The organism is Methylobacterium sp. NPDC097929 (assembly GCF_049543375.1).
GTDB lineage: Bacteria > Pseudomonadota > Alphaproteobacteria > Rhizobiales > Beijerinckiaceae > Methylobacterium.
Map to the genome: position 1 here is coordinate 115,343 of NZ_JBMVEP010000008.1, position 112,728 is coordinate 228,070.

Below are 112,728 nucleotides of genomic sequence, written 5' to 3' on the forward strand. Positions count from 1 at the left end.
CGGGTTCTCGGGCATCACCATCACCGAGGATTGCGAGACCGCCTTCGAGCTGCATTCCCGCGGCTGGACCAGTCTCTACGTCGACAAGCCCCTGATCGCCGGCCTGCAGCCGGAAACCCTGTCCGACTTCATCGGCCAGCGCTCGCGCTGGTGCCAGGGCATGCTGCAGATCATGCTTCTGAAGAACCCCGTCCTCAAGAGCGGCCTGAAGCCGATTCAGCGGCTCTGCTACCTGTCGAGCATGACGTTCTGGTTCTTTCCGCTGCCGCGGCTGATCTTCATGGCAGCCCCAATGCTGTACATCTTCTTCAACATGAAGATCGTCGTCGCCAACGTCGACGAGGCGATCGCGTATACGGCGACCTACATCATCGTGAACCTGATGATGCAGAACTACCTCTACGGTCGGGTGCGCTGGCCCTTCGTCTCGGAGCTGTACGAGTACGTCCAGGGCCTGTTCCTGATCAAGGCGACGGCCTCCGTCATCGTGTCGCCGCGCAAGCCGACCTTCAAGGTGACGGCCAAGAACGTCAGCCTCGATCACGATCAGCTCTCGCCGCTGGCGCTGCCCTACTTCCTCGTCTTCGCGCTGCTCTCCTGCGGGGCCGTGGTCTCGGCCTATCGCTACGCCTTCGAGCCCGGCGTCACCAACCTGATGCTGGTGGTCGGCCTGTGGAACCTGTTCAACCTCATCACCGCGGGCGCCGCCCTGGGCGTGGCCGCCGAGCGGCGCCAGACCGAGAAGGCGCCCTCCCTGGTCGTCGATCGGCCGGCGGTGCTGAACCTCAACGGCATGGCCCTCGACGTCACCGTCGAGCGCATCTCCAGCGCGCAGTGCCGGATCCGCCTGGACGCCGTTCTCCCGATGCGCCGGGCCGGGGACGGCTCCGTCGGAACGCTCTCGGCCCTCCCGCAGGCCAACCTGCCGCTCCTCAGCCACGCCCGGACGATCCCAGTGCGGCTGGCCGGCGTCACCGCGGCCGGCGAGGAGTCGGTCTGCGATCTCGTCTTCGAGACGATGACGCCCGGCAGCTACTTCGCGCTCGCCGATCTGATGTACGGCGACGCGGACGCGATGGTCCGCTTCCAGCAGCGCCGCCGTGCCCACAAGGACATCGTGTCCGGGACGCTGCAATTCATCCGCTGGGGCATCACCGGCCCGGTTCGGGCCTTCGCCTGCCTGATGACGCCCACGGCCCGTCCCGAGGTCGAGGAGCCCGCCGCCCGTCCCCGCGCCGCCGGGCGCCAGCGCGCCGCCGATCAGGCCCGGCCGGCCGATGCGCCGTCGGCACGAGCGACGGAGGGCCGCGCCGCCCCGCCGTCGGAGGCCTCCCCGAGCTGGCTCCAGCTCATGGTCGAGCCCGAGAGCGCGGCGGGCGAATCGGATCGCGGCCGCCGGGCTGCGGACCTGACCGACACCGCCCTCATGCCGACCCGCGCCGGCTGAGCCACCCCGCATGCGAGCCCAGTCCTCGAAGTCGAGATCGAGCCCGACGATGCCCGTCACACCCCGGCGCTGCCCTGCACCGCACCACCTCTCCCGGCTGACGCTCGCCGCGATGCTCGTCGCGGCCGCCCAGCCGGCATCGGCACAGAGCTTCCTCGGCCGCGGCGCGCCCCAGGTACTCAGCCTTCCTGAGGCCCAACCGGTCGTGCGTCGCCCGGGTCCGGCGGCGGCGGAGACGGGTCCCGTTGCACCGCCCCCGGCGGCGGCATTGCCGCAACGCCCGTTCCCGGCCCTCTCGACGGGGCTGCGGCTCGCGGGCGAGGAGAGCAGCCTGCAATGGCCCGTCTACCTCACGGAGACCCAGGCCCGCGAGCGCCTGCGCCTGCGCATCGGCTATCTCGCCGCGATCTCGGTGGTGCCCGATGCCTCCTTCCTCACCGCGACGGTCAACGGGGTCGCCATCGGCCGGAGCGAGATCAAGGCGCCGGGCGCGATCCGGATCATCGAGTTCGACATTCCCGCCGACCTGCTGAAGCCGGGCTACAACGCCGTGGCGGTCGCGGGCACCCAGAGGCACCGGGTCGATTGCTCCCTCGACGCCACCTACGAACTCTGGACGCAGATCGATCCGGCCTGGACCGGTCTCGTCGCGCCGTCCGGTGCCGCGGGTGCGGCCTCCCTGCGCGACCTGGCCGCCATCGCCCCCGACGGACGGGGCGTGGTCCCGATCCGCATCGTTCTGCGCACCCGGCCGGGCTTCGCCACCTTCGAGCGCCTGATCGGGCTCGCCCAGCGGGTCGCGCTCGCGGGTGGGTTCTCGCAGGCGGCAGTGGAGTTCGCCGCCGAGCCGGGAGGGCCGGCGGGCCTCGACATCATCGTCGGCGGGTCCGACGGCGAGAGCACCGGGCTGACCCGCCAGCCGCTCGCCTTCGAGCCCGCCCAGGGCGAGCGGGCCGCCCGGATCACCCTGTCCGGCGATACGCCCGCGGAGATCGAGGCGGCGCAGCGGATCGTGAGCGTGGCAACGACGCGCGATCCGCTCGGCAGCCCCCAGGGCCTGAGCGCGCTCGCCCAGGCGCGCGGCGTGCCGGCCCGCAGCGGCGAGACGCTCGGGCTGGCCGCCGTCGGGCTGCAGAGCCGGGAGTTTTCCGGCCGCCTGTTCCGTACCGGCTTCGACGTGACGCTGCCAACGGACTTCGTGCCCGCGGACTACGACAAGATCACCCTCGATCTCGCGGGCGGATACGCCGCCGGCCTGGAGGTCGGCGCGCAGATCATCGTCGACTTGAACGGCCGCAACGTCGCGAGCGTGCCGCTCGCCCGCGCCGACGGCGACGTCTTCCGGGACGAGGCGATCGCCCTGCCGCTGAGCCGCTGGCGGCCCGGACGCAACCGGGTCGAGATCAGGGCCCTGCTCCCGACCGCTTCGGACCGTGTCTGCGAGGAGGGAGCGGCGCGTCGGCGCTTCATGCTGCTCGACCGCTCGCACATGACGGTGCCGCGCCTTGCCCAGGCGCTTCGCCTGCCGGATCTGGCCGCGACGCTGGGCGGAGGCCTGACGAAGGCAGCCGCCGACCGCCGCCCGCGCCTCGTCGTTCCGACGCCGGACCGCGAGACGATGTCGGCCGCCGCCACGCTCGCCGTGCAGATGGCCCTCTCCGCCGAGAAGCCGATCGACTTTGAGCTCACCAACGACCGCGCCCTCGAAGGGCGGACCCCGACCGTCGTCGTGGCGCCCGCCCGCGCGCTCGAACCCGATGTCCTGCGGACCGTGGGGCTGAACCCGGACCGCATCCGCCAGATCTGGGAGGGGCGGGCGGCCACGGCACCGCTCGGCGAGCCGACCCGCCGCGTGCCGGTCATGGACGGCGCAAGTCTCGACCGGCTGCGCAACGATCGGCCGCCGGCCTGCGCTCTCCCCGCAGCGGCTCCCCGCTCCGCCAATCCCGTTCCGTCGCGTCCGCGGCTCGACATCGCCGGAGCGGAGGAGCGCGATCTCGTTGCGGATTGGAGCGGCACGCTGTCGACGCAGCCGCGCCTCGCCGACCGGGCGACAGCCTTCACGGCCCGGCTCACCGCCGCGGCGCGGGAGAGCTGGACCGCGACCGCCAACTGGGCTCAGGATCAGGTGCGCGAGCCGGAGATCGAGGTCGGTCCGCAGGCCTCCCTCATCGTCGGCCAGGGCTTGCCCGGCCGCGATCCGAACGGCCTCCTGACCGTCTTCACGGCGCCGAACGCGGCCAGCCTTCAGGCCTCGGCCCTCTGTCTGACGACGCCGTCGATCTGGAGCCGGATCGAGGGGCGCGTCGCCACGCTCGATGGCGAGGAGGGCACGCTCGCCGTCTACGAGGCGAAGCAGGTCCGCCTCCTCGAGAGCGGTCCGGCCTCGATCGGAAACCTTCGGCTCGTCGTCGCCGGCTGGTTCTCGACCAATCCGAGCCTCTTCGTGCTGATCCTGTTCGCCGCCGCCGTCAGCCTCGGCCTCAGCACCTCGGCGATGCTGCGCGACGTGGGCCGCGCCAACGGAAAGGCCGGTGGCGCCCCGCGTGGCGACGAGCGGCGGAAGGACCGGTGATGATGTTCCGACGCACCCGTACCCTGGCAGCCTCGCTGCTCCTGGGCCTGATGCTCGCCCCTGCGCAGGCGCAGGCACCGGCCGAGCCGGCCGCCGCCGAGGGCAAGCCGGCCGCCGGGGCTGCCGCCGAGGCGCTCCCCATGCTGAACAGCCTCGGGCATCCGGGGGCATGGCGCAGCTACAAGGCGCGCTTCGTCACCGATCAGGGCCGCGTGGTCGATACGGCCAACGGCCGGATCAGTCACAGCGAGAGCCAGGGCTACGGCATGCTGCTCGCCGTGGCAGCCGGCGACCGCGATGCCTTCCAGCGGATCTGGAACTGGACGCGGGCCAACCTGATGGTGCGCGACGACGCGCTGCTGGCCTGGCGCTGGGAGCCGGACAAGCGGCCCGCCGTCGCCGACATGAACGACGCCACGGACGGCGACATTCTCGTGGCCTGGGCGCTGGTCGAGGCGGGCGAAGGCTGGGCGGACGAGGGCTACCGCCTGGCGGCCCGCCGCATCGCCGTCGACATCGCCCGCCGGACGATCCTGTTCCGCACCGAGGGCCCGCCGCTCCTCCTGCCGGCGATGAGCGGCTTCTCCGCCGAGGATCGGCCGGACGGGCCGGTCGTCAATCTCTCCTACTGGATTTTCCCGGCCTTCCCCCGGCTCGCCGCGGTCGCGCCGGAATTCGACTGGGACCGGCTCGCCACCGCCGGCCGGGACCTCGTCCTGCGGGCGCGTTTCGGCGAGGCGAAACTCCCCACCGAGTGGATCTCGATGCGGGATGGCCAGCCCCAGCCCGCCGCCGGCTTCCCCCCGCACTTCTCCTACAACGCCGTGCGGCTGCCGCTCTACCTCGCCATGGCGGGCATCGGGGAGCGTCGCTACTACGAGCCGCTGCTGGCCCTCTGGAGCGAGCCGGACCCGGCCGGTCTCCCGATCATCGACACGGCGAGCGGTTCCGTTGCGGGACGCATGGCCGAGCCCGGCTACGCGATCATCCCCGCCCTGGCCGCCTGCGCCGTCGCCGGTGCGCCGCTGCCGGCCGGCCTGCAGGACCCGGCCGCGGGCGAGAACTACTATCCCGCCACCCTCCACCTCCTGGCCTTGACGGCCGCCAACATGAGGTATCGGCCATGCCTCGGCCGCTGAACCCGCTGCGCGTCGCCGGGCCGGTCCTGCTCGCCGTCGTCGGAAGCCTCGGCTGGTCCGTGACCGCGGCGGCGCAGCCCGCACCCGTCCGCACCGGCGTGCTCCAGCTCGACGAGCGCCGGGGCGCCGTGATCCTCGACACGCCCCAGCTGTCCGGGGGCGGCGAGATCATCGACGAGAGCGCGCTGCGCTTCTACGCGGCCCAGCGCCAGGGCGAGCGCGTCCAGGCGGAGATCGCGCGCCTGCGCCGCCGCCACCCGAACTGGACCGTCCCGGCCGACCTCGACACGTTGAAGCCGAGCCCGCCCGAGGAGGCCCCGATGTGGGACCTCTTCACGGCGGGCCGCTTCGAGGAGCTGCGCACCGCCATCAGCGTGCGCCAGTCGGCGGATCCCGGCTGGCAGCCCTCGGAGGATCTCGCGCGCAAACTGAACCGGGGGACCCTGCGCAGCGCCGCCCGCGCGGCCGTCCGGGACGGGGCCTGGGGCGACATCATCGCCCGGGTGAAGGCCTCGCAGGAGCCCGTGCAGAACCTCGACATCGACATCGCCTGGACGCTGGCGGAAGCCTACGCCCGAACGGGCGACCTCGCCCAGGCCACCGCGGTCTACCGCTCGCTGCTGACGGAGCAGACCGATTCGGCCTTGCGTCTCGCGACGGTGCAGAAGGCCATGGCCGCGATGCCGATCGCGTCCGTCGAACCCCTCCTGGCCATCGCCAGCCGGGGCGCGGACGGCGCCGACGAGTTCCGGGCGATCCGGCTCGACGTGACGCGAGCCCGCATGGTGGCGGTCCTCCATGGGGAGCAGGCCGGAAAGATCGAGCCGGCCGACCTCGCCGCGCTCGGGGAGCAGGCCCGCCGGCTCGGGAACCCGTCCCAGATCGCCCTGCTCGGCTGGTACGCCTATCACCGCCGCCAGTTCCGCGAGGGGCTGGAGTGGTTCAAGCTGGCCCAGAGCCGTGGCGGCGACGCGGCCGTGGCGACGGGTCTGGCCCTGTCCCTGCGCGAGATGGGTCAGACCCGGGAAGCGGAGGATGTCGTCTTCGCCTGGCGCGCCGCCTCCGTGACGAATCTCGCCCTCTACGTCGACATCATGGAGCGCACCCTGGGCGAGAGTTCGGGCGCGGTCGTGGAGCCCGAGCGGCTCGACCGATTCGCCAAGGTCGTCCTCGCGACCGGTTCGGCGGAGGGCGCGCAGGCGCTGGGCTGGTACGCCTACAACGCCTGCCAGTTCGATGCCGCCGCCGACTGGTTCCAGCGGGCCGTGGGCTTGAAGCCGCGGGAATCCGCCGTCCTCGGCTACGCCCTCAGTCTCTCCCGCCTGAAGCGGACCCGCGACTACCTGGAGGTCGTCAACCGCTACGACGGCCTGTTCCCGAAGGTGGTGGGTCTCGTCTTCGCCGAGCCCGACCCGCAATCGCGCGACACCGGACCCTGCGGACCGGCCCCGGCGGCGGCGCAGCCGGTGGCGGCCGCGCCCGCCCGGGTGAAGGTCCCCAAGCCGACCGTCGCCGCTGCGGCCGCTTCGATCCGGCCGCTTCCCGTCCTGCGCGGCGAGTTCCCCATCGCCGTCGCTGCCGAGAACCCGCTGCGTCTCGGCGAGGGCGGCGCCGGACCGGGTCGGGCCCGCGAAGGGGAGTATCTCCGGGAGGTGCGCGGCGCCCCACCGCTGATCGCCCGGCGCGTCGTCGGCGTCGGGCCCATGCCCTACGAGCGCTACGGCTTCACGCTGCTGCCGGGCTGGAACGGCACGGACCGGGCCAGCCTCCAGGCCGGCGCACCGACCCCGCCGGTGGGCACCCTCGCGCAAGCCGAGGCCGGCACACTGGCCCAAGCCGGTGCGCCGCGGCCCGCCTCATTCCGGGACGGGGAGCGGTTCGGCCCCTTCGATACGGCCGGCGCGGGCCGCGGCGCACCGCGCATTGCAGGACAGGATCGATGATCGGACCGATGCTCTCCCTCGAACGGCCCAACCGCTCCGCCGGACGCGTGCTGTTCCGGCTCGGCGGCGTCCTGCTCGGCCTCACCCTGCTCGGTGCCTGCCAGACCTCGACCGCGCGCCGGACGACGCCGCGCTTCGAGACGGCCTTCAGCGCCCTGAGTTCGACCGGCAACCGGCCCCTCGTCTCGCTGCCCAACAGCGGCCCCGTCGCCTCCGTGACGGAGACGCAGTCGAGCGCCGGCCTCCGGCAGCGCATCCTCTTCGGCGCATCCGGCGGCCGGATCGATCTGACGATGGCGTCGGGCCGCGTCTGGGACGATCCGGCCATGGCCAAGCCGAGCCGGACCGGGATCACCGCCGAGCTCGCGAGCCTCGAGGGCGGCGGCTCCTACCGCATCGTGCGCCGACCCGTGCACAACGCCTACGGTCCCTTGGGCGTCGCTGTGAGCGAGCGCTGCGCCTACGCTTGGCAGTGGATCGACAGTCTCGAGCGCGTCGAGCTGGGCCGCGGCGCGCTGCGCGGGCCGGTCTCGGTCTCGCTCCGGGTGCAGCATTGCCGTCGCCAGCCGACGGGAGCGGAAGCGCTCCTGGCCGACCTCGTGCGGATGCGGCTCGGACCGGTGTCCGATCCGGGCGCGGGCGTCCAGCGCCGCCGCATCGCGAGCCCGAAGCCGAAGCAGGCCGAGCCGGTCGAGATGGCCGCGCCCGCGGTTCCGGCGAGCTCCCAGCCGACCGCTCCCTCGGTTGCGGTGAACGGCAGCCGCACCCTCGTGATGCTTCCGCAGGGCCCGGCCGCGCCGCAATACCTGGCGCAGCCCGCTCCCGCCGCGGCGGCAGCGCCCCTCCCGGCCGTTCCCCGACCGACCAGTACGGCCGCCTCGACGGATCGCCCGCGCTTCCTCACCGATGCCGCGCCCCCCTCCGGCCCCACGTCCGGACCGCCCGCCCGCGCTCAGCAACCCAATCCAGCCGATCCCTCGGCGCGCTTCCTCACCGGATCCAGGCCGCCCCAGGGCTGGTGACGCGGGCCGCACTCACGTGTGCGATGCCCAAGGACGGTCGAGAGAGGTCGAGACCACGATTGTCTCGGCCTATGTTCACGACGTCATCCCGTTCCGGGGGAAGGCTGACGCGTGAAAGCCGGGCAAGTCTTGGTCCGATAAGGGTGCTGCGCGAGTTTCAGCTACGATGGCCGTGTGAGGCGCCTCACGATGTCAGGCTCGTTGGAGGATCGAAAGGAGACGAGCCGAACTCTGTCGCACCACATCCTGCCGAGTGCGGCGACGATGGTCGGCATTTGCCCGACCCTCATCGGCTTGGTGAAGCTGACCGAGGCCAACGGTATCGTCAGACAGGCCGACGAATGCCTCGGTCTGATCACCGTTCTGTTCGTCGCGAGTGCGTTGGCGTCCTACTTCTCCATCCGTGATCGTCTTGGACGCGATCACAGCCAATGGCTGGAGACAACGGCCGACTTGCTCTTCATTGTCGGTCTCGTTGCCTTGGGGTGCGTCGCGATCCTGTTCGCTTTTGAATGGATTTGACGTCTCGAACCGCCTCGGCCTTCGCCCCTCTCCGTCATCGCGAGGCGGAGCCGAAGCGACCCAGAGCGCGACGTGTCCGAAAGGTACGGAGCCCTGGATTGCTTTCGCTGAGCCTCGCAAGGACGCGGGAAGAGACCGAAGCGATCAACCGGAAATCGTATCACATGTGCATGCGCTTGGCCGACAAGTGGACTCAAGGCGCTTGGCACGTCAGAGGCGGCATGCTCCCAACCGTCCACGTCACGTCGCGTCCTCTCCCGCGCAATTCGTGGCTGGCATCGGCGTAGCGAAAGCCGTCCCCGCTCGGCTTGGCGGGCAGCGCGATCGCTGGGCCGTTCGGCGGATGAACGATGGCCGGCGCTTGCGGGTCCATCGTCGCAAACTCGACCGCCAAGGTCAGGCCCCCGGGGCAGGCGAACGCCACGCGCTGGCTGCCCGTCGGGGCGGCCTGAACCCGAGATACGCGAAGCCACGCCGAGCCGAGGGAGACGAACGCCACGACGGCGCCGAGACCGAGAAGGGTCGCGTCAAATCTGGATCGGCAGCCGATCATGATGCCTCCTTGCCGCCTTGCTGCGAGGGTTCGGCAGGCTTCTCGAAGGGTCCGATGGGCCACATACGGTGCCTCAGAACCGCTGCTCCAGGCGGCCGGGATTGGGCCCGCTCCCGTGATAGGCCGCCATGCAGGTGTGCCAGATCTGCGAGCCAAGATCCCAGAGACTCAAGCGGTTCGGATTCGGTGCCGTGAAGACCTGTGCCCGGGCCTGTTCACGACAGGTGGCATCGGCCGGCCCCTGAATGGGCGGCTCGTTCGCCAGAGCCTGGCCGGTCGAGACGGCGAGAACGAGTGCGAGCAGACAGGTGCGCATGGTGACGGCCTTTCCGATGAGTTTCAGCGACGGGTGCACGCATCCGACACCCTACTCCTGACGCCTCGGTGCGGCAGTCCCTATCCGTCGGTATCCCTGTCCGCATCCGCCGGGCTGATGTCTGCGGTCGTGGGGATCATGGCCGTCGAACCGGGATCGATTGGGCTCTTTCCCTTGAGAGCTGATTGGCTCGACCAGGTTTCCCACCCGCGCATCGTCGAGGCATCGATGCTTCGGCCATCGAAGAACGTGACAGCAGCGAATCGCTCGCTCAATCCTGTGTATTGTCGGTCGAGGCGCCGAGGCAAGGGCGCAGGTGGAATTCCTTTTCAGTCCCTGGAGCGTGCCGCATCGGAGCTATCCTTTGATGTGCCGAATCCGTTCAAGAGACGGATGCTCCCGATTTCCCTGTATCGATGTTAACCCAAGGTTGATGCATGGGAGTTGCCAGACTGCACGGTTCTCTGCTTCATGGTCGGCGCACCGGGAGGTCGAACACCATGCGCCGCGCCGTTGTTCTCTTCGCTGCATCCTTCGCTCTCCTGGCGCCGGTGCCGAACCCGGCACAGGCCCTGCCGGTGATGGCCGATCCGGGTGCCGCGGCTCCGATCGAGCTTGCGGCCGGCGGGTGCGGGCCCGGCCGTTGGCGCGGTCCCTGGGGCCATTGCCGCAGCACACCCTATGTCGGGCCGCTCCCGGGAGGCTGGTACCAGGCGCGGGGCGGCAACGGCTGCCCGCCGGGCTACTGGCGCGGCCCCTGGGGCCATTGCCGCAACACGCCCTATCACGGGCGTTTGCCGGGGGGCGGCTGGAAGCCGTAGCGCGCTCCTCGTCCGATCGAACGGAGCGGTGCGGTCATGGCTCCGCCGAAGCCTGGGCCAGCGGAGGATGCGCTCCCGGGGCGGAGCTTCGCGAAGACGCTCAAGGGACGTTCGCCGAGGCACAGGGCGGTCGGGCGATGAGCGACCTTGTCCGACCCGACGGCCATCTCGGCTGGCGAGGCCGCTCGTGGCGGGAGGAGTCACCATGACGGACGGTCTCATCGTCGGTGCCGGGCCCGTGGGCCTGACCATGGCCGCCGAACTCGCCCGCTACGGCGTCGGCGTGCGCCTCATCGACCGTGCTCCGCACGCCACCGAGACCTCGAAGGCCCTCGTCGTCTGGTCGCGTACGCTCGAACTCATGGACCGCATGGGTTGCAGCCAAGCCTTCCTGGAGGCGGGGCTGCGGGCTCCCGGCGCCTCGATCCGCAGCGGCGGTCGCATTCTCGGCAATCCTCGCTTCGACGCGATCGCGAGCGTCTACAACTTCGCCCTGATGATCCCGCAGCGGGACACCGAGCGCCTCCTCGCCGCCCAGGCGCGCGCCTTCGGCGTCGAGGTCGAGCGGCAGGTGGAGCTGACCGGCTTCACCGAGACTGCGGACGGCGTCGAGGCGCGCCTTAGGCACGCCGACGGGCGCGAGGAGACGGTGCGGACGCCGTGGCTGATCGGCTGCGACGGGGCACACAGCACGGTGCGGCACGGGCTCGGCCTCGCCTTCGAGGGGTCGGCCCAGGGCGACGACTGGCTGCTCGCCGACGTGCGCCTCGACGGTCCGGGCGCGCCGCCGCCCGACGAGATCGCGACCTACCTGCATCGCGACGGCCCCTTCGTGGTCTTCCCGATCCCGAACGGGCGGGCGCGCGTCGTCGCCACCGTGGGCAGGACGGAGGCGGGACGCCCGCGCCCCGATCCCCGCCTCGACGATGTGCAAGCTCTCGTCGACCGCCGTGCCGGCGGAGGCTTCCGCGTGTCCGATCCGGTCTGGCTGACGAACTTCCGCATCAACGAGCGCAAGGTGGCCGAGTACCGGCACGGGCGCGTCTTCCTCGCCGGCGACGCGGCGCACATCCACAGCCCCGCGGGCGGCCAGGGCATGAACACCGGCATGCAGGACGCGGTGAACCTTGCCTGGAAGCTGGCGCTGGTCGTCCGGGCTGAGGCCGACACGTCCCTGCTCGACAGCTACAGCCCCGAGCGGAGCGCCGTGGGCGATCTGGTGCTGCGCAACGCCGGCCGGCTCACCGACATGGCGACGCTGTCGAACCCGGCGGCCCAGGCGGCGCGCAACCTCGCGCTGCGCTTTCTGCTCGGTCTGCACACCGTCCGCGACCGGATGGCCGCGACGATGAGCGAGATCGAGATCGCCTACGGCGCCTCTCCTCTCTCGGCCGGACCGGGGTCCGGCGCGCGCTGGCCGCCGGAGGCCTATGGGGGAGCGCCGCCGGGCGTAGGCCGCGCACCGCGCTTCGTCCTCTACGCCGCCGATGCGGCGCGTGGGGCGGACTTGGCGGGGCGTTTCCCCGGCCTCCTGGAACCGGCACCGCGATCCCCGCCGGACGCCTCCCGCCTCACCATCGTCCGGCCGGACGGCTATGTCGGCCTGTCGGCGGACGAGGACGCCTGGGACGACGCGGAGCGCTACCTTTCGACATTCGCGCGATCCGACGAACACCTGGGAGGACCTGCATCGTGAAGACATCGAAGCGCATTCCCGCCAGCCTTGCGCTGCTCGGCGCGGTCCTCGCCGTGCCGGGCGCGGCCTGGGCACAGGCCTCGCGCGAGGTTCCGATCAGCCGTGACCTCGATGTCGAGCGCAGGCTCGACCGGAACGCGCAGCCCGTACTCGATCCGAACGTGACGCCCGACAACCCGGATGGCGTCGTCGGCTTCGACGGTCCGCCGGGCATCCCGGAGGACACCATCGACGCCGGGCCGCTTCCGCCCGGCTCCCCGGCCGATGCGGACCTCAAGTGACGGCCGGCATCCTTCGGCTCTTCGCGAGGTCGGAGCCGGTTCCGCCCGCGACCGGGGCGCTTGGCCCGACACTTCCATCGTCACAAAGCGGAGAAGCTGGACGATGAGCCGCCGCAAGTCGATTGCCGTCGCGACGATGGCATCGACGAGCGCGCAAGCCTACCAAGGCAGAAAAGGGAGCGCGCCCTGTCGCCCCTGTTCGATGCCCTTGCCTCACGTCGTGAGGGCTCCTCGAACAAGGGCGGGCACCGGGTGAAGGCGATGGTGCAGCCGGCCATCGAGCGGATGCAGGCCGGCATCGACTTTGCCGACGATCAGGGTGGTGGTGCACGGTCGCACCGAGGCGCGTCGAAGGGAGACGGGGCGGCAATGGAATTCGATCCGACCTTCGTGACCAAGGTCTTCGCCGCCCTCTTCGCGATCATGAATCCGATCGCCAACGTGCCGGTCTTCCTTTCCCTGACCCAGGGCGCGTCCGATCAGGTTCAGAGGAAGGTGGCCCTCACGGCCACGCTCGGCACGATCATCGGCTGTGTCGTCAGCGTTGTCGCCGGCAAGCTGATCCTCAGCCTCTTCGGCATCAGCGTGAACGACTTCCGCTTGGCCGGCGGCCTGCTCATCCTCCTCATCGCCGTGACGATGCTGCAAGGCTCGGACAGTCACGTTCACGCCGCGACCTCGAAGGAGAAGACCGAGGATCTCGACCCCGAGGGCGTCGCGATCTATCCGCTCACCGTTCCGCTCCTCGTCGGCCCGGGAACGATCGCCACGCTCATCGTCTTCGGCGAGACGGCCCGGACACAGGGCAAGCTGGTGGAATTGGCGGTCGGACTGAGCGCGTTCCTGGCGCTGCTCGCCGTCACGCTCTTCTCGGCCCCCTTCCTGGGGCGGCATCTTCCGCCGCAAGCGACGGCGATCACGCGCCGGCTCATGGGCATGATCCTCGCCGCCCTCGCCGTCGAGATGATCGTCACGAGCCTCCGAACGGCGTTTCCCGGGCTTTCGAGGTGAGAAGACAGGCGCTCCTGCTGTGTTGGCGCCGGTTGGTCCGTCACATGCGGTGCGGCTCGCGGCGGCACGCTCCCGCGCGGAGATGAGCGTCACGGCCGGGCAGACCGCCGCCCGATCCACGACCATGCGGCGGCCGCCGATCAAGCTGCACCCACCCGAGAGGTTCTGCGCGACGTGAGCCAAGCCTACGCCGGCACGGGTGCGGCGGCCGGGAACAATCGCAGGCGCGGAGCGCTGCCGAAAGCGGGTGTGGCAGCCTCGCAGGTGGCCGCCCTCCGCCGCCGAGCTGTCGCGCCGATCCGAGCATCCCAACGCCGAGGTCGGGCGCTTCCGCGCCACCACGCGCGCCGCCCGACTTGTCGAGCCGTGCCCTATCCCCGCTCGCCGAGGGAGACGGAGCGCGGCCCCAGTCTGACGACGAGAGCATCGTCCCGAAAGGGGGCCGCCGGCTTTCGGAAAACGACGATGTTCTAGCTCACGAACTCGGTCTTCAGCGCGGCGCTCGTCACCGCCACGCGGTCCCGGCCGCCTTCCTTGGCCGCGTACAGCGCCACGTCCGCCCGCTTGAGCAGCGAGCCGACGCTGTCGCCCTCCGACCATTCGCTCAGCCCGATGCTGACGGTGAAGCGCAGCGGGTTGCTCCGCTCCAGAACCGCCGTTCCGGCGCACTGGCTGCGGATGCGGTGCGCCACCACCGCCGCGCCGGCCAGGCCGTGGCCCGGCATCAGCAGCGCGAACTCCTCCCCACCCAGCCGGCCGGCGATCGTCCCGGTCTCCCGCAGGATCTGGGCGACGTGCCGGATCACCAGATCCCCCACGTCATGGCCATGCCGGTCGTTGATCCTCTTGAAATGGTCGATGTCGATCTGCATCACCGTCAGGAGCCGGCTCGCCGCCGCGTTCTCAACCGCCGCCCGAGCCTGACGCATCAGCGCTCCGCGGTTGAGGAGTTGCGTCAGGTGGTCGGTGTCCGCCTGCCGGATCAGCGCCTGCTGCAGCTTCAGCACCCGCTCGGCCGAGCGCAGGCGCCCCCGCAGTTCCTGCGCTTCCGGCGGCTTCATCAGGAAATCGTCCGCGCCGGCATCGAGCACCTCGTCCAGCGGGCGATTCTCCCGCGCGGAGGACATCACCAGGATGGTGAGCGGACGCCGGTCGTCGGCCAGCGCCCGCAGCGACCAGCACAGCTCCAGCCCGTCGAGCGGCTGCACCTCGAGGCTGGTGAGCACGCAGGTGACGGAAGGGTCGGCACCGACATGCGCCAGCGCCGCGGCCGAGTCCGAGAACGCCACCACGGTGTGCCCGGCCGAGACGAGCATTCCCGAGATCGTCTTGCGGATCACGCCACTGGGATCGACGAGGACGATGTGCATGGCGAGCCCGTCAAAACGAAGTCATATGCCGTGGGGGGAAGCTTAGCGTGAAAGCCGTTGCGATCGGGTGAAAGGCCTTCACCAGTACAGGCTCGAGGCCCCATCATTCCCTGAGGGATCGCATCGGCCGCGTCAGCCCGCCGATCGTGGATCCGATACGCCAAGCCGAGATCGAGGCCGCCCGCAGGATCCGCGCTCCGGTCCGGACCGTCCGTGATCAGGAGGATCTGCCGCATCGTGGGATCTCGCCGCCGGACGGACTACGGGAACATCGCGTCGATGGCGTCCTGGGACACGCACGCTGCACCGGGGAGCGCCGGACCGTTCAGGAGCGCGGCCTCGCCGCGACGCTCGCGACGCGCCGGTTTCGGCGCAGCCGGCGCTGCGTCCGGGCCGGACCAGAGGCGCATCATCTCGGCGATCCGCTCCTCGACGAACTCGATCGTCTTCACCACTTTCGAGATGCGCTGGCCGGTGAGGTCTTGGAAGTTGCAGGCCTCGAAGATCGTCTGCATCTGATCCTGGATGGCCTTCGCGTCCGCCCGGGTGGCGTCGTCCCGAGCCCGCCTCGCGATGCCGCGGGCCAGGGCGTCGACGGCCTCCGAGGTCGAGAGGATCGTGTCGGTGGCCTGCTCGGTCCCCTGAACCACAGCGTTCAACTCGTCGCAGGTGCGGCCGGCCTCTTGTTCATGCCGCAGGTCGGCGATCTCCCGCCGCGTCCGCTCGATTGCCGTCGAGATCGCGGCCAGATGACTTTGCAAGAGGGCGGGCAAGAGGGCGGAGCTCTCTTCGAGCCCAGGGGCATTTAGTCTACCATGAGTCATGTCGTCCGACTGCATTATCATTCCGACAGACTGGACTTAGCTGCATAACATTAATCAATTCCGAGTGTCGTTACAGCTCTCTCCCATTGTATGGTTCTCTTGACTGGCCCGGCATCGCGTCAGTCGGGTCACGCCGGAAAAGCTCACCACGCCAAGGAGGATGGTGGCTGTCCAAATCCTCCGGTCATGCATCGGTAAAATAACGTATCTGTGTAAGTTGAGATCGGCGTGAATGGCAGTTGCTCCGATCGTCATCCGCCCGTTCCTCTTGCCGGCCTCGGTTCGCCACCTCGCGTCCGAGAGTTACGCCGGGCTCCTGCGCGGCGCCCTGGCCGAGGGGAACAGCGTGACCTTCGAGGCCGAGCAGGATGATGGCGTCCCGCCGAGCCTCGACGCCTTCGCCTGCGGCCGGGTGCTCACCCCTCGGAACAGGGTGTGCCGTGCAACCAGACATCAAGGTTTCCGGATGGCCACGAAATCAGTTGCTCGCGACGTCGGAGGCGTCGTCCGAGCCGCCGACCTTCATGTCGCTGCCCAGAGAGTAGATCTCGTAGGGTTTGCCTTTCGAGCCGGGGGAACGGTAGAGATAGGGCTGGTTCCACGGATCCATCAGGCCTCGAGTGTCCCGGATATACGGGCCGCGCCAGGTCGCGCCCGTGGATTGGACGAGGGCCTGAAGGCCCTGCTGGCCCGTCGGGTAGGTCCCTTGATCAAGATAGTATAGCTCGACCGCCTGAGCGATATTCTTGACCTGAATGCGTGCCGTCTCGCTCTTGGCGCGGCCGAGATAGCCGATCACCTGCGGCGTCACCATCGTGGCGATCATGCCGATGATCGCGAGGACGACGAGGAGTTCGACCAGGGAGAACCCGGCTTCGGCCGACCGGGCGCAGGCGTCGTCCCGCTCTGAACCCCGCTCTGGGTGAGACATCGTCGCCGCCGTCCAAATCGCGAGTGGATGGGCCGACGATGGGGTGCGAAGCCTAAGAATCCCCTGCCTTGCCTCGGCTTCGGGGGCGATCCGGACCGAGATACACCGGAATTTTTTGATCTTTGTTATGTCTTCCGTGGGATCGTCCTGGGGGAGAACCGCCGGGATTCGACCCGATTGCGGCTCCGGGGGCGTTCATGCGGCGGCCTGGTATCATCTCGAAGCTCCGGCGCCCGGTGCCGGTTCTGCTCATCGTGCTCGCGGTGAACCTGTTCGCGTTTCAGGGGCCGGCGGCGTTCGCGGCCGCGCCCGAGACGCTCCTGAGCCTGCCGCTGCCGGCGCCGCTGCCGCCCGTCCGGCTGCTCACGATCCTGGTCGGTCTTCACCTGCTCGGCCTGTGCTTCGGCCTCGGCGGGGCGACGATGCTCGATTTCTGGATCTTGCGCTGGATGCGCTGGGGCGGCTTGCCGAACGAGATCGCGCGCACCTTCCTGTTCGTCAGCAAGGTGGTGACGGTCGGGCTCGTCCTCCTCTGGGTCTCGGGCCTCGGCTTCCTGGCCGTCTATGCAGTCGAGGCACCCGAGAAGCTCTCGAACCCGAAGCTGGTCGCCAAGATCACGGTGGTCGCGGTGCTGACGGTGAACGGATGGCTGATCCATGCCCTCGTCCTGCCGGGCGTGCTGCGCGACGTGAGCCGGCCGATGTTCGACGGCGTTTCGCGCCTGCGCACCGGGGTCTTCCTGATCTCCGGGGCGGTCTCGGGTGTCTCGTGGTACACGGCCTTCGCGCTGGGCCTCATGCGCGAGCTGAACGGGCGCGTCACGGCGGGCCTCCTGCTGGCGCTCTGGTCTGCCGCCCTGGTCGCCGCCGGCCTCGCGGCCTACGCCTTCTGGCAGTTTCTGCGTCGGCGCAGCCTCGGCGCGCGGCCCGACGGCGGCGAACCGGATCCGGTTCCCGACCTCCCGTCCTGGGAAGCGCTCCGGCGCCGGATCGGCGCCCGTCTTCGCCGCTCGGGTTCGGCTGCCGCGCCGATGTCGCCCGCTCCGGTCGCGGATCTGCGCGCGCGCGACCGCGACGGCACGGAAACCGTGGCACCGCATCCGATGCGGGCGGTGCCGCTGGGCATCACCTGCGCGCAGGAGAGCCGGATCGCCGCCCTCATGGCGCGGTTGGTCTCGGCCTGAAGCGCTGTGGATCTCGGCGACCCGGCCCTCGCGGCGCTGCTGCCGCTGCCGCTCACCCTCGCGGTGAGCCTGATCGACCTGCGCCGCCGCATCATTCCCGATGGGCTGAACCTCGCCCTGCTCGTTCTCGGGGTCGGCTGTGCCGCTCTTCACGGTCCCGCCTTCGCGGCGGCCGGGGCGAGCCTGGCCCAGGCGGCCTGCGCGTTCCTGCTGCTCTGGACCTTGCGCGCCGCCTATGCGCGCCTGCGCGGGCGGACGGGGCTCGGTCTGGGCGACGTGAAATTCATCGCCGCCGCCACCGCCTGGACCGGCTTGGCCGGCCTGCCGTTGCTGCTGCTCGTGGCCAGCACCAGCGCGCTGGCGGCGCTCGCACTGGCCGCCCTCGCGGGGCGGCGGGTGGATCGGGCGTTCCGGCTGCCCTTCGGTCCGTTCCTGGCCCTCGGGCTGCACGTGGCGCTGTGGGTCGGAGCCCTCGGTTGAGGGCGTTCGGCGGGTCGGGCGCGCGGCGGCGGCCCGGCCTTCCGGATCACTGCACGAGTTGACCGACGCTCATGATCGCGCCCATGACCGAGATGATCAGGCCGCCGATCAGGCCGCCGATGGTCACGGTCACCAGGGGGGTGAGGAGCGCGAGCAGGCGGTCGATGCGCTGGCGCGTCTGGGTCTCGTGCATCTCGGCGGCGTGGAGGAGGACGGGGCCGAGGCGGTTCACCTGCTCGCCGCTTGCGATGAGGTTGAGGGTCGAGGGCGCGTGCGGCTTCAGGCTGGCGAGGCCCGAGGCGAGGCTCCCGCCCTCGGTGAGCCGGCGGCCCGCCTCGTCGAGGGCGGCGCGGAACACCCGGTTGCCCGCGAGCGGGCGCGTGGCGGCCACCGCGTCCGGGATCGGCACCTCGGCGCAGAGCAGCGTGCCGAGCACCCGGCAGATGCGCCCGAGCTCGATCCCCGTCACGATCTCGCGCACCAGCGGCAGGCGCAAAGCCAGCCGTCCGCGGGCGGCGGCGAAGCCGGGCTCGCGCCAGATCCGGGCGAGCACGAGGCCGACGAGGGCGGCCCCGCCGAGCATCACCGGCCAGCCCGTGCTGATCGCGTCGCCCAAAGCCGCGGCGGCGCGCATGGCGAAGGGCGGCGGGCGGCCGCTGCCCTCGAACAGCGGCGTGAGCGCGGGCACCAGCACCACGACGATCATCACCAGCGTCCCGATCGCCATCAGCACCAGCAGGGCCGGGTAGATCATCGCCGAGGTGAGGTGGCGGCGCACGGCGTCGCGGCGCTCGATCGCGCTCGTCAGCGAGCCGATCACCGCCTCGAGCGTGCCGGTCGCCTCGCCGGCCCGCACGATGTCGACCATGTCGCGGGAGAACGCCTGCGGATGGGCCGCCATCGCCCGCGACAGCGAGGCGCCGGCGACCACCCGCTCGAGAATGTCGGCCAGCACGGGCTTGAGCGCGGCCGACGCCTGCCGCTCGACGAGGCGCAGCGCCCGGTCGACGGTGAGCCCGGCCCCGATGAGCGTTCCGAATTCCCGCAGGAAGGCGAGCCGCGCGGCGTCGTCGACCCGGTCGCGGCCGAACAGGTCGCGGGTCCAGATCGAGGCCGAGGCGGCGGCGGGCTCGATGGCGAAGACCTGGAGCCCGTCGGCCCGCAGCTGCGCCACCGCGCGCTGGCGGTTGTCGGCCTCGATCCGGCCGGCGCGGGCGCTGCCGTCGGCGGCGTAGGCCTGGTAGGCGAAGCGCGGCATCAGATCTGACCCTCCAGCACGCGGGCGATCTCGTCGAGGGTGGTGTCGCCGGCGATCACCCGGGCCCGGCCGCTCTCGACGAGGCTCGCCATGCCGGCGGCGCGCGCCCGGGCGGCGATGGGCCCCTCGCCGGCCCCCGAGGCGATCAGCCCGCGCAAGTCCCCGTCGAGCGGCATGATCTCGGACACGACCATCCGCCCGCGATAGCCGCTGCCGTTGCAGGCCGCGCAGCCGCAGGCGCGCTTGAGGCTCAAGGGGGAGCCCGGCTCGACCCCGAGGCGCAGGCGCTCCTGATCGGTGGCGGGGGCGGGCGTCGCGCAGGCGGCGCAGAGCCGGCGCACGAGGCGCTGGGCGACGACGCCGTTGAGCGTCGCGGCGATGAGGTAGGGCTCGACGCCCATGTCCATCAGCCGGGTAATGGTGGCGGGGGCGGAGTTGGTGTGCAGCGTCGAGACCACGAGATGGCCGGTGAGCGAGGCCTGCACAGCGATGCGGGCGGTCTCGCCGTCGCGGATCTCGCCGACCATCACCACGTCCGGATCCTGGCGCAGGATCGAGCGGAGGGCTGCGGCGAAGTCGAGGCCGATGCCGGGATGGGCCTGCACCTGATTGACGCCGGCCATCCGGTACTCGACCGGATCCTCCACCGTCACGACCTTGAGATGCGGCCCGTTGATGCGCCGCAGGGCCGCGTAGAGCGTCGTGGTCTTGCCCGAGCCGGTCGGGCCGGTGACGAGGACGAGGCCGTTGGGGCGGCTCGTCATCGCCTCGATCCGACGGATCGCCGGCGCATCGAAACCGAGGGAGGCGAAATCCTCGACCCGGCGCGACCCGTCGAGGATGCGCAGCACCACGCTCTCGCCGTGGGCGGTGGGCAGGGTCGAGACGCGGATGTCGACGTCCTGGCCGCGGTCGGGCGCCTTCATGCGCCCGTCCTGCGGCAGGCGCCGCTCGGCGATGTTGAGCCCGGCCTGGATCTTGATGCGGGTGGTCAGCGCGAGCTGCATCGATTTGGCCAGCCGCTCGGCCTCGACCAGCACGCCGTCGACGCGGTAGCGCACCCGCATGTCGGCCTCCTCCGCTTCCAAGTGAATGTCGGAGGCCGACAGCTCGAAGGCTTTCCGCACGAGGCGGGCGGAGAGGCGCACGATCGGCGCCTGGCTCGCCACGTCGGCGAGCCGGGCGAGGTCGTCGTCGAGGGCGCCGCCCTCGTCGTCGGAGGCGGCGTCGCCGTAGAGGGCGCGGTGGGCCCGCTCGAAGCTGCCGGGGCCGACGAGGCGGCACGCGATCGACCGATCGGTCAAATGCGCCAGGGCGGCCGGAATGTCAGGGTCGAATGGATCGACCAGGGCGACGACGAGGCGGCCGGGCGCCTCGGCCAGCGGGAGCACCCGGGCGCGGGCGCAGTAATCGGCGCCGATCAGTTCGGGCAGGACCGGCGCGGGGGGCAGATCGGACTCCTGCAGCACGTCGAGCCCGGTCGCCTCCGACAGGGCGGCGACGAGGGCCGCCTCGTAAACGAGGCCGAGTTCGGCGAGCAGGACCGGCAGCGGCCGCTTGCCCGGCAGGTCGAGGGCGGCGAGCGCACGCTCGTGCCCGGCCGCGTCGAGGAGGCCCTTGGCGGCGAGGGCTTCAACGAAGGCGCGGGCGGTGTCCCGGCGGTCCCGGCTCTGGCCGCGCTGGTCCGGTCGGATCCGCCGCGGACGGCTCTTCGAACCCCAGACGCTCAGCATGGTGCGGCCCTCGGGACCGCGCCGAACGCGCCCGGGTGCCCGCCGTCCCGGGCCCCGCGCCGGAGACGGGTCCTTTAAGCCGACGTAAACACCGCCAGCCTTAACAAGTCCTCTCGCGGCCCGCCCTTCGCGGCCCGCCTTCCGGGACCGTCCGATCCGTGCCTGCCATCGAAGCCCCCGCGCCGGGACGCGTGCTCCCCCCGCTCGGCGCGACCGGGCGCACGGCCCTGCGCGAAGGCCTCGACACCACGGCGCATTGGCTCGGTCTCGGCGAGGTCCGAACCGACCGCGAGGCCGCGCCCCTCCTGATCCGGCTCGGCGCCCCCGGCGCGACGGACGTCACGGTGATCGACCGGCGCGAGGCGGAGCCCCGCACGCATCGGCTCGATCCGGGCGCCGACGATGTCGTCGCGCGCCTGGACGCGATCCGCGGCGCTCAGGCCGGGGTGAGCGCCAAGATCCTGCTCGATCCAGCTCTCTGCTTCATCCGCTCGCTCAGCCTGCCGAGCGCCGCCCTGCCGCGGATGCGCGCGGTGCTGGGGCAGGAGCTCGAGGCGACCACGCCTTTCAAGCCCGAGAGCGTGCACAGCGATTGGTACGTCGAGAGCGAGGACGTGCCGGCGCGGATGCTTCGTGTCCGGCACGTCGTGGTCAAGCGGGGACGGCTCGATCCGCTCCTCGCCGCCCTCGCGGAGGCCGGCATCGCGGCGGGCCCGGTCACGGTCGGGACCGACGAGACGCGGACCATGCCGGTCGATCTCCTGACGGGGGGGCACCGCACCTTCCAGGGCCTCGTCGGGCCGAGCCGGGGCAACCTCGCGCTTCTGACGGGAGCGGCTCTGCTCCTCCTGACCGCCTTCTGGGGCTTTCGCGCTCATCAGGATGCGACCCTCTCCGCTCTCGACACGGCCTTCGCCGACGCGCGCCGGGTTGCCGGGCCGGCGGTGCCGCAGCCGATCCTGGCCGGCACCGCCGCGATCCTGGCCCGCCGCGCCCCGCCGCTCGCCCGGACCTGGGACGCGCTGGCCGCGGCACTGCCGGATTCCGCCTCGGCCACGGAGCTGCACGTCGACGCCGACGGCGCGCAGCTGACCCTCTCGGTCGCGGACGAGGCCGCGGCGCTCGCCGCGCTGGCCCGCGTGCCGGGGTTCGGCGCACCGTTCCTTCAGGAATCCTCCTCCGGTGCCGAGGGGAGGCGCCGTCTCGTCGTCCTCCTGCCACGCACCGATCGCGGGGCGCAGCCGTGAGGATGCCGCCGCTCCCGCCCGCCCTGCGGGCACCGCTCCTCGGGATCGTGGCGCTCGCCCTGATCGTCGCCCTGGCCGTGGGCCCCGTTTCGGGGGCGATCGAGGCGCAGGAGCAGATCGCCGCGGCCCGCGAGCGGCTCACGCGGGCGCAGGCGGCGGCCCTCCGACCTCCGCAGCGGGCGCCCCTCGTCGCGGCGGATGCGGAGGCTCTGCTCGCCGCCTTCCGCACCCGTCTCGACGCGCTCGCCGCGGAGCGCGCCGCGGTGATCGACACGGCCACGGTCGAGCCGGACCCGGCCGAGCCGACCTTGCCGCGCCTGCGCGCCGACCTGCGCGGCACCGCCGAGGGGCTGTACGGCCTCCTGCACGTCCTCGAAAGCGAGGCGCCGCTGATCGCCGTCGAGGAGGCGGATCTCAGCCTTCAGCGGCCCGCCGACGCCGAGACCGGCCGGCCGACGGTGATGCGCGCGCGCCTGACCGTGCGCGGGCTCGTGCCGCTCCCGAAGCCGGAAGCGGGAGGGCGGGGACCATGAGGTCGGTCACGAGGCGCGCGACGAGACCCTCGCTCGATGCCGGGCTGCGTACCCTCGCCGCCAGCGGCGCCGGGCCGCGCGCCCTGTTCGCCGCGGCGGCGGCCTTGGCGGCGGCGGCTTTCGCCTGGCCCGTCCATGTCGATCCGGCGCCGCCGCCAGCCGCGGCCGTCGCGTCGCCCCGTCCCGGCGAGACCGCGTTGCTCCGGCCCCTGTTCGATCCCAGCCGGCGCGACTGGACCGCGCGCGGCAGCCGCGACGCGGTTCTGGAGGGCGAGCCGCACCGCCCCGTCCTGATCGTGCGGGGCATCCTGCTCGATGGGGCGGCGGCGCGCGCGCTGATCGACGACGGGACGCCGGATCGGGTTTGGCTCGGTCCCGGCGAGGGGCGCGGGGACTGGCGCATCACGGCGATCACGGCGGACAGCGTGAGCGTGGATCAGGGCGGGCGGCCCTTCACGGCGGCGTTCATGGGCCCTCCGGCGACGCTGCGCCCGCTGCCGCTCGCCCCGGCCCTGAGGCGCTGACGCGGGCGCCGCCGGATCCCGGCGACGGAGCGCTCAGTCGATCATCCGTCTGAGGATGCCTTCGATGCCCGGGAGCTGGGCCGCCATCGGCGGCGGGGCCGGCACGGGCCGGATCGGCATCATCGCCTTGAGCTGCTGGCGGAAATCCTCGGCGATGCGGTCGGCCTCCGCCGTCCCGCGGATCACTTTGGGCCGGATGAACACGATCAATTCCGTGCGCACGCGCTCGTCGACCCGGTTGCGGAAGGCGGGTCCGACGACGGGCAGGTCGCCCAGGACCGGGACGACCTCGTTGACGATCTGCGCCTTCTCCTGGACGAGGCCGCCGATGGCGAGGCTGTGACCGTCGCTCACCGCGACGCTCGTGGCCACCCGCCGCTGGCGGATGGTCGGCGAGTTGATGGCCGATGTCGTCGTCTTCACGACGTCGCTGACTTCCTGATTGATATCGAGAACCACAAGGCCGTTCTTGTTGACCCGCGGCGTCACCGAGAGGATGACGCCGGTGTCCTTCATCTCGATCTGGTTGAGGATCGGCGCGTTCGCGGACAGGGCGCTCTGGCCGGTCTGCTGCACGATCGGCACCTGATCGCCGACCTGCAGCTTGGCGGTGCGGTTGTCGAGCACCGTGATGTTGGGCGAGGAGATGACGTTGACCCGCGTCACGCCCTGCAGCGCGTTGAGCACGACGTTGAAGTCGGCGGCGTTCAGCAGGTAGTTGAAGCCCGGCACGCCCCCCGCCGCAGCCTTGATGAGCGCCTGGGTGCCGGAAACGGACCCGTTGCCGAAGGTGTCCTTCTGGACGTTGTTGAACTGCGACCGGCCGTTGTTCAGGAACCACTGCACCCCGAAGCGCAGGTCGTTGTTGAGGGTCACCTCGGCGATCACGGTCTCCAGCAACACCTGGGTCGGCATCGCATCGAGGCGGCCGAGGATGCGCAGGATCTTGTCGTACTGGTCGCGCGTGGCCGAGATGACGAGGCTGTTGTTGGCCTCGTCCGCGACGATGCCGATGGCATCGCGCCGCCCGTAGCCCCCGGCATAGCCCCCCATCGCGCCCGGATCCGCACCGTAGCCCCCTCCGAACGGCTGCACCCCGCCGTAGGGGCCGCCGCCCACGACGCTCGGCGCGGGACCGGCCTGCCCGAAGCCGAGCCCCGTCGAGGCCGGGCTCGTCACGGCCGATGCGCCCGCTCCGAAGCCCGAGCCTCCGAAGGCCTGGGACGAGGATTGACCCGGGGCTTGGCTCCCCATGGCCGCCGACCCCGCACCGAAGGTCGCGGGGTTGCTGCCGTATCCGGCCGGCCCGACGCCGGCTCCGGACATGTCCGAGCCGATGCCGCCGTAGGCCGCGCCGCCGGTCGCGAAGCCGGCCGCCGCGGCGCCGGATCCGACCGGCATGCCGGTCTCGGCCGCGACGACCCCCTGGAGTACCTGGGCGAGTTCCTTCGCCGAGCGGTTCTGGATGCGGTAGACGAAGAGCTGGCGCTCCCGCTCGGCGGCGAGCGATTCCAGCTGCTCGAGCCACGCGCGGGCGCGATCGAGATAGACCGCGCGGGAGGTGACCACGAGGATCGCGCTGAGCGCCTCGTTGGGCACGAAACGGATCATGTCGCCTGTTCCGGCGACCTCGCCGTTGAAGATCTGCGAGAGATCGCGGGCGATGGTGCGGGGATTGACGCTGCGCACCGGCAGCATCGCCGTCGACATGCCGCGCATCCAATCGACGTCGAACACCTCGATGGTCTGGCGTAACGCCCGGATCTGCCCGGCATCCCCCGACAGGATCAGCAAATTTCGCGTGCGGTCGGCCCGAAGCACGACCTCGCGCGGGGCGGCCGAGGCGAGGATGGCCTGCATCTCGGCGGCGGCGATCCAGCGCAGCGGGACGACGACGGCCCCGGCCTCCGCGCTCGGCCCCTGCACCGGCTGCACGCCCGCGCCGTCGAACGGCACGATCAGGGCGGTGCGTCCCCGGCGGCGCAGGAGGAGGCCGCGGCTTCCCAGCGCGGTCTCGAACATCGCCAGCAGCCCGTCGCGCGTGATCGGACCGCCCGTCTGCAGGGTGATCGTGCCCGAGGCGCGCTCGTCGAGGGTGTAGCCCCAGCCGAGGGTGTCGGCCAGGACCGCCTTCGCCGCCACCGGCAGGGGCGCCTCGATGAGATTGAGCGTGACCATCCCGCCCGGCAGCGGCGCCCGGGCCGGGGCCTCGCCGCCCACCAGTCGGTCCGTCCCGCGCAGGACGATGCCGGCGGACCCGCGCCGCGCGGTGACGGATGCCCCGGCCGCCGGGCCGAGGCCCTCCGCCGGCTCGGCGGCGAGCGCCGCGCCGGAGGCGGCGAAGACGAGCCCCGCTCCGACGACATATGCCCCCCACCTCATGTCGTCGCCGACCTTTCACGCCCCGATCCGTTCGCAGCGGGACGCTAGGGATTTATGGTTAATGAGGAGTTGAAATGCGTCGCGCGATTCGTGAAAGACTGCATCGGACTTGCGGAGAGGAAAAACTTTAACAGTATATATCTCGATATATAACCTAAGTTATAAAATAATCATCCGATTTCCTCCGTATTGATGCCGAAATGATTTTCGCGGTGCAAGACGTGTGGATCGAGCGCGAATTTTATCATTTGACGCAAGGCGAATGTGTTGCCAGTCCATTCTGGATTTGGAGCGGGTCGATCCGTACGAATGGGTCGATGTTGGCCCAATCACTCCGATTTCATCAGCATATGCCGTGATGGGCCATTTTATTACGGGTTCAAAGAAAGTCGAAACCGATCGTCATGTTGCGATGTCGATTTGAGACATGATCGATTTCAGATCGAGATGTAGGGTTCTGGAATGCTACATTAATATATTGAATCGACCCACCTTGATCAGGCCTCGATCTTGCAGATGGGTCGTCAGGATTTATTGAGGATACTGGAAGAGGCGAACACCTTGCCCGGCAAGCGTCACCCCCTGTCAATCTTTCGCGACCAACATTTGCAACGTTCGGCGCCCGTTCCGGTCGCTCCTCCCGCAGTGTTGTCGATGTCGAAGAAGATCGCGGCGGCGTGTCTGACTCTTGTCCTGGCCGCCATCCTCCCATCCGGCAAAGCCGGGGCCGATCGCGACCCGCGGCAGAGCGGGCGTAGCGAACTCGACGCGTTCCTGTGGCCGGGCGCCGCGCCGCCACGCCGGCTGGACCAGCACGGCGACCGTCTCCGGCCCGACGCCCTGCGCGACCGGCTCGTCGTCGTGTCCTTCGTCCACGCCGAATGCACGATCACCTGCGCCGTGCGTACGCTCGACCTCGACAAGCTGGCGCATGCGTTGCCCGCTCCCTTGCGCGATCGGGTGGCCTTCCTGGCCATCGACACGGACCCGGCCCGCGGCGGCCCGGCGCGCCTGCGCGCCTTTGCCGAAGGCCTGCTCGGCCGGGCCACCCGGCTGCGCTTCCTCGACAGCGACGAGGCTTCGACCGCGGCGCTCGCCGCGGCGCTCCGCTATCCGCCCGGGGCCCTTCCCGAACCGCCGCCGACCATCCTCGTCTTCGATCGGACCGGCCGGATGGCGATGACCTACGGCAGCGACCCGGTCGACGGGGCGCGCCTGCTGCAGGACCTCACTCTTCTCGAGACCTTCGAGGACGGGGTCGGCCGCCCGCCACGCGGTGCGGCCCGGGATCCTGCCTGATCTTCCAACAAAAAAGGGGGAGTACATCATGACACGGTTGAAGCCGGCCGAGGGCCGGAGGTGGGCGCGTGCCCGCCAAGTGGCCTTGCTCTCGGCCACGATGCTGGCGACGGGTTTTCATTCCGCCGAGGCCGCCCGTTTCGGCATCGTCGTCAATCCGGCGCAGGACCCGCTCTTTGCCGGGCTCCAGATCCCCGACAGCGCGCCGACCCTCGGCATGTGGTCGGGCGTGCGCCCCTGGCCGATGAACGCGATGCACATGGGCCTGCTGCCCAGCGGCAAGGTCGTGTCCTTCGGCACCGCCAGCGGCCGGCCCGACGTTCAGGACGGACGCACCTTCGCGATCTGGGATCCCTATAGCGGCCTCGACCGCAACAGCCACGTGATCCTGCCGGGACCGCGGCGGGTCAACAGCTTCTGCGCCGCGCAGGCCTTCCAGGCGGACGGCTCGCTCCTGATCCCGGGCGGCATCTTCGAGGACGGCAACGACAAGGGCAGCGCGGTCCTCAACGCGGCGGCCAACGGCGTGACCGCCACGGCGGCGCAACTCGCCCACGACCGCTACTATTCCACCATGCTCACCCTGCCCAACGGGCAGCAGGTCATCGTGGGCGGCTCCTATCCCTATCTCGGCGGATGGGCCGATCCCGACGGCGATATCGGCCGCGGCTGGATGACCGGAATGACCCCCGAGGTCTATGACGGAAACACTTGGCGCAGCCTGTTCGGCGCCAACAGCCGGGAGGCCTTCGGCCCGGATTTCAACCGGTTCTGGTATCCGCGCGCCTGGATCGCGCCGAACGGACAGGTCTTCGGCATCTCCTCCGAGCGGATGTGGTACCTCGACGCGGCCGGGAACGGATCGGTCCGCACCCTGCCGTTCCGGGAGGCGCAGCGCGAGGCCCGCACGGCGGCCGACGCGCCGAATGTCGGGCCCAACTCGACCGCCGCGATGTACGAGCCTGGCAAAATCATCCAGGTCGGCGGCAACGCCTATTCCAACGGCGAGGGCTTCCTGTCGAGCAGCCGCGCCACGCTGATCGACATCAACGGGGCCGCGCCGGTCCTGACCGAGACCGCCCCAATGTCCACGGGACGGAGCTGGGCCAACGCGACCGTGCTGCCCACCGGTCAGGTGCTCGTGACCGGCGGCAGCCGCTACAACGACCGCGGCGGCGGCGACGTGGTGCTGTCCAGCGAGAACTGGGACCCGAGGACCGGCCGCTGGTCGGTCGGCGCTTCGGGCGCGATCTACCGCGGCTATCACTCCTCGGCCATGCTGCTGCAGAACGGGGCGCTGGTCGTCGCCGGCGGCGGCGCCCCCGGTCCCGTCCTCAACGAGAACGCCGAGTTCTACTATCCGCCCTACCTGTTCACGACCGTGAACGGCCGGGCTGCCCTCGCGCCGCGTCCGCAGATCCTCAGCCTGACGACGAACCGGCTGCAATACGGCCAGACGATGCAGTTCGAGTTCGGATCGCCGAACGGAATCGCGCAGGTGGTGCTGATCGGGCTGAGCCAGGTCACCCACAGCTTCAACTTCACGCAGCGCCGCTACCCGGTCGCCTTCACCCAGACGGATCAGGCCGTCTCGTTCCAGGGACCGCCCTCCGGCAACGTGGTGCCGCCCGGCTACTACCAGCTGATCGCGATCGACCGTAACGGCGTTCCATCTCCCGGTGTGATCATCGGGGTCGGCCCGGTCGCCGCGCCGACGCAATCGATGACGCCGATCTTCGGCACGCCGGCGACGCCGGGCAATGGCGGGGGCGGCGGGAATGGCGACACCGCAGGCGGCGGCTCCGGAACCGGCGGCGGCACGGGCGGCGGCACCAATCCGGGGACGGATCCCGGCGGTACGGGAGGGGCCGAGGGCACGACGCTCAAGGCCGCGCATTCCGGGCTGTGTCTCTCGGTGCCCGCCGGTAACGGCAATGACGGCGCGGCCGTGACCCAGCAGGCCTGTACCGGTTCCGCCGAGCAGCTCTGGCGGGTGCGGGCGGTCGCGGGCGGCTCCGCCCTCGTCAACGCCGCCAGCGGCAAGTGTCTCGATATCAGCCTCGCACGCCAGCCGCTCGCCAACGGCGCCCAGGTCTACCAGTGGGGCTGCCACGGCGGCGCCAACCAAGCCTGGACGACGCGGGCGCAGGGCGGCGGCAACGCCTACGTCTCGGCTGCGGCCAACCTCTGCCTCGACGTCCTCGGGGTCTCGCCCCAGGCCGGGGCCGCGACGGTGGCGTGGGCCTGTACCGGCGGCGCCAACCAGACCTTCTTGGGCAGCGGCACCGCGACCGGGGGGGGAACCGGCAATACGGCCGGCAATCCCCTCAAGGCCGCGCATTCCGGGCTGTGCCTCTCGGTGCCCGCCGGCAACGGCAACGACGGCGCGGCCGTGACCCAGCAGGTCTGTACCGGTTCCGCCGAGCAGCTCTGGCGGGTCCGGGCGGTCGCGGGCGGCTCCGCCCTCGTCAACGCCGCCAGCGGCAAGTGCCTCGATATCAGCCTCGCACGCCAGCCGCTCGCCAACGGCACCCAGGTCTACCAGTGGGGCTGTCACGGCGGCGCCAACCAGGCCTGGACGACGCGGGCGCAGGGCGGCGGCAACGCCTACGTCTCGGCTGCGGCCAACCTCTGCCTCGACGTCCTCGGGGGCTCGCCCCAGGCTGGGGCCGCGACGGTGGCGTGGGCCTGCACCGGCGGCGCCAACCAGACCTTCTCGGGCAGCGGCACCGCGACCGGGGGTGGGACTGGCGGCGGAACCGGCAATACGGCCGGCATGCCGCTCAGGGCCGGGCATTCCGGGCTGTGCCTCTCGGTGCCCGCCGGCAACGGCAACGATGGGGCGGCCGTGACCCAGCAGGTCTGCACCGGTTCCGCCGAACAGCTCTGGCGGGTGCGGGCGGTCGCGGGCGGCTCGGCCCTCGTCAACGCCGCCAGCGGCAAGTGCCTCGACGCCAGCCTGGAACGCCCGCCGCTCGCCAACGGCACGCAGGTCTACCAGTGGGGCTGCCACGGTGGCGCCAACCAGGCCTGGACGACGCGGGCGCAGGGCGGCGGCAACGCGCTCCTCACGGCGGCGGCGCCCAATCTTTGTGTCGATGTCCTCGGGATTTCGCCCCAGGCCGGCGCCGCGACCGTGGTCTGGGCCTGCACCGGCGGCGCCAACCAGACCTTCTCGAGCGCCGTCCTGACCCAGTGAGGTCCGTGCGCCCCGCCTAAGCCGACCTCGGCCCGGCGGGGCGCTCTCTGATCCAGCAACCGCGGCCGTGCCCGATCCGCCGTGACCGGGCACGGCCGCGATGCATCTGGCCTCGGGGCGGCGGACGGCATCGATCCGAAAGGAATACGCCGTAGCGTCGACCCGGGCAGGGTCAGGTGGCTGCACGGCCGGCAGACCGGGAGAACAGGAGCCAGCCATGAGCGGCGGAGCGTGCCTCGAGCGGCCGGCGGCGACGGCCTGCGACGGCTTCACGCTGATCGAGATGCTGGTGACGCTGGCGATCCTCGCCCTCGCCGCCACCCTCGGCTCGCGCTCCATCGTCCTGGCCGAGGGCACGCGGCAGCCGGGCCGGATTGCCGGCAGCATCGCGGCCGAGATCGACCGGTTGCGGGCCGAGGCGATCCGCACGGGCCAGACCGTGCGTCTCGTCTACGACCCGGAGGCAGGCCGCTTCCTCAGCTCCCGTCCGGGCGCAGCGCCGATCCCGGCCGAAGCCCTTCAGGTCAGCGTGACCGTTCCGGCTTCGGGCCGCGGCGCACCGGGCGAAATCCGGCTCCTGCCCGACGGCAGCGCCTCGGGCGGGCGCATCGCGCTTCTCGGACGGAGGGCCGGGGCGGTCGTGACGGTCGCGCCCCTGACCGGCCGTGTGCGCTGGGAGCCGCAGCCTTGAGCCGCCTTCAGCGATTGCGGCGACGTTTCCGCCGACTGACCCGCGGGGGCGCCGGGCGGCCGCCGCCTCCGGGCGAGGCGGGCTTCACCATCGCCGAGGTGCTCGTGGCCTTCGCGGTGGCGAGCCTCGGCACGATCGTCGCCCTGGAGATCGCCGGCTCGACCGCCACCGGCATCCGTCGCCTCGACAGCGCGCGGGTCAGCCTGGACGAGGCCGAGGGCATCGCGCTGCGCCACGTCGCGGCAGGCCCGCTCCGGCCGGGACTGGTCCAGGGCACCTTCTCGGACGGCCGCGTCTGGACGCTTCGTGTCACCGATACCCGACCGGCCTTCGGCCGGATGCACGTCCCCCCCTTCTTTCTGATTCAGGTGTTCCGCGGCGAAGCGGGGAGCGAGGCGGTCTACACGACGCTGACCTCGGGAGACGCTGATGGCCGAAGCTGAGTCGGAGGCCGGCTTCACCCTGATCGAGATGGTCGTCTGCCTCGCGCTGGCGGCGCTGCTCGGCGTGTTGATGGTCAGTGCGATCCGCGTGGCGGGCACGGCCTCGGCTGCGGCTGGCTTCGCCGCAACCGTGGAAGAGGTGCAATCCGTCCGGGAACACCTGCGCCGGACGCTCGGCAGTCTCACGCCGCGTCGGATCGACGGGGCAGGTCCGGCCCTGCAGGGCGGACCGAACGGCCTGCGGGCCGCGATCGGCGCCGATCAGACCCTGGAACGGCCCGTTGATCTCACCGTCGCCCTGAACGGCCTTCCACGGGACGACGGTCGCTTCGACCTCGTCGAGAGCCGCGCGCCGCTCGAAAGCCTGCCGGGCTTGACGCGCGCGGGCGGGGTCTCGGAACCGTCGGAAGTTCTGCTGCAAGGCATCGCCGGTTTTTCAATCCGCTATTTCGGGGCGCTCAAGGATGGCACCCGGCCGACTTGGTACCCGGCTTGGCCACCGGCTGGCGACGAGGCTGGCCGCCTGCCCGGCCTCGTCGAGATCCAGATCGTCTTCGCGCCCGGTGACCCACGGCGTTGGACCCCGCTCGTCATCGCTCTCGGCAACCGGCGATGAACCCGCGGAGCCCGTCCGCGGGCGTGCGCCGCACGCAGCCCGGCTCGGAGCAGGAGGCCGGTTTCGTCCTCCTGTCGGTGCTCGGCATCCTCACCGTGGTGAGCGCGATCCTGGCCGGCGCGCTGCTGCAGGTCCGCTCCAGCACGGCTTTGACGCAGGCGCGCGGACAGATCGTGCAGCTCCAGGGGATCGCCGACGGGATCACCCGTCTGATCGCCTACGATCTCGGCGTGCGGCGAACCTACCGCCTCGCCGGCCTCGACCTCCCGGAAGACGGCACCGTCGTCGCCTGTCCCCTCGACCATGGCCGGACCGCCTTCGTGTCGTTGCAGGACCAGGGGCGCCTCATCGACCTGAACAAGACCCCGCGGCCGGCGATGGAAGAGGCGTTCCGCCTGCTCGGCGTGCCGGACCGAACGGTCCTCGCCGTCGCCGCCGAAATCATCGACTACCGCGACGCCGACGATGAGCCCGAACCCCATGGCGGCGCCGAACTGCCGCAATACCGCGCTCGCGGTCTCATATGGGGGCCGCGCAATGCACCGTTCGCCAGCGTGGACGAGATCGAGCGACTGCCTTCGATGACGCCGGATGTCGCCGCGATCCTGCGACCGGTGCTGACCGTCTACAACGAGGGCGGTCGCTTCGACCTCGCTGCCCTGATCGCCCGGGTTCGGCCCTCCGCCGGTCGCTCGCTGCCGGGCGGGGCAGCTCCCGTCCCTTCCCCACGCCAGAATTTCCGAATGTCGATTGCGGTCGAGGGGAAGGGCGCCCGCGCCGGCCGCACGGCCGTCTACGCGCTCGGCGGCACGCGCACGGGCACCGATTTCCTCGTCTGGCAGCCCACCGTCCCAACGCCGGCTCCGGCTGCCGCGCACCCCGCTTGCGTGAAGATCGCGGCGGTCCTTCTGGCTGGCTCAAGCGCGCCCTGAGGCGCAGGGTGCTGTGCGGTTCTTCCGGGCGACGCCGATGATGATACGGACGGCGACGGCCGACAGCCGCATCGCCCGCACCATCCGCGGGAAGCCCATCACCGTGCAGGCGAGCGCCGCGCCGGTCCAGCGGAACGAGAACAGAATGCCGATCGCCGCGAACCCCGCGCCCAAACCCGGGAGCAACAGGTCGCCGATCACATGGGGCACAGCGGCCGGTGCACGCCCGTGTCGGGCACGGCCTTCACGTGTCGGGCGTGAGCCGGTCCATCACGGCGCGGCAGTGGCCGAATGGTTCAGCACGGTGAAACCCTGCTTCTCGAAAGCCGCCTTGGCGGCCGGTCCGCGCAGATAGCTCAGCAGGGCCGGCGCGTCCGGATTGCGCGAATCCCTGGTGATCGCGACCGGGTAGACGATCGCCGGGTGGCTGTCGGCGGGGAAGGTGGCGACGATCTTCACGTTCGCGTCCGCCGCCGCGTCGGTGGCGTAGACGATGCCGAGCGGCGCCTCGCCGCGCGAGACGAGAAGCAGGGCCGCCCGCACGCTCTCGGCCTGCGCGATCCTGTCCTTCACCCCCGCCCAGCCGCCGAGCTTCTCCAGCGCCGCCTTGCCGTACTTGCCGGCCGGCACCGCATCGACATTGCCCATGGCGAGCTTGCCGGAACCGAGCGCCGGCGTGAGATCGAGGCCGGGGGCCATCTTCACCTCGACGGTCGCGTCCTTCGGAGCAATCAGCACGATGCTGTTGGCCAGAAGGCTCACCCGCGTGTCGGGCCGGATGAGATCCTTCTTGGCGAGATAGTCCATCCAGTCGAGGTCGGCCGAGAAGAACAGGTCGGCAGGCGCGCCCTGCTCGATCTGCTTGGCCAGCGCGTTCGAGGCCGCGTACGAGACCTTGGGGGCCGGCTTGTCCTCCTTGGCGTAGCGTCCGGCGATGTCGTCGAGGGCGTTCTTCAGGCTCGCGGCGGCGAACACGGTCGGCGCTTCCGCCGCCGATGCGGGAAGTGTCCCCGCCAGAGTGATGGCGAGGAGACCGGCCAGAAAACGGGTGCGGGAGAGCATGGCCATACGGGAACGATCCTGTGTCGAACGAGGGGAGGGGGTTCCGGCGGCCTTGGGCAGGCTCGCCATGTCGATGACGAAGCAGTGCTTCACGTCGCTCTTCAGCAGGCGACCGTAAGCGCTCTCGATCCGATCGATCGGGATCATCTCGATCGCGACGTCGTTCGCGCCCGGATCACGGCGCTCGAAGGAGAAGAGTGCCAGCTTTGTCCCGGCGCCGGTCGCCGCATCGCCCGTGCAGGTGAACATGCGCGTGTCTCCGCGATGATGGCGCCCGAATCAGCCGGGCCGGCGTGCAGCCCCGCTCACGCTATATACGGTGAAGCATAGCCTCGACCAGGGCCGATCGGCTCTTCCCGAGGGACGGGATGCGCTGAGGACGGAGCCGTCGCCCGAGTGTTCCGTCCTGGCGGCTCAGGACAACGCCACGCTGACGGGGCTGGCGCTTGCCGACGCCCCTGCCGACGCCCTCGTCATCCGCCCGGCCGATGCGCCTCCGGCCGCGCCGGGCGATCCGGTCACGGTCATCCGCTTCGATCTCATTCCTGGCTTTTGAAGGGGAGAGCGCATCGGCCCGCGTCGGCAGCGATGACGCCGACCTCGTCTTCGTCCCTTCGGGCGCTTAGAACCCATCGAACTGCGCGAGGAGACCGATGGCCCGCTTGAGCATCCGCATCGATCTCGGGCCGGATCGGCGGATCGGGCCGGGCAAGGTCCAACTTCTCGAGGCGATCGCCGAGCACGGCTCGATCTCCGCCGCGGGGCGGGCGCTGGGCATGTCCTACCGCCGGGCCTGGCTCCTCGTCGAGGACATGAACAAGAGCTTCGGGCGCCCGGTGATCGAGGCGCAGATCGGGGGCAAGGCGGGCGGCGGGGCCCGGCTCTCGGCTTTCGGCACCGACGTCGTCGCGCATTACCGGGCGATCGAGCGCGCCGCCGAGAAGGCGGCCGCTCCGTTCCTGGCCCGCCTGACGCAACCGGTCGATCCGGCCGCATAAGGTCTCCGGCTCGGAATGGCTCCGGCCAAGGCGCCCGTTCTGCGTCACGCTCGTTATATCTGTTTCAATATAGCACTTCCATGGAGTCGCTTGTGACGCACGGCTCTTGTCAAGACGCCCCCGTCCTGCTCGCCCTGAAATCGGGCGCCGGACGCCCCGCTCCCCTGTCGCCCGAGGCTGTCGCGGCGGCGGAGCGTCTGCGGGACCGGCTTTGCGGATCTGGATGAGGAAGCGATCGAAGCGTGGCAGTCGATGCACGCGGCCGAGAATTGGCATCGGGCGGGCGAAGAGCAAGGTCATTTTGTCCATCCTCGAAGCCGCCAAGAGCGGGTGAAGTCGACAATTTGTCCAGACGATCTCCGGTGCCGGATTTAATCAAATCATTGCGTCGCATCGATAAAATCAATTTCTGCGCAGATGGCTCGGACATTGCTGTCGAGATCTCCGAAGGGCGGCGAAGACCGCACCTCGAGGAATCGCGCCAGGAGGATTCATGTCCGTCAGCATTGCCGTCGAACCCGGCTTTTTCAGTCGTGAGCGCACCGTCGCCGCACCCAGCTTCAACCGCTGGCTCGTGCCGCCGGCCGCACTCGCGATCCATCTCTGCATCGGCATGGCCTACGGCTTCAGCGTGTTCTGGCTGCCGCTCTCGCGCGCCGTCGGCATCACGCAGCCGGTCGCCTGCCCGGCCGAGATGGGCTTCCTCGGTTCCCTGGTTGCGACGGGCTGCGACTGGAAGATCAGCCAGCTCGGCTGGATGTACACGCTGTTCTTCGTGCTGCTCGGCTGCTCCGCGGCGATCTGGGGCGGCTGGCTGGAGCGCGCCGGGCCGCGCAAGGCCGGCCTCGTCTCGGCCCTGTGCTGGTGCGGCGGCCTGCTGATCTCCGCGCTTGGCGTCTACCTGCACCAGCTCTGGATGCTCTGGCTCGGCTCCGGCGTCATCGGCGGCATCGGTCTCGGTCTCGGCTACATCTCGCCCGTCTCGACGCTGATCAAGTGGTTTCCCGACCGGCGCGGCATGGCCACCGGCATGGCGATCATGGGCTTCGGCGGCGGCGCGATGATCGGCGCACCTTTGGCCGACTGGCTGATGCGCCAGTTCGCGACCCCGACCTCCGTCGGCGTCTGGCAGACCTTCGCGGCGATGGCCGTCATCTACGCCGTGTTCATGACAGCGGGTGCCCTCGGCTACCGCGTGCCGCGCGAGGACTGGAAGCCGGCCGGCTGGACGCCGCCCGCCACGAGCAAGAGCGCAATGGTCTCGTCGCGCAACGTCGATCTCGGCGTCGCGACCCGCACGCCGCAATTCTGGCTGATCTGGGCCGCGCTCTGCCTCAACGTGTCGGCCGGCATCGGCGTGATCGGCATGGCCTCGCCGATGCTGCAGGAGATGTTCGGCGGCCGCCTGATCGGGCTCGACGTTCCTTTCGGTCAACTCGACGCCGCGCAGAAGGCGCAGATCGCGGCCATCGCCGCGGGTTTCACCGGGCTGCTGAGCCTGTGCAACATCGGCGGACGCTTCCTGTGGGCGACCTCGTCGGACAGGCTCGGGCGCAAGCTCACCTTCGCGATCTTCTTCCTGCTCGGCATCGTGCTCTACGCCGCGGTGCCGACGCTGGCGGGCCTCGGCACGACGCTGTTCTTCGTGCTCGCGGTCGGCATCATCATCTCGATGTATGGCGGCGGCTTTGCCACGGTGCCGGCCTATCTCGCCGACATGTTCGGGACCAAGATGGTCGGCGCGATCCACGGCCGTCTGCTGACGGCCTGGGCGACGGCAGGCATCCTCGGCCCGGTGCTCGTCAACTACCTGCGCGAGTACCAGATCGCCGCGGGCCTGCCCAACGCGCAGGCCTATAACCAGACCATGTACATCCTGGCCGGGCTCCTCGTCCTCGGCCTGATCTGCAACCTCCTGGTCCGGCCGGTCGCGGCGCGTCACTACATGGCCGAGGAGAAGGCAACGCCCGCCGCTCTCCGCCCGGCGACCCAGTCCTCGCTCGGCGCAACGCCGACAGCCGAGCGCACGGCCTCGCCCGTGCTCGTGGTGCTGGCCTGGGCGGCGGTCGGCGTGCCGCTCGCAATCGGCGTGCTGATCACGCTCCAGAAGACGGCGATCCTGTTGCATTGACGCGCCCCTGCCACCCGCCGGCTCTCCGCCGGCGGGTCGGCGCATCGCCACCGAGAGGAAATTCCCCTAAGCAGGCATCGCTCCGGGCCTGCTTGCGGCAGCCCCTCCCGCTGGCCCGATCGCGGTTCCATGACAGACGGCCCAGGCGCGACAGACGCTTCCGCTGCGACCAGCGACCCCTGGCTCGCCAAGGCGCAGATCCTCGTCGTCGACGACGAGCCCGGCATGCGCAACTTTCTGGTCCGGACGCTGGCGCCGCGCTGCGCCCGGGTCGAGGCGGTCGGCGATACCGTCGCCGCGGGCCGGCTGATCGAGGCGAGCAGCTTCGACCTCATCATCCTCGACAACATCCTGGGTGGACGCACGGGACTGTCCTGGCTCGCGGATCTGCGGCGCGACGGCCTGTTCACGGAAGTGATCCTGATCACCGCCTTCGCCGATCTCGAGACGGCGATCGAGGCCGTGCGGGCGGGCGCGGCCGACTTCGTGCTCAAGCCGTTTCGCACCAAGCAGATCCTCAACGCCGTCGTGCGCTGCCTCGACCGCTCGGCCCTGCGGCGGGAGAACTTCGTCCTGCGCCGCCAGTTGAGCCCGCCGACCCGGTCGCAGGCCGCCGGGCGCATCGTCGGGGTGTCGGCGCAGATGGTGCGCACCCGCGATCTCGTCGCCCGCGCCGCGGCGACCCGCAGCACCGTGCTCGTCACCGGCGAGTCGGGAACGGCCAAGGAGGTCACGGCGCGCGCGTTGCACGAGCAGTCCGCCTTCGCCGACCGGCCGTTCGTACCGGTGAATTGCGGAGCGATCGCCGCCGACATCATCGAGAGCGAGCTGTTCGGCCACGTGAAGGGCGCCTTCACCAGCGCCGCCTCCTCGCGGGAGGGGCTGTTCTTCTACGCCCAGGGCGGCACGCTTTTCCTCGACGAGATCGCCGAACTGCCGCTCGCGTTGCAGGCGAAGCTCCTGCGGGTGATCGAGGACCGCAAGGTCCGCCCCGTCGGCTCGGACCGCGAGATCCCGATCGACGTCCGCCTGATCGCCGCGACCAATGCCGACCTCGCCGAGCGGGTCGCGGCCGGACAGTTCCGCGCCGACCTCTATTACCGGCTCGACGTCATCCGCATCCATCTGCCGCCGCTGCGCGAGCGCGTCGAGGACATCGAGCCGCTCGCGCGGATGTTCATGGACCAGCTCTCCGCTCAGCTCGGCCTCGCGCCGCTTCCCATTCCGCCGAGCGCGCTGCAGCGCTTCGAATCCTACGCGTGGCCGGGCAACGCCCGCGAGCTTCGCAACCGGATCGAGCGCGCCCTGATCCTCGGGACCTTCGGCGAGCCGGAGGCTGGAATGCCCGCTGAACCCCGGACCGACGACCTCGCCGAGGTCGAGAAGCGCCATATTCTGCGGGTGCTCGCCGCCGCCGACGGCAATCGGGCCGAAGCGGCGCGCCGGCTCGGCGTCTCGCGCAAAACCCTCGACCGCAAATGCGCGGAATGGAATGCGTGAGCGATCCGGGAACGCCTGACCCATCCGCGAGCGGCTGGCATCCGCGTTCGGTTCGCACACGGCTGCTCACCCTCGCACTGCTCCCGATGGGGGCCGTGCTGCCCGTCGTCCTCGGCTTCGCCCTGTTCTGGTGGCTCGGGCAATTCGATGCGCTCCTCGTCTCCAAGGCGCACGACGACCTGATCATCGCGCGCCAGTATCTGCGCCGGATCATGGAGCGCGGCGACGAGCAGATCGCGGCGCTCGGACAGTCGACGGCCTTCGCGGAGGCGGCTCGCGCAGGCCGGCTCGACACCCTTCTGGAGGAGAGGCGGACGGCGCTCGGCCTCGACTTCCTCTACGTGACCGCTGCCGACGGTGCGATCCTGGCCGCCTCGCCGGCCGGAGCGAGACCTTCGGGCAACGCGCGGTGGCGGGTCGTCGGCGCCGCGCTCGGCGGCAAGCCGGAGACCGCGATCGACCTGTTCGACGCCGAGGCGATGGACGCGGTCTCTCCCGGTCTGGCGGCACGCGCCCGCCTCGATCTGGTGCCGACGACGGCCGCCGCCGAGACCGATCGCACGGTCGAGACCCGAGGCCTCGTCATCCACTCCGCCAGCCCCGCGCCGCTGCCCGACAGAAGGGCAGGCGCGCTCGTCGGCGGCTCGCTGCTGAACGGCAATCTCGGCTTCGTCGACACTCTCAACGACCTGATCTACGCCCATGCCGACCTGCCCGGCGGCAGCCAGGGCACGGCGACGCTTTTCCTCGACGACGTGCGCGTCGCGACCAACGTGCGCCTGTTCGGCAACCGCCGCGCGCTCGGCACCCGCGTCTCGAAGGAGGTGCGCGACGCCGTGCTCGGCCAGGGCCGCCTGTGGCTCGACAGCGCCTTCGTGGTCAACGACCGCTACATCTCGGCCTACGAGCCGGTTGCCGACAGCACCGGCCAGCGCGTCGGCATGCTCTATGTCGGCTTCCTCGAACGCCCGTTCCGTCTGGCGCGCTGGGCGATGGTGGCGGCGGTGGTGGCCGCCTTCGCGCTTGCCGCCCTCGTGACGGTTCCGTTCCTCCTCCGCCTCGCCCGGGCGATCTTCAAGCCGTTGGAGCGGATGAACCGTACGATCGCGGCCGTCGATGCCGGCGATCTCGGCGCACGGACCGGCACCGTGTCCAGTCAGGACGAGATCGGGCTCGTGGCGCGCCGCTTCGACGAACTGCTCGACCGTCTCCAGGCGCGCGACGCGGAATTGCGGGCCTTCGCGCGCGAACTCGATGCCCGCGTCGAGGAGCGCACGCGCCAGCTCGAGGAGACCCGCCGGCAACTCGTCATGTCCGAGAAGCTGGCCTCGATCGGTGAGATCACGGCCGGCGTGGCGCATGAGATCAACAATCCGATCGCCGTGATCCAGGGCAACCTCGAAGTCGCACGCGAGGCGCTTGGCCCCGCCGCCGAGGAGGTCCGCACCGAGTTCGATCTGATCGACCAGCAGGTCCACCGGGTGAACATGATCGTCACCCGTCTGCTGCAATTCGCCCGGCCGGACGAGTATGCCGGCTATGTCGAGACGGTCATGCCGGCCGATGTCGTCACCGATTGCCTCGTGCTCGTTCGCCACCTCCTCGAACGTGCCGCCATTCTGATCGAGAGGGAGGACATCGCCACCCGCACGGTCGAAGTCAGTCGGACCGAGCTGCAGCAGGTCGCGATCAACCTCATGGTCAACGCCATCCACGCCATGCCGGAGGGCGGGCGGCTCCGCCTGAGGACGCGGGACGAGGACCGCTCCGGCATCGAAGGGGTCGCGATCGAGGTGGCGGATACCGGTGTCGGCATCCCCGCCGACCGGCTGCGCAAGATCTTCGACCCGTTCTTCACCACCCGCACGCATGGCGGCACGGGACTAGGCCTCTCGATCAGCTACACGCTGATTGCCCGCTACGGCGGCTCCATCACGGTCGATAGTGCGTTGGAGCGCGGCTCGACCTTCGTGATCTGGCTTCCGGCCGTTCGTCGTCCGAACTGATGGGATGCATTTGTCCCGGTACGACTTGGGCACTTTGCGGTCGGATGGCAGCCGGAAGCGGCATCGACAATGCGGGCATTGTACGAGCGGGACGAGCGCCACGAACAACCGGCCGATGATGGCCTGCCGCACGGCGGGCAGGCTTGGAGACGACGGCGGTCCCGGTAGGCGGTCGACCTTTTCTCCCCGACCCGTTCGTTCGGGCTGGGCGAGGCGCAGGTGCTGCAGGGAGGCGGGCCGCCATCAACAGGCGGCCCGATGCTTCTATGGCTTCAAGTCAGGGCTGGGCGACGGGACGGGAGTTATCCTTGTCCCATTCGCCCAGCGGGCCGACTGTGGCTCACTCTACGAGCGGGCACTCTTTGCATGCGGACCAACAAAGGTGCTCGCCACAACAGCCGGCGGGGATAACTAGCTACATCCCGTCGTGCCACCGCAGGTGTCGCACTTCAGGCAGGTCCCGTTGCGGACCAGCGTGAAGTTCGCGCATTCCGGGCAGGCCTCGCCTGTATAGCGTGCAGCGTTAGTGCGACGCTTGCTATCTAGGACGAAATCTAGGCGGCGAGAGGCGCAATCTGCTGGAACATCAAAGTAGTATTCAATATCCTCGGAGTTTGTAAAGCCTTCTAAGAGGTGGGTTGGGGCCAGAAATAAGTCTGCGAACAGATTTGCTTGTGGTTCTGTGCGATCTTCAGGAGGTAGATCGGAGATGACGCATTTAGTGTTCGCCGTAAAGGCCAATTCATCGTGCGTATGCATAAGAATATGGCCAATTTCATGTGCGATAATGTACTTTGCTTCAGGGAATCCGGCGCCCGCATTTAGCCAAATATTTCGTTCAACATAGAGTATAATTTTGTTGTATTTGCAGTATTTTACGAATGCGGGTGCTGGATAGTCATTCTTTTGGAATAACTCAAATTCTAGATGGCAGTTTATACTATATCGCAGGGTTCCTTCTATATATTCGATGATATTAACCGGCTGTGTCCGCTAATCCTGCCCAGCGATCTAGCTCTTTCGGCAACACGCTCGATCTCGCTATATCCTCTAGTCTTGGCAAGTCTATCGGAAAACACAGCCGGAATCCTACGTCATGAACATCCGGTTGTACTGCCGCACGTATCGCATTTTAGACACGTTCCATTTCTAACAAGTGTAAAGTTTGCGCATTCTGGACAAGACTCACCCACATAACCTTTCAGCTTTGCTTCTGCGCGTCGTGAAGCAATCGAATTTGATGGGGCTGAGGTTGGCTTGGAAAAACCGAGTGTGACTTCTCCGGACGCCTCAGAATTGGGTTCTGACTTCAGCGCCGTTGCGCCCCGCACGGCGTGGACCGTACCGCCGGCCGGGGCGGTTTGGCCCGTGGAGGCCGCGGCCACGCCCGTCGTGGCGCCCGCCGGACCGCCCTGGATCAGGGTGAGGCGATCGGCCGAGCCGCGCAGCAGGCCGCGGGAGACGACGGCCGAGGCGGCCGGCGCCGGCTTGCCCGCCTCGCGGGTGGTGTCGCCCTCGCCGCCGCCGAGCACCGTGCCGCCGATCTCGGACGGGTTGACGTGGGCGAGATCCATCCGGCCGAGATAGGACACGGCCAGTTCGCGGAAGACGTAGTCGAGCAGCGAGGTCGCGTTCTTGATCGCGTCGTTGCCCTGCACGAAGCCCGCCGGCTCGAAGCGGGTGAAGGTGAAGGCCTCGACGTATTCCTCCAGCGGCACGCCGTATTGCAGGCCCAGCGAGATCGCGATGGCGAAGTTGTTCATCAACGAGCGGAAGGTCGCGCCTTCCTTGTGCATGTCGATGAAGATCTCGCCCAGCCGACCGTCGTCGTACTCGCCGGTGCGCAGGTAGACTTTGTGCCCGCCCACGACCGCCTTCTGGGTGTAGCCCTTGCGGCGGTCGGGCATCTTCTCGCGCGAGCGGATACGCTCGATGCGCTCGATCACCCGCTCGACGATCTTCTCGGCCGCCACCGTCGCCTTGGCCGCGGCGGGAGCCTGGATGATCGCCTCCATCGCCTCGTCGGCCTCCTCCTCGTCGTCGGCGATCAGCGCCGAGTTGAGGGGCTGAGAGAGCTTGGAGCCGTCGCGGTAGAGGGCATTGGCCTTCAGCGCGAGGCGCCAGGACAGCAGGTAGGCCGCCTTGCAATCCTCGACCGTGGCGTCGTTGGGCATGTTGATGGTCTTGGAGATCGCCCCCGAGATGAAGGGCTGCGCCGCGGCCATCATGCGGATGTGGCTCTCGACCGAGAGGTAGCGCTTGCCCGTGCGCCCGCAGGGGTTGGCGCAGTCGAACACCGCGTAGTGCTCGCGCTTCAGGAAGGGCGCGCCCTCCAGCGTCATCGCCCCGCAGACATGGGTGTTGGCGGCCTCGATGTCCCGCTTCGAGAAGCCGAGGAAGGGCAGGAGTTCGAAGGTCGGGTCAGCGAGCTTCTCCGCGGGCACCTTGAGGGTGTCCTTGAGGAAGTCGTCGCCGAGGTTCCAGCGGTTGAACACGAACTTGATGTCGAAGGCCGACTTCAGCCCGGCTTCCACCGCCGCGATCTTGTCGTCCGAGAAGCCCTTCGAGCGCAGCGAACCGGGATTGATCGCGGGCGCCTGGCCCATCGAGCCGTGGCCGACGGCGTAGGCCTCGATCTCGGCGATCTCGGATTCGCGGTAGCCGAGCGCCCGCAGCGCGTCCGGCACGGCGCGGTTGATGATCTTGAAGTAACCGCCGCCGGCGAGCTTCTTGAACTTCACGAGTGCGAAGTCGGGCTCGATGCCGGTGGTGTCGCAATCCATCACGAGGCCGATCGTGCCCGTGGGCGCGATCACGGTGGCCTGCGCGTTGCGGTAGCCGTGCTGCTCGCCGAGGCTCAGCGCCCGGTCCCAGGCGGCCCGGGCACGGGCGCCGAGATCGTCCTGCGGGATGTTGGCGTGGTCGAGCGGCACGGGAGCGACGTTCAGGCCCTCGTAGCCGGCGGCCTCGCCGTGGGCGGCGCGGCGGTGATTACGGACCACCCGCAGCATGTGGTCGGCGTTGTCGGGGTAGGCCTCGAAGGTTCCGAGTTCGGCCGCCATCTCGGCGGAGGTGGCGTAGGCCACGCCCGTCATGATCGCGGTAAGGGCGCCGGCGAGCGCCCGGCCCTCGTCCGAGTCGTAGGGCAGGCCCATGGTCATCAGCAGGCCGCCGATATTGGCGTAGCCGAGGCCGAGCGTGCGGTACTTGTAGGAAAGCTCGGCGATCTCCTTCGACGGGAACTGCGCCATCATGACGGAGATCTCGAGCACCACCGTCCAGAGGCGGTTGAGGTGTTCGAAGGCCTCGACGTCGAAATGCTTGGCCTGACGGTCGTACATCGTCAGCAGGTTGGCGCTGGCGAGATTGCAGGCCGTGTCGTCGAGGAACATGTACTCGGAGCACGGGTTCGAGGCCCGGATCCGCCCGCCGGTCGGGCAGGTGTGCCAGTCGTTCATCGTCGTGTTGAAGTGCAGGCCCGGATCGGCCGAGGCCCAGGCCGCCTCGCCGATCTTCTCCCAGAGATCGCGGGCCTTGAGCGTCTTGGAAACCTTGCCCGTGGTGCGGGCCGTCAGGCTCCAATCCCCGTCCGCTTCCACCGCGCGCAGGAACTCGTCGGTCAGCGAGACCGAGTTGTTGGAGTTCTGGCCGGCGACCGTGAGGTAGGCCTCCGAGTCCCAGTCGGTGTCGTAGACGGGGAATTCGATCTTGGTGAAGCCCTGGCGCGCGAACTGCACGACGCGCTTGGTGTAGGCGTCGGGCACCATCGCCTTACGGGCGGCCTTGATCTCGCGCTTGAGCGCCGGGTTGCGCTCAGGGTCGAAGCAGGCGTCGCCTTCCGCCTCGCACTGGGTGCAGGCCTTCATCACCGCGGAGAGGTGCTTGGAGACGACCTTGGAGCCGGTCACCAGGGCGGCGACCTTCTGCTCCTCCTTCACCTTCCAGTCGATGAACGCCTCGATATCGGGATGGTCGATGTCGACGATGACCATTTTGGCCGCGCGGCGCGTCGTGCCGCCGGACTTGATGGCGCCCGCGGCCCGGTCGCCGATCTTGAGGAACGACATCAGGCCGGACGACTTGCCGCCGCCGCCCAGCCGCTCGTTCTCCGCGCGCAGCATCGAGAAGTTCGAGCCGGTGCCCGAGCCGTACTTGAACAGGCGCGCTTCCCGCACCCACAGGTCCATGATGCCGCCCTCGTTCACGAGGTCGTCCTGAACGCCCTGGATGAAGCAGGCATGCGGCTGCGGGTGCTCGTAGCTCGAGCCCGACTTGGTGAGTTCGCCGGTGCGGTAGTCGCAGTAATAGTGGCCCTGGCTCGGGCCATCGATCCCGTAGGCCCAGTGCAGGCCGGTGTTGAACCATTGCGGCGAATTCGGCGCCACCATCTGGCGGGCGAGCATGAAGCGCAGCTCGTCCATGAAGGCCGAGGCGTCCTCTTCGGACGAGAAGTAGCCGCCCTTCCAGCCCCAGTAGGTCCAGCAGCCGGCCAGCCGGTCGAAGACCTGCGTGGACGAAATCTCGGAGACGAAGCGCTCCTCCTCGGGCAACGCGCTGAGCGCGGCCTCGTCCGGCACGGCGCGCCAGAGGAAGGAGGGAACGCTGTTCTCCTCCACTTTTTTCAGGCGGGCCGGGACGCCGGCCTTGCGGAAATACTTTTGCGCCAGAACGTCGGCGGCGACCTGACTCCAGCTCTCGGGCACGGAGATGCCCTCGAGTCGGAAGACGATCGAGCCGTCCGGGTTACGGATCTCGCTCACCGCCTTGCGGAAGGCGATGGCAGCGTAGGGCGACTGGCCGGCCGTGGTGTAGCGCCGCTCGAACCGCATGAATCCCTCTCCCTCGGAGCCAAGCGGCCCCGTGCCGCGGCGGGGCCGCGGTGCGTGGATGAAAAGCCGGAACGTGCCTCGGCCGGTCCGTGCCCCTCGAGTGGGGGCCGTCCGTCATGCGGAAGCGAAGGTCTTTCCAGACCCCGCCGAGCCGTCCGAAGCGTTGCCCGAACCTTACGTCCGGGTCGCCCTCTGCGTCAATAACTAGTGCCGGCTACCCGTGTTCCGCGCTAGATGTTGTGTTCTGGACGATAATCCTGTGGATATTCGCGGCGTTCCGCTAAGTGGCCTTTCGGTCGAGTTGAATCACGCGGGATTTTTTTTCGGTCCACAGGATGAAGCGGCGGACGGGCCGTCCCCGGGCCGATCCGACAGGGTTAACGGCACCACGAGACGGGCGGAGCGTGCCGAAAATGCGACAGCGGCCCGGTCGCGCTGGACTCGCGCGCGGGGAGTGACCATAACCGCCCGGCGACGGCGCCCGCGGACCCGTCGCCCGCCGGAGGAACCATGGCCCTCAAGGACACGCTGCTGCGCATCTTCACGTGGTGGAACGGGCAGACGATGTCGCTCGCGCTCTACACCGCGCGCAGCGGCCAGTTCGTCGGATCGGACGAGCTCGGCAACAAGTACTACAAGGCGCAAGGCCCCCTGATCGACCGCTCGGTCGGATCGGAGCGGCGCTGGGTCGTCTATAACGGCTACGCCGACGCCTCCCGCGTGCCGCCGGGCTGGCGGGCGTGGCTGTGCCACAACGGCGACGTCGCCCCGAGCGAGGAGGACTACAAGCCTCGCGAGTGGCAGAAGGCCCACGAGGAGAACCTCACCGGCACGGCGGCCGCCTATCGGCCCAAGGGCTCGCAGCTCTCCTGGGGCGCACGCCCCGCCGCCACCGGCGATTACGTGCCGTGGACGCCGGGCGAGTAGACGGTTTCGTGATCGCTGCGCCGGCTTCGCTCTGAACGGATCGGCGCCTCGGGCCTTGTCCCTCCATCGAAGGATGGAACGGATCGACCCATGCGAGCGACGATGTTGGCGCTGCTGCTGTGCCTCGGTGCGGCGGCGGCTCAGGCCCAGGAAGCGGATGCCCAGGCGCCGTCCGAGCTGACGCCGGTCCTGAAATCCGAAAGCCTCGTCTTCAACGGCATCACCCGCACCCGGGACGGGCGGCTGTTCTCGCCGTTCCAGCGCCAGCAGAAGGACAAGGGCCTTCAGCTTGGCGAGTGGATCGACGGCAAGCCCGTGCCCTACCCGGATGCCGCCTGGAACGGCTGGAAGACGGGCGACGACGCCTCCAATGCCTTCGTCGGCGCCAACGCGATCCGCATCGGCCCGGACGGCGATCTCTGGGTGGTCGACAAGGGCGCGGCCGAACTCGGCGGGGCGCCCTTGCCCGGCGGGCCGAAGCTCGTGCAGATCGACCTCTCGGCCAACACGGTCCGCAAGGTCTTCCCTCTGCAGAAGGGGACCACGGACAAGAGCTTCATCGACGATTTCCGTTTCAACGGCCGCAAGGTCTACCTGACCGATGCCGGCCAGCCCGGGATCATCGTGCTCGACCTCGACGACGGTTCGCTGCGGCGGGTGCTCGACGGGCACCCCTCCACGGTGGCGCAGCGCCCGCTCACCGGCGAGAACAAGGTCCTGCTCGATGCCAAGGACCGGCCGATCGCGATCCACGCCGATCAGCTCGAAGTCTCGCCGGACGGGAAGTGGTTCATCTACCAGGCCTGTACCGGCCCGCTCTACCGCATCGAGACGAAGTGGCTCGACGACGCGGGCGCGAGCGAGGCCGAGCGGGCCAAGCACGTGACGCTGTTCGCCGCCACCGTCTCGACCGGCGGCACCGCGATCGACGCGGACGGCAACATCTACGCCTCCGACACCGACAACCTCCGCATCCTGAAATTCGCGCCCGACGGCACTCAGAGCACGCTGGTTCAGGACCCGCGGCTCGTCTGGGGCGACGCGATGTGGATCGACGAGGAGGGCGGGCTGTGGATTCCCGCCGCGCAGATGAACCGCAGCAAGGCGATGAACGGCGGCACGTCGAAGATCGTCTTCCCGACCACGATCTTCCGCATGTCGATCGGCGCCAAGCCGGTGCGGAACTAAGGGCGATCGGTCCGGGCGCCGTTTTTCCCGCCACCCGCCCTTTTTCGACCACCCTTGGGGTGTTGGAACGGCCGGATCGTTTGCCGGCCGTGGCGGCCGGAGTCAGACTCAAGAGGGCGCCTTGAGCCGCATCCCCGCACCCGTTCTGCGCCGGACCGCGCTCGGCACGCTGGCGCTGATCCTGTCCGCGCTGCCGGCCTCCGCCGACAAGATCAAGAACCCGACCGCGGTGTTCTCCGGCCTCGACAAGATCACCGGCCGGATCGTGACCTTCGAGGTCGCCATCGACGAGACGGTGCAGTTCGGCGCGCTGCAGATGACGCCGCGGGTGTGCTACTCGCGTCCGCCCACCGAGACACCGAAGACGACGGCGTTTCTCGAGGTCGACGAGGTGACGCTGGACAGCAAGTACCGGCGCATCTTCACCGGCTGGATGTTCGCGGCGAGCCCCGGCCTGCACGCCATCGAGCACCCGATCTACGACGTGTGGCTGACCGATTGTAAGGGCGGCACCGACGTGATCGCCGAGGCGAAGGAGCAGGAGGACGTGCCCGCGCTCGCCTCCCGTCAGGAGAAGCCGAAGAAGAAGGGTGGGGACCCGACCAAGACCGCCCAGCAGGTCAACCAGAACGGTCAGGTCGACGTCGAGGGGCCGCGCGGCGTGCCGGTGCAGCCCAAGCAGAAGCCTTCGCGAAAATTCTTCCCGAACAACGAGGGTCCGGCCGCGGCCCCGCCGCCCCCGCGCGAGCCGCAATCGATCTTCGACGCGATCTTCCGGTAGCGCGGGTTCGCGATGGTGGCGGGGACGATGCGTCTCACGCCGCCAGACGCTGGCGCGAGGTCATGAACGGCCCGTCCGGCTGCCGAGCCGCGGCGAAGGTGCCGAGCCCGACCGGGCGCGGCATGCCGACATAGATCGCCTCCATGCCGCCGGAGAGACGGTAGGCCTCGTGCCAGAAGCCGTTCCCGGCCGGATCGCGGCCGAAATCCCGCCACCACGTCTTGTGCGGCTCGGAGCGGGTGAAGGCCTCCAGACTCTCCAGATCCCGCCAGTACTGCCGCATGCCGATATGGTTGAGGCCGTAGACGAGGTTCTCGTGCGCGAGGAGCCCGTCGGGCATTGTCCGCTGCACCCGGGCGAGCCCGCGCCCGATGCCGAGCAGCGCCTTCAGGCCTCTGAGCCGTCCGACCCGGAAGCCAAGATAGACCACGACGAGGCCGGGATGATCCGAGAGATCGACCGAGACCCTGGAGGGGCGGGCCGAAGCGGCCGCTTGCTTGTCCGTCGCCCGCATGGCACTCACCCCATGTTTACGGTGTAATCATAGGCTGTTCGCTTACAGTGTCAACATCGAGGACCGAAGCAAAGCAGGGTCGGGGCGGCTATCATCACGGCGAGCTGCGCGAAGCCCTCGTGACGGCGGGATTGGCGATCCTTGAGGAGGGGGGCGACCCGTCCGCGCTCGGGTTGCGCGAGGCGGCGCGGCGGGCCGGGGTCTCGGCCATGGCGCCCTACCGGCATTTTCCGGACAAGGATGCCCTGCTCGCCGCCGTCGCGACCGTCGGGTTCGAGCGGCTGCGCGCGGCGCTGGAGGCGGCGGACGGGGGAGGGGAGGGACGCGAGGCCCTGTACGCGCAGGGCGCCGCCTACGTCGCCTTCGCCTGCGCCCAGCCCGGTCTGTTTCGCCTGATGTTCGGCGCACGAGCCGGCGGCGTGCGGCCCAAGGCCCTGTGCCTTGCCTCGGCCGCGGCCTACGCGGTTCTGTCCGAACGCGTCGCCGCGCTGGTGCCCGCCGAATCGGCCGCGGAGGGAGCCTTGCGCTCCTGGGCGTTGGTCCACGGCATCGCGTCGCTCGCCATCGACGGGATGATCGGGGAGGCCGTGCGCACCGACCCGCAGGCCGCGGCAGCCCTGGCCGGGCGGTTGCTGCGGCTCGAAGCCATTCCCGCCTAGAGCATCGTCCCGAAAAGGTGGCCGCCGGCTTTCGGAAAAAGACGATGCGAAACAAGAGGCTCGAACATCGTGCCGGATACGATATCCGGCACGATGATCTAGACCCGTGTTCCACCAGGGCTCTGCCCTGGACCCGCGAAAGGACTCGTCCTTTCGAAACCTCGACTATCCGCCCGCGCCGATCCCGAGGGCGGCGAGCGCTTCGGCGCCGCTGACGGCTTGGTTCCGGGGACCCCACTGGGCGCGCTCGACGATCGCGGCGGAGAGCTGGCGCTTGTAGATGTGGCGCGGCACTTCCTCGACGCCGAACTGGCTCAGATGCTCGGTGAGGAACTGCGTGTCGGCGAGGCGATAGCCGCCCCGGCGCAGGCGGGCGACGAGGTGGACCAGGGCCACTTTCGAGGCATCGCGCACCTCGTGGAACATGCTCTCCCCGAAGAAGGCGGCTCCCAGCGACACCCCGTAGAGCCCGCCCGCCAGCCGCCCCTCATGGTAGACTTCGATCGTGTGGCAATGGCCGAGATCGAACAGCGCGCCGTAGAGGTCGCGGATGCGGGCATTGATCCAGGTTCGGGCCGTGTCCCGTCGCGGGGCGGCGCAGCCGTCGATCACCGCATCGAAATCCCGGTCGCTGACGACCTCGAACAGGTCGGAGCGCACGGTGCGGGCCAGTCGCCGCGGCACGTGGAACCGATCGAGGGGCAGCACGCCGCGGGCTCTCGGCTCGACCCAGTAGATCGTGGGATCGTCCGCATCCTCGGCCATCGGGAAGATCCCGGCAGCGTAGGCCTTGAGCAGGATGTCGGGCGTGATGTCCACGGGATGCCTGTCGTGCATCGCAGCGTTGTCGCGCGCCCCGTGCCCGAACGCCAGCCGTCAGGAGGAAGCAGGCGCGGGCGTTTACACCTGGGATGGAGCCGCAAAGCGGGGGGCGGCCGAGCCGCCCCGCGCCGTCAGCGCCGCGGCTCGACCCCGGTCAGCTCCTCGCGGGCGAGGAAGCTCTCGAGCCAGTGGATGTCGTACTGGCCGTTCTGCACGTCGGCGTTGCGCACAAGCGTGCGGAACAGCGGCAGCGTGGTGTCGATGCCGTCGACGACGAACTCGTCCAGCGCCCGGCGCAGGCGCATCAGGCACTCGTTGCGGGTGCGCCCGTGCACGATCAGCTTGCCGATCAGCGAATCGTAGTGCGGCGGGATGCGGTAGCCCTGGAAGGCCGCCGAATCGACCCGCACGCCGAGGCCGCCCGGCGGGTGGAAGTAGGTGATCAGCCCCGGCGAGGGCCGGAAGGTCGAAGGGTGCTCGGCGTTGATCCGGCACTCGATGGCGTGACCCTCGACCTTGATGTCACCTTGCGCGACCGACAGCCCGCCGCCGGCGGCGACCCGGATCTGCTCGTTCACGAGGTCGATCCCGGTGATCATCTCGGTGACGGGATGCTCCACCTGGATGCGCGTGTTCATCTCGATGAAGTAGAAACGGCCGTCCTCGTAGAGGAACTCGATCGTGCCGGCGCCGAGATAGCTGAGCTGGCGCATGGCGTTGGCGCAGATGCCGCCGATCTCGGCGCGCATCGCCTCGTCGAGGGCGGGCGAGCCGCCTTCCTCCCAGACCTTCTGGTGTCGGCGCTGGAGCGAGCAGTCGCGCTCGGCCAGATGCACGGCATCCCCGCGCCCGTCGCCGAGGATCTGCACCTCGATGTGGCGAGGCTTGGTGAGATACTTTTCGAGGTAGACCGCGTCGTCGCCGAAGGCGGCCTTGGCCTCGGTGCGGGCCATGTCGAGCGCCTGCTCCAGCTCGCCTTCCGAGCGGGCGACCTTCATGCCGCGCCCGCCGCCGCCGGAAGCCGCCTTGACCAGCACGGGATAGCCGATTTCGGCGGCCACGCGTTTGGCCTCGTCCGGGTCGGTGACGCCGCCCTCGGAGCCCGGCACGCAGGGGATGCCGAGCGCCTTGGCCGTGCGCTTGGCCTCGATCTTGTCGCCCATGATGCGGATATGCTCGGCCTTGGGGCCGATGAAGCCGATGTTGTGGTGGGCCAGCACCTCGGCGAAGCGGGCGTTCTCCGACAGGAAGCCGTAGCCCGGATGCACGGCGTCCGCCCCGGTGATCTCGCAGGCCGCGATGATCTGGGGGATGTTGAGGTAGCTGTCGCGAGCGGCCGGCGGGCCGATGCAGACGCTCTCATCGGCGAGTCGCACGTGCATCGCGTCGGCATCGGCCGTGGAATGGACCGCGACGGTAGCGATACCGAGCTCCTTGGCAGCCCGCAGAATGCGCAGGGCGATCTCGCCGCGGTTGGCGATCAGGATCTTGTCGAACATCGCGGGACGGCTACTCGATGACGAGGAGGGCTTCGCCGTACTCGACCGGCATCCCGTCCTCGACGAAGATCGCGGTCACGGTACCGGCGCGGGGCGCGACGATCTCGTTGAAGGTCTTCATCGCCTCGACGAGCAGAACCTTGTCGCCGGCCTGGACCTTCGTGCCGATCTCGATGAAGGGCTTGGCCTCGGGCGAGGGGCGCAGATAGGCGGTGCCGACCATGGGGGAGGGCACGGCGCCGGGATGGCCCGCGCCGGACTTGGCGGGCGCGGGCGCCAGCGCCGCCGGGGGCGCGATGGCGGGAGCCGCCGCGAGCGGGGCCGGGGCGGCGGGCGCGACCTGAACCGCGACCGGCTCGATCTTGCGGGCGACACGGATGCGCAGGTCGCCCTTCTCGACCTCGATCTCGCTCAGGTCGGTCTCGGCGACCATCCGGGCGAGTTCGCGCACCAGCTCGGGATCGAAGGGTTCGTTCTTGGCCATCGGCTCTTGGTTCTGACGTCAGGAGGCGGACGGGAGCCGTCCGCGCAGGAGATGGGCGAGGGCATCGAGCCCGACAACGTAACTGTGGGCACCGAAGCCCGAAATCACACCGGCGCAGACCGGGGCGATCCGCGACACGTGCCGGAATTCCTCGCGGGCATGGACGTTCGAGAGGTGGATCTCCACCGCCGTCACCCCCGCGCCCTTGATCGCGTCGCGCAGCGCGATCGAGCTGTGCGTGTAGGCGGCGGCGTTGATGAGCACCCCGGCCCCGGCCGCGCCCGCCTCCTGCACGAACGTCACGAGTTCGCCCTCGTGATTCGTCTGACGGAAGGTCAGGGCGATATCGAGGCGGGCCGCCTGCTCCCGGAGCATCCGCTCGATGTCGGCGAGCGTGGCGGCGCCGTAGATGCCCGGCTCGCGCTGGCCCAGGAGGTTGAGGTTCGGCCCGTTGAGGCAGTGGATCGCGATCATGCCGTCCGGATTCGTCGGCCGGAGGCTTCGCGAACCGCCCGGCAGGAGGGCCGGTCTTAGACGAGTGCGTTGGGCCGCGACAAGAGTGCGCGGGGATGATTGGGTTGCCCTTTCCTTAAGGCTCCCGGGGCTCCGCGCGGGCGGACGAGGGCATGGCAGGAGCGCCGCGGACGAGACGGCGGACAGGCGGCTTCGTCCATGCGTTGAGCGGAACCTGAGACCGTTTCCCGTCAACCGCGTCGGATCTTGCCGTTCTCCGTCATCGCGAGGCGAAGCCGAAGCGATCCAAGGCGCGACCTTTCCGGAAAGTGCGGAACCCTGGATTGCCACGGCTCCGCCGCGCAAGGACGCAAAGAAGACACCGAGGCCATCAGGCGGAGGCCGTATGACATCGCTCCCGGTCGCGGTCAGTAGGTCCAGCGCTGCGCCTTGTTGACGAGGAAGTCGCGGAACGCCTGCACGCGGGCGACCGAGCGCATCTCCTCGGCGTAGACGAGGTAGCTCTCCATGGTCGGCATCTCGCTCTCGCGCAGGACCTGGACGAGGCTCTCGTTCCCGTCGACGGCGTAGTCCGGCAGGATGCCGACGCCGATGCCCGCTTCCATCGCCTTGTGGAGCGCGGTGATGTTGTTGACCGTGAAGTGGACCGGTCGGCGGTCGTCGGCCTGGCGGCCGATGCTGGCGAGGTAGTGCGTGGCCAGCAGGTAGGACGGTTCGTTGCCGCCGAAGGAGACGAGCCGGTGCTCGTCGAGGTCGGCAATGGTCTTGGGCTCGCCGAAGCGCTTCACGTAATCCGGGCTGGCGAAGGCGTGGTAATGTACCGTGAACAGGCGCCGCTGGATCAGGTCGGGCTGGGCCGGGCGGCGCATGCGGATCGCGATGTCGGCCTCGCGCATGGCGAGGTCCAGCTCTTCGTTGGTGAGCACCAGCTCGATCCGCACGTCCGGGTAGAGATCGAGGAACTCGGAGATGCGCTGCGAGAGCCAGGAGGTGCCCAGGCCCACCGTGGTCGTCACCCGCAGGTCGCCGGAGGGGCGCTCGCTCGTCTCCACGAGGCGGGCGCGGGTGTTCTCCAGCCTTAGCTTCATGTCGCGGGCGGCGCGGAACAGCAGGTCGCCCTGCTCGGTCAGGATGAGGCCGCGGGCGTGACGGTGGAACAGCGGTGCCTTCAGCTCCCGCTCCAGCGCGCTGATCTGCCGGCTCACCGCCGACTGGCTGAGGCCGATATCGTCACCCGCCCGCGTGAAGCTGCCGGCTTCCGCGACGTTGAGGAAAATCCGGATCTTGTCCCAATCCAAGGCCGTCACTCCCGCCCGTCGAGGCCGGCCCGTCACGGGAGACCGCGACCTTCGGGCGTCGCACGACGCAAGTCTGTCCGCCCCCACCATGCCCGGCGAGGGGCTCCTCGCGAAACCTGCCGGCTCCGGCACCGCTCAGGCTAGGACAACAAGCTTGCGATTTGGTTGCGTCGTCGCCGTCGTCAACAGGGAAGTTGGGGCCTGACAACGTTTTGTACTGCTTCAAAAACGCCCGGTCCGCCTCGCTTCGCCGGCCGACATGGCGGCGAAGCGAGGGTTCTTCTGAAAACTACTTCGGGTTTTTCTCGATGGCGCCGTACCCGCCGGGACGAACCGGCAGGGCCACGAACGCGGTTGCTATTCTGCCGCGGCCTGGGCCGGGCTCTCGCCGACATCGAGGGCGGCGAGGTACTTCTCCGCCTCCAGCGCCGCCATGCAGCCCATGCCCGCCGCGGTGATCGCCTGACGGTAGACATCGTCCGTGACGTCGCCCGCGGCGAAGACGCCGGGGATGCTGGTCTCGGTGGTGCCCGGCCTCACGCTGATGTAGCCGCCCTGGCGCATGGGCAGCTGGCCCTCGAATATCCCCGTGGCGGGCTGGTGCCCGATCGCCACGAACAGGCCGTCGGTCGGCTGCTCGACGATTTCGCCCGTGCGCAGATCCTTGAGGCGCAGATGCGTGACGGAGGGCGGCGTGTCGGAGCCGCAGATCTCCTCCACCGCGTGGTGCCACTTCACGGTGACGTTGGGATGCTTGAACAGGCGCTCCTGCAGGATCCGCTCGGCCCGGAACTCGCCCCGGCGATGGATCACGGTGACGGATTTGGCGAGGTTGGCCAGATACAGGGCCTCCTCGACCGCGGTGTTGCCGCCGCCCACCACCGTCACGTCCTTGCCGCGGAAGAAGAAGCCGTCGCAGGTGGCGCAGGCCGAGACGCCGAAGCCCTGGAATTTCGCCTCCGACGGCAGGCCGAGCCACTTGGCCTGCGCGCCGGTGGCGATGATGAGCGCGTCACAGCTGTAGGTCTCGCCGGAATCCGCCTCGAGCCGGAAGGGGCGGACGTTCAGATCGACGCTCGTGATGTATTCGGAGAGGATCTTCGTACCCACGTGCTCGGCCTGGAGGCGCATCTGCTCCATGAGCCACGGCCCCTGGATCGCCTCGGCGAAGCCCGGGTAATTCTCCACGTCGGTGGTGATCATGAGCTGGCCGCCGGGCTGGAAGCCCGAGATCAGCAGGGGCTCGACCATGGCGCGGGCGGCGTAGATCGCGGCGGTGTAGCCCGCCGGCCCCGAGCCGATGATCACGAGCCTCGCATGGGTGTGCGCCATTCTGTGCCCTCTCCTGTCGGCGGCCGGCTCCGCTGTTGCCGGTGCGGGCCGCTCTCTCGTCCTGTGAATCGTCGCGCCCAGTCTGACACCGCGCGATCAAAAATTTCTTCTCAACCTGTCGCCGGAGACCGGGAAACGTCCCGTTCCGCCGGTTCCGCTCAGAAGGGCGGACGCGCCGGGGATGGTGCCGGAGTGGGCGGAGCGGTCGTCCGCTCGCCCGTCATCCCTTGCCGCCGGTGGCGCTCGTAGGCCTCGGCCAGGGCCGCGGCGATGGTCGGCGTGGCGTCGATGGGTGCGTAGCGCAGAGCCTCCAGCCGGCCGATGAACGGCTTCAGTGCCCCGGCCATGGCGAGGCCCGCGAACATCCGCCTGTGCCGGATATAGGTGCGCGGCAGGTCGAACAGCAGGAGGGGCACACCGGTGCTGGCCGCCTCGCCCACCATGTTGGCCGAGTCCGAGGTGACGACGATGTGGTCGGCGATGGCCAGCATGCCGACGTAAGGATTCTCGCCGCTGCCGTCCCAGAAGAAGCCGCCCTTGTCCCGGACGAGGTTCTCCAGCGCCGTGCGCAGATCCGGAGGGGTGCGCCGGGAGACCGTCAGCATCAGCGAGCAGCCGCCCTCGGCGAGCTTGGTCAGGTCGCGCACCAGCCGGCGCATGTCCGTCTTGCGGTAGCGCAGATGACGGCTATCGCCGCCGATCAGGACGGCGATGCGCGGCCAGGGCAGGCCGGCAAGCCGCGGATCGGGGGTCAGGCGGGCCGCGTCGAGGCGGGTGCGGGAGACCGGGTGCGGAGCGGTCAGGGTGGTGAAGACGTTGGGGCCGCGCAGGTCGTCGTAATCCGGCACCCAGATGAAGTCGGCGGTGTCGTGGCCGGTGCGCGGGTCCTTGAGGAAGGCGGTGAAGGTCCGCTCGCCCGAGGCGCGGCGCACGGCGCGCAGATAGGGCACGGCGCGGCGCCCCGAGGCGATCAGGAGATCGGGCAGCGGGCCTTCCAGCATGCCGCCGGCCCGGCCCGGCGCGTCGCGGGGGTCGATCGGCCCCCAGGGCGCCATCCAGGTCAGCGGGCGCCCCTTGGGAATGCGTCGCCTCTCGTAGGAGATGCCCAGAGCCTCGGCGATGCCGATGCACTGGTTCTCGTCGCCCGCCTTGCCGTCGGTGACGATCCAGGCACGGGCATGCGCGAGGTCCGGCGGCACGCTGCCGTCCGCCGTCACCGGCCCTGTCTCGTTCACGCGACGCAAACCTCCGACTTTCGTTCTGATGCGCTCTTCGACGCCGAACCGGTGCCCACTTCGGCGAAAAGCGCTTCGGAACCGGCCCTACTGGGCCGGGAGCATCCGCCGCAGCCACTGGGCGTAGTGCTCGGCGAGCGCCGCGAGCCGGCGCCGCTCGGAGGCCGGATCGTACCACGCGCCGCCCGAACTCGCGGGCAGGGCCGAGAGCTGGGGATGGCGCGCGAGGATCTCGCCCCCGCGGCCCACCAGCAGAGCTTCGCCGTCGAGGTAATCGGTCGAGCCGCCGCCCCCGAAGCTGCCGCCGCGGCCGACGCCCTCGCCGCCCGCATAGGGGTTGAGGGTGAGGCCGCTCACCCGCACCACCAGCGTCGGGGCTCCGCGCACGATGCGGTCACCGAAGCTGCGTCGCAGGGCCTCGGTCAGGTCCGCGCGCAGGGCTTCCGCCTGCGGGCCGCGGGCATAGGCCTGAAGCGGGCGCATGTCGACGGCGACGCCGCCGATCCGGTCGAACCCCTGCGCCAGGGCGGGAGCCGCCCCGGCGAGGAGGCCGATCAGGGCCGCGAGGCCGAGGACGCGCAAGGGGTTCAGGCTCCCCACTCGACGGCGACGACCTCGTAGGACTTGCCGCCGCCGGGCGTGGTGACCTCCACCGTATCGCCGACGGCCTTGCCGATCAGGGCGCGGGCGATCGGCGAGGAGATCGAGACCCGGCCCTCGCGCACGTCCGCCTCCGGCTCGCCGACGAGCTGGTAGGTCTTCTCCTCCTCGGTGTCCTCGTCCACGAGCTTCACGCGGGCGCCGAACTTGATCTTGGCGCCGGACAGCTTCGAGGTGTCGATGATCTCGGCGCGCGCGATCATGCTCTCCAGTTCGAGCACCCGGCCCTCGTTGTGGGACTGGGCCTCCTTGGCGGCGTGATACTCGGCATTCTCGGAGAGGTCGCCGAGCGCGCGGGCCTCGGAAATCGCCTGGATGATCCGGGGACGTTCCACCTGCTGGCGACGCTTCAGCTCCTCCTCGAGGGCTGCGTAGCCGCGTGCCGTGATGGGAAGCTTGTCGATGCTCATGGTCTCGCGCCACAATGAAGAGGCCCGGCCGGAGCGGGGTGCTCCTTCCGGGCCGGGAAACGGCTCTTGAACGCGTGGCTCGAAGCCGCCCGCCTTGTGAGGGGCGGAGGGCTTGCCACGCGGAGTCTATTTAGGCCGCGAAGTATTCCTGCAAGGCGCGCACCTGAAGATCGCCTTCGAGATAGGCTTTGATCCCCTCGGCCGCCGCCATCGCGCCGGCCAGAGTGGTGTAGTACGGCACTTTATGCAAGAGGGCCGCCCGCCTGAGCGAGCGGGAGTCCGAGAGCGCACCGGCGCCCTCGGTGGTGTTGATGACGAGCGCGATCTCGCCGTTCTTGATGGCATCCACGATGTGGGGACGGCCCTCCAGAACCTTGTTGATGCGGTTCGTCGGGATGCCCTCCTCGGCGAGGTAGCGCTGCGTGCCGCTGGTCGCGAGGATGGTGAAGCCGAGCGCGTGCAGCAGCCGGATCGCCGGCAGCACGCGGGGCTTGTCGTCGTCGCGCACGGAGACGAACACCGTGCCCGTGCGCGGCACCGCCGTGCCGGAGCCGAGCTGGCTCTTGGCGAAGGCCACGCCGAAGCCGGCATCCAACCCGATCACCTCGCCCGTCGAGCGCATCTCGGGCCCGAGCAGCACGTCGACGCCGGGGAACCGGGCGAAGGGGAACACCGCTTCCTTCACCGCGATGTGGTCGAGCCGCTTCGGCTTGAGGCCGAAGGTGTCGAGGCGCTCGCCGGCCATGATCCTTGCGGCGATCTTGGCGATCGGCTCGCCGATGACCTTTGCGACGAAGGGCACCGTGCGCGAGGCGCGCGGGTTCACCTCCAGCACGTAGATCGCGCCGTCCTTGATGGCGTACTGCACGTTCATCAGGCCGCCGACCTTGAGCGCGAGCGCCATCGCCCTGGTCTGGCGCTCCAACTCCGCCAGGATCTCGGGCGCGAGCGTGCGCGGGGGCAGCGAGCAGGCGGAATCGCCCGAGTGGATGCCCGCCTCCTCGATATGCTCCATGATGCCGGCGATGAACACGCTCTCGCCGTCGCAGACCGCGTCCACGTCGACCTCGGTCGCATCCGACAGGTAGCGGTCGAACAGGAGCGGGTTCTTGCCCAGCACCGTGTTGATCTGCCCCGTCTTGTCGTTGGGGTAGCGCGCCTTGATGTCGGACGGGATCAGGCTCGGCAGCGTCCCGAGCAGGTACTCGGCGAACTGCGCTTCGTCGCGGATGATCGCCATGGCGCGCCCGCCGAGCACGTAGCTGGGGCGCACCACGAAGGGCAGGCCGAGTTCGGCCGCCACCAGCCGGCTCTGCTCCACCGAGTAGGCGATGCCGTTTTTGGGCTGCTTGAGGCCGAGCTTGTCGAGCAGCCGCTTGAACTGGTCGCGGTCCTCGGCGAGGTCGATCGCGTCGGGCGAGGTGCCGAGGATCGGCACGCCGGCGCCCTCGAGCGCGCGGGCGAGCTTGAGCGGTGTCTGTCCGCCGAACTGCACGATCACGCCGTGAAGCTGGCCCGCCTGCCGCTCGGTCTCGATGATCTCCAGCACGTCCTCCGCCGTCAGCGGCTCGAAGTAGAGCCGGTCGGAGGTGTCGTAGTCGGTCGAGACCGTCTCCGGGTTGCAGTTGACCATGATGGTCTCGTAGCCGGCCTCGGTGAGTGCGAAGCAGGCGTGGCAGCAGCAATAGTCGAACTCGATGCCCTGGCCGATCCGGTTCGGGCCGCCGCCGAGGATGATGACCTTCTTCTTGTCCGACGGGTACGCTTCGTCGGCCACCGTGCCGGCGAACGGCGCGACGTAGGACGAGTACATGTAGGCGGTCGGCGCCTTGAACTCAGCGGCGCAGGTGTCGATCCGCTTGAAGACGGGGCGCACGTTCAGCGCCCGGCGTGCGGCGCGCACGGCCTCCTCGTCGGTATCCGTGAGGACGGCGAGCCGCGCATCGGAGAAGCCGGCCGCCTTGAGCTGGCGGAAGGCGCCCGGCGTTTGGGGCAGGCCGTGCGCCTTCACTCGGTTCTCCAGATCGACGATGGCCTGAAGCTGCTCCAGGAACCACGGGTCGATCCGGCAGGAGGCGTGAATCTCCTCGTGGCTGATCCCGAGGCGCATCGCCTGGGCGACCTTGAGCAGGCGGTCCGGCGTCGGCGTGCCCAGCGCCGCCTTGATGGCGTTGTGGTCGTCGCCCTTGCCCAAGCCCTCGATCTCGATCTCGTCGAGGCCGGTGAGGCCCGTCTCCAGGGAGCGCAGGGCCTTCTGCAGCGATTCCGCGAAGCAGCGGCCGATCGCCATGGCCTCGCCCACCGACTTCATCGCGGTGGTCAGCGTCGGCTCCGCGCCGGGGAACTTCTCGAAGGCGAAGCGCGGGATCTTGGTGACGACGTAGTCGATCGTCGGCTCGAACGAGGCCGGGGTCGCGCCGCCGGTGATGTCGTTGGCGATCTCGTCGAGCGTGTAGCCGACGGCGAGCTTGGCCGCGACCTTGGCGATCGGGAAGCCGGTGGCCTTCGAGGCGAGCGCCGAGGAGCGCGAGACCCGCGGGTTCATCTCGATCACGATCATCCGACCGTTCTCGGGGTTGATCGCGAACTGCACGTTGGAGCCGCCGGTCTCGACCCCGATCTCGCGCAGCACGGCGAGCGAGGCGTCGCGCATCACCTGATACTCTTTGTCGGTGAGGGTCAGCGCGGGGGCGACGGTGATGGAATCGCCGGTATGCACGCCCATCGGATCGACGTTCTCGATGGAGCAGACGATGATGCAGTTGTCCGCCCGATCGCGGACGACCTCCATCTCGTACTCCTTCCAGCCGAGCACGCTCTCCTCGATCAGCACCTCGTTGGTCGGCGAGGCGTCGATGCCGCGCTCGACGATCTCGAGGAATTCCTCCCGATTGTAGGCGATGCCGCCGCCGGTGCCGCCCATGGTGAAGGAGGGGCGGATGATCGCCGGCAGGCCGACTTCGGCGAGCGCGATCAGGGCCTGGCCGAGCGCGTGCTCGATGTAGCGCCGGCGCCGGTCGCCCTCGGCTCCGCTCCACTGGCGCTCGAACTCGGCGAGCGCCGCCTCGCGGGCGGCCGAATCGGAATTCGCGCCCTCGATCCGGGCCTTCTCGGCGAGATAGCGGTCGCGATCGACCTTCTTGGCGGCCGAGGCGTTGGCCAGCGCCGATTTCGGCGTCTCCAGACCGATCTTGGTCATCGCGTCGCGGAAGAGGTTGCGGTCCTCCGCCTTGTCGATGGCCTCGGCGGTCGCGCCGATCATCTGCACGCCGAACTTTTCCAGCACGCCCATGCGCTTCAAGGAGAGCGCGCAGTTCAGCGCCGTCTGTCCGCCCATGGTGGGGAGCAGCGCGTCGGGCCGCTCCTTCTCGATGATCTTGGCCACGATCTCCGGGGTGATCGGCTCGACATAGGTCGCGTCGGCCATGTCCGGGTCGGTCATGATCGTCGCCGGGTTCGAGTTCACCAGGACGATCCGGTAGCCTTCTTCCCGCAGGGCCTTGCAGGCCTGGGTCCCGGAGTAATCGAACTCGCAGGCCTGCCCGATGATGATGGGCCCCGCACCGATGATGAGGATGGAGGAGATGTCGGTGCGTTTCGGCATTGAGCGCCTTGAATCGAGTTCGCGCGCGCTCGCCCTCGCGCGCCGCCGGTGTCGGGCGGCGCCAAGGGGGCGCAGGCGGCTGGGATGATCGTCAAGCCCCGCGTTTACACGCAGCCGCGCAGGTTTGAAAGGCCCGCCGCTCGAGGGGCAGGGAGGCACGTATCCCGCACACCGTTCGAAGTATAATTATTCAATTTCCTAAATAAATGACAATTTGGTGCTGTGCGATTGGCTCGTTATCTTGCGTATATCGGCGAGATTCGCCGATGTTTTTAAGAATTATTCCGAGAAAGCGAATGACGATCTTCAAAGCTTTAGCCGCTGCGGTTGCCCTTGCCGCTGCCCTGCCGGCGGCGGCGGCGGACGAAATCCCGGTCAAGATGCTCAACAGCGGGCCGGGCGGCATGATGGTGTTCGATCCCGCCTTCGTGCGACTGAAGCCCGGCGACAGCATCAAGTTCCTGCCCACCGACAAGGGGCACAACGTCGAGACCATCAAGGGGATGGCGCCGGACGGCGCGGACTACGTGAAGTCGACCGTCGGGCAGGAGGCGGTGGTGACCTTCGAGCGCGAGGGCGTCTACGGCTTCAAATGCTCGCCCCACTACTTGATGGGCATGGTCGCGCTCGTCGTGGTCGGCGACAAGCGCGACAATCTGGAGGCCGCCAAGAGCGTCCAGCACAACAAGCTCACGCAGAAGCGCATGGAGCCGCTGCTCGCCCAGGTGCAATAGGCCCCGATACGGTGGCGCGCGGGGCGGCCCGGCTCCTCGCGACCCGGGCCGCCTGCCTCAATCACCCGCCATCACGAGCGCCCAGAAGCGCTTGTAGCGGGTCGTCGGGGCATCGACTCGGGCGATGCCGACCCGGCGCAGCTGCGGCATCAGCATGTTGCGATTGTGCTCCGGCGAGGCCTTCCAGCGCGCCAGCACCTGATCGAAGGTCTCCGAACCCGCGCTGAGATTCTCCGAGGCGTAGCGCCGACCGAAGCCGGCGCCCGCCATGCGGCTGTCGAAGCTGCCGGCGATCTCGTGGCTGAGCCGCCCCGCCCGCGCATTGGCCTGTGCCTGGAACGAGGCCGCGCTGATGAGGCTGCGATCGAGCGAGACGGGCCCCAGGCCGTGCTGCGCCCGGTAGCGCGAGATCGCTGCGGCGGCCGCCTGCTCGTCGAGAATCGCGGGCAGCGTCGGCTGGGCTGCGTCAAGAACGGGAGATCCGCCGCAACCGGCGAGCGTCAGCGCGATCAGCGTCGCGACGGCGGATAGACGAAGGTTCGGCATCGGAGTCAGCAGGGCGGCCACGAGGAGGCGCCCGATTCCGCAAAACCTGCGGCGAAACCACGGCGGTCCGCGGCCAGCGCCGGATGAGGCTGACGCCTGTGGCCTTGCAGCCACGCACCACATGCCGACGACAGCACAAGCTCTGATGCTTGGCGTGAGGGCTGATGCTGATTGGAAGGGAGGTGTTTCCGGCGGAGCGGGAAACATGGCGCGGGCGACGGGGCTCGAACCCGCGACCTCCGGCGTGACAGGCCGGCACTCTAACCGACTGAGCTACGCCCGCGTTCTGCGTCGCCGGCCGGCTGGGCTCGTGTCGGCGACGAGGCGGGGTTTAGGTGGGGCGCCCTGGGCTGTCAAGCCGCGGAATCGTGGAATGCGACGGTTCGGCGACGGATCGGGGAAATGCCCTCACGAACCTCGAACGGGACCGCCTCCGCGCCGGAGGAGCGAGCGGCTTCCGCCGAAGGGAATCCGTTGTGCGGCGTCGAGGTCGTGCTTGCGGCGGCGACCTCTGGTATGCCAGATACCACGAATAAGAACATGGGGGCGGCGGGGATGATGCGGCGAGGCTCAACCGTGGTCGGGCCTGCGCCGATCCGTCTCCGTGGTCGTGTGCATGGATACCCCCATCTGTCAGCGAAAGGGGTGATTGTGCGACGCGCAATACCCTTGTTTCGCCGGGGGGGCTCGTCTAAGCCTCGCCCGGCGCTCAGTCTGGCATTGGAGGAATTCCATCGCAGGAATTTCTCGTGTTCGGACCCGTCGCGAGGGCACTCTCCCATGATCCTCACGCGCAACGAAATGAGGGGTGCGGCATGACCGGCCTGCTGGCAGACTACCTGCCGCTCATCGTGTTCATCGGCGTGTCGCTGTTCATCGCGGTGGCGCTGCTGGTTGCTCCCTTCGTCGTGGCTTATTCGAGCCCCGATCCGGAGAAGCTGTCGGCCTACGAGTGCGGCTTCAACGCCTTCGACGACGCGCGCATGAAGTTCGACGTGCGCTTCTATCTCGTGGCGATCCTGTTCATCATCTTCGACCTTGAGGTTGCCTTCCTGTTCCCCTGGGCGATCACCTTCGGGGAGCTCGGCTGGTTCGGCTTCTGGTCGATGATGGCCTTCCTCGGCGTTCTCACCGTCGGCTTCGTCTACGAGTGGCGCAAGGGCGCCCTCGAATGGGACTAACGGCGCGGGCTCACTCGCGTCGCTTCCCCTCCGTTCTCGATCAGAGGCAGACATGGCCCTGACTCCGACCCTCTCCCGCGCGCCCCTGGTCGCGCCCGCGCCGAAGGGGATCATCGATCCCGCGACCGGGCGTCCGATCGGTGCGAACGACCCGACCTTCCTGTCGATCAACGACGAGTTGGCCGATCGCGGATTCCTCGTCACCAGCGCCGACGAGCTCATCAACTGGGCCCGCACCGGCTCGCTGATGTGGATGACCTTCGGTCTGGCCTGCTGTGCCGTCGAGATGATGCAGATGTCGATGCCGCGCTACGATTGCGAGCGCTTCGGCTTCGCGCCGCGCGGCAGCCCGCGCCAGTCCGACGTGATGATCGTGGCCGGCACGCTGACCAACAAGATGGCCCCGGCCCTGCGCAAGGTCTACGACCAGATGCCGGAGCCGCGCTACGTCATCTCCATGGGCTCCTGCGCCAACGGCGGCGGCTACTATCACTACTCCTACTCGGTGGTGCGCGGCTGCGACCGGGTGGTGCCCGTGGACATCTATGTGCCGGGCTGCCCGCCGAGCGCTGAAGCGTTGCTCTACGGCGTCCTGCTGTTGCAGCGGAAGATCCGCCGCATCGGCACGATCGAGCGGTGAGGGAGGGCGCGATGGAGGCCATCACCACCAACGGCATCACGCTGCGCCGGACGGTCGAAGCGGCTCAGGGCGAGTCGGCCCTGCAGGCGATGGGCGAGCGGATCGCCGGGGCGCTCGGCCCCGCGGTTACGGACTGGTCGGTCGCCTTCGGCGAACTGACCGTCGTCGTCCAGGGCAGCGACATCGTCTACGCGCTGACCTACCTGCGCGACGAACCGGCCTGCGCCTTCCGCTGCTTCATCGACATCTGCGGCGCCGACTACCCGCAGCGGGCGCGCCGCTTCGACGTCGTCTACCACCTGCTCAGCCTGCGCCATAACATGCGGGTGCGCGTGAAGGTGCAGACCGACGCCGCCACGCCGGTGCCGTCCGCCATTCCCGTCTTCCCGGCGGCGAACTGGTTCGAGCGCGAGACCTACGACCTCTACGGCATCCTGTTCTCGGGCCATCCCGACCTGCGCCGCCTGCTGACCGATTACGGGTTCGAGGGCCACCCGCTGCGCAAGGATTTCCCGCTGACCGGCTTCGTCGAGGTCCGTTACGACCAGGACGAGGCGCGCGTCGTCTACGAGCCGGTCAAGCTGACCCAGGAGTTCCGCAACTTCGACTTCCTGTCGCCGTGGGAGGGCACGGACTACGTGCTGCCGGGTGACGAGAAGACGTCGAGCTGAGGGCCGCGGGCATGTCCGAACACAACATCCGCAACTTCTCGATCAACTTCGGGCCGCAGCACCCGGCGGCGCACGGCGTGCTGCGCCTCGTGCTGGAGCTCGACGGCGAGGTGGTCGAGCGGGTCGATCCGCATATCGGCCTCCTCCACCGCGGCACCGAGAAGCTGATCGAGCACAAGACCTACCTCCAGGCGACGCCCTATTTCGACCGGCTCGACTACGTGTCGCCGATGAACCAGGAGCACGCCTTCTGCCTCGCGATCGAGCGGCTCGCCGGCATCGAGGTGCCGCGCCGGGCCCAGCTCATCCGCACCCTGTTCTGCGAGATCGGGCGGCTGCTCTCCCACCTTCTCAACGTCACCACGCAGGCGATGGATGTCGGCGCGCTGACGCCGCCCCTGTGGGGCTTCGAGGAGCGCGAGAAGCTGATGATCTTCTACGAGCGCGCTTCGGGCGCTCGTCTCCACGCCAACTACTTCCGCCCCGGCGGCGTCCACCAGGACCTGCCGCCCGCGCTGATCGACGACATCGAGGCGTTCTGCGATCCGTTCCTGCAGGTGGTCGACGACCTCGACAACCTCGTCATGGCCAACCGCATCTTCAAGCAGCGCAATGTCGACATCGGCATCGTCTCGGTGGACGAGGCCATGGCCTGGGGCTTCTCGGGCGTGATGGTGCGCGGCTCCGGCATCCCGTGGGACCTGCGCAAGTCGCAGCCCTACGAACTCTACGAGGAGATGGAGTTCGACATCCCGGTGGGGAAGAACGGCGACACCTACGATCGCCAGGTGATCCGCATGGAAGAGATGCGGGAATCCGTGAAGATCATGCGGCAGTGCTGCACCAAGCTTCGCGAGCCGGCCGGACAGGGGCCGATCGCCTCGGTGGACGGTAAGTTCGCACCGCCGCCGCGCCGGGAGATGAAGCGCTCGATGGAAGCGCTCATCCACCACTTCAAGCTCTACACCGAGGGTTTTCACGTGCCCGAGGGTGAGGTCTATGCGGCGGTCGAGGCGCCCAAGGGCGAGTTCGGCGTCTACCTCGTCTCCGACGGCACCAACAAACCCTACCGCTGCAAGATCCGCGCTCCGGGCTTTGCCCATCTTCAGGCTATGGACTGGATGTGCCGCGGCCACTTGCTCGCCGACGTGTCCTGCGTGCTCGGCACGCTCGACATCGTGTTCGGCGAAGTGGACCGCTGAAGGAGACGGGTGGAAACGTCATGGCGAACCGCAGGCTAGCCCCCGCCGCCGAGCAGCCCCAGAACTTCGCGTTCACCTCCGAGAACGCCGACTGGGCGCGCGGCCAGATCGCGAAATATCCGGAGGGCCGAGAGGCTTCGGCCGTGATCCCGCTTCTGTGGAAGGCGCAGGAGCAGAACGGCGGCTGGCTGCCGCAGAAGGCGATCGAGGCGGTCGCCGATCAGCTCGGCATGCCGCATATCCGCGTGCTGGAGGTGGCAAGCTTCTACACCATGTTCGCGCTGGCGCCCGTCGGCCGCTTCTGGGTCCAGCTCTGCGGCACCGTGCCCTGCGATTGCTGCGGGGCGAAGGAGCTGAAGGCCGCGCTCCAGGAGCGTCTCGGCCCGCCCGGCCACGTCACGGCCGACGGCAATTTCTCCTGGCTCGAAGTCGAGTGCCTGGGTGCCTGCTGCAACGCGCCGATGGTGCAGATCAACCAGGACTACTACGAGGATCTGACGCCGGAGAGCCTGAACAAGCTCCTCGACGATCTCGCCGCCGGACGCCCCGTCAAGATCGGCTCGCAGATCGGTCGCGTCTCCTCCGAGCCGAAGGATGCGGTCAACACGCTGACGGACGAGTCGCTGTTCGACGGCTCGCGTGTCGGCGCTTGGCGCAAGCGCTTCGAGCAGACCGAGGGCGCCGACCAGGGCGGAGAGAGCGTCAAGCGGGACGAGGCCGCCTCGACCGAGGCCCGCGTCAAGGACGAGACCAAGCCGGCCCGTCCGTCCGCCGGTCGCGCGAACGAATCGAACGCCGTCGATGCCCCCGCCGAGCGGGCGAGCGCCGGCGAGACGCCGGTGAAGGCGGAGGATCAGGCCGCAGCCCGCGACGCGAAGGCGCCGACCGCACAGGACCCCGCCGTCGAGGAGGACAAGGTTCTGCGCACGGAGCCGCCGCAGCATCCGGCGACGGTCGGCGCCGGCGACGACGTGCCCGAGGGCGAGAATCCGGAGGCCCGGGCCGACGCTGCGGGCACCCGTCCCAAGGGCCTCGACGCCCCCCGAGACGACCGCCCGGACGACCTGACCAAGATCAAGGGCATCGGGCCGGTCAACCAGCGCCGCCTCAACGATCTCGGCGTCTGGCACTACGATCAGGTCGCCGCGTGGTCGCCGGCCGAGGTCGCCTGGGTGAGCGCCTACCTCGCCTTCCCGGGACGGATCGACCGGGAGAACTGGGTCGGCCAAGCGGCCGATCTCGCCGGCAGCAGGGGCTGAGGAGCGGATCATGCTCGCCGATCAGGATCGCATCTTCACCAATCTCTACGGCCTTCACTCGCCGGGGCTGGACGCCGCGAAGAAACGCGGCGCCTGGGACGGCACCAAGTTCCTGCTCGACATGGGCCGGGACTGGATCATCGACGAGATGAAGGGTTCCGGGCTGCGCGGTCGCGGCGGCGCGGGCTTCCCGACCGGCCTGAAATGGTCGTTCATGCCCAAGAAGTCCGACGGGCGCCCGCACTACCTCGTCGTCAACGCCGACGAGTCGGAGCCGGGCACCTGCAAGGACCGGGAGATCATGCGGCACGATCCGCATCTCCTGATCGAGGGCTGCATGCTGGCCTCCTTCGCCATGGGTGCGCATGCCTGCTACATCTACATCCGCGGCGAGTACGTGGCGGAGAAGTTCGCCCTCCAGCGCGCGGTGGACGAGGCCTACGAGGCGCGCCTCGTCGGTCCGTCGAACGTCCACGACTACCCCTTCGACATCTACGTCCACCACGGCGCCGGCGCCTATATCTGCGGCGAGGAGACGGCCCTTATCGAGAGTCTCGAGGGCAAGAAGGGCATGCCGCGGCTGAAGCCGCCATTCCCGGCCAATATGGGCCTCTATGGCTGCCCCACGACCGTCAACAACGTCGAGTCGATCGCGGTGGCCGGCACGATCCTGCGCCGCGGCGGCGCGTGGTTCGCGGGCCTCGGCGGCAAGAACAACACCGGCACCAAGCTGTTCTGCGTCTCGGGACACGTCAACAAGCCCTGCAACGTCGAGGAAGAGCTCGGCATCACCTTCCGCGAGCTGATCGACAAGCATTGCGGCGGCATGCGCGGCGGCTGGGACAACCTGCTCTGCTCCATCCCCGGCGGCTCCTCGGTGCCGCTGGTGCCGGCCGAGCAGATCATCGACGCCAAGATGGACTTCGACACCCTGCGCAACCTCGGCTCGGGGCTGGGCACGGCGGCGGTGATCGTGCTCGACCGGTCGACCGACATCGTCGGCGCGATCGCCCGGATCTCGTACTTCTACAAGCACGAGAGCTGTGGCCAGTGCACGCCCTGCCGCGAGGGCACCGGCTGGATGTGGCGCGTGCTGACCCGCATGGCCGCCGGCCGGGCGCAGAAGCGCGAGATCGACATGCTCTTGGAAGTCACCAAGCAGGTCGAGGGCCACACGATCTGCGCGCTCGGCGACGCCGCGGCTTGGCCGATCCAGGGCCTGATCCGGCACTTCCGCCCCGAGATCGAGAAGCGGATCGACCAGTACAGCGCCAACCCGCACATGGATGCGGTGCCGATGGCGGCCGAGTGAGCGCCGCCCCGATGCTCACCTTCGAGATGACCCGATGACCAAAATCCTCATCGACGGCACCGAGGTCGATGTCCCGGCCGACTACACCCTGCTGCAGGCCTGCGAGATCGCCGGCGCGGAGATTCCGCGCTTCTGCTTCCACGAGCGGCTGTCGATCGCCGGCAATTGCCGCATGTGCCTGGTCGAGCTGAAGGGTGCGCCCAAGCCCGTGGCCTCCTGCGCCTACGCGGTGAAGGATTGCCGGCCCGGCCCTAACGGCGAGCCGCCGGAGGTGCTGACGCGCTCGGGCACGACCAAGAAGGCCCGCGAGGGGGTGATGGAGTTTCTCCTCATCAACCACCCGCTCGATTGCCCGATCTGCGACCAGGGCGGCCATTGCGACCTGCAGGATCAGGCGATGGCCTACGGCGTCGACTCGACCCGCTACCGTGAGAACAAGCGGGCGGTCGAGGAGAAGTATATCGGCCCGCTGGTGCGCACGGCGATGAACCGCTGCATCCACTGCACCCGCTGCGTCCGCTTCCTCGCGGAAGTCGCGGGCGTGCCGGATCTCGGCGCCATCGGCCGCGGCGAGGACATGGAAATCACGAGCTACCTCGAACAGGCGATGGGCTCGGAGCTTCAGGGCAACGTGGCCGACCTCTGCCCCGTCGGCGCGCTGGTGCACAATCCGCAGAGCTACAACGTGCGCCCGTGGGAGCTGCACAAGACCGAGTCGGTCGACGTGATGGATGCGGTGGGTTCGGCGATCCGCATTGATGCCCGCGGCCGCGAGGTGATGCAGATCGAGCCGCGCATCAACGACGACATCAACGAGGAGTGGATCTCCGATAAGACCCGCCACGTGGTCGATGGCCTGCGCCTGCAGCGCCTCGACCGGCCGTTCCTGCGCGAGAACGGGTGCCTGCGTCCGGCCTCGTGGGGCGAGGCTTTCTCGGCCATCGCCGCCCGGATGAAGGGCGCGGACCCGAAGCGCGTCGGCGCGCTCGTCGGCGATCTGGCCGGTGCGGAAGAGATCTTCGCGCTCAAGGGGCTCATGGGCTCGCTGGGTGTGACGAACCTCGACGCCCGCCAGAGCGGCGAGGCGATCGATCCGGCCTGGGGCCGGGCCGCCTACACGCTGGGCGCGACCATCCCCGGCATCGAGGCGGCGGACGCGATCCTGATCCTCGGGGCCAACCCGCGCACCGAGGCCTCGCTCCTGAACGTGCGCATCCGCAAGCGTTGGCGCATGGCCCCGGTCTCGATCGGCCTGATCCTCGACGAGCAGCCGGACCTGACCTACCCCTACACCTATCTCGGCGCCGGCACCGACACGCTCGCCGCCCTGGCCAAGGGCGAGCACAGCTTCCTCGACGTGCTGCGGAAGGCCGAGCGCCCGCTCGTGATCGTGGGCGAGGGCGCCTTCGGCTCGCTCGCGGCCATCGCGGCTCTGGCCAAGGATGTCGGCGCGGTCGGCGCGGAGTGGAACGGCTTCGGCGTGCTCAACACGGCGGCCGCCCGCGTCGGCGCGCTCGATCTCGGTTTCGTGCCGGGTGAGGGCGGGATGACCTTCTCGCAGATGCTGGAGCCGGGCGCCCTCGACATCGTGTTCAACCTCGGCGCCGACGAGCGGGTGATCGGACCGGGCGCCTTCGTGATCTACCAGGGCACCCACGGCGATGCCGGCGCCAGCCGCGCCGACGTGATCCTGCCGGGCGCGGCCTACACCGAGAAGAGCGCGACCTACGTCAACCTCGAAGGCCGGGTGCAGATGGCCAACCGCGCGGGCTTCCCGCCGGGCGATGCCCGCGAGGATTGGGCGATCCTGCGCGCGCTCTCCGACGTGCTGGGCAAGCGCCTGCCCTACGATTCGCTCGCGGCTTTGCGCAGGGCGATGTATGCCGAGCACCCGCATCTCGCGGCGGTCGGGCAGGTCGAGGCGTCGGACGCCGCGGCCGCGCTGGAAAGGCTCGCGTCGCTCCCGGCCGGGACGGAAAAGGCCAGCTTCGCCTCGCCCGTGACCGACTTCTACCTCACCAACCCGATCGCCCGCGCTTCGCGGGTGCTCGCCGAGTGCTCCGGTCTCGCCCGGGGTCGCGCCCTCGAAGCGGCGGAATAGGGGACGCCACCGATGACCTTCTGGGAAGTGCTCGGCACCGTCCTCCTGATCGCGCTGAAGAGCTTCGTGCTGCTCGCAGCGTTGCTCGTCTTCATCGCCTTCGCGCTGCTGGCGGACCGCAAGATCTGGGCGGCGGTGCAACTGCGCCGCGGCCCGAACGTGGTCGGACCGTTCGGTCTGCTCCAGTCCTTCGCCGACCTCCTGAAGTTCGTGCTGAAGGAGCCGGTGATTCCGGCCGGCGCCAACAAGGCGATCTACCTGCTCGCACCGCTGGTCTTCGCCATGCTGGCGCTGGCGTCCTGGGCGGTGATCCCGCTCGCCGACGGCTGGGCGATCGCCGACATCAATGTCGGCATCACCTACATCTTCGCGATCTCCAGCCTGGGCGTCTACGGCGTCATCATGGGCGGCTGGGCCTCGAACTCGAAATACGCCTTCCTCGGCGCGCTCCGTTCGGCGGCGCAGATGATCTCCTACGAGGTCTCGCTCGGCTTCGTCATCATCTGCGTGCTGCTCTGCGCCGGGAGCCTGAACCTCTCGCGCATCGTCATGGCGCAGGATACGGCGCTCGGCCTGTTCGGCTGGTACTGGCTCTGGCTGTTCCCGATGTTCGCGGTGTTCTTCGTCTCGGCGCTGGCCGAGACCAACCGCCCGCCCTTCGACCTGCCGGAGGCCGAGTCGGAACTCGTGGCGGGCTACATGGTCGAGTACTCCTCGACCCCGTACCTGCTGTTCATGCTCGGCGAGTACGTGGCGATCATGACCATGTGCGCCCTCGGCACGGTGCTGTTCCTGGGCGGCTGGCTCTCGCCGATTCCCTTCGTGCCCTTCACCTGGGTGCCGGGCGTGATCTGGTTCGCCCTGAAGGCCAGCTTCCTGTTCTTCATGATCGCCATGGTGAAGGCCATGGTGCCCCGCTACCGCTACGATCAGCTCATGCGGCTGGGCTGGAAGGTCTTCCTCCCGCTCTCGCTGATCTCGGTCATCGTCGTCGCCTTCGTCCTGAAGCTCACCGGCCTCGCGCCGGGAGCCTGATCGCAACCGCATCGGAGATCGCGCCGTGAAGCTCGATCAGGTCGCCAGAAGCCTCCTCCTGAAGGAGTTCGTGTCGGGGTTCTTCCTCGCCATGAAGTATTTCTTCAAGCCGAAGGCCACGATCAACTACCCCTTCGAGATGGGCCATCGGGGTCCTCGCTTCCGCGGGGAGCACGCCCTGCGCCGCTACCCCAACGGCGAGGAGCGCTGCATCGCCTGCAAGCTCTGCGAGGCGATCTGCCCGGCCCAGGCGATCACCATCGAGGCGGGTCCGCGCCGCAACGACGGCACGCGGCGCACCACGCGCTACGACATCGACATGGTGAAGTGCATCTATTGCGGCATGTGCCAGGAGGCCTGCCCGGTCGATGCCATCGTCGAGGGTCCGAATTTCGAGTTCTCGGTCGAGACCCGCGAGGAGCTGCTCTACGACAAGGAGAAGCTGCTCGCGAACGGTGACCGCTGGGAGCGCGAGATCGCCCGCAACATCGCGATGGACGCGCCGTACCGCTGAAGTCCAACGGCGCGCGGTTGTGCGCCGCAAGACCGAGTTCTATAGACGGGCCGCCGACTGCGGCCGAGGGTCCACCGAGGCAGAAGGGAGCCGCTCGCTCGAGCGGCCGATGCTGAAAATCGCATGACCGCAGCCGCCGCCTTCTTCTATCTCTTCGCGGGCTTCGCCGTGGCCTCGGGCTTCATGGTGATCGCTGCCAGGAACCCCGTGACCTCGGTGTTGTTCCTGATCCTCGCCTTCGTGAACGCCGCCGGGCTGTTCGTGCTGATGGGCGCCGAGTTCCTGGCGATGATCCTCGTCGTCGTCTATGTCGGCGCCGTCGCGGTGCTGTTCCTCTTCGTCGTGATGATGCTCGACGTGGACTTCGCCGCGCTCCGCCAGGGCTTTCAGCGCTACCTGCCGATCGGCGGGCTGATCGGGGCGATCTTCCTGATCGAGCTGCTGCTGGTGGTGGGCACTTGGACCATCGATCCGGGCCTCGTGCAGGCGCCTCTGGGCCGCGCCGCCCACGGCGAGAGCCTCACCAACACCCAGGCGCTCGGCCGGGTGCTCTACACGGATTACGTCTACTTCTTCCAGATCGCCGGCCTGATCCTGCTGGTGGCGATGATCGGCGCCATCGTGCTGACCCTGCGCGAGCGCACCGGCGTCAAGCGTCAGAACATCGCCGTGCAGAACGCCCGCACACAAGGCATGGCGGTCGACACCATCAAGGTGCCCTCGCGTCAGGGTGTGGAGGTCTGAAGCCGATGATCGGAGTGAGCCACTACCTGACGGTTGCCGCGATCCTGTTCACGCTCGGCGTGCTCGGCATCTTCATCAACCGCAAGAACGTCATCGTCATCCTGATGTCGGTCGAGCTGATCCTGCTCGCCGTGAACATCAACCTCGTCGCCTTCTCGACCCACCTCAACGACATCACCGGACAGGTCTTCGCCCTGTTCGTGCTGACGGTCGCCGCGGCGGAAGCCGCGATCGGGCTCGCGATCCTGGTGGTGTTCTTCCGCAACCGCGGCTCCATCGCCGTCGAGGACGTGAGCATGATGAAGGGCTGACGGCTCTCGCAAAGAGCGCCGCCCCTTCGTCCGCCTGCTGCGAGGCAATCGAATTCCATGTATCACGCGATCGTCTTCTTCCCGCTGATCGGCGCCCTGATCGCCGGCCTGTTCGGCCGGCGCATCGGCGCGCGGATGAGCGAACTCGTGACGACGGGCTGCCTCGCCTTCGCGGCCCTGCTCTCCTGGGGCGCCTTCTTCCTCGTGACCGGCGACGGCCGCGCGGAGACCGTGCCCGTCGCGCAGTGGTTCAGCGCCGGCGACCTCACCGTCGATTGGGCCTTCAAGGTCGACACGCTGACCGCGGTGATGCTCGTCGTCGTGACCTCGGTCTCGACCCTCGTGCACCTCTACTCCATCGGCTACATGCACGAGGATCCGCACCGGCCGCGCTTCTTCGCCTACCTGTCGCTGTTCACCTTCGCCATGCTGATGCTGGTGACGGCCGACAACCTCGTGCAGATGTTCTTCGGCTGGGAGGGCGTCGGTCTCGCCTCCTACCTGCTGATCGGCTTCTGGTACGAGAAGCCCTCGGCCAATGCGGCGGCGATGAAGGCCTTCATCGTCAACCGTGTCGGCGATTTCGGCTTCTCCCTCGGCATCTTCCTCGTCTTCGTCCTCACGGGCTCGGTCGGTTTCGACGCGATCTTCGCCAAGGCCCCGGAGCTGAAGGACGCGACCTTCCATTTCCTTGGCCATGAGTGGCACGCCCTGACGCTCGCCTGCCTGCTCCTGTTCATGGGAGCCATGGGCAAGTCGGCGCAGTTCCTGCTGCACACTTGGCTTCCCGACGCGATGGAGGGCCCGACCCCGGTCTCGGCGCTCATCCATGCCGCCACCATGGTCACCGCGGGCGTGTTCATGGTCGCGCGCCTCTCACCGCTCTTCGAGCTGGCCCCGACCGCGCTCACCGTCGTCACCGTCATCGGCGGCATCACCGCCTTCTTCGCGGCCACCGTCGGCCTCGTGCAGAACGACATCAAGCGGGTCATCGCCTACTCGACCTGCTCGCAGCTCGGCTACATGTTCGTCGGCCTGGGCGTCGGCGCCTACGCCACGGGCGTGTTCCACCTCTTCACCCACGCCTTCTTCAAGGCGCTGCTGTTCCTCGGCGCCGGCTCGGTCATCCACGCGATGCATCACGAGCAGGACATGCGGAACATGGGGGGCCTGCGCCGCTACATCCCCTTCACCACGGCGATGATGACGATCGGCACGATCGCGCTGATCGGCTTCCCCTTCACCTCCGGCTACTACTCCAAGGACGCGATCATCGAGGCGGCCTACATGTCGGACCGCCCGGGCCACGTGCTGGCGTTCCTCGCCACCGTGATCGCCGCGCTGATGACCTCGTTCTACTCCTGGCGCCTGTTCTTCCTCACCTTCGAGGGACCGCAGCGCTGGGTGGCGCATGGCGCCCACGGCCACGACGATCACGCGCATGACGATCACGCGCACGCTGCCCATGCCCACCAGGCGGACGGCAAGCCGGGGCACCACGAGGGCGTCGCCCACGACGATCACGGCCACGACGTCGAGCCGGCCTCGCACAGCGCGGTCGAGCATCACGACCACGCGCCCCATACGCCGCACGAGAGCCCGCTCGTGATGACGATCCCGCTCGCGATTCTGGCCTTCGGTGCCCTGTTCGCCGGCCTGATCTTCAAGGAGCGGTTCATCGGGCACGACATGGACAAGTTCTGGGGCAACGCGCTCCCGCACGGGTCCGGCAACGACATCATGCACAAGATCCACGACGCGCCGGGCTGGGTCGCCGCCTCGCCCTTCATGATGCTGGTGCTCGGCTTCCTCCTGGCCTTCTGGATGTATCTCCGCCGGCCGGACATGCCGCATCGTCTCGCGGAATCTCAGCCGATCCTGTACCGCTTCCTCCTCAACAAGTGGTACTTCGACGAGATCTACGACCGGATTTTCGTGCGTCCGGCCAAGAACTTCGGCCTGTTCCTCTGGAAGGAGGGCGACGGGCGCGTCATTGACGGCCTCGGCCCCGACGGCATCTCGGCCCGGGTCGTCGACGTCACCCGCGGCGTGGTCCGTCTCCAAACCGGCTACGTCTACCACTACGCCTTCGTGATGCTCGTCGGGGTCGCCGGCCTGATCACGTGGTACCTCGTCTCCGGCGTGCCGGCGGGAACCCCGGGAGTGACCCACTGATGCTCGGCCTCGGCATTCTCTCAGGGCTGCTGATCGTCCCGCTGGCCGGCGCCGCCTTCATCCTCACCCTCGGCGAGGAGACGGCGGCGGTGAAGCGCAACGCCCGCTGGGCGGCGCTGATCACGACGGTCGTCACCTTCCTGCTCTCGCTGGTGGCCTGGGCGCGCTACGACATCGCGAGCCCGAGCTTCCAGCTGGTCGAGAGCCACGCCTGGCTCGCCGAGACGATCCGGTTCAAGCTCGGCGTCGACGGCTTCTCGATGCCGCTGATCCTGCTGACCACCTTCCTGATGCCGTTCTGCATCGGGGCCTCGTGGCTCTCCATCGAAAGCCGGGTCAAGGAGTACTTCGTCGCCTTCCTCGTGCTGGAAACGACGATGATCGGCGTGTTCTGCTCGCTCGATCTGGTGCTGTTCTACCTGTTCTTCGAGGCAGGCCTGATCCCGATGTTCCTCATCATCGGCATCTGGGGCGGCAAGCGGCGCATCTACGCCAGCTTCAAGTTCTTCCTCTACACCCTGCTCGGCTCGGTGCTGATGCTGCTCGCCATCATGGCGATGTACTGGGAGGCCGGCACCACCGACATCCCGACGCTGCTGGCGCACCGCTTCCCCGTGCACATGCAGACCTGGCTCTGGCTCGCCTTCTTCGCTTCCTTCGCGGTGAAGATGCCGATGTGGCCGGTCCATACGTGGCTGCCCGACGCCCACGTCGAGGCGCCGACCGCGGGCTCGGTCATCCTGGCGGGCATCCTGCTCAAGATGGGCGGCTACGGCTTCATCCGGATCTCGCTGCCGATGCTGCCGGATGCGAGCCACACCTTCGCCCCGCTCGTCTTCGCCCTCTCGGTGATCGCGATCATCTTCACCTCGCTCATCGCGATGATGCAGACCGACATCAAGAAGCTGATCGCCTACTCGTCGGTGGCGCATATGGGCTTCGTGACGCTGGGCCTGTTCACGCTCAACGAGCAGGGCATCCAGGGCGCGCTGTTCCTGATGATTTCCCACGGCATCGTCTCGGGCGCGCTCTTCCTCTGCGTCGGCGTCGTCTACGACCGGATGCACACCCGCGAGATCGCGGCCTATGGCGGCTTGGTGAAGCGGATGCCGCTCTTCGCCGTCGCCATGATGGTCTTCACCATGGCCAATGTCGGCCTGCCGGGCACCTCGGGATTCGTCGGCGAGTTCCTGGCGATGATGGGCGCCTTCCGGGCCAACCCCACGGTCGCCTTCTTCTCGGTCTTCGGCATCATCCTCTCGGCCGGCTACGCGCTGTGGCTCTACGCCCGGGTGATCTACGGGAAGCTCGAGAAGCCCAACCTCCAGGGCATCCTCGACCTCGACAACCGCGAAAAGATCATCATCGCGCCGCTCGTTGCCCTGACGATCTGGTACGGCGTCCACCCGGCGCCCATCCTCGACACCTTCGCGCCCTCGACCGAGGCGCTGATGCAGAACATGCGCGCCGCGCTGGCCACCACGCAGACCGCCGCCAAGGACGCCGCCGCCCGGACGGGCGCCGCCGAGTCCCCGAAGTCCCACCTCGCGACCATCGAGGCCGCCGCGCGATGACACCGATCCAGTCCGTCCTGCCGGCGATCACGCCGGTCCTGCCGGAGATCGTGCTGAGCGTCGGCGCGCTCCTGCTCGTGCTCTACGGCGCTTGGCGCGGCGAGCGCTCGTCCGAGGGCGTCAATGTCGGCGCGCTGATCCTCCTGATCTTCACCTTCTTCCTCGTGGTCACGCAGACCGGCCGGGTCACGACGCTGAACGGCGCCTTCATCGCCGATCCGTTCGCGCGGATCATGAAGGCGCTGATCCTGATCGGCTCCTCGGCGACCATCCTGCTCTCGCGCGACTACTTCCAGCGCGAGCGCATCGACCGGTTCGAATACCCGATCCTGATCGTGCTCTGCACCATCGGCATGCTGGTCATGGCCTCGGCCAACGACCTGATCTCGCTCTATCTCGGGCTGGAGCTGCAATCGCTCGCGGCCTACGTCATCGCCGCCTTCCACCGCGACGACGCCAAATCCACCGAGGCCGGGCTGAAGTACTTCGTGCTCGGCGCGCTCTCCTCCGGCATGCTGCTCTACGGCTCGTCGCTGGTCTACGGCTTCACCGGCACGGTCTCCTTCCCCGGCATCGTCACCGCGCTCGACGGGCCGGCGAGCTTCGGCATCGTGCTCGGCATCGTGTTCGTGGCCGCCGGCGTCGCCTTCAAGCTCGCGGCCGTGCCGTTCCACATGTGGACGCCGGACGTCTACGAGGGCTCGCCCACGCCGGTGACCGCCTTCTTCGGCTCCGCGCCGAAGATCGCCGCCATGGCGATGACGGTGCGCGTGTTCATCGGGGCCTTCCCCGACATGACGGCGGTCTGGCAGCAGATCATCATCTTCGTCTCGATCGCCTCGATGGCGCTCGGTTCCTTCGCCGCGATCGGCCAGCGCAACATCAAGCGCCTGATGGCCTATTCCTCCATCGGCAATGTCGGCTACGCCCTGATCGGCCTCGCCGCCGGCTCGGAGGAGGGCATCCGCAGCGTGGTGATCTACATGATCATCTATCTCGCGATGACGCTCGGCGCCTTCGCGGTGCTGCTGTCGCTCCGCCGCAAGGACCGGATGTTCGAGACGATCGACGACCTGTCGGGCCTCTCGCGCACCCATCCCTGGCTGGCCTTCTGCCTTGCCGCGATGATGTTCTCGCTCGCCGGCATCCCGCCGCTGGCCGGGTTCTTCGCGAAGTTCTACGTCTTCGCCGCAGCGATCCAGGCAGGCCTCGTCACGCTTGCCGTGGTCGGCGTGGTCACCAGCGTCGTCGGCGCCTTCTACTACCTGCGCCTCGTCAAGGTGATGTACTTCGACGAGGCCCAGGCGCCCTACGAGCGGATCCCGCCGGGCTCGGCCATCGTGCTCGGCGTGTCGAGCGCGGTCGTGGTGCTGTTCTTCCTCATCCCGGCCCCGCTGGTCGCGGCGGCGGGCGATGCGGCGAAGGCGCTGTTCTGAGGCAGATGCAGTTCCGGCTGAGCCAAGCCGCCCGGACCGAAGGCTACCGGCTCCACAGCCACGACCGGCTCGACTCGACGAACAGCGAGGCCTTGCGCCTCGCCCATGGCGGCGAGCCGGGCCCGCTCTGGGTCACGACCCAGCGCCAGGAGGCCGGCCGCGGCCGCCGCGGCAACGCCTGGACCTCGCCGGAGGGCAACCTTGCTGCGAGCCTGTTGCTGCCGGTGGCGGGTGTCGCGCCGGAGATGGTCGCGACGCTCGGTTTCGTGGCCGGTTGCGCATTGGTGGACGCTCTGCACGACGCCTGCCGGGTGAACCCCTCGCCCCGCACGCGGGGAGAGGGTCGCGGCGACCCTGTCGTCGGCGCGACGAGCGGTAGCGGGGGTGAGGGCGCGCCTTCGGATGAGGCTCTTCCGGAAACGCCCCCTCACCGTCGCCGACCGGTTCGCTCTGGCGACGACGAGGTCGGTAGAGCCTTCGTCCCGCATGAGGGGAGCGGGGATGCAGGAGCGCCGCACGGTCTTGCTTCGGCCTCGGCCGCCATCCATCTGAAATGGCCCAACGACGTTCTCGCCGAGGGCGGGAAAATTGCCGGCATCCTGCTTGAGGCCGAGACGCTTCCGGGCGGACGGCGTGCCGTCGTGGTCGGTTTCGGCGTCAACGTCGCGGCGGTGCCCGAGAATTTGCCCTATCCGGCGGCGGCCCTGGCCGCCTTTTCCGCGGCGGATGCGCCGAGGCTGTTCGAATTCCTGTCGGAACGGTTTGTCGAAGCGGTCCGGATCTGGAACAAGGGGCGCGGATTTCCAACGATCCGGCGGCGGTGGCTGGAGCGCGCGGCGGGGGTCGGCGCCCCCGTATCGGTTCGCATGGCCGAGGCCACGCTGACGGGCATCTTTGAAACGATCGACGAGGGGGGGCGGCTCGTGATCCTCGCCCCGGATGGAACCCGACGAACCGTGACGGCGGGCGAGGTGCATTTCGGACGTGCCGCGACGGCGGCCTGAGACTGGATAGACGGACAAGATGACGACACGGCAGGACGAACTCGTCTTCGTGCCGCTCGGCGGCGTGGGCGAGATCGGCATGAATGCGGGCCTCTACGGGATCGGACCCGAGCGGGCGCGCAAGTGGATCATGGTCGATTGCGGGATGGGATTTGCCGGCGAGGAAGGCTTGCCCGGCATCGATCTGATGTTCCCAGATCTCACCTTCATCGAGGAGCGCAAGAAGGACCTCCTCGGCATCTTCATCACCCACGCGCACGAGGACCATATCGGCGCGATCTCGGAGCTGTGGCCGCGCCTCAAGGTGCCGGTCTACGCCACGCGCTTCGCCAAGCAGCTTCTGGAGACGCGCCGTCTCTCCGAGCCCGGCGCGCCCAAGGTGGAACTGCGCGAGATCAAGCCGGGCAAGCGCGTGACCATCGGTCCGTTCGAACTCGAGTTCGTGCCGGTGGCGCACTCGATCCCCGAGTCGAACGCGGTGGCGATCCGCACCGAGCACGGCCTGGTGCTCCATACCGGCGACTGGAAGCTCGACGATACGCCGGTGGCCGGCGACACCACCTCGCCGGAGGCGTTCAAGGCGCTCGGCGACGAGGGCATCCTGGCGCTGATCTGCGACTCGACCAACGTGCTGCGCGAGGGCAGCTCGCCGAGCGAGGCCGAGGTGTCGGCTACGCTCGCCAAGCTGATCGCGGAGGCGCCGCACCGCGTGGCGGTGACGACCTTCGCCTCCAACGTGGCCCGCATCCGCGCCGTGGCGCTGGCCGCGCAGGCCTGCGGCCGTCAGGTCATCGCCGTCGGCCGCGCCATGGACCGGGTCATCGATGTCGCCCGCGAGTGCGGCTACCTCGACGGCCTGCCGGACTTCCTCTCGGCCGAGTCCTACGGACACCTGCCGCGCGACAAGTTGGTCTGCCTGCTCACGGGCTCGCAGGGCGAGCCGCGGGCGGCGATGTCGCGGGTCTCGCGCGACGACCATCCCGCGATCTCGCTGACGGCGGGCGACCGGGTGATCTTCTCCTCCCGCGCCATTCCCGGCAACGAGCGCGATGTCGGCGCCATCATCAACGATCTGATCGAGGCCGGCATCGAGGTCATCACCGACCGCACCGAACTCGTCCACGTCTCCGGCCATCCGCGGCGCGAGGAGATGGTGGCGATGTACGGCTGGACCCGGCCGAAATCGGTCGTGCCCGTCCACGGCGAGGCCCTGCACCTCGACGAGCATGCGCGCTTTGCCCGCAAGCAGGGCGTCGAGTCGGTGGTCAAGGCGCGCAACGGCGCCGTGGTGCGGCTCGCTCCCGGCAAGCCGGAAGTGGTCGAGCACGTCCGGGCCGGGCGCCTCTACAAGGACGGCAACGTCCTCATCGACCACAAGGACCGGGCGATCCCCGAGCGGCGCAAGCTGTCCCAGACCGGCATCGTCTCGGTGGCCATCGCCATCGACGAGCGCGGCGAGGTGATCGGCGAGCCGGCCGTGGACATCATGGGCCTGCCCAACCGCGGTCGCAGCGGCGAGCCGCTCCTCGACACGGTGGTGGACACGGTCAACCGCACCCTCAACGGCCTCTCGCGGGGCAAGATGAAGGACTCGGAGGCCGTGGAGAACGCGGTCGACCGCGCCGTGCGCTCCGCCGTCAACGAGGCCTGGGGCAAGAAGCCCGCCTGCCACGTGCAGGTGGTCGAGGTGTGATAGGCTCCTGAGCACGCCGTCATCGCGAGCGTGAGCGAAGCGATCCAGCGGCGCGATCGTCCCAGAAAGGGGCGGCGCTCTGGATGGCTCCGCCTCGCCGTGACGGGGAAGCGGTCAGGCAGGGAGGAAAAAGAATGATCGGACGGCTCAACCACGTCGCCATCGCGGTGAAGGATCTCGACGCCGCGACCGCCATCTACCGCGACACGCTCGGCGCCAAGGTCACCGAGCCGCTGCCGCAGCCGGAACACGGCGTCACCGTGGTGTTCGTGGAACTGCCCAACAGCAAGGTCGAGCTGATGTCGCCGCTGGGCGAGAACTCGACGATCCAGGGCTTCGTCGACAAGAACCCGGCCGGCGGCATCCACCATGTCTGCTACGAGGTCGAGGACATCATCGCCGCCCGCGACCAGATGAAGGCCGCCGGCGCCCGCGTGCTCGGCACGGGCGAGCCGAGGATCGGCGCCCACGGCAAGCCGGTGATCTTCCTCCACCCCAAGGACTTCCTGGGAACGCTGGTGGAGCTGGAGCAGGTCTGAGCCTTCAGACCCGCCGGCCGCACCGAGACCCTCCGAGAACCATGACCCGTTCACCCCTTCGCACCGTCACCGCCTCGACGCCGCTGACGCTCCTGACCGTGGCGGTGCTCGTCGGCCTGTTGGCCCTCGTTGCCGTGAAGGGGTTCGCGCTCACGGTGTTCGGCGCCTTCGCGCTCTACTTTGTCCTGTGGTGGACCTTCCTGTTCGCGATCCTGCCGATCGGCAACGCCGCCGAGGCCGATCCGCAGCGGCTGGTGCGGGGGCAGGATCCGGGAGCGCCCGCCGCCCCGCGCCTGCGGGAGAAGGCGCTGCTCACGACGGTCGTGGCCGGGATCGCGTTCTTCGCGGCACTGCTGATCTTCCCGCTCGCGCGCTTGTAAAGCATTCAAGCGCGTTTCGAGCACAAAAACAAAAAAGCAAGGCCCGAGGCCTTGCTTTGAACACTTGCAGTCGATGTCAGCCAGATTTTCTCGCGCATTTCTTACGGCGCGGCGGCTGGTTGTTCCTCCCAAGACCCGGACCGTGCGCTGCCTCGCGGGCTGCGACCATCACGGCGCTGCTTATAGGAAGAAGATTTCTCTTTGTCATCAGGGCGGAGAAGGCTCGCGGCGCTTTTTTGCAAGGCTCGCGGCAAACGGTCTCCGACCCTCGCGCGATGGCATGTCGAAGGAGAGTTTGGCCGGCTTCCTTCCGCCGTAATGCGCGCCGACCCTGTGATCGTGCGGCGCTTGTGTTTTGTGGGCGCTATGTGTTGTGTGCCTCCGCACGCCGGGCCGGTCCTTCTCGCCGCCGGCCGCGCCCGCCGTCTCCCAAGGTCGATCGATGCGTCTCTCCCGCTACTTCCTGCCGATCCTGCGTGAGACGCCCAAGGAAGCGGAGATCGTCTCGCATCGCCTGATGCTGCGCGCCGGCATGATCCGCCAGGAGGCCGCCGGGATCTACGCGTGGCTGCCGCTGGGTCTGCGCGTCCTCAACAAGGTCTGCGACGTGATCCGGGCCGAGCAGGATCGCGCGGGCGCCATCGAGATCCTGATGCCGACGATCCAGGCGGCCGATCTCTGGCGCGAATCCGGCCGCTACGAGGCCTACGGCAAGGAGATGCTCCGCCTGAAGGATCGCCACGAGCGAGAGCTGCTCTACGGTCCGACCGCGGAGGAAGTCGTCACCGAGATTTTTCGCGCGAGCGGGCGGTCCTATAAGGACCTGCCGAAGAACCTCTACCAGATCTCGTGGAAGTTCCGCGACGAGGTGCGCCCGCGCTTCGGCACCATGCGCTCGCGCGAGTTCCTGATGAAGGACGGCTACTCCTTCGACCTCGATCAGGCCGCGGCGCGCCACTCCTACAACAAGGTCTTCGTCTCCTACCTCCGGACCTTCGAGACGCTGGGCCTCAGGGCGATCCCGATGCGCGCCGATACGGGGCCGATCGGCGGCGACCTCAGCCACGAGTTCATCATCCTCGCCAAGACCGGCGAGAGCGAAGTCTTCTGCGACCGCACCTATCTCGACATGCCGGTGCCGCCGCCCTCCGTCGATTTCGACGACGTGGCCGGTCTCCAGGGCGTGGTCGATGCCTGGACCTCGCACTACGCCGCCACCGACGAGATGCACGACGAGGCGGTCTTCGCCGAGGTGCCCGAGGCCTCCCGCCTCTCCGCCCGCGGCATTGAGGTCGGCCACATCTTCTACTTCGGCACCAAGTATTCCACGCCGATGAAGGCGGTCGTCACTGGCCCGGACGGTCAGGAGCGGCCGGTGCATATGGGCTCCTACGGCATCGGCCCGAGCCGGCTCGTGGCGGCGACCATCGAGGCGAGCCACGACGAGGCCGGCATCATCTGGCCGGATGCGATCGCTCCCTTCGACGTGGCGCTCATCAACCTCAAGGTGGGGGATTCGGCCTGCGACGGCGCCTGCGCCGAGATCCAGGCCGCGCTCGAGACCGCCGGCCTGTCGGTCCTCTACGACGATCGCGACGAGCGCCCGGGTGCCAAGTTCGCCACCGCCGACCTGATCGGCCTGCCCTGGCAGGTGATCGTCGGCCCGAAGGGACTCGCCGACGGCAAGATCGAGCTGAAGCGCCGCGCGAGCGGGGAGCGCGAGACCCTCGATCCCGTCGATCTGCCCGCCCGCATCCGGCGCGTCTAGGAACCGGCACCGATGGCGCTCGCGCTGGGCAAGGGAGTTGGCGGGACCATGAGGGGCGTGCTGGCACGGCTGAAGAGCGCCCGCGCCGCCGCCTCGACTCCGCCCTTCGCGGGCTTCGAGTGGATCATCGCCGGGCGCTACCTGCGGGCGCGCCGCCGGGGCGGCGGCGTCTCGGTGGTGGCCCTGTTCTCGGTGCTCGGCATCGCGGTGGGCGTGGCCACCCTCATCATCGTGCTCTCGGTGATGAACGGCTTCCGCTCGGAGTTGCGCTCCAAGATTATCGGGCTCAACGGCCACGTCTTCGCCGCGCCGATCGACCGGCTCTTCACCGACTACGTCGATCTCTCCGACCGGCTGGAAAAGGTCGCGGGGGTGCGCGCCGTGGTGCCGATGGTGCAGGGGCAGGCCTTCGCCTCCTCGCCCTATGGCGGCTCGGGGGTGCTGGTGCGCGGTGTGCGCGAGGCCGACCTTCCGAAGATCCCGGCGGTCTCCGCCGCCATCAAGAGCGGCACGCTGGAGGGCTTCGACGACGGCGAGGGCGTGGCGCTGGGCAAGCGGCTCGCCGATTCCCTCGGGCTCCAGGCGGGCGATCAGGTCACCCTCTCGACGCCGAAGGGGGCGAGCACGCCCTTCGGCACCGCGCCGCGCACCAAGACCTACACCGTCAAAGCGATCTTCGAGATCGGCGTCACCGATTTCGACACCACCATGGCCTTCATGCCGCTCACCGAGGCTCAGGCCTTCTTCAACCGCGACGGCGACGTCAGCGTGATCGAGATCTACATCGACAACGCCGATGCGGTGGGCGAGATGCGCGAGCCCCTGGAGATGGCGGCCGAGCGCCCGGTGCTGCTCACCGACTGGCGCCAGACCAACCGCACCTTCTTCGGCGCTCTGGAGGTGGAGCGGAACGTGATGTTCCTCATTCTCAACCTCATCGTCATCGTGGCGACCCTCAACATCATCTCGGGGCTGATCCTGCTCGTGCGCGACAAGTCCTCGGACATCGCGATCCTGCGCACGATGGGGGCGACGCCGGGCACGATCATGCGGGTCTTCCTCATCAACGGAGCCCTGATCGGCCTCGTAGGCACGGCGATCGGTCTGATCGGCGGCGTGCTGTTCACCCTCAACATCAAGCCGATCCAGCGCACGCTGTTTCCCACCGCCTGGGACCCCACCGTGCGCTTCCTCGCCGAGATCCCGGCCGAGATGAACTCGAGCGAGGTCACGATCATCGTGATCACCTCGGTCCTGCTGTCGCTGGTGGCGACCCTCTATCCCTCGTGGCGCGCCGCCCGGCTCGATCCGGTGCAGGCCCTGCGCTACGGCTGACGGAACGCCCCGATCATGGCTCAGACGAATGCCGGCGCGGCCCAGCCGGTGCCGGCCCTGTTCTTCGCGGGCGTCCAGCGCCGCTACCGGCAGGGCGAGGGCGCGCTCGAGATCCTGCGCGGCACCGATCTCGCGATCTGGCCGGGCGAACTGGTCGCGCTGGTGGCCCCCTCGGGCGCGGGCAAGTCGACCCTGCTCCACATCGCCGGCCTGCTGGAGCGCCCGGACGGGGGCGAGGTCTATATCGGCGGCCAGCCCACCGCGGGCATGTTGGATGCCGAGCGCACCCGCCTGCGGCGCGAGGAGATGGGCTTCGTCTACCAGTTCCACCACCTGCTGCCGGAGTTCTCGGCGCTGGAGAACGTGGTGCTGCCCCAGCTCATCCGCGGGTTGGCCCGCAAGGAGGCGGAGGCGCGCGCGGCCGAACTCCTGAGCTTCCTCGGCCTCAAGGAGCGCCTGCCGCACCGCCCGGCCGAACTCTCGGGCGGCGAGCAGCAGCGCGTCGCCATCGCCCGCGCGGTGGCCAACGGCCCCCGCCTGCTGCTCGCCGACGAGCCCACCGGCAACCTCGACCCGCAGACCTCGGGCCGGGTGTTCAACATCCTGCTCCAGCTCGTGCGCGCCTCGGGCCTCGCGGCGCTCATCGCGACCCACAACATGGATCTCGCCGCCCGCATGGACCGCCGGGTGACGATCCGCGAGGGGATGATCGAGCAGTTGGCCTGACGGCGCGAGCCTCTGGCTCGATCGGCCGCCGTCATCGCGAGCGAATGCGAAGCGATCCAGCGGCGCGATTGATCGAGAGTGAGCGGCGCCCTGGATTGCTTCGGCTCCGCCTCGCAAAGACGGGACGGACCCGTCTCTCATCCGAACCGGTCATGGAATCGTCCGAGCGCTGGCGTGCCCATCTCCCGGCCCTCGTTCGTGGCGCTGGCAACACATCGTTCACCATTCCAACGCTCGACCACGTTCCCAGGCTTTACACAGAACAAAACAGGAACAAAAATCACTCCATCAACACGGAGTGGAAGCCATGACCAAGCGCGTGTTCCTCACCAGCCTCGTCGAGTTCACCGCTTTCGGCCTTCTTTTCGGTGCGGTGGCGCTCTGGGCGGTAGCCTTGGCGCCGATTCACTAAGGGTTCGCGTTCGAGCGCGGTTTGTTCCGGCGCCGGATGCGTTGCTCACAGGAAAGAGCGCTGGGCGGACCCATTCCGCCCGCCACCCCACGCCGGATCGGCTTGGCGGGCGAAGAGCGGTGGATATCGTTCCCGGTGCGGCGCGTCGGTGACAGACTCGCAAGGCCTTGAGCGGCGATCTTGAGGGACTCCGAGCAGGGTCCCATGGCGCGCACACTCAAAGACGTCGGCTTCGTCCACCTCCACGTCCATTCGTCCTACTCGCTGCTGGAAGGCGGCGTGAAGGTCGCCGACCTCGTCAAGGCGGCGGCGGCCGACCGGCAGCCCGCGCTCGCGCTCACCGACACCAACAACCTGTTCGGCGCGCTGGAATTCTCGGAGAAGGCGGCCGGCACCGGCATCCAGCCGATCGCGGGGCTGCAGCTCACGGTCTGTTTCGAGGCGCCCGACCCGATGGCGCGCATGCCGCAGGCCGGCTGCGCCAACATCGTGCTGCTCGCACAGGACGAGACCGGCTACGGCAACCTGCTGCGGCTGGGCAGCCGCGCACATTTCGACGGTCCGCTCGGGGCCGCCCCCAATCTCGCCGTCTCGGCGCTGGAGGGCAACGTCGAGGGGCTGATCGCGCTCACCGGCGGGTTCACGGGCCCGCTCGACACGGCTCTGCGCGCCGGGCGCCACGATCAGGCCGCCAAGCGGCTGGAGGTCCTGAAGACCGCCTTCGGCGCGGACCGCCTCTACGTCGAGATCCAGCGCCACGGCCTTGAGGACGGCCCGGCCGTCGAGCGCGAGTTGCTGCGGCTCGCCGACGGCAACGGTCTCGGCATCGTCGCGACCAACGAGCCGTTCTTCGCCAAACCGGCCGATTACGACGCCCACGATGCCCTGCTCGCCATCGCGGACGGCCGCCTCGTCTCCGACGAGCGCCGCCGCCGGCTGACGCCGCGCCACGCCTTCACCACGCGTGCGGCGATGATGGAGCTGTTCCGCGATCTGCCGGATGCGCTCTCGGCCTCCGTCGAGATCGCCATGCGCTGCGCCGTTCGGGCGCGCACCCGCAAGCCGATCCTGCCGAACTTCGCCAGCGTCGCCGCGAGCGAGGCCCCGCCCATGGCTGAAATCCTGGCCGAGGCCGCGGACGCGCCGGTCCAGGCGGTGGCCGCCGACGAGCCGACCGAACTGCGCCGGCAGGCCGAGGCCGGGCTGGAGCTTCGTCTGAAGCAGCACGGCACCGCTCCGGGGTTCACGGAGGAGGATTACCGCGCGCGGCTCAAGTTCGAGCTCGACGTCATCGTCAAGATGAAGTTCCCGGGCTACTTCCTGATCGTCTCCGACTTCATCAAGTGGGCCAAGGATCACGACATTCCCGTGGGGCCGGGCCGCGGCTCGGGCGCGGGCTCGCTGGTGGCGTGGTCGCTCCTCATCACCGATCTCGACCCGCTCCGCTTCGGCCTGCTGTTCGAGCGCTTCCTGAACCCCGAACGCGTCTCGATGCCGGACTTCGACATCGACTTCTGCGTCGAGGGCCGCGAGCGGGTGATCCGCTACGTGCAGCAGCGCTACGGCGAGCGGCAGGTCGGGCAGATCATCACCTTCGGCACCCTGCTCGCCCGCGGCGTGCTGCGCGACGTCGGCCGCGTGCTGGAGATGCCCTACGGGCAGGTCGACAAGCTGACCAAGCTCGTGCCGCAGAACCCGGCCAACCCCGTGACGCTGGTCCAGGCGATCGAGGGCGAGCCCAAGCTGCAGCAGGCGATCGAGGAGGAGCCGATCGTCGCCCGGCTCATGGAGATCTCGAAGAAGCTGGAGGGCCTGCACCGCCACGCCTCGACCCACGCCGCCGGCGTGGTGATCGGCGACCGGCCCCTCGAAGAGCTGGTGCCGCTCTACCGAGACCCGAAGACCGGCATGCGGGTGACCCAGTTCAACATGAAGTGGGTCGAGCAGGCCGGCCTCGTGAAGTTCGATTTCTTGGGGCTCAAGACCCTCACCATGCTGCGGTGCTGCACCGACCTGCTGAAGCAGCGCGGCATCGATGTGGATTTGGCTCAAATCCCCCTGGACGACAAAAAAACCTACGAGCCGATGGGGCGCGGCGAGACGGTGGCGGTGTTCCAGGTGGAATCCGCCGGCATGCGCAAGGCGCTGTGCGAGATGCAGGCCGACCGCCTGGAGGACATCATCGCGCTGGTGGCGCTCTACCGCCCGGGCCCGATGGCCAACATCCCGGTCTATTGCGAGCGCAAGCTCGGGCGCGACGCCGGCAACGAGGCGAGCTGGTACTCGCACCCGATGCTGGAGCCGATCCTGAAGGAGACCTTCGGGATCATCGTCTACCAAGAGCAGGTGATGGAGGTCGCCAAGGTTCTCGCCGGCTACACGCTGGGCGAGGCCGACATGCTCCGCCGCGCCATGGGCAAGAAGATCAAGGCGGAGATGGACGCCCAGCGCGACCGCTTCGTGAAGGGCTGCATCGAGCGCGGGCTGACCAAGGCCAAGGCCGACGAGATCTTCGACCTCTTGGCCAAGTTCGCCGATTACGGCTTCAACAAGTCCCACGCGGCGGCCTACGCGCTGGTGACCTACCAGACGGCCTATCTGAAGGCGAATTATCCGGTCGAGTTCCTGGCCGCGGCCATGACGCTCGACATCGACAACACCGACAAGCTCGCCGAATTCCGCCAGGACGCGCAGCGCCTGAAGATCACGGTCGAGCCGCCCTCGGTGAACACCTCCGGCGTCGTCTTCGACGTGCGGGACGGGCGCATCCTCTACGCGCTCGCCGCGATCAAGGGGGTGGGCCGCGCGGCGGTGGAATCGATCGTCGCCGCGCGCGGCGACAAGCCGTTCAAGGACCTTGCCTGCTTCGCCCGGCGCCTCAACCCGCGCCACGTCAACAAGCGTACGCTGGAGAACCTGATCGCGGCCGGCGCGCTGGACTGCATCGAGCCGGACCGGGCCCGCGCCTGGGCGGCGGTCGAGCCGATGATGAAGATGGCGCAGGGCGCGGCCGAGGCCGAGACCTCGGGCATCACCGACATGTTCGGCGGCGTCGCCTCGGCGGATGTGAGCCTGCGCATCCCGGCGCACGAGTTCTGGACCCACACCGACAAGCTCAAGCGCGAATGCGACGCCGTCGGCTTCTTCCTCTCGGGCCACCCGCTCGACGAGTACGGGCCGATCCTCGAAAAGCTGCGGGTCCAGTCCTGGGCCGATTTCTGCCGGGCGGTGCGGGCGGGCACGGCCAGCGTCGGGCGGATCGCGGCCTCGGTGCTCGATCGCTCGGAGCGGCGCACCAAGAGCGGCAACAAGCTCGGCATCGTCATCCTCTCCGATCAGACCGGCCACTTCGAGGCGATCATCTTCTCGGAGGGGCTGAACCAGTACCGCGACATCCTCGAACCCGGCCGCCCGCTGGTGCTGACGATCCAGGCCAATCTGGAGGGCGAGGACGTGCGCGCCCGCATCACCACGGCCGAGCCCCTCGATCAGGCCGCCGCCCGTCACCAGAAGGGCATGCGCATCTTCCTGCGCGACGACCGGGCCATCAGTTCGGTGCAGCAGCGCCTGACCCTGCGCGGCGAGGGCGAGGTCTCGCTGATCCTGATCCTCGACGGCGGCGAGCGGGAGGTCGAGGTGCGCCTGAAGGACCGCTATCAGGCCACGCCGCAGGTCGCGGGCGCGCTGCGGGCGGTGCCCGGCGTGGTGCAGGTGGAGGTGGCTTGAGGCGGGCGCCGCCGCGGCGCGCCCTTGCAACCATAACGAGCCGGTAACCAAACCTGTCACGGCCGCAGGATATTGGCGGGGCATCACCTTTCGTGCCTCACCGCCGCCACAGCTCGGTGATTCAGCCAAGGTAAGGTTCCCGGTGCTCGGGAGGATCGGCTCGACTCCGGCTCGTCGGAGGTCGCCTCGCTCCACGGCACGGCCGAGGCCCTTCGACGAATGCTGCGGCCCGGACGGCGCCGCCTGATGGAGTGTGGGATGACCGGATACGGTTTGAGGCAAGGGCTGAGAGCGACCGCCGTCGCCGCCCTGATCGGGCTCGCCGGCACGGCGCAGGCCGCGCAATGCGGCAACAGCGCCGCCGGCTTCGAGGCCTGGAAGGACGAGTTCGCCGCCGAGGCCAGGGGCCGGGCGAGCCCAGCGGCGCTGGCCGCGCTCGCCAACACCTCCTACTCCACCGCGACGATCTCGGCGGACCGGGGCCAGAAGAGCTTCAAGCTCTCGCTCGACCAGTTCCTGGCCAAGCGCGGCGGCAACACCATCGTCTCGCGCGGGCGCGCCCTCAAAGCGCAGAACGCGGCGCTCTTCGCCTCGATCGAGCAGCGCTACGGCGTGCCGCCGGGCCCGCTTCTGGCGATCTGGGGCATGGAAACCGGCTTCGGTGCCGTGAAGGGCAACGTCAACACCCTCTCCGCGGTGGCGACGCTGGCCTACGATTGCCGCCGCTCGGCCTTCTTCACCGATCAGCTCTACGCGGCGCTCAAGCTCGTCGACAGTGGCGTGCTGACTTCCGCGACCCGCGGCGCGGCGCATGGCGAGGTCGGCCACACGCAGTTCCTGCCCAAGAACGTCCTGACCTACGGCGTCGGCGGTAGCCTCGACAGCGCGCCGGTGGCGCTGAACTCCACCGCCAATTTCCTGAAGGGCCACGGCTGGCAGCGGGGCGCGGGCTACCAGCCCGGCGAGCCGAACTTCGCCGCGATCCAGGGCTGGAACGCGGCGGGCGTCTACCAGCGCGCCATCGCGCTCCTCGGCGCGCGGATCGACGGACAGTAAGTCTTCCGTCACTGCGAGCAGAGCGAAGCCGTCCAGGGCGCTGTCCTTTCCGGAGAGGTCGCGCCCTGGATCACGTCGGCTCCGCCCCGTGATGACGGGCGGAGTCTACGGGCGGGCGGCGTACTCCTCCCGCAGGCGCTCGGCCACGAGCGCCTGGAGCGACCACAGGTGCCGGTCGTGGATGCCGAGCGCGGCGCAAGCCTCGACGGTGCGGAACAGGTATTCCGCACTCGGGCCCAGATGGCCGCAGGCCGTCGCGATCCGTTCCGCGATCTCCGCATCCGAGAGGCGGCCGGCGTAGCGGTCGCTCGCCCGGTTCACCATGAAGGTCAGCGCCGTGACCGGTCCGGCCTCCGTCTCGACCCGGACCCAGCGCCCCTCGTAGCCCTTGCCCTTCATCTCCCGGCGCCAGACCGGCATCAGGGTCGCGTGCGGGTCGCCATCGTCCAGGCGGAAGGCGACGCCCCGGCAGATCCCGCCCCGGTCGAGCCCCAGCACGAAGCCCGGATTCTCCGGCGTTCCGCGAAAGCGCCGCTGCAGCAGGCAGAAGCGACGGTGCCAGCCCCGCAGCGTGCCGAGCCGCTGCTCGGTGAAGGCGAATTCCGGGCTCCACAGCAGCGAGCCGTAGGCGAACACCCAGAGCCCGCCTTCGGGCGAGGCGCGCCGTGCCAGCATGGCTTCGAGTTCGGGCGACAGATCCTCGTCGGAGAGCAGCGTCAGCGCATTCGCGTCGTCGGGGACGGCGTCGGGATGGGCTTGGGCGATCAGGTCGAGGGAGAGGGACAGGGGACGCGGGGCCATCGGACCCGAACGGACCACTTTCGAGGGGGGCGGCGCAACCCCCGTCAGGCCCCCGGCGAATCCAGCTCCGCGAACGGCTCGCTGCGGTGCCCCTCGCAGACGTCCTCCTCGTCGCGCAGGATCGTGAGCGCGCCCGCTTCCTCGCGCAGCACGAGCTTCGGCCGCTCCGGCTTGTCGAAAGTGCGGCCCCTCATGCGGGTCGAGACGCAGTAGAGCCGGCGGCCGCCATCCTCGAAGGGGCCGGCGATGCGGCTGCGCTCGAACCGCACGGGGAGCAGCGAGACCGAGCCGAACTCGACTTGGCCGCGGGCGAGCACCGCGATCCGCTCGCGGACCGTGCCGGTCGAGGCCGTCGGGGCAGGCGGTGCCGCGGTCGCGGTGCAGCCACCGGCCGCGAGGGCCATCGCCAGCATCACTCCACCGCGCCGCCCGACCATCGCCGAATCTCCTGAGTGGCAGAAGCTTAGCGCTTTCGATCAGGGCGGGAAACGGTCCCGTCCTCGCAACCCGATTTCGGTGCGCCGAGCAGTCCCGTTTTCGCCTCGGAATGACTATCTGTCTCCCATGCAATGGATCGACGAAGGCCTCGTGATCGGCCTGCGCAAGCACGGCGAGACCGGGGTCGTGCTCGAACTGATGACGCCGGATCACGGGCGTCACCTCGGGCTCGTCCATGGCGGGCGCTCGCGGCGGATGCAGCCGATGCTGCAGCCCGGCAATACCCTTCGCGCCACCTGGCGGGCGCGGCTCGACGGGGCGCTCGGCTCCTACGCAGTCGAGCCCCTGAACCTCGTCGCCGCGCGGCTGATGGGGTCGGGGCTGGCGCTCTACGGCGTCGCCCATCTCTGCTCGCTGCTGCGGCTGCTGCCCGAGCGCGATCCGCACCCGGCGCTCTACGAGGCGGCGCAGGTTCTGATCGAGCATCTCGACGAGCCGGAGATCGCCCCGGCGCTGATGGTGCGCTTCGAACTGGCCTTGCTGGCCGGGCTCGGCTTCGGCCTCGACCTGTCCCACTGCGCCGCCACGGGGGCCAACGACGCCCTGGTCTACGTCTCGCCCAAGAGCGGCCGGGCCGTCAGCGCCTCGGCGGGCGAGCCCTATCGCGACCGCCTGCTGGCGCTGCCGCCCTTCCTGCGCGACCGCGACCAACCCGGCAGCGGCTGGCAGACGCCCGACGCCCATGCCGTTCGGGAGGGGTTTACCTTGACGGGGTATTTCCTCGATCAGCACGTCTGGCGCCCGCGGGCGCAGGACGTGCCGGAGGAGCGCGCACGATTCGTCGCACTCGGCGCTGGCCAGAGTTGATGGTGTTCGTGTTATGTTCCCGTTTCGAGACATGATGTGGAGTGAGTGATGGGCCAGCCCGTCCTGCCGCCGCCGAGCGACGGCATCGAGAGCGTCGAGCTGAAGACGGCGCTGGAGGAGCGCTACTACGCCTACGCGCTCTCCACGATCATGCAGCGCGCGCTGCCCGACGCCCGCGACGGCCTCAAGCCCGTGCACCGGCGCATCCTCTACGGCATGCGGCTGCTCCGGCTCGACCCGACCTCCGCCTTCAAGAAGTGCGCGAAGATCGTCGGCGACGTGATGGGCGACTTCCACCCCCACGGCGACCAAGCGATCTACGACGCGCTGGTGCGCCTCTCCCAGGACTTCGCGCAGCGCTACCCACTGGTCGACGGCCAGGGCAATTTCGGCAACATCGACGGCGACGGCCCCGCCGCCTACCGCTACACCGAGGCGCGGCTCACCGAGGTCGCCCGGCTCCTGCTCGACGGGATCGACGAGGACACGGTCGATTTCCGCGCCTCCTACAACGGCGAGAAGGAGGAGCCGATCGTCCTGCCGGCGGCCTTCCCGAACCTGCTCGCCAACGGCAGCCAGGGCATCGCGGTCGGCATGGCGACCTCGATCCCGCCGCACAACGCGGCCGAACTCTGCGACGCGGCGCTCTACCTGATCCAGAACCGCGAGGCGACCTCCGAGCAGCTCTGCACCTTCGTGCAGGGGCCGGACTTCCCCACTGGCGGCATCCTGATCGACAGCCCGGAGACCATCCGCGAGGCCTACCGCACCGGCCGCGGCGGTTTCCGCGTGCGGGCGCGCTGGGCCAAGGAGGATCTCGGGCGCGGCACCTGGAACATCGTCGTCACCGAGATCCCCTACGGCGTGCCGAAGGCCCGGCTCATCGAGAAGCTCGCGGATCTGCTCCAAGAGAAGAAGCTGCCGCTGCTCGCCGACGTGCGCGACGAGTCGGCCGAGGACGTGCGGGTCGTGCTGGAGCCGCGCTCGCGCTCGGTCGATCCGGTCATGCTGATGGAATCGCTGTTCCGGCTCTCCGAGCTGGAGGCGCGGGTGCCTTTGAACCTCAACGTCCTCGTCGGCGGCGTCGTGCCGCGCGTCATCGGACTGGCCGAGTGCCTGCGGGAATGGGTCGATCACCGCCGCGTCGTGCTCCAGCGTCGCTCGCGCTACCGCCTCGGCCAGATCGAGCGCCGCCTCGAGATCCTGGGCGGCCTGCTCATCGTCTATCTCGACCTCGACGAGGTGATCCGCATCATCCGCGAGGAGGACGAGCCGAAGGCCAGCCTCATGGCCCGGTTCGAACTCACCGAGGTCCAGGCCAACGCCATCCTCGACACCCGCCTGCGCTCCCTGCGCAAGCTGGAGGAGATGGAGCTGAAGCGCGAGTTCGACGCGCTGACCCTGGAAAAGGCCGGGATCGAGGAATTGCTGGCGTCCGAGAAGCTGCAATGGACCGACATCACCCGGCAGATCCGCGCGGTGAAGAAGACCTTCGGGCCCGAGACCAAGCTGGGCAAGCGCCGCACCACCCTGGAGAATCCGCCCGACACCGCCGGCATCGACTTCACCGCCGCCATGGTCGAGCGCGAGCCGATCACCGTGATCCTGTCGGAGAAGGGCTGGGTGCGCGCCCTCAAGGGTCACGTCACCGATCTGTCAGGCGTCGCCTTCAAGGGCGACGACACCCTCAAGGTCTCGTTTCTCAGCGAAACGACGGCCAAGATCCTGCTGCTCGCCTCGAACGGCAAGGTCTTCACATTGGAAGCCTCGAAGCTGCCCGGCGGGCGCGGCTTCGGTGATCCGGTGCGGCTGATGGTGGATCTCGACGACGGCACCGAGATCGTCGCAGCTCTGCCCTACAAGCCGGAGAGCCGGCTGCTGATCGCCGGCTCGGACGGGCGCGGCTTCATCGCGCCCTCCGACGCGCTGGTCGCCAACACCCGCAAGGGCAAGGCGATCCTCGGTCTCGACGAGGGAGCGAGCGCGGTGCTGCTGGTCCCGGCCGAGGGCGACCACATCGCCGTCTGCTCGTCGGACAAGCTGATGCTGGTCTTCCCGGCCTCCGAGGTGACGGAACTCGGCCGCGGCAAGGGCGTGCGCCTGCAGCGCTGCCGCCAGAGCCGGCTCACGGACGCCTGCGTCTTCACCCTGGCCGAGGGGCTGCCCTGGCGCGACGGCGCCGGTCAGCGGCTCGCTCAAAGCGCGATGCTGGAGAAGTGGATGGGCCACCGGTCCGATGCCGGGACGCTGATGACCCGCAGCTTCCCGAAGTTCGAGCGGTTCGGGAAGTAGTTTTTGGGGAGTCGGCGGTGTCCTCTGGGAGGCCGCCCATCGGTCTTATCGAACGACGAACCGCCTCATGACGCGCTCTCCGTCATTGCGAGGCGGAGCCGAAGCAATCCAGCGCTCCGCACCATCTGGAGAGGTCGCGCTACTGGATCGCTTCGCATCCACTCGCGATGACGGCGTATCGCCGAACCTGCATCGATCAGTCGGAAGTCGTAGGATGCCTATCGCCGCCGGAACTGCTGGCCGCCGCGCTGGGGCGGACGCGGACCGGTCGGGCCACGCTCGTCCTTGTGGCGGAACACCAGACGGCCCTTCTCCAGGTCGTAGGGGGACATCTCGACGGTGACGCGGTCGCCGGCCAGGGTCTTGATGCGGTTCTTCTTCATCTTGCCGGCAGTGTAGGCCACGATCTCGTGACCCTGATCGAGCTGCACGCGGTAGCGCGCGTCCGGCAGGATCTCGACGACCAAGCCGTCGAACTGCATCAATTCCTCTTTCGCCATGCACTTGTCTCCGGCCGGGCCGCCTGCACGGGGCGCACCGGCAACATTGGAAAAATGGTCTGTCGTGCGGAACGCGCGGCGCTGCGGGTCCGATCCGCTCAGAAGGCGTCAGCGATGCCGGGCGTCGGGTGCCATTCGCGAAACTCCCGGATCAGGGAGTCCTCCCTCGGGCCGGAAGACGGCTCGGCGGGCGTTTCGCGAAGGGCACCAGTCCTGCGACTTAAGCGTCGGGGGCGCTTCGTGCAAGAATATCCGCCGCCGCACGGTGAGTTAACGTGGATTGAAGGGGCCGCGCGGGGCGATCTTCGCCCTCAAGGCGAGATTTCGTTGCCGGCAAAGTCGAGGCGGCCGTCGGGAAGCTTGCGCCACGCATAGACGGCGAAGGGCGGCCTCGTGAGATCGCCGCGGGCATCGAAGGCGATCTCGCCGAGCAGCGTGCGCAGGGGCGCACCGCCGTGCAGGAAGGCGGCGACCCGGGCGGGCTCGGCCGAGCGGGCGCCCTCGATGCCTCGGCGGATCACCTCCACCGCCGCGTGGGCGCCGGCGGCGAACATCTCGACCTCCGGGCTGCGCGGCGCCTTCGCAGAGCCCCGCGGCTCGGGCAGGCGGGGCGGCGCGGGCGCCAGCGTCATCAGCGTGCCCTCCGCCCCCGGTCCCGCGGCTTGCGCAAAATCCTTGTCGAGCAGGCCGTCGCTGCCGATCACCGTCGCGGTGAGCCCCGCCTCGCGCATCGCCCGGATCAGCCCGGCGGCCGGGGCGGAGAGGCCGCCGAAATAGATCGCCTCGATCCCGAGCGCCCGCAGCTTGGCGACCAGCGCGGCGGTCTCGCGGTCGTCGCGGGAGACGCCCTCGAACAGGCGCTCCTGCCCGCCGCGCGCCCTCAACGCGCGGGCGGCCTCGTCGGCCAGGGCGCGGCCGAAACTGGTCTTGTCGTGGACGATAGCGGTCGATTTGGCGGCGAACCGCTCGGCCAGCAGGGCGCCGCCTAGCGCGCCCTGCTGCGCGTCGCTGCCGGAGAGGCGGAAGAGCAGGCCGGCCCCGCGGCGGGTCAGCGGCGCCCAGGTCGCGCCGGGGGTGAGCGAGACGATGCCGGCTTCCTCGTAGACGGGGCTCGCCGCGGCGGCCGCGCCGGAGGTGAGATGGCCGACGACGAAGCGCACGCCGCTCTCCGCGAAGCGACGGGCGGTCGCCGCGGCCTGCTTGGGGTCGGCCGCATCGTCCTGCACCACGAGCAGGAGCCTGCGGCCCAGGACGCCGCCGGTGCGGTTGATCTCCGCCACCGCCTGCTCGGCGCCGAGCCGCGCCCCCTGGCCGAAGCCGGCATCCGGCCCGCTGAGCGGGGCGGCGAGCCCGATCTTCAGGGGCTCGGCGGCGCCGGCCGGGCCGGCGAGGCCGGAGAGCGCCAGAGCGATGAGGGCCGGCCACGCGCTCCGCTTCGTCACACGTCACTCTCCGGACCCCGTCGATGCGACGGCCTCGACTTGATACGCCCACACGCCTCCCGTGCAAGCGCCTCCGTTCGCCGCATTGCGGAACGGGGCGGCGCGCCTACCTCTCCCGTGACGGGACGGTCGGGGGCGGCGGAACCGGATTTATCAGGACCCGAAGCCATGCTCTCCACCGAGGACGACATCCTGCGTGCCGCCGAGGGCTGGCGGCGCGAGGGGCGCGCCGTCGCGCTCGCCACCGTGATCGAGACCTGGGGCTCGGCCCCGCGCCCGGTCGGCAGCCATCTCGTCATCGACGGGGACAGCCGCTTCCTCGGCTCGGTCTCCGGCGGCTGCGTCGAGGGCGAGGTCATCACCGAGGCCCTCGACGTGATCGCGGACGGCCGCCCCCGCACCCTGGAATTTGGCGTCGCCGACGAGACCGCGTGGCGGGCCGGGCTCTCCTGCGGCGGGCGCATCCGGGTCTTCGTCGAGCGCATCGACTGATTTCGTCGTCCTCAACCCCGCGATCCCCTTCCGCGCGCGGATCTCCGCCGCGACCAGAGCGTCCGATCCCATGCGCCTCGAGACCCTGACGGCCCTCAACGCGGAGCGCGCGGCGCGGCGCGCCGCCCTGATCGTCACCGACCCGGAGGACGGCGGCCAGCGCCTCGTGCGCGCCGCCGAGATCGACGCCGACCCGCTCGCCGATATCTTGCGCGAGCGGCTGCGCAGCGGTCGCAGCGGCCTCGGCGAGGGGCCGGACGGACGGCCCGTCTTCGTGGCCGTCCACGTGCCCCCGGTCCGTTTCGTGGTGGTGGGGGCCGTCCACATCTCCCAGGCGCTGGTCCCCCTCGCGGCGCAGCTCGGCCTCGACCTGACCGTGATCGATCCCCGCACCGCCTTCGCGAGTCCGGAGCGCTTTCCGAACGTGCGCCTGATCGCCGAGTGGCCGGACAAGGCCCTGGAGGTCGTCGGGCCGCTCGACGCCTATACGGCGCTGGCCGCGCTCACCCACGATCCCAAGATCGACGATCCCGCCCTGATCGCGGCCCTGCGGGCGGACTGCGCCTATATCGGCGCGCTCGGCTCGCGGAAGACCCATGCGCGGCGCGTCGAGCGGCTCAGGGAGGCAGGGTTCGACGCGGCGGCGATCGGCCGGATCCACGCCCCGATCGGGCTCGATATCGGCGCCGTCTCTCCCGCCGAGATCGCCCTGGCGATCCTGGCGCAGGTCGTTTCGACCTTGCGCAAGGGCTCGGACAAACCCCGCGACGCCGCGCCGGCCGGGGCCTGAACCGATGCGCTTCGGACCCGTCGCGACGCGCGACAGCGCGGGGCTCATCGCCGCCCACACGGTGCGGGCGGAGGGCGCGAGCCTGAAGAAGGGCCGGCCGATCCCGCCGGAGGAAGCCCTGCGACTCGCCGAATCCGGCATCGCCGAGATCCTGGCCGTGCGCCTCGATCCGGGCGATGTCGGCGAGGACGAGGCGGCCGCCCGCCTCGCCCGCCATCTCGCCGGGGCCGGCCTGCGGCCGGAGCGCCCCTTCACCGGGCGCTGCAACCTCGTCGCCGAGGCGGCCGGCGTGTTCGTGGCCGAGACCGACCGGATCGATGCCGTCAACGCAGTGGACGAGGCGATCACCGTGGCGACGCTGCCGGCCTTCCGGCCGGTGGCGGCGGGCGAGATGGTCGCCACGATCAAGATCATCCCCTACGCCGTGGCGAGCGCGCCCCTGGAACGGGCGCTCGCCAGTGCGGCCGAGCCGCCGATGCGGCTCGCGCCCTACCGCCTGGCCCGGATCGGCGTGGTCTCGACGCTGCTGCCCGGCCTCAAATCCGCGACCGTCGCCAAGACCCTGCGGGTGCTGGCCGAAAGGCTGGCGCCGACAGGCGCGCGGATCGTCACCGAGACCCGCGTCCGGCACGAGGCCGGCGCGGTCGCCGCCGCCATCGCGGGCGCGGCGGCGGAGGGGGCGGAGCTGGTCGTGGTGTTCGGCGCCTCGGCCATCGCCGACCGGCGGGACGTGATCCCGGCCGGGCTGGAGGCGGCGGGCGGCCGGGTCGAGCAGTTCGGCATGCCGGTCGATCCCGGCAACCTGCTGCTGCTCGGCGCGCTCGGCGCCGTGCCGGTGATCGGGGCGCCGGGCTGCGCCCGCTCGCCCAAGGAGAACGGCTTCGATTTCGTGCTGCATCGCCTGCTCGCGGGTCTGCCGGTGACCCGGGCCGACATCGTGCGCCTCGGCGTCGGCGGCCTGCTCACCGAGATCCCGCTGCGCGGTCAGCTCCGCTCGGGCGGTGACGGTGACTGAGCCCTCCGTCGGCGCCGTGATCCTGGCCGCCGGCCTCGGCTCCCGCTTCCGCACGGCGCCGAAGATGCTCGCGCCCTATGACGGCACGCCGATGGTGCGGCGCGCGGCCGAGGCGGCACTCGCCTCCCGCGCCGGGCCCGTCGTCGCGGTGCTCGGCGCGCAGGCCGAAGGCGTGCGGGCGGCGCTCGCCGGGCTCGCTCTCGCCTTCGTCGAGAATCCCGATCCGGCCGCCGGCCTCTCGACCTCCCTGCGCGCGGGGCTCGCCGCCCTGCCGCCGGGGACGGAGGCGGCCGTGGTGGTGCTCGGCGACATGCCGCGCATCGGCCCGGCCCATCTCGACGCGCTGATCGCGGCCTACGCCGGAGCCGTGCCGCGCCCGTCCGCGGTGGTTCCGGTGAGCGGCGGGCGGCGCGGCAATCCGGTGCTGCTCGACCTGCGCCGCCTCGCCGAGGCGCTCGCCGGCCTCACGGGGGATCGCGGGGCCGGGCCGATCCTGAAGGGCCGCGGCGACGTGTTGGAAGTGGCGGCCGACCCGGCGGTGCTGTTCGATGTCGACACGCCCGAGGCGCTCGAAGGCTGACGGTCAGCTCTTCCGCGCGGCGCGCTTCGCCTCTGTCCGGCAGCGGTCGGAGCAGTAGCGCACCTCCTCCCAGACCCGCTCCCACTTCTTGCGCCACGCGAAGGGGCGGCCGCATTGCGCGCAGATCTTCTGGGGGAGGTCGCCCTTGCGGCGCATCGGCGGCACCGGCTCTAACGCCCGATCTGTCCCGCCTCGCTGAGCGGCACCGGGCTCCAGCGGGTGATCTGCACGTAGCCGTCGCGGGCGGCGATCACGGCGTGGCGGCGGTGGCGGTGCACCACCGTGCCGGGGGCATGGCGGTGCGCCTCAGTCCAGCCGTCGGCGGCGGCGACGTAGACCCGGGCGTCGCCGAGCCGGGCGATGGTCTCGATGGTGCCGAAGGCGCGCACCCGGCGCAGGATCTCGGCGACGTCCTTCCGGAAGTCGAGGCTGCGGTCGGCGTCGTTCACCCGCGGCCAGTAGGAGCCGTCGCCCTGCGGCTCCGGCCGGCGCCAGCGCTCGGCGAGCTCCTTGCCGATCGGTCCGAGGGCGAGGCGGCGGGCCGCCATCTGGCACTTGGCGAGCAGCGTCTCGTGCGTCTCGTGGCCGCCGAGAGCGAAGATGTCCTGGGCGAGGATGTCGCCGGTGTCGAAGCCCTGCTCGGCCAGCACGTGGGCGGTGACCCCCCAGCTCTCGTAGCCGTCGAGGATCGCCTTGAAGAGCGGGTAGGGCCCCCGCCCGGTGGGCAGCGGCGAGGGATGGATGTTGAGCGCGTAGCGCACCCGCCCGTGCCAGCCCCGCACCAGCCAGGGATAGCCCGAGACGACGAGGACGAGGTCGCGCCCGTGCTCCTTCGCCAGTCCCTCGATGTCGTCGGGCCGCAGCCGGGAGAGCTGGATCGGGATGCGGTGGCGCCGCGCCTGGGCCACCACGATGTCGTTGTGGTCGTAGATACCGTCGCAGGGGCGCGTGAACAGCTTCACCGGCGTCCAGCCGGCCTCGACCAGCCCGTCGAACACGCCGCCGAGGAAGTCGATGCCGGCGAAGGCGAATTTCATGGGTGGCGGTCCCGTTGCGTGGTCCTGCGACGTTCGGCGCGGCCGGCCGAGGCGGTCGCCGACTCCCTGCGGGCCGGCCGCGCCTTAGCTAGTCGATTTCGCGCGCCGGTGGAATCGGTCGCGGCGGACGGGAGGGGGTTGATGGAACGGGTCGTGATCTACGGCGGGACCGGGGGCATCGGCCTCGCCACGGCGCGGGCGCTGCGTGCCCGGGGCACGGCCCTCCATCTCGTCGGCCGCGATGCGGCGCGCCTGGAGAGGGCGGCGGCCGAACTCGGCGAGACCGGCTTCACCGTGGGCGACGTGACCGATCCGGATCTGTTCCCGCGGGTGGCGGAGGCGGCCGGCCCCCGCCTCGGCGGCCTCGTCTACGCGGTCGGCACGATCCAGCTCGCGCCCCTGGCCAAGCTCGATCCGGCGCGCATCGAGGCCGATTTCCGCATCAACGCGCTGGGCGCCTTCCTGGCCATCCAGGCCGCCGCGCCCGCGCTCAAGGCCGGGGCAGGGCGGGGCGGCGCGGGCGTGGTGCTGTTCTCCACCGTCGCCGCCGCGCAGGGCTTCTCGCACCACGCCTCCGTCGCCATGGCCAAGGGGGCGGTCGAGGGGCTCGCCCTCTCGCTCGCGGCGGAACTCGCGCCGACGATCCGGGTGAACGTCGTCGCCCCCTCGCTGACCCGCACGCCACTCGCCGAGGCCATCACCCGCAACGAGACCCTGGCCGCCGGCATCGCCGGGATGCACGCGCTTCAGCGCCTCGGCGAGCCGGAGGATGCCGCCGCGCTCGCCGCCTTCCTCGCTGGTCCCGAGGCGGGCTACATCACCGGGCAGGTGATCGGCGTCGATGGCGGCCGCTCCTCGCTCCGCACGAAGGGCTGAGCGAGCCTCACAGCGTCCGCCAGACCGCGAGGGAGAGGTAGGGGCTGAGCCGATCGCCCGGGCTCTCGCTCTGGCAGCCGGCGGAGAGCCGGAAGCGGGTCTCGCCGAGGGCGAAATCGGTGGCGTGGAGGCCGAGGCTCCATTTCCGGTAGTCGGTGCGGTCGCCGTAGAAGGCGACCTCCGGCCCGAGATAGGCCCCGAAGAGGGCAAGGCCCCAGGACAGGCGGGTATAGGCGTCGCCGCGCGCCGTGCCGAGGATGGCGGTCGCGGTCACCAGCGTCTCCGCGGTCGGCCGCGCCCAGACCTCGCCGTGGAGCCGCAGGCCCGCCTGCAGGGGCAGCGCCTGCATCCCGCCGGCGCCCGACAAAGATTCCCAGGAAGCCTCCGGGCCGGCGAAGACGCTCACCGCGCCCCAGTCCTGGATGAATTGGTAGCCGCCGAGCGCGGCGCCGAGGAGGGTCAGGCGCACCAGCGTCGGCGCGGCGCTCTCGAGCCGGACGCCGCTGCCGAACGTCACGAGAGCGACGGGGCCATCGCGGTCGAACCGGTCGAAGGCGAGTTTCGCCCCGCTCGACGAGAAGGTCGAGGCTCCGGCTTCCAGGCTGCCGAACAGGACGGTGCGCAGCGCGCTCTCCTCCGCGCGCACCGGGTGACAGGCGACCAGAACGCAGACGGCGAGGGGAAGAGCCCGCGGATGTGCGTGACGGCACACGGGCCGCCGGGAGATCCTCCGGCGGTACGGAATGCTTCGCAGGAGGGCAGAGATGAACATCCGGCGTCGCAGGCCTATCGGTCCGACAACTTATGGATGTCACAGGTTGCAACTGAAAGTAAGAGAAACTTTACTCTATTCAGTTGTAAAGGATTAGTATTGACCTGAGGTAAATTGATTGATGCTTACGGCAACTTGAAGGCGGGGTTGCCCAGGGCTGTGTGGCGCCATCCGGTCCCGACGGCGCTTGGCGGATGCCGCGCGTTGGGCTAGAGCCCGCTCACCGAAAATCCAACGGCCGAGCCGGTTTGTCCTCCGCTGCGCGCACTTCCGACGTTCTCACCATGCTCGCGAGCCAGGAGAGCGAACGGCTGACCGTCGGCGACATCATCGCCGTGCTGCGCGACCGTGCCTTCGCACTGCTCGTGGTGCTGCTCGGCCTGCCCAACTGCCTGCCGATGCCGCCGCCGATCCCGCTGGTCTGCGGGCTCGTGCTGCTCGTCATCGCCATCCAGATCGTCGCCGGCATGACCGCGCCCTGGCTGCCGCGGCGGCTGCTCGATCAATCCATCGCCCGCGAGACGGTGGCGAAGGCGGTGACGCGGGCCGTGCCGCTGCTGCGGCGCCTCGAGCGCTGGTCGCGCCCGCGCCTGAGCGTGTTCGACGGTGCGCTCGGCATGCGCGGCATGGGGGTGCTGATTCTCGCCCTGGCGCTGGCGCTGATCGTGGCGCCGCCCTTCTTCGGGCAGATCCCGCTCGGGCTCGCGGTCTCGCTGATCGGCCTCGGGCTGGTGGAGCGCGACGGCTTCGTGGTGCTGATCGGCCTCGTGATCGGCGGGATCGGCGTCGGTATCTCGATCGGCTTCGTCTACACGCTGTTCGCCAGCATCATGAGCGCCTTCGAGTGGCTCTCGCAGGCGATCCCCGGTCTCGGGCTGTAGCGCCCGCACGGGCGGCCGACGGCCGCTGCCTGCTTACGCTTTCCAGTCGATCCCTTCGGGCTCTTCCCGTCATGGCGCGGCGGGAGGTGAGCCATCCGGCGCTCGGTCCTTTCTGAAACGGTCGCGCCTCTGGATCGCTTCGGCTTCGCTTCGCGATGACGAGTTCCGTCAGAGGGAGGTGTCACGCGCGCGGGAAAAAGGACCGTCCGTGCCGAGGGACCGGCCTACGCCTCCAGGTGGCGCCGCCGGACGAGGCGGTGGATCAGGCCGCCGCGGGGGCCGACGAGCATTGAGACGAGGTAGAGCGCGCCCGCCGACAGCACGATCGCCGGCCCCGTCGGGAGCCGGATGCCGGCGTGGTAGGAGACGAGCAGCCCCGTCACGCTGGCGATGATCGAGACGAGCATCGCCACCGGGATCAGCCCCGACAGATCCTCCGCCCAGAACCGGGCCGTGATGGCCGGCAGCAGCATGAGGCCGACCGCCAGCAGCGTGCCCAGCGCCTGGAAGCCGCCCACGAGGTTGACGACCACCAGCGCCAGGAAGGCCGAGTGCACGGGGCCGCCCGCGCGGCTCACCGTGCGCAGGAACAGCGGATCGACGCACTCGATCACCAGCGGCCGGTAGAGCAGCGCCAGCGCCACCAGCGTCAGGCTCGCGATGCCGCCGAGCAGGGTCAGCGCGTCGTCGTCGAGCGCCAGCACGGTGCCGAACAGGATGTGCAGGAGATCGACCTGCGAGCCCCGCAGCGACACGAGGAAGACGCCGCCGGCCAGCGAGATCAGGTAGAAGGCGGCCAAGCTCGCATCCTCCTTGAGCACGGTGGAGCGGGTGACGAGCCCGGCGGCCAGCGCCACCGCGAGCCCGGCCACGAGCCCGCCCAGCGTCATCGCCGGCAGGGACAGGCCGGCGACGAGGAAGCCCGCGGCGGCACCGGGCAGGATGGCGTGGCTCATCGCCTCGCTCATCAGGCTCATCCGGCGCAGCATCAGGAAGACCCCGAGCGGCGGGGCCGACAGCGACAGGGCGAGGCAGCCGGCGAGCGCCCGGCGCATGAAGCCGAACTCGACGAAGGGCCCGATCAGGACATCGGTGAGGTCGGCGAGCGTCACGAGGCCGCCCTCCGCTGCAGAGGGGCCGGACCGTGGTGGTGCCCGTGGTCGTGCCCGTGATGATCGTGGGCGGCGTGATCGTACCCGTCTTCGTCCGCGGCCTGCGTCCCGTGCGGCGCCTCGTGGCGGCAGATCGCGGCGGCCTCGTCCCAGGCCTCGGACAGGCGCAGCGCCCGCGCCAGAACCGGCGGCGTCAGCACCTCGGCGGTCGGACCCCAGGCGATGGGGCGGCGGGCCAGCACCAGGGTGAGCGGGAAATGCGCGCGCACCTGGCCGAGATCGTGGAGCGCCGCCACCACGGTACGGCCCTCGCCGTGCCAGCCGCGGATCAGGGCGAGGAGGTCGGCGGTCGTGCGCTCGTCGATGCCGGTGAAGGGCTCGTCGAGCAGGATCACGGCCGAATCCTGCAGGATCAGCCGGGCGAACAGGGCCCGCTGGAACTGGCCGCCGGAGAGGGTGCCGATCGGCCGGTCCTCGAAACCGGTGAGGCCGACCGCCGCCAGCGCGTCGAGCAGGCGTCCGCGCTGGCGGGCGAGGCTGCGCCACGCGCCGAGGGGCCGCCACAGTCCCATCGACACGAGGTCGAGGACGCTCAGGGGAAAACTGCGATCGATCTCGGCCGCCTGCGGGAGGTAGGCGATGGCGCCCGTCCGCGGGCCCGCCTCGATCGTCCCGTCGAGCGCCCGGATCTCGCCGACGATGCCCTTCAGCAGCGTCGACTTGCCGGCCCCGTTCGGCCCCACCACCGCGAGCAGGTCGCCGGGCGCGATGGTGCCGTCGAGATGGTGGACCGCCGGGTGCCGGTCGTAGCCGAGCGTCAGGCCCCGGAACCGGATGCCGCTCACGCGCGCGCCCATAGGATCACCGCCCAGAGCAAGGCCGACAGGAGGAGGGCGGCCGCGAGGCGCGGGCCGGCTCCGCTGCGGAACAGGGAGCGGCGCGGGAGGCGGACGGTCCCGCCGGCACGGGTCATGGGATCTCCTGAGACCGCCGGGGATGGACCGGCGCTGTCGCGGGACGCTGGACATCGTTGCCCGATCGCGGCCGGATGCCTATCTTGGTGGGGCTGATACACTGTAACACGGACCGAGTTCAATCGGCCCGTTCAGGCGGCCGGTACCGGGGAGGTCGGGATGCGCGGAGACGCGCAGCAGGAGCATGGCGAGGGGGCCGGGCACGCTCATGGGCACGACGACCCTCACGGCCATGGCCATGGGGCCTGCGGGCACGCGTCGTCCGCCGAGAGCGTGACGGACCGGGCGGAGCGCCTGTGCCAGGACCGGGGCCTGCAGTTCACGCGGCTGCGGCGCGACGTGCTCGCGGCCGTGGCGGCGGAGAGCCGGCCGCTTGGCGCCTACGACATCGCCGAGCGGATGAGCGCGCCCGGCCGCCGGGTCGCGGCGGTCTCGGTCTACCGGGCGCTCGACTTCCTGACCGAGCAGGGGCTCGTCCACCGCATCTCCAGCCGCAACGCTTTCATCTCCTGCGGGCACGAGCACGGGGAGGGGGCGGGCCTCGTCTTCCTGATCTGCCGCACCTGCGGCGGCATCGACGAGATGACCGCCCCGGCCGTGGAGAGCGCCCTCGACCAGACCCTGGCGGGGGCGGGATTCACGCCGACGAGCCGCATCCTCGAGGTCGAGGGGGAGTGCGGGGCCTGCCGCGGGCAAGGGGATGCGCCCGAGGTTTAAGCCCGGCGCGCCGTCAGAACGCGTTGCGGTAGGCCTTCGGCGAGACGACCGTGCGGAAGATGATCGTCATGTCGAGCCAGAGCGACCAATTGTCGATGTAGTGCAGGTCGGCCTGGACCCGGGCCTCCATGGCTGCGTCCGTCAGCGTCTCGCCGCGGAAGCCGTTGACCTGCGCCCAGCCGGTGATGCCGGGCTTCACGTTGTGGCGGCGGGCGTAGAGGGCGATGCGCCGCTCGAAGCTGCGGTCGTGGGCGAGCGCGTGCGGGCGCGGCCCGACCAGGGACATGTCGCCCCGGATCACGTTGAGAAGCTGGGGCAGTTCGTCGAGGTTGGTCCGGCGCAGCAGCGCGCCGACCCGGGTGATGCGGTCGTCGTTGCGCGAGGCCTGCCGGAAGGGCGCGTCGGGCGTGACCCGCATGCTGCGGAACTTGAAGACGCCGAAGGCCTCTTGGTTGAAGCCGTAGCGCCGCTGCCGGAAGAAGACCGGGCCGGGGCTGTCGAGCCTGATCAGCACGGCGAGCGCGACGAAGAGCGGTGCGAGCAGCAGGAGACCGATTCCGGCCAGCGTCACGTCGAAGGCGCGCTTGAGCAGGATCTCGCCCATGGAGAGCGGCCGGCGGCCGATATTGATGCCCGACAGCCGCCCGACCCGGGCAACCTGAAGGTCGGGAAAGCGGTCCATCATCGTGCCCGGACGCAGGTGCAGGGCGGCCGGCACCCGCAGGAAGGCATCGATGCAGCGCTCGATGTCGGCGGTCTCCGTCCACGGCACCAGCACGAACACGTCGTCGGGGCGCAGGAAGCGCACCACCGAGACGGCGAGATCGAGATCCTCCGCCAGGAGGGCCTCCGCGCTCGGGGCGCCGGCCTCGGCATCGAAGCGGCGCAGGTAGCTCGTGCCGACGATCCGAAGCCCGAGGGCCTCGACATCGTTGTTGGCGTAGAAATTGGCGACGTCCTCCTCGTAGCCGACGAGGTGGACCCGGCTCACCGAGGCCGAGGCGGAGGTGGAGCCGCGGCGCACGAGCGCCAGCATCAGTGCCCGGCCGAGGATCGTGATGGGCAGACCCGCGAAGAAGAAGGCGACCGTCGCCACGCGGGAGGCGTCCTGGGTGGTCTTGGTCGCGAAGCCGACCAGCAGGGCGATCGTCCAGGCCATCAGCCAGAGGGTCGCCCGGCGCCGCAGGTGGGGGGTGGCCGAGAGGCAGGTCTCGATGCTGTACTCGCCCCGCGCCAGATTGGTCAGGATGACGATCAGCGCCAGGAGCCCGGCGGTCTGCAGGTTCATGCTCTGCGACGGCGGCAGGAGCCCGCCATCCGTGCTGTAGGCGTAGTAGGCGGCCTCGACCGCGAAGCCGACCGCGAGGATCGTCACGAGGTCGGCCAGAAGCAACGTGGTCGAGATCCCGATGCGCAGGGCCATGCGCCGCCGTCGCGGCAGAAGCGAAGCCCAGACCGCACGACGTGCCCGGTCGGCGGACAGGTGCTGGTACTTCTGAGGGGGGCGCTCGTGAAACATGTGTCCCGCGCTGTGCTGCCCTGGGGCGGTGTCCGTCCCGGAACGGGACATTTTGAGTCCCTGTTTCCGGTTTTGCCTGTTCCTGCGCAAACACCGCACCGGCCCCGCTCGGCGGCGGTCCGACGTGTCCGGGAGAGTTAAGAGGACGGCACGCCGGTCCCCTCGCAGGGCCGGCCCCGCCGTGACGGCACGAGGCCGGAGCCCGGATTCACGACGGAATCAAATCGATTCTGCGTGATCTGGCCGGGAAACCGTCCGCGGATTTTGGAAAGGTCGCGAGGGACATGTGGTTCCGCCCTCCACCCCCTCGCTGGAGCGCGCGGTGGGAGCGGAAGTCGGCGACAGTCGGGCTCGGAGAGCGGGGGCGCGACCGCGCGGCGCTCGATCGCGTCCGGAAGCGGTGTCGCATGCGCCCCGATGGGCTTGGTGCCTTTTGCCCGACCTTCGACGGCATCGAATGAGTCGACGAGCCGGACGCCCTCCCGCCGGGCCCTGAATTCCATGGCTGGCGTCCTGGCGCGGTCGCGGTGAGGACACATGCCTCGTCCCGCCTCCAGGCGGGACGACGTGGCCGGATGCTCCGCCGACCCATTCGCGCGAGGCCGCGCCGGGCCGTCGCGATCGCCCTCGGTCGGCGCGACCGGAGGCGGTCTCAGGCCGCCTGTTCGGATTCGGGGCGGGCGACGGTCTGAATGGATTCAAAACCTTCGAACTGAGGATGGCCGAGATAGAGCGGCTTGGTGCCCGGCACCCGGCCGTGGGCCTTGCGGAACTGTTCGGAGCGGGTCCAGGCCTCGAAATCGGTCCGCGAGCGCCAGACCGTGTGCGAGGCGTAAAGGATGTGATCCTCCGCTTCGGGGCCCTTGAGCAGGTGAAACTCGACGAAACCTTCCATCTCGCCGAGGTGGCTGTCGCGTCCGAGCCAAACGCTCTCGAAATCGTGAGCCGAATCCTTGACCACCTTGAAGCGGTTCATCGCGATAAACATTCCGGACTGCTCCCTTGACGGGCCATACCGACCGTGGTGGCCCTCAAATGATAACTCTACGTAGTTTCGCTCTAAAGCTGAAGTCGATTTAGGCCGACTCTTAGGGCTGTAGAGGGCTGCGCTCAGCGAATTCGCGAGAAATCCTGCGTAAGTCCGGCCCCCGCCGGCACATTTCCTGCGCGAACGTTCGGTGAACGGAAACGATTGCGCAACTAAAAAACACCCATCCAACAACTCCTAGGCACTTGCATTTCGCATGCACTTCATGGTGATGCTACGGCTAGGTTAAACCACAGCGATACGGTTGCCTCCCGAAGCCTCGGTCCGGTCCTTACCGGCAATAGAAGCAGTTAGGGGCGCCCGAAGTTGCTGTCTGGTACACGAGCGCTACCGACCTAAGGTCCTTGTGTCGGTTTGCGAGATGGAACAGGGACCGTGTCGTAAGATGATGCCGAAACAGACAACCGATGTCGACCGCCTCGTCGGGCTCCGGATCACCGCTTTGCGCAAGGCTCGAGGGTTGAGCCAAACCGCACTCGGGACCGCGGTGGGCGTGACCTTCCAGCAGGTCCAGAAGTACGAGAAGGGCCAGAACCGCGTCGGCGCCGGTCGCCTGCGCGAGATCGCCCGGCTGCTCGAAGTGCCGGTCTCCGCCTTCTTCGAGGAAGGCGATGGTGCCGCCGCCCAGGAGCAGACCGAGGTGTTCGGCTTCCTGCGCGCGCACGGCGCCGTCGATCTGCTGCGCGCCTTCGCCGCGATCGAGGACGACCAGATGCGCCGCGAGGTTCTGGCGCTCGTCCGCAGCGCGGCCCGCATCGGCCGCAAGAAGGACGCCGAAGTCCCTCTCGACGCCTAGCCCTCGGGCCGCACCGCCGACGCTGCCTCGCTGCGGCTCGGGCGCGCCTCACGCAACGCCCGGCCGTCTTCCTTCGCAGGCGACGGCTCGGCGGGCGTTCCGTGATACGATTTCCGGTTGATCGCTTCGGTCTCTCCGGTCGTCCTTGCGAGGCGAAGCCGTGGCAATCCAGGGCTCCGCACTGTCCGGACAAGTCGCGCTCTGGGTCGCTTCGGCTCCGCCTCGCGATGACGGAGAGGGGCGAAGGCCGAGGCGATCAACCGGAGACGATATGAGAGGGGCTTCGTCGAACTACGGCGCCGGCCCGTCCGCGATCAGGTGGAAGAAGCTGCCCGTGACCCGGCCCAGGCGATGGCCCGCGAGTCCGAGCGGCGTGCCCTCGGCATCCGTGACCTGCGCCAGCGCGAGACCGGCTTCAGGCGCCGGCGTCAGTTCGCTCGCGTAGTGGAACTCGTGTCCGACGAGGCGGGTGCCGGCGGCGCCGAGCAGTCCGTCGGCGACGAGGCGCGCCACGCGGTAGCCGAGATGGAGCTTGCGCCGCCGGTAGGAGGTCGCCACCGGCAGGAGGCCCGCCATCGGATGGGTCACCCCTTCGGCATCCTCCAGGCTCTCGCCCAGCATCATGTAGCCCCCGCATTCCCCGTGGACCGGGCGAGTGTCCGCGAAACGGCGCAGGCCGTCGCGGAAGGTGCGCGCCTGCGCCAGGGTGCCGGCATGGAGTTCCGGGTAGCCGCCGGGCAGCCAGCAGGCGCCGCAATCCTCGGCCGGCGCCTCGTCGGCCAGCGGCGAGAACGGCACGATCTCCGCGCCCGCCGCGCGCCAGCCGGCAATCATGTGCGGGTAGAGGAACGAGAAGGCCGCGTCCCGCGCGACCGCGATCCGCTGGGCCGGCGGGTTCGGCAGGCCGCCCGTCGCGGTCGGGGAGCGCCCACCCGCGGCGGCGAGGATGGCGTCGAGGTCGAGGCTCGTCTCCGCCAGATCGGCGAGCCGGTCGAGCCGGGCATGGAGGTCGGCGGTCTCGCCCGCCTGGACGAGGCCGAGATGGCGCTCGGGCAGGACGAGGCCCGCCTCGCGCGGAAACGCGCCGAGCACCGGCAGTCCGACCCGGGACAGGCCGGCCTCGACCAGCCGACGATGGCGCGGACTCGCGACCTTGTTGAGGATCACGCCGGCCATGCGGATGCGCGGATCGTAGGCGGCGCAGCCGAGCGCCACGGCCGCCGCCGATTGCGCGGCGCCCGAGACGTCGAGCACCAGCAGCACCGGCCAGCCGTAGCGGGCGGCGATGTCGGCATTGGCCCCCGTGCGGCCCTCGCCGGCGACGATGCCGTCGTGCAGGCCCATGGAGCCCTCCGCCACCACGAGCGCGGCGTCCCGCGCGGCGAGGCCGGCGCAGGCGTCGAGCAGGGCGTCGGACATGGCGAAGCTGTCGAGGTTCAGGCTCGGCGCGCCGGTGGCCGCCTCGTGGAAGGCGGGGTCGATGTAGTCGGGACCGCACTTGGCGCCGCGCAGGGCGATGCCCCGGCGCCGCAGCGCACGCATCAGCGCCAGCGTCACGGTCGTCTTGCCCGAGCCGGAGCGGGGCGCCGCGATGAGGAGGCCGGGGGCCGCGCTCATCGCGCCGCCTCGCCCGAGGTGTCACCGGCCGCACCGACCGCGCCGCGGGGACGGAAGCGCCGGTCGTAATCGGGCGCGTAGAGGGCGCTCTCGCGGAAATCCGCAGGGTCGAGGGCGGGCCCCACCAGGATCAGGGCGGTGCGCTCGATCCTTTCCGCCCGCACGCGCTCCGGAAGGTCGGCGAGGGTGCCGGCGAGCACCCGCTCGTCCGGCCAGGTCGCGCGGAACACGACCGCCGCGGGACAGTCCGCCCCGTAGAAGGGCACGAGTTCGGTGCAGGCCTCCTCCACCACGTGGATCGAGAGGTGCAGCGCCAGGGTCGCGCCGGTGCTCGCGAAGGCGGAGAGCCGCTCGCGCTCCGGCATCGGGCTCGCCCGGCCCGAGGTCCGGGTCAGCACCACCGATTGCGTCAGGCCCGGCACGGTCAGCTCGCGGCGTAGCAGGGCGGCGGCGGCGGCGAAGGAGGGGACGCCCGGCGTCACCGTGTAGGGGATGCCGAGAGCGTCGAGCCGGCGGGTCTGCTCGGCCAGCGCGCTCCAGATCGAGAGGTCGCCCGAATGCAGCCGGGCCACGTCCCGGCCGGCGGCATGCGCCTGCACGATCTCCGCCATGATCGCGTCGAGGTCGAGGGGCGCGGTGTCGACGATGCGCGCGCCGTCCGGGCACCAGGACAGGATCTCCGGCGCCACCAGCGAGCCCGCAT

The 112,728-nt window shown here is 69.6% G+C and carries 100 protein-coding genes, 1 tRNA gene and 2 pseudogenes (2 of these 103 only partly in view); 64 read left to right on the plus strand and 39 right to left on the minus strand.

Annotated features, from left to right (window positions below; translation table 11 throughout):
• The 6 genes from bcsA to ACPCJR_RS18360 all read left to right on the plus strand — a co-directional run.
• Positions 1 to 1,447, plus strand: the 3' portion of a protein-coding gene (bcsA, locus tag ACPCJR_RS18335; protein ID WP_391513286.1) for a UDP-forming cellulose synthase catalytic subunit. 962 nt of this gene lie to the left of the window's left edge; only the last 1,447 of its 2,409 coding nucleotides appear in the window; its start codon lies off the left edge, out of view; it ends in the stop codon at positions 1,445 to 1,447.
• Positions 1,448 to 1,496: 49 nt separating this feature from the next.
• A complete protein-coding gene (locus ACPCJR_RS18340; protein WP_391513284.1) occupies positions 1,497 to 4,022 on the plus strand; it encodes a cellulose biosynthesis cyclic di-GMP-binding regulatory protein BcsB in 2,526 nt (841 codons plus the stop codon).
• Positions 4,022 to 5,161: a glycosyl hydrolase family 8 gene (locus ACPCJR_RS18345; protein WP_391513282.1), complete on the plus strand. Its 1,140-nt coding sequence runs from the start codon at positions 4,022 to 4,024 to the stop codon at positions 5,159 to 5,161. Before ACPCJR_RS18340 ends, ACPCJR_RS18345 begins: the two co-directional genes overlap by 1 nt.
• Positions 5,146 to 7,104 (plus strand): hypothetical protein, encoded by a 1,959-nt coding sequence (locus ACPCJR_RS18350; protein ID WP_391513280.1) that lies wholly within the window; start codon positions 5,146 to 5,148, stop codon positions 7,102 to 7,104. Before ACPCJR_RS18345 ends, ACPCJR_RS18350 begins: the two co-directional genes overlap by 16 nt.
• Positions 7,101 to 8,126, plus strand: coding sequence for a cellulose biosynthesis protein BcsN (gene bcsN, locus ACPCJR_RS18355; protein WP_391513278.1), 1,026 nt, complete (start codon positions 7,101 to 7,103; stop codon positions 8,124 to 8,126). Before ACPCJR_RS18350 ends, bcsN begins: the two co-directional genes overlap by 4 nt.
• A gap of 174 nt (positions 8,127 to 8,300) precedes the next feature.
• Positions 8,301 to 8,648: a hypothetical protein gene (locus tag ACPCJR_RS18360; protein WP_391513276.1), complete on the plus strand. Its 348-nt coding sequence runs from the start codon at positions 8,301 to 8,303 to the stop codon at positions 8,646 to 8,648.
• A gap of 193 nt (positions 8,649 to 8,841) precedes the next feature.
• Here ACPCJR_RS18360 and ACPCJR_RS18365 read toward each other — a convergent pair whose 3' ends face one another.
• Together ACPCJR_RS18365 and ACPCJR_RS18370 are read right to left on the minus strand one after the other, a co-directional pair.
• Positions 8,842 to 9,201 carry a hypothetical protein gene (locus tag ACPCJR_RS18365; RefSeq protein WP_391513274.1) on the minus strand — a complete coding sequence of 120 codons (360 nt, stop codon included), beginning with the start codon at positions 9,199 to 9,201 and terminating at the stop codon, positions 8,842 to 8,844.
• A gap of 73 nt (positions 9,202 to 9,274) precedes the next feature.
• Positions 9,275 to 9,517 carry a hypothetical protein gene (locus tag ACPCJR_RS18370; RefSeq protein WP_391513272.1) on the minus strand — a complete coding sequence of 81 codons (243 nt, stop codon included), beginning with the start codon at positions 9,515 to 9,517 and terminating at the stop codon, positions 9,275 to 9,277.
• Positions 9,518 to 10,017: 500 nt separating this feature from the next.
• Here ACPCJR_RS18370 and ACPCJR_RS18375 point away from each other — a divergent pair, with 500 nt between their 5' ends.
• The 4 genes from ACPCJR_RS18375 to ACPCJR_RS18390 all read left to right on the plus strand — a co-directional run bounded on the left by ACPCJR_RS18375 (position 10,018) and on the right by ACPCJR_RS18390 (position 13,326).
• Positions 10,018 to 10,338: a GCG_CRPN prefix-to-repeats domain-containing protein gene (locus ACPCJR_RS18375; RefSeq protein WP_391513270.1), complete on the plus strand. Its 321-nt coding sequence runs from the start codon at positions 10,018 to 10,020 to the stop codon at positions 10,336 to 10,338.
• 205 nt (positions 10,339 to 10,543) lie between these two features.
• Positions 10,544 to 12,034: an FAD-dependent monooxygenase gene (locus tag ACPCJR_RS18380; RefSeq protein ID WP_391513268.1), complete on the plus strand. Its 1,491-nt coding sequence runs from the start codon at positions 10,544 to 10,546 to the stop codon at positions 12,032 to 12,034.
• Positions 12,031 to 12,315: a hypothetical protein gene (locus ACPCJR_RS18385; RefSeq protein WP_391513267.1), complete on the plus strand. Its 285-nt coding sequence runs from the start codon at positions 12,031 to 12,033 to the stop codon at positions 12,313 to 12,315. Before ACPCJR_RS18380 ends, ACPCJR_RS18385 begins: the two co-directional genes overlap by 4 nt.
• 369 nt (positions 12,316 to 12,684) lie before the next feature.
• Positions 12,685 to 13,326 (plus strand): MarC family protein, encoded by a 642-nt coding sequence (locus tag ACPCJR_RS18390; RefSeq protein WP_391513265.1) that lies wholly within the window; start codon positions 12,685 to 12,687, stop codon positions 13,324 to 13,326.
• Positions 13,327 to 13,796: 470 nt separating this feature from the next.
• Here the strand turns inward: ACPCJR_RS18390 and ACPCJR_RS18395 are convergent, their stop codons facing one another.
• The 3 genes from ACPCJR_RS18395 to gspG form a co-directional block, all read right to left on the minus strand.
• On the minus strand, positions 13,797 to 14,696 hold the full coding sequence (locus ACPCJR_RS18395; RefSeq protein ID WP_391513263.1) for a diguanylate cyclase: 900 nt from the start codon (positions 14,694 to 14,696) through the stop codon (positions 13,797 to 13,799).
• 260 nt (positions 14,697 to 14,956) lie between these two features.
• Positions 14,957 to 15,469, minus strand: coding sequence for a protein phosphatase CheZ (locus ACPCJR_RS18400; protein WP_391513262.1), 513 nt, complete (start codon positions 15,467 to 15,469; stop codon positions 14,957 to 14,959).
• 529 nt (positions 15,470 to 15,998) lie between these two features.
• Positions 15,999 to 16,451 carry a type II secretion system major pseudopilin GspG gene (gene gspG, locus ACPCJR_RS18405; protein WP_391513260.1) on the minus strand — a complete coding sequence of 151 codons (453 nt, stop codon included), beginning with the start codon at positions 16,449 to 16,451 and terminating at the stop codon, positions 15,999 to 16,001.
• A gap of 197 nt (positions 16,452 to 16,648) precedes the next feature.
• On the opposite strand from gspG, the gene ACPCJR_RS18410 reads away from it, so the two are divergent.
• Both ACPCJR_RS18410 and ACPCJR_RS18415 read left to right on the plus strand, forming a co-directional pair.
• Positions 16,649 to 17,635: a hypothetical protein gene (locus ACPCJR_RS18410; RefSeq protein ID WP_391513258.1), complete on the plus strand. Its 987-nt coding sequence runs from the start codon at positions 16,649 to 16,651 to the stop codon at positions 17,633 to 17,635.
• Between the two features lie 6 nt (positions 17,636 to 17,641).
• On the plus strand, positions 17,642 to 18,115 hold the full coding sequence (locus ACPCJR_RS18415) for a prepilin peptidase (protein ID WP_391513256.1): 474 nt from the start codon (positions 17,642 to 17,644) through the stop codon (positions 18,113 to 18,115).
• Positions 18,116 to 18,161: 46 nt separating this feature from the next.
• On the opposite strand, the gene ACPCJR_RS18420 is transcribed toward ACPCJR_RS18415, so the two are convergent.
• Together ACPCJR_RS18420 and ACPCJR_RS18425 are read right to left on the minus strand one after the other, a co-directional pair.
• Positions 18,162 to 19,373 (minus strand): type II secretion system F family protein, encoded by a 1,212-nt coding sequence (locus tag ACPCJR_RS18420; RefSeq protein ID WP_391513254.1) that lies wholly within the window; start codon positions 19,371 to 19,373, stop codon positions 18,162 to 18,164.
• The gene (locus ACPCJR_RS18425; protein WP_391513252.1) at positions 19,373 to 21,106 is read right to left on the minus strand and encodes a GspE/PulE family protein; all 1,734 of its coding nucleotides are present in this window, start codon (positions 21,104 to 21,106) and stop codon (positions 19,373 to 19,375) included. Before ACPCJR_RS18425 ends, ACPCJR_RS18420 begins: the two co-directional genes overlap by 1 nt.
• A gap of 158 nt (positions 21,107 to 21,264) precedes the next feature.
• Between ACPCJR_RS18425 and ACPCJR_RS18430 the strand changes: the two genes are divergently transcribed.
• Genes ACPCJR_RS18430 through ACPCJR_RS18440 form a run of 3 tightly spaced genes read left to right on the plus strand, consistent with a single transcriptional unit; the run spans position 21,265 to position 23,410 of the window.
• On the plus strand, positions 21,265 to 22,353 hold the full coding sequence (locus ACPCJR_RS18430) for a hypothetical protein (protein ID WP_391513250.1): 1,089 nt from the start codon (positions 21,265 to 21,267) through the stop codon (positions 22,351 to 22,353).
• A gap of 2 nt (positions 22,354 to 22,355) precedes the next feature.
• Positions 22,356 to 22,886, plus strand: coding sequence for a GspMb/PilO family protein (locus tag ACPCJR_RS18435; RefSeq protein WP_391513248.1), 531 nt, complete (start codon positions 22,356 to 22,358; stop codon positions 22,884 to 22,886).
• Positions 22,883 to 23,410, plus strand: a complete 528-nt coding sequence (locus ACPCJR_RS18440) for a hypothetical protein (protein ID WP_391513246.1) — start codon at positions 22,883 to 22,885, stop codon at positions 23,408 to 23,410. Before ACPCJR_RS18435 ends, ACPCJR_RS18440 begins: the two co-directional genes overlap by 4 nt.
• A gap of 33 nt (positions 23,411 to 23,443) precedes the next feature.
• Here ACPCJR_RS18440 and gspD read toward each other — a convergent pair whose 3' ends face one another.
• Positions 23,444 to 25,792 carry a type II secretion system secretin GspD gene (gene gspD / locus ACPCJR_RS18445; RefSeq protein WP_391513244.1) on the minus strand — a complete coding sequence of 783 codons (2,349 nt, stop codon included), beginning with the start codon at positions 25,790 to 25,792 and terminating at the stop codon, positions 23,444 to 23,446.
• Positions 25,793 to 26,308: 516 nt separating this feature from the next.
• Here gspD and ACPCJR_RS18450 point away from each other — a divergent pair.
• The 6 genes from ACPCJR_RS18450 to ACPCJR_RS18475 all read left to right on the plus strand — a co-directional run bounded on the left by ACPCJR_RS18450 (position 26,309) and on the right by ACPCJR_RS18475 (position 32,972).
• The gene (locus ACPCJR_RS18450; protein ID WP_391513242.1) at positions 26,309 to 27,091 is read left to right on the plus strand and encodes an SCO family protein; all 783 of its coding nucleotides are present in this window, start codon (positions 26,309 to 26,311) and stop codon (positions 27,089 to 27,091) included.
• Positions 27,092 to 27,119: 28 nt separating this feature from the next.
• Complete coding sequence (locus ACPCJR_RS18455) at positions 27,120 to 30,290, plus strand: RICIN domain-containing protein (RefSeq protein ID WP_391513240.1); 3,171 nt, start codon at positions 27,120 to 27,122, stop codon at positions 30,288 to 30,290.
• Between the two features lie 217 nt (positions 30,291 to 30,507).
• Entirely contained in the window at positions 30,508 to 30,981 is a 474-nt protein-coding gene (locus tag ACPCJR_RS18460; protein WP_391513238.1) for a GspH/FimT family pseudopilin, read from the plus strand.
• Complete coding sequence (locus tag ACPCJR_RS18465) at positions 30,978 to 31,424, plus strand: type II secretion system protein (protein ID WP_391513236.1); 447 nt, start codon at positions 30,978 to 30,980, stop codon at positions 31,422 to 31,424. The genes ACPCJR_RS18460 and ACPCJR_RS18465 overlap by 4 nt, the downstream gene beginning before the upstream one ends.
• Positions 31,411 to 32,040 (plus strand): prepilin-type N-terminal cleavage/methylation domain-containing protein, encoded by a 630-nt coding sequence (locus ACPCJR_RS18470; RefSeq protein WP_391513234.1) that lies wholly within the window; start codon positions 31,411 to 31,413, stop codon positions 32,038 to 32,040. The genes ACPCJR_RS18465 and ACPCJR_RS18470 overlap by 14 nt, the downstream gene beginning before the upstream one ends.
• Entirely contained in the window at positions 32,037 to 32,972 is a 936-nt protein-coding gene (locus ACPCJR_RS18475; protein WP_391513232.1) for a general secretion pathway protein GspK, read from the plus strand. The genes ACPCJR_RS18470 and ACPCJR_RS18475 overlap by 4 nt, the downstream gene beginning before the upstream one ends.
• Before the next feature lie 48 nt (positions 32,973 to 33,020).
• Here ACPCJR_RS18475 and ACPCJR_RS18480 read toward each other — a convergent pair.
• Positions 33,021 to 33,179, minus strand: a pseudogene (locus tag ACPCJR_RS18480) (molybdate ABC transporter permease subunit); the annotation flags it as partial.
• Positions 33,180 to 33,242: 63 nt separating this feature from the next.
• The gene (gene modA / locus ACPCJR_RS18485) at positions 33,243 to 34,034 is read right to left on the minus strand and encodes a molybdate ABC transporter substrate-binding protein (RefSeq protein WP_391513433.1); all 792 of its coding nucleotides are present in this window, start codon (positions 34,032 to 34,034) and stop codon (positions 33,243 to 33,245) included.
• 319 nt (positions 34,035 to 34,353) lie between these two features.
• Between modA and ACPCJR_RS18490 the strand changes: the two genes are divergently transcribed.
• From ACPCJR_RS18490 to ACPCJR_RS18510, 5 genes are all read left to right on the plus strand, one after another.
• On the plus strand, positions 34,354 to 34,590 hold the full coding sequence (locus ACPCJR_RS18490; protein ID WP_391513229.1) for a hypothetical protein: 237 nt from the start codon (positions 34,354 to 34,356) through the stop codon (positions 34,588 to 34,590).
• A gap of 97 nt (positions 34,591 to 34,687) precedes the next feature.
• On the plus strand, positions 34,688 to 35,032 hold the full coding sequence (locus ACPCJR_RS18495; protein ID WP_391513227.1) for a winged helix-turn-helix domain-containing protein: 345 nt from the start codon (positions 34,688 to 34,690) through the stop codon (positions 35,030 to 35,032).
• A 493-nt stretch (positions 35,033 to 35,525) separates the two neighbouring features.
• Complete coding sequence (locus tag ACPCJR_RS18500) at positions 35,526 to 37,163, plus strand: OFA family MFS transporter (RefSeq protein ID WP_391513225.1); 1,638 nt, start codon at positions 35,526 to 35,528, stop codon at positions 37,161 to 37,163.
• A 129-nt stretch (positions 37,164 to 37,292) separates the two neighbouring features.
• The gene (locus ACPCJR_RS18505; protein ID WP_331288348.1) at positions 37,293 to 38,663 is read left to right on the plus strand and encodes a sigma-54 dependent transcriptional regulator; all 1,371 of its coding nucleotides are present in this window, start codon (positions 37,293 to 37,295) and stop codon (positions 38,661 to 38,663) included.
• Entirely contained in the window at positions 38,651 to 40,669 is a 2,019-nt protein-coding gene (locus ACPCJR_RS18510) for a sensor histidine kinase (RefSeq protein WP_391513431.1), read from the plus strand. The genes ACPCJR_RS18505 and ACPCJR_RS18510 overlap by 13 nt, the downstream gene beginning before the upstream one ends.
• A gap of 567 nt (positions 40,670 to 41,236) precedes the next feature.
• Here the strand turns inward: ACPCJR_RS18510 and ACPCJR_RS18515 are convergent.
• Positions 41,237 to 41,644, minus strand: a pseudogene (locus tag ACPCJR_RS18515) (ImmA/IrrE family metallo-endopeptidase); the annotation flags it as partial.
• Between the two features lie 119 nt (positions 41,645 to 41,763).
• Complete coding sequence (locus tag ACPCJR_RS18520) at positions 41,764 to 45,498, minus strand: vitamin B12-dependent ribonucleotide reductase (protein ID WP_391513223.1); 3,735 nt, start codon at positions 45,496 to 45,498, stop codon at positions 41,764 to 41,766.
• Between the two features lie 510 nt (positions 45,499 to 46,008).
• On the opposite strand from ACPCJR_RS18520, the gene ACPCJR_RS18525 reads away from it, so the two are divergent.
• The 3 genes from ACPCJR_RS18525 to ACPCJR_RS18535 all read left to right on the plus strand — a co-directional run bounded on the left by ACPCJR_RS18525 (position 46,009) and on the right by ACPCJR_RS18535 (position 48,394).
• Positions 46,009 to 46,425 carry an NADH:ubiquinone oxidoreductase subunit NDUFA12 gene (locus ACPCJR_RS18525; RefSeq protein ID WP_391513221.1) on the plus strand — a complete coding sequence of 139 codons (417 nt, stop codon included), beginning with the start codon at positions 46,009 to 46,011 and terminating at the stop codon, positions 46,423 to 46,425.
• A gap of 90 nt (positions 46,426 to 46,515) precedes the next feature.
• The gene (locus ACPCJR_RS18530) at positions 46,516 to 47,613 is read left to right on the plus strand and encodes an SMP-30/gluconolactonase/LRE family protein (protein ID WP_391513219.1); all 1,098 of its coding nucleotides are present in this window, start codon (positions 46,516 to 46,518) and stop codon (positions 47,611 to 47,613) included.
• Positions 47,614 to 47,734: 121 nt separating this feature from the next.
• Positions 47,735 to 48,394, plus strand: coding sequence for a DUF2155 domain-containing protein (locus tag ACPCJR_RS18535; protein ID WP_110351764.1), 660 nt, complete (start codon positions 47,735 to 47,737; stop codon positions 48,392 to 48,394).
• Between the two features lie 34 nt (positions 48,395 to 48,428).
• On the opposite strand, the gene ACPCJR_RS18540 is transcribed toward ACPCJR_RS18535, so the two are convergent.
• A complete protein-coding gene (locus tag ACPCJR_RS18540) occupies positions 48,429 to 48,908 on the minus strand; it encodes a monooxygenase family protein (protein ID WP_391513217.1) in 480 nt (159 codons plus the stop codon).
• A gap of 47 nt (positions 48,909 to 48,955) precedes the next feature.
• On the opposite strand from ACPCJR_RS18540, the gene ACPCJR_RS18545 reads away from it, so the two are divergent.
• Positions 48,956 to 49,567, plus strand: a complete 612-nt coding sequence (locus ACPCJR_RS18545; RefSeq protein ID WP_391513215.1) for a TetR/AcrR family transcriptional regulator — start codon at positions 48,956 to 48,958, stop codon at positions 49,565 to 49,567.
• Positions 49,568 to 49,732: 165 nt separating this feature from the next.
• Here the strand turns inward: ACPCJR_RS18545 and aat are convergent, their stop codons facing one another.
• The 10 genes from aat to carB all read right to left on the minus strand — a co-directional run bounded on the left by aat (position 49,733) and on the right by carB (position 61,385).
• Positions 49,733 to 50,404 carry a leucyl/phenylalanyl-tRNA--protein transferase gene (aat, locus tag ACPCJR_RS18550; protein WP_391513213.1) on the minus strand — a complete coding sequence of 224 codons (672 nt, stop codon included), beginning with the start codon at positions 50,402 to 50,404 and terminating at the stop codon, positions 49,733 to 49,735.
• 116 nt (positions 50,405 to 50,520) lie between these two features.
• Complete coding sequence (accC, locus tag ACPCJR_RS18555) at positions 50,521 to 51,888, minus strand: acetyl-CoA carboxylase biotin carboxylase subunit (RefSeq protein WP_391513211.1); 1,368 nt, start codon at positions 51,886 to 51,888, stop codon at positions 50,521 to 50,523.
• 10 nt (positions 51,889 to 51,898) lie between these two features.
• Positions 51,899 to 52,372: an acetyl-CoA carboxylase biotin carboxyl carrier protein gene (accB, locus tag ACPCJR_RS18560; RefSeq protein ID WP_110351759.1), complete on the minus strand. Its 474-nt coding sequence runs from the start codon at positions 52,370 to 52,372 to the stop codon at positions 51,899 to 51,901.
• 18 nt (positions 52,373 to 52,390) lie between these two features.
• Positions 52,391 to 52,846 carry a type II 3-dehydroquinate dehydratase gene (aroQ, locus tag ACPCJR_RS18565; RefSeq protein ID WP_391513209.1) on the minus strand — a complete coding sequence of 152 codons (456 nt, stop codon included), beginning with the start codon at positions 52,844 to 52,846 and terminating at the stop codon, positions 52,391 to 52,393.
• A gap of 407 nt (positions 52,847 to 53,253) precedes the next feature.
• Positions 53,254 to 54,144, minus strand: coding sequence for a LysR family transcriptional regulator (locus ACPCJR_RS18570; protein ID WP_110351845.1), 891 nt, complete (start codon positions 54,142 to 54,144; stop codon positions 53,254 to 53,256).
• 357 nt (positions 54,145 to 54,501) lie between these two features.
• Entirely contained in the window at positions 54,502 to 55,476 is a 975-nt protein-coding gene (trxB, locus tag ACPCJR_RS18575; RefSeq protein WP_331288359.1) for a thioredoxin-disulfide reductase, read from the minus strand.
• Positions 55,477 to 55,634: 158 nt separating this feature from the next.
• Positions 55,635 to 56,711, minus strand: coding sequence for a mitochondrial fission ELM1 family protein (locus ACPCJR_RS18580; protein ID WP_391513206.1), 1,077 nt, complete (start codon positions 56,709 to 56,711; stop codon positions 55,635 to 55,637).
• A gap of 87 nt (positions 56,712 to 56,798) precedes the next feature.
• Positions 56,799 to 57,293: a hypothetical protein gene (locus ACPCJR_RS18585; protein WP_391513204.1), complete on the minus strand. Its 495-nt coding sequence runs from the start codon at positions 57,291 to 57,293 to the stop codon at positions 56,799 to 56,801.
• A gap of 5 nt (positions 57,294 to 57,298) precedes the next feature.
• Positions 57,299 to 57,775 carry a transcription elongation factor GreA gene (gene greA, locus ACPCJR_RS18590; protein WP_181425498.1) on the minus strand — a complete coding sequence of 159 codons (477 nt, stop codon included), beginning with the start codon at positions 57,773 to 57,775 and terminating at the stop codon, positions 57,299 to 57,301.
• Between the two features lie 136 nt (positions 57,776 to 57,911).
• Complete coding sequence (gene carB / locus ACPCJR_RS18595; protein WP_391513202.1) at positions 57,912 to 61,385, minus strand: carbamoyl-phosphate synthase large subunit; 3,474 nt, start codon at positions 61,383 to 61,385, stop codon at positions 57,912 to 57,914.
• Positions 61,386 to 61,681: 296 nt separating this feature from the next.
• Between carB and ACPCJR_RS18600 the strand changes: the two genes are divergently transcribed.
• Positions 61,682 to 62,119 carry a pseudoazurin gene (locus ACPCJR_RS18600; protein ID WP_391513200.1) on the plus strand — a complete coding sequence of 146 codons (438 nt, stop codon included), beginning with the start codon at positions 61,682 to 61,684 and terminating at the stop codon, positions 62,117 to 62,119.
• Between the two features lie 57 nt (positions 62,120 to 62,176).
• Here the strand turns inward: ACPCJR_RS18600 and ACPCJR_RS18605 are convergent, their stop codons facing one another.
• Entirely contained in the window at positions 62,177 to 62,665 is a 489-nt protein-coding gene (locus tag ACPCJR_RS18605) for a CAP domain-containing protein (protein WP_391513429.1), read from the minus strand.
• A gap of 206 nt (positions 62,666 to 62,871) precedes the next feature.
• Positions 62,872 to 62,948: transfer RNA gene (locus tag ACPCJR_RS18610), tRNA-Asp, on the minus strand.
• 532 nt (positions 62,949 to 63,480) lie between these two features.
• Between ACPCJR_RS18610 and ACPCJR_RS18615 the strand changes: the two genes are divergently transcribed.
• The 23 genes from ACPCJR_RS18615 (at position 63,481) to ACPCJR_RS18725 (ending at position 91,459) form a co-directional block, all read left to right on the plus strand.
• Entirely contained in the window at positions 63,481 to 63,846 is a 366-nt protein-coding gene (locus ACPCJR_RS18615; RefSeq protein ID WP_110351753.1) for an NADH-quinone oxidoreductase subunit A, read from the plus strand.
• A gap of 52 nt (positions 63,847 to 63,898) precedes the next feature.
• On the plus strand, positions 63,899 to 64,486 hold the full coding sequence (locus ACPCJR_RS18620) for an NADH-quinone oxidoreductase subunit B family protein (RefSeq protein WP_331288364.1): 588 nt from the start codon (positions 63,899 to 63,901) through the stop codon (positions 64,484 to 64,486).
• 11 nt (positions 64,487 to 64,497) lie between these two features.
• Entirely contained in the window at positions 64,498 to 65,157 is a 660-nt protein-coding gene (locus ACPCJR_RS18625; protein WP_391513198.1) for an NADH-quinone oxidoreductase subunit C, read from the plus strand.
• An 11-nt stretch (positions 65,158 to 65,168) separates the two neighbouring features.
• Positions 65,169 to 66,359 carry an NADH-quinone oxidoreductase subunit D gene (locus tag ACPCJR_RS18630; protein ID WP_391513196.1) on the plus strand — a complete coding sequence of 397 codons (1,191 nt, stop codon included), beginning with the start codon at positions 65,169 to 65,171 and terminating at the stop codon, positions 66,357 to 66,359.
• A 20-nt stretch (positions 66,360 to 66,379) separates the two neighbouring features.
• A complete protein-coding gene (nuoE, locus tag ACPCJR_RS18635) occupies positions 66,380 to 67,618 on the plus strand; it encodes an NADH-quinone oxidoreductase subunit NuoE (RefSeq protein WP_391513194.1) in 1,239 nt (412 codons plus the stop codon).
• A gap of 10 nt (positions 67,619 to 67,628) precedes the next feature.
• Complete coding sequence (nuoF, locus tag ACPCJR_RS18640; RefSeq protein ID WP_391513192.1) at positions 67,629 to 68,930, plus strand: NADH-quinone oxidoreductase subunit NuoF; 1,302 nt, start codon at positions 67,629 to 67,631, stop codon at positions 68,928 to 68,930.
• A gap of 34 nt (positions 68,931 to 68,964) precedes the next feature.
• Positions 68,965 to 71,031 carry an NADH-quinone oxidoreductase subunit NuoG gene (gene nuoG / locus ACPCJR_RS18645; RefSeq protein WP_391513190.1) on the plus strand — a complete coding sequence of 689 codons (2,067 nt, stop codon included), beginning with the start codon at positions 68,965 to 68,967 and terminating at the stop codon, positions 71,029 to 71,031.
• Between the two features lie 12 nt (positions 71,032 to 71,043).
• A complete protein-coding gene (gene nuoH, locus ACPCJR_RS18650; RefSeq protein ID WP_110351746.1) occupies positions 71,044 to 72,066 on the plus strand; it encodes an NADH-quinone oxidoreductase subunit NuoH in 1,023 nt (340 codons plus the stop codon).
• 25 nt (positions 72,067 to 72,091) lie between these two features.
• On the plus strand, positions 72,092 to 72,580 hold the full coding sequence (gene nuoI / locus ACPCJR_RS18655; RefSeq protein ID WP_110351745.1) for an NADH-quinone oxidoreductase subunit NuoI: 489 nt from the start codon (positions 72,092 to 72,094) through the stop codon (positions 72,578 to 72,580).
• Between the two features lie 123 nt (positions 72,581 to 72,703).
• Positions 72,704 to 73,324, plus strand: coding sequence for an NADH-quinone oxidoreductase subunit J (locus ACPCJR_RS18660; RefSeq protein WP_391513187.1), 621 nt, complete (start codon positions 72,704 to 72,706; stop codon positions 73,322 to 73,324).
• A 5-nt stretch (positions 73,325 to 73,329) separates the two neighbouring features.
• On the plus strand, positions 73,330 to 73,635 hold the full coding sequence (gene nuoK / locus ACPCJR_RS18665) for an NADH-quinone oxidoreductase subunit NuoK (protein ID WP_110351743.1): 306 nt from the start codon (positions 73,330 to 73,332) through the stop codon (positions 73,633 to 73,635).
• A gap of 57 nt (positions 73,636 to 73,692) precedes the next feature.
• A complete protein-coding gene (nuoL, locus tag ACPCJR_RS18670) occupies positions 73,693 to 75,810 on the plus strand; it encodes an NADH-quinone oxidoreductase subunit L (RefSeq protein ID WP_391513185.1) in 2,118 nt (705 codons plus the stop codon).
• Positions 75,810 to 77,384, plus strand: a complete 1,575-nt coding sequence (locus tag ACPCJR_RS18675) for an NADH-quinone oxidoreductase subunit M (RefSeq protein WP_391513183.1) — start codon at positions 75,810 to 75,812, stop codon at positions 77,382 to 77,384. The genes nuoL and ACPCJR_RS18675 overlap by 1 nt, the downstream gene beginning before the upstream one ends.
• Positions 77,381 to 78,820 carry an NADH-quinone oxidoreductase subunit NuoN gene (gene nuoN, locus ACPCJR_RS18680; protein WP_391513181.1) on the plus strand — a complete coding sequence of 480 codons (1,440 nt, stop codon included), beginning with the start codon at positions 77,381 to 77,383 and terminating at the stop codon, positions 78,818 to 78,820. Before ACPCJR_RS18675 ends, nuoN begins: the two co-directional genes overlap by 4 nt.
• A gap of 5 nt (positions 78,821 to 78,825) precedes the next feature.
• Positions 78,826 to 79,824 carry a biotin--[acetyl-CoA-carboxylase] ligase gene (locus ACPCJR_RS18685; RefSeq protein WP_391513179.1) on the plus strand — a complete coding sequence of 333 codons (999 nt, stop codon included), beginning with the start codon at positions 78,826 to 78,828 and terminating at the stop codon, positions 79,822 to 79,824.
• A gap of 19 nt (positions 79,825 to 79,843) precedes the next feature.
• Complete coding sequence (locus ACPCJR_RS18690; protein ID WP_391513177.1) at positions 79,844 to 81,517, plus strand: ribonuclease J; 1,674 nt, start codon at positions 79,844 to 79,846, stop codon at positions 81,515 to 81,517.
• Between the two features lie 134 nt (positions 81,518 to 81,651).
• Complete coding sequence (gene mce, locus ACPCJR_RS18695; RefSeq protein ID WP_110351737.1) at positions 81,652 to 82,056, plus strand: methylmalonyl-CoA epimerase; 405 nt, start codon at positions 81,652 to 81,654, stop codon at positions 82,054 to 82,056.
• Positions 82,057 to 82,097: 41 nt separating this feature from the next.
• Positions 82,098 to 82,436, plus strand: coding sequence for a DUF1467 family protein (locus tag ACPCJR_RS18700; protein ID WP_391513175.1), 339 nt, complete (start codon positions 82,098 to 82,100; stop codon positions 82,434 to 82,436).
• Between the two features lie 442 nt (positions 82,437 to 82,878).
• Positions 82,879 to 84,204, plus strand: coding sequence for a proline--tRNA ligase (proS, locus tag ACPCJR_RS18705; RefSeq protein WP_391513173.1), 1,326 nt, complete (start codon positions 82,879 to 82,881; stop codon positions 84,202 to 84,204).
• Between the two features lie 12 nt (positions 84,205 to 84,216).
• Positions 84,217 to 85,539, plus strand: coding sequence for a lipoprotein-releasing ABC transporter permease subunit (locus tag ACPCJR_RS18710; RefSeq protein ID WP_110351734.1), 1,323 nt, complete (start codon positions 84,217 to 84,219; stop codon positions 85,537 to 85,539).
• Between the two features lie 15 nt (positions 85,540 to 85,554).
• Complete coding sequence (locus ACPCJR_RS18715) at positions 85,555 to 86,265, plus strand: ABC transporter ATP-binding protein (protein WP_391513171.1); 711 nt, start codon at positions 85,555 to 85,557, stop codon at positions 86,263 to 86,265.
• 616 nt (positions 86,266 to 86,881) lie between these two features.
• On the plus strand, positions 86,882 to 90,403 hold the full coding sequence (gene dnaE, locus ACPCJR_RS18720; RefSeq protein ID WP_391513169.1) for a DNA polymerase III subunit alpha: 3,522 nt from the start codon (positions 86,882 to 86,884) through the stop codon (positions 90,401 to 90,403).
• Positions 90,404 to 90,661: 258 nt separating this feature from the next.
• Positions 90,662 to 91,459 carry a lytic transglycosylase domain-containing protein gene (locus ACPCJR_RS18725; protein WP_331288376.1) on the plus strand — a complete coding sequence of 266 codons (798 nt, stop codon included), beginning with the start codon at positions 90,662 to 90,664 and terminating at the stop codon, positions 91,457 to 91,459.
• Between the two features lie 105 nt (positions 91,460 to 91,564).
• Here the strand turns inward: ACPCJR_RS18725 and ACPCJR_RS18730 are convergent, their stop codons facing one another.
• On the minus strand, positions 91,565 to 92,260 hold the full coding sequence (locus ACPCJR_RS18730) for a gamma-glutamylcyclotransferase (RefSeq protein WP_391513167.1): 696 nt from the start codon (positions 92,258 to 92,260) through the stop codon (positions 91,565 to 91,567).
• A 44-nt stretch (positions 92,261 to 92,304) separates the two neighbouring features.
• On the minus strand, positions 92,305 to 92,697 hold the full coding sequence (locus ACPCJR_RS18735; protein ID WP_391513165.1) for a hypothetical protein: 393 nt from the start codon (positions 92,695 to 92,697) through the stop codon (positions 92,305 to 92,307).
• Between the two features lie 127 nt (positions 92,698 to 92,824).
• Here ACPCJR_RS18735 and recO point away from each other — a divergent pair, with 127 nt between their 5' ends.
• Positions 92,825 to 93,565: a DNA repair protein RecO gene (gene recO, locus ACPCJR_RS18740; protein WP_110351728.1), complete on the plus strand. Its 741-nt coding sequence runs from the start codon at positions 92,825 to 92,827 to the stop codon at positions 93,563 to 93,565.
• A 48-nt stretch (positions 93,566 to 93,613) separates the two neighbouring features.
• Complete coding sequence (parC, locus tag ACPCJR_RS18745) at positions 93,614 to 95,857, plus strand: DNA topoisomerase IV subunit A (protein ID WP_391513163.1); 2,244 nt, start codon at positions 93,614 to 93,616, stop codon at positions 95,855 to 95,857.
• 218 nt (positions 95,858 to 96,075) lie between these two features.
• Here the strand turns inward: parC and infA are convergent, their stop codons facing one another.
• Positions 96,076 to 96,357 (minus strand): translation initiation factor IF-1, encoded by a 282-nt coding sequence (infA, locus tag ACPCJR_RS18750; protein ID WP_056239380.1) that lies wholly within the window; start codon positions 96,355 to 96,357, stop codon positions 96,076 to 96,078.
• Positions 96,358 to 96,668: 311 nt separating this feature from the next.
• Complete coding sequence (locus tag ACPCJR_RS18755; protein ID WP_391513161.1) at positions 96,669 to 97,799, minus strand: branched-chain amino acid ABC transporter substrate-binding protein; 1,131 nt, start codon at positions 97,797 to 97,799, stop codon at positions 96,669 to 96,671.
• A 168-nt stretch (positions 97,800 to 97,967) separates the two neighbouring features.
• Here ACPCJR_RS18755 and ACPCJR_RS18760 point away from each other — a divergent pair, with 168 nt between their 5' ends.
• The 4 genes from ACPCJR_RS18760 (at position 97,968) to ACPCJR_RS18775 (ending at position 100,676) form a co-directional block, all read left to right on the plus strand.
• Positions 97,968 to 98,291, plus strand: coding sequence for an XdhC family protein (locus ACPCJR_RS18760; protein WP_110351725.1), 324 nt, complete (start codon positions 97,968 to 97,970; stop codon positions 98,289 to 98,291).
• Between the two features lie 70 nt (positions 98,292 to 98,361).
• Positions 98,362 to 99,081, plus strand: a complete 720-nt coding sequence (locus tag ACPCJR_RS18765) for an XdhC family protein (RefSeq protein WP_391513159.1) — start codon at positions 98,362 to 98,364, stop codon at positions 99,079 to 99,081.
• 4 nt (positions 99,082 to 99,085) lie between these two features.
• On the plus strand, positions 99,086 to 100,096 hold the full coding sequence (locus tag ACPCJR_RS18770) for a molybdopterin-binding protein (RefSeq protein WP_391513157.1): 1,011 nt from the start codon (positions 99,086 to 99,088) through the stop codon (positions 100,094 to 100,096).
• Positions 100,083 to 100,676, plus strand: a complete 594-nt coding sequence (locus ACPCJR_RS18775; RefSeq protein WP_391513155.1) for a nucleotidyltransferase family protein — start codon at positions 100,083 to 100,085, stop codon at positions 100,674 to 100,676. Before ACPCJR_RS18770 ends, ACPCJR_RS18775 begins: the two co-directional genes overlap by 14 nt.
• Positions 100,677 to 100,679: 3 nt before the next feature.
• On the opposite strand, the gene ACPCJR_RS18780 is transcribed toward ACPCJR_RS18775, so the two are convergent.
• Positions 100,680 to 100,841: a DUF2256 domain-containing protein gene (locus ACPCJR_RS18780; RefSeq protein WP_181425488.1), complete on the minus strand. Its 162-nt coding sequence runs from the start codon at positions 100,839 to 100,841 to the stop codon at positions 100,680 to 100,682.
• Between the two features lie 5 nt (positions 100,842 to 100,846).
• On the minus strand, positions 100,847 to 101,713 hold the full coding sequence (locus ACPCJR_RS18785) for a methionyl-tRNA formyltransferase (RefSeq protein ID WP_391513153.1): 867 nt from the start codon (positions 101,711 to 101,713) through the stop codon (positions 100,847 to 100,849).
• Between the two features lie 141 nt (positions 101,714 to 101,854).
• Between ACPCJR_RS18785 and ACPCJR_RS18790 the strand changes: the two genes are divergently transcribed.
• Complete coding sequence (locus ACPCJR_RS18790; protein WP_391513151.1) at positions 101,855 to 102,589, plus strand: SDR family NAD(P)-dependent oxidoreductase; 735 nt, start codon at positions 101,855 to 101,857, stop codon at positions 102,587 to 102,589.
• 7 nt (positions 102,590 to 102,596) lie between these two features.
• On the opposite strand, the gene bcsS is transcribed toward ACPCJR_RS18790, so the two are convergent.
• Positions 102,597 to 103,301, minus strand: a complete 705-nt coding sequence (gene bcsS, locus ACPCJR_RS18795) for a cellulose biosynthesis protein BcsS (protein ID WP_391513149.1) — start codon at positions 103,299 to 103,301, stop codon at positions 102,597 to 102,599.
• Positions 103,302 to 103,609: 308 nt separating this feature from the next.
• Here bcsS and ACPCJR_RS18800 point away from each other — a divergent pair, with 308 nt between their 5' ends.
• Positions 103,610 to 104,242, plus strand: a complete 633-nt coding sequence (locus tag ACPCJR_RS18800; protein WP_391513147.1) for an exopolysaccharide biosynthesis protein — start codon at positions 103,610 to 103,612, stop codon at positions 104,240 to 104,242.
• Between the two features lie 224 nt (positions 104,243 to 104,466).
• On the opposite strand, the gene ACPCJR_RS18805 is transcribed toward ACPCJR_RS18800, so the two are convergent.
• Genes ACPCJR_RS18805 through ACPCJR_RS18815 form a run of 3 tightly spaced genes read right to left on the minus strand, consistent with a single transcriptional unit; the run spans position 104,467 to position 106,327 of the window.
• A complete protein-coding gene (locus tag ACPCJR_RS18805; RefSeq protein ID WP_391513145.1) occupies positions 104,467 to 105,354 on the minus strand; it encodes a metal ABC transporter permease in 888 nt (295 codons plus the stop codon).
• Entirely contained in the window at positions 105,351 to 106,211 is an 861-nt protein-coding gene (locus tag ACPCJR_RS18810; RefSeq protein WP_391513143.1) for a metal ABC transporter ATP-binding protein, read from the minus strand. Before ACPCJR_RS18810 ends, ACPCJR_RS18805 begins: the two co-directional genes overlap by 4 nt.
• A complete protein-coding gene (locus tag ACPCJR_RS18815) occupies positions 106,196 to 106,327 on the minus strand; it encodes a hypothetical protein (protein ID WP_280952903.1) in 132 nt (43 codons plus the stop codon). Before ACPCJR_RS18815 ends, ACPCJR_RS18810 begins: the two co-directional genes overlap by 16 nt.
• A 160-nt stretch (positions 106,328 to 106,487) precedes the next feature.
• Here ACPCJR_RS18815 and ACPCJR_RS18820 point away from each other — a divergent pair, with 160 nt between their 5' ends.
• A complete protein-coding gene (locus ACPCJR_RS18820) occupies positions 106,488 to 107,045 on the plus strand; it encodes a Fur family transcriptional regulator (RefSeq protein WP_391513140.1) in 558 nt (185 codons plus the stop codon).
• A 13-nt stretch (positions 107,046 to 107,058) separates the two neighbouring features.
• Here ACPCJR_RS18820 and ACPCJR_RS18825 read toward each other — a convergent pair whose 3' ends face one another.
• Together ACPCJR_RS18825 and ACPCJR_RS18830 are read right to left on the minus strand one after the other, a co-directional pair.
• Positions 107,059 to 108,564 carry a sugar transferase gene (locus ACPCJR_RS18825; protein ID WP_391513138.1) on the minus strand — a complete coding sequence of 502 codons (1,506 nt, stop codon included), beginning with the start codon at positions 108,562 to 108,564 and terminating at the stop codon, positions 107,059 to 107,061.
• A 652-nt stretch (positions 108,565 to 109,216) separates the two neighbouring features.
• Complete coding sequence (locus tag ACPCJR_RS18830; protein ID WP_391513136.1) at positions 109,217 to 109,552, minus strand: antibiotic biosynthesis monooxygenase family protein; 336 nt, start codon at positions 109,550 to 109,552, stop codon at positions 109,217 to 109,219.
• A gap of 445 nt (positions 109,553 to 109,997) precedes the next feature.
• Between ACPCJR_RS18830 and ACPCJR_RS18835 the strand changes: the two genes are divergently transcribed.
• Complete coding sequence (locus ACPCJR_RS18835) at positions 109,998 to 110,408, plus strand: helix-turn-helix domain-containing protein (protein ID WP_110351715.1); 411 nt, start codon at positions 109,998 to 110,000, stop codon at positions 110,406 to 110,408.
• Between the two features lie 291 nt (positions 110,409 to 110,699).
• Here ACPCJR_RS18835 and ACPCJR_RS18840 read toward each other — a convergent pair whose 3' ends face one another.
• Together ACPCJR_RS18840 and cobM are read right to left on the minus strand one after the other, a co-directional pair.
• Positions 110,700 to 112,025, minus strand: a complete 1,326-nt coding sequence (locus ACPCJR_RS18840; protein WP_391513133.1) for a cobyrinate a,c-diamide synthase — start codon at positions 112,023 to 112,025, stop codon at positions 110,700 to 110,702.
• Positions 112,022 to 112,728, minus strand: the 3' portion of a protein-coding gene (cobM, locus tag ACPCJR_RS18845; protein ID WP_391513131.1) for a precorrin-4 C(11)-methyltransferase. The gene runs 94 nt beyond the window's last position; only the last 707 of its 801 coding nucleotides appear in the window; the start codon falls outside the window, past its right edge; the stop codon is at positions 112,022 to 112,024. Before cobM ends, ACPCJR_RS18840 begins: the two co-directional genes overlap by 4 nt.

Bases quoted from the DNA above. Each gene is read 5' to 3' on its own strand.
- ACPCJR_RS18435 (WP_391513248.1), top strand. From the start codon at position 22,356: ATGCCGCCGCTCCCGCCCGCCCTGCGGGCACCGCTCCTCGGGATCGTG.
- ACPCJR_RS18450 (WP_391513242.1), top strand. From the start codon at position 26,309: ATGGGTCGTCAGGATTTATTGAGGATACTGGAAGAGGCGAACACCTTG.
- trxB (WP_331288359.1), bottom strand. From the start codon at position 55,476: ATGGCGCACACCCATGCGAGGCTCGTGATCATCGGCTCGGGGCCGGCG.
- ACPCJR_RS18460 (WP_391513238.1), top strand. From the start codon at position 30,508: ATGAGCGGCGGAGCGTGCCTCGAGCGGCCGGCGGCGACGGCCTGCGAC.
- ACPCJR_RS18715 (WP_391513171.1), top strand. From the start codon at position 85,555: ATGGCTCAGACGAATGCCGGCGCGGCCCAGCCGGTGCCGGCCCTGTTC.
- ACPCJR_RS18345 (WP_391513282.1), top strand. From the start codon at position 4,022: ATGATGTTCCGACGCACCCGTACCCTGGCAGCCTCGCTGCTCCTGGGC.
- ACPCJR_RS18830 (WP_391513136.1), bottom strand. From the start codon at position 109,552: ATGTTTATCGCGATGAACCGCTTCAAGGTGGTCAAGGATTCGGCTCAC.
- modA (WP_391513433.1), bottom strand. From the start codon at position 34,034: ATGCTCTCCCGCACCCGTTTTCTGGCCGGTCTCCTCGCCATCACTCTG.
- ACPCJR_RS18710 (WP_110351734.1), top strand. From the start codon at position 84,217: ATGGCGCTCGCGCTGGGCAAGGGAGTTGGCGGGACCATGAGGGGCGTG.
- ACPCJR_RS18825 (WP_391513138.1), bottom strand. From the start codon at position 108,564: ATGTTTCACGAGCGCCCCCCTCAGAAGTACCAGCACCTGTCCGCCGAC.
- nuoE (WP_391513194.1), top strand. From the start codon at position 66,380: ATGGCGAACCGCAGGCTAGCCCCCGCCGCCGAGCAGCCCCAGAACTTC.
- ACPCJR_RS18600 (WP_391513200.1), top strand. From the start codon at position 61,682: ATGACGATCTTCAAAGCTTTAGCCGCTGCGGTTGCCCTTGCCGCTGCC.
- nuoF (WP_391513192.1), top strand. From the start codon at position 67,629: ATGCTCGCCGATCAGGATCGCATCTTCACCAATCTCTACGGCCTTCAC.
- ACPCJR_RS18410 (WP_391513258.1), top strand. From the start codon at position 16,649: ATGCGGCGGCCTGGTATCATCTCGAAGCTCCGGCGCCCGGTGCCGGTT.
- ACPCJR_RS18700 (WP_391513175.1), top strand. From the start codon at position 82,098: ATGACCCGTTCACCCCTTCGCACCGTCACCGCCTCGACGCCGCTGACG.
- ACPCJR_RS18350 (WP_391513280.1), top strand. From the start codon at position 5,146: ATGCCTCGGCCGCTGAACCCGCTGCGCGTCGCCGGGCCGGTCCTGCTC.
- ACPCJR_RS18395 (WP_391513263.1), bottom strand. From the start codon at position 14,696: ATGCACATCGTCCTCGTCGATCCCAGTGGCGTGATCCGCAAGACGATC.
- ACPCJR_RS18815 (WP_280952903.1), bottom strand. From the start codon at position 106,327: ATGACCCGTGCCGGCGGGACCGTCCGCCTCCCGCGCCGCTCCCTGTTC.
- ACPCJR_RS18625 (WP_391513198.1), top strand. From the start codon at position 64,498: ATGGAGGCCATCACCACCAACGGCATCACGCTGCGCCGGACGGTCGAA.
- ACPCJR_RS18725 (WP_331288376.1), top strand. From the start codon at position 90,662: ATGACCGGATACGGTTTGAGGCAAGGGCTGAGAGCGACCGCCGTCGCC.
- ACPCJR_RS18525 (WP_391513221.1), top strand. From the start codon at position 46,009: ATGGCCCTCAAGGACACGCTGCTGCGCATCTTCACGTGGTGGAACGGG.
- ACPCJR_RS18390 (WP_391513265.1), top strand. From the start codon at position 12,685: ATGGAATTCGATCCGACCTTCGTGACCAAGGTCTTCGCCGCCCTCTTC.
- dnaE (WP_391513169.1), top strand. From the start codon at position 86,882: ATGGCGCGCACACTCAAAGACGTCGGCTTCGTCCACCTCCACGTCCAT.
- carB (WP_391513202.1), bottom strand. From the start codon at position 61,385: ATGCCGAAACGCACCGACATCTCCTCCATCCTCATCATCGGTGCGGGG.
- ACPCJR_RS18510 (WP_391513431.1), top strand. From the start codon at position 38,651: ATGGAATGCGTGAGCGATCCGGGAACGCCTGACCCATCCGCGAGCGGC.
- accB (WP_110351759.1), bottom strand. From the start codon at position 52,372: ATGGCCAAGAACGAACCCTTCGATCCCGAGCTGGTGCGCGAACTCGCC.
- ACPCJR_RS18690 (WP_391513177.1), top strand. From the start codon at position 79,844: ATGACGACACGGCAGGACGAACTCGTCTTCGTGCCGCTCGGCGGCGTG.
- ACPCJR_RS18475 (WP_391513232.1), top strand. From the start codon at position 32,037: ATGAACCCGCGGAGCCCGTCCGCGGGCGTGCGCCGCACGCAGCCCGGC.
- infA (WP_056239380.1), bottom strand. From the start codon at position 96,357: ATGGCGAAAGAGGAATTGATGCAGTTCGACGGCTTGGTCGTCGAGATC.
- ACPCJR_RS18630 (WP_391513196.1), top strand. From the start codon at position 65,169: ATGTCCGAACACAACATCCGCAACTTCTCGATCAACTTCGGGCCGCAG.
- ACPCJR_RS18660 (WP_391513187.1), top strand. From the start codon at position 72,704: ATGACCGCAGCCGCCGCCTTCTTCTATCTCTTCGCGGGCTTCGCCGTG.
- gspD (WP_391513244.1), bottom strand. From the start codon at position 25,792: ATGAGGTGGGGGGCATATGTCGTCGGAGCGGGGCTCGTCTTCGCCGCC.
- ACPCJR_RS18820 (WP_391513140.1), top strand. From the start codon at position 106,488: ATGCGCGGAGACGCGCAGCAGGAGCATGGCGAGGGGGCCGGGCACGCT.
- ACPCJR_RS18470 (WP_391513234.1), top strand. From the start codon at position 31,411: ATGGCCGAAGCTGAGTCGGAGGCCGGCTTCACCCTGATCGAGATGGTC.
- ACPCJR_RS18790 (WP_391513151.1), top strand. From the start codon at position 101,855: ATGGAACGGGTCGTGATCTACGGCGGGACCGGGGGCATCGGCCTCGCC.
- ACPCJR_RS18420 (WP_391513254.1), bottom strand. From the start codon at position 19,373: ATGCCGCGCTTCGCCTACCAGGCCTACGCCGCCGACGGCAGCGCCCGC.
- ACPCJR_RS18840 (WP_391513133.1), bottom strand. From the start codon at position 112,025: ATGAGCGCGGCCCCCGGCCTCCTCATCGCGGCGCCCCGCTCCGGCTCG.
- aroQ (WP_391513209.1), bottom strand. From the start codon at position 52,846: ATGATCGCGATCCACTGCCTCAACGGGCCGAACCTCAACCTCCTGGGC.
- ACPCJR_RS18810 (WP_391513143.1), bottom strand. From the start codon at position 106,211: ATGGGCGCGCGCGTGAGCGGCATCCGGTTCCGGGGCCTGACGCTCGGC.
- ACPCJR_RS18530 (WP_391513219.1), top strand. From the start codon at position 46,516: ATGCGAGCGACGATGTTGGCGCTGCTGCTGTGCCTCGGTGCGGCGGCG.
- nuoN (WP_391513181.1), top strand. From the start codon at position 77,381: ATGACACCGATCCAGTCCGTCCTGCCGGCGATCACGCCGGTCCTGCCG.
- ACPCJR_RS18505 (WP_331288348.1), top strand. From the start codon at position 37,293: ATGACAGACGGCCCAGGCGCGACAGACGCTTCCGCTGCGACCAGCGAC.
- nuoH (WP_110351746.1), top strand. From the start codon at position 71,044: ATGACCTTCTGGGAAGTGCTCGGCACCGTCCTCCTGATCGCGCTGAAG.
- bcsN (WP_391513278.1), top strand. From the start codon at position 7,101: ATGATCGGACCGATGCTCTCCCTCGAACGGCCCAACCGCTCCGCCGGA.
- ACPCJR_RS18540 (WP_391513217.1), bottom strand. From the start codon at position 48,908: ATGCGGGCGACGGACAAGCAAGCGGCCGCTTCGGCCCGCCCCTCCAGG.
- ACPCJR_RS18730 (WP_391513167.1), bottom strand. From the start codon at position 92,260: ATGGCCCCGCGTCCCCTGTCCCTCTCCCTCGACCTGATCGCCCAAGCC.
- mce (WP_110351737.1), top strand. From the start codon at position 81,652: ATGATCGGACGGCTCAACCACGTCGCCATCGCGGTGAAGGATCTCGAC.
- ACPCJR_RS18495 (WP_391513227.1), top strand. From the start codon at position 34,688: ATGGCCCGCTTGAGCATCCGCATCGATCTCGGGCCGGATCGGCGGATC.
- parC (WP_391513163.1), top strand. From the start codon at position 93,614: ATGGGCCAGCCCGTCCTGCCGCCGCCGAGCGACGGCATCGAGAGCGTC.
- ACPCJR_RS18765 (WP_391513159.1), top strand. From the start codon at position 98,362: ATGCGCCTCGAGACCCTGACGGCCCTCAACGCGGAGCGCGCGGCGCGG.
- ACPCJR_RS18500 (WP_391513225.1), top strand. From the start codon at position 35,526: ATGTCCGTCAGCATTGCCGTCGAACCCGGCTTTTTCAGTCGTGAGCGC.
- ACPCJR_RS18380 (WP_391513268.1), top strand. From the start codon at position 10,544: ATGACGGACGGTCTCATCGTCGGTGCCGGGCCCGTGGGCCTGACCATG.
- ACPCJR_RS18520 (WP_391513223.1), bottom strand. From the start codon at position 45,498: ATGCGGTTCGAGCGGCGCTACACCACGGCCGGCCAGTCGCCCTACGCT.
- recO (WP_110351728.1), top strand. From the start codon at position 92,825: ATGCAATGGATCGACGAAGGCCTCGTGATCGGCCTGCGCAAGCACGGC.
- ACPCJR_RS18605 (WP_391513429.1), bottom strand. From the start codon at position 62,665: ATGCCGAACCTTCGTCTATCCGCCGTCGCGACGCTGATCGCGCTGACG.
- proS (WP_391513173.1), top strand. From the start codon at position 82,879: ATGCGTCTCTCCCGCTACTTCCTGCCGATCCTGCGTGAGACGCCCAAG.
- nuoG (WP_391513190.1), top strand. From the start codon at position 68,965: ATGACCAAAATCCTCATCGACGGCACCGAGGTCGATGTCCCGGCCGAC.
- ACPCJR_RS18620 (WP_331288364.1), top strand. From the start codon at position 63,899: ATGGCCCTGACTCCGACCCTCTCCCGCGCGCCCCTGGTCGCGCCCGCG.
- ACPCJR_RS18835 (WP_110351715.1), top strand. From the start codon at position 109,998: ATGATGCCGAAACAGACAACCGATGTCGACCGCCTCGTCGGGCTCCGG.
- ACPCJR_RS18675 (WP_391513183.1), top strand. From the start codon at position 75,810: ATGCTCGGCCTCGGCATTCTCTCAGGGCTGCTGATCGTCCCGCTGGCC.
- nuoL (WP_391513185.1), top strand. From the start codon at position 73,693: ATGTATCACGCGATCGTCTTCTTCCCGCTGATCGGCGCCCTGATCGCC.
- ACPCJR_RS18440 (WP_391513246.1), top strand. From the start codon at position 22,883: ATGAGGTCGGTCACGAGGCGCGCGACGAGACCCTCGCTCGATGCCGGG.
- ACPCJR_RS18455 (WP_391513240.1), top strand. From the start codon at position 27,120: ATGACACGGTTGAAGCCGGCCGAGGGCCGGAGGTGGGCGCGTGCCCGC.
- ACPCJR_RS18615 (WP_110351753.1), top strand. From the start codon at position 63,481: ATGACCGGCCTGCTGGCAGACTACCTGCCGCTCATCGTGTTCATCGGC.
- ACPCJR_RS18365 (WP_391513274.1), bottom strand. From the start codon at position 9,201: ATGATCGGCTGCCGATCCAGATTTGACGCGACCCTTCTCGGTCTCGGC.
- ACPCJR_RS18685 (WP_391513179.1), top strand. From the start codon at position 78,826: ATGCAGTTCCGGCTGAGCCAAGCCGCCCGGACCGAAGGCTACCGGCTC.
- ACPCJR_RS18340 (WP_391513284.1), top strand. From the start codon at position 1,497: ATGCCCGTCACACCCCGGCGCTGCCCTGCACCGCACCACCTCTCCCGG.
- aat (WP_391513213.1), bottom strand. From the start codon at position 50,404: ATGCACGACAGGCATCCCGTGGACATCACGCCCGACATCCTGCTCAAG.
- ACPCJR_RS18370 (WP_391513272.1), bottom strand. From the start codon at position 9,517: ATGCGCACCTGTCTGCTCGCACTCGTTCTCGCCGTCTCGACCGGCCAG.
- accC (WP_391513211.1), bottom strand. From the start codon at position 51,888: ATGTTCGACAAGATCCTGATCGCCAACCGCGGCGAGATCGCCCTGCGC.
- ACPCJR_RS18735 (WP_391513165.1), bottom strand. From the start codon at position 92,697: ATGGTCGGGCGGCGCGGTGGAGTGATGCTGGCGATGGCCCTCGCGGCC.
- ACPCJR_RS18785 (WP_391513153.1), bottom strand. From the start codon at position 101,713: ATGAAATTCGCCTTCGCCGGCATCGACTTCCTCGGCGGCGTGTTCGAC.
- ACPCJR_RS18425 (WP_391513252.1), bottom strand. From the start codon at position 21,106: ATGCTGAGCGTCTGGGGTTCGAAGAGCCGTCCGCGGCGGATCCGACCG.
- ACPCJR_RS18375 (WP_391513270.1), top strand. From the start codon at position 10,018: ATGCGCCGCGCCGTTGTTCTCTTCGCTGCATCCTTCGCTCTCCTGGCG.
- ACPCJR_RS18760 (WP_110351725.1), top strand. From the start codon at position 97,968: ATGCTCTCCACCGAGGACGACATCCTGCGTGCCGCCGAGGGCTGGCGG.
- gspG (WP_391513260.1), bottom strand. From the start codon at position 16,451: ATGTCTCACCCAGAGCGGGGTTCAGAGCGGGACGACGCCTGCGCCCGG.
- ACPCJR_RS18770 (WP_391513157.1), top strand. From the start codon at position 99,086: ATGCGCTTCGGACCCGTCGCGACGCGCGACAGCGCGGGGCTCATCGCC.
- nuoK (WP_110351743.1), top strand. From the start codon at position 73,330: ATGATCGGAGTGAGCCACTACCTGACGGTTGCCGCGATCCTGTTCACG.